This window comes from Nonomuraea sp. NPDC049709 (genome assembly GCF_040674815.1).
GTDB lineage: Bacteria > Actinomycetota > Actinomycetes > Streptosporangiales > Streptosporangiaceae > Nonomuraea.
On sequence record NZ_JBFANM010000014.1, the window covers coordinates 57,252 to 172,594 of the forward strand.

Below are 115,343 nucleotides of genomic sequence, written 5' to 3' on the forward strand. Positions count from 1 at the left end.
GAGTTGCCCGGTACGCCGGTCGAAGGCGATGGAGTGCATTCTGCCGATGTCGTTCGTGGTGAAGTGCGGCTGCCCGCTGTCGCGCATCTCCCGGTACAGCTGGTTGCGCTGGGTGGCGACGTCCTGGACGAATTCGTGCACCGGCCGTCCGTTCACCATGTCGATCAGGCCACCGCGCCCGCGTCCCAAGGTCAGTTCCGCCGGGTCGGGTAAGCGGTGCCCCAACTCCTCGAGACGTGAACGAGCCCCCGCCAGATCGGCGGCGGCCGGGGTGGGCTGGAGCGGGGTGCGGCGGCCGAAGAGGCGGCCCATGAGGCGGCCGGCGCCGTTGCGGACGGCCGTCGCGGCGCCCCGGAGGCCGCCGGCCAGCACCATCCCCTGCGCCAGCAGCCCCGCGCTCTTGCCGCCGGGGAACATGCCGATCCCGTCCAGGATGACCTGGCCGAGGCCCGCCTTGCCCTGGCGGTACTTGTTCAGCGAGTCGGCGAACACGATCGCGCCCGCGACCACCACCGCGCCCACCAGGAGCGCCCCGGCGAGCCCGCCGGTGCCGATGACCAGCAGGGCGATCCCGGCGACCATGGCCACGTTGCGGGCCAGGTTGACGAAGTCGTCCCAGGAGCGGAACGGGGTCGAGACCGTGTCCCATGCCTTGGCCAGCCACGACTTGTTCTGGATGCCGCTCCCGGCCAGCGCCCGCTCGATCTCCTCGACCGCCCGGGACTCGGCGTCCGCGCGCAGGGCGGCGGCCTCGTCGGCCACCCTGCGGGCCCGCGTACGGTCCGCGTCGGCGTTCCTGGCCCGCTGCACCGCCGGCCGTACCGTGGCCTGGACGGCGGGGTCGGCGGCGGTGACGGCCTGCTCGACGTCGGAGAGCGTGCGCAGCCCGGCGGCGGCCGGGAGGCGGGCGGAGACCTCGCGCAGCGCCCCCTGATACTGCTCGTGGGCCGCCGCGCCCTGCCGCAGCGCGACACCCGAGCGGGCCTTGGCCTGCTCCAGGCTGCCCGCGTACGTCATCAGCGCGTCCCCCGCGCCCCGGTAGGCCTTGCCCAGCTTGGCCAGCTCGGCCGGCAGCACGGCCAGCGCCTCGGTGTAGGCGGCCGCGTAGTCGCCGCGCATCCGCAGGGCGGAGCTGCCGCCCGAGACCGTGCTCAGCCGGGCCGTGTTGGTGTCGGCCAGTTCGGCCTGGTCGAGCAGGCCGCGGGCGAGCGTGCGCACCTGCCCGGGGTCGCCCGGAGCGGGATCGTCGGCGAACCCCAGCACCTGCCATCCCGTCGGCATCCCCATGACGCCCCCTCCACGTGGCCGCGCCTATGGAGGGGTGTACGCGTTCGCGGCCGCGCCGGGTTCAACGCCGGTGCGAGCAGGTATGGGGCCTCAGGACGGCAGCGAGTGCAGGCTGACGCCCCCGATGATGTCGGTCAGGCCGTAGAAGTGGGCGCCCGCCTCGATGAAGGCGTCGCGGATGTGGTGCACGCGATCCAGCAGCCCGCCTGTGGGCGTGCTCGCGGCGATCGGCGCGAGGGCGGTGACCAGGGCGGCGGTGGCGAGCAGGTGAGCTCGGCGGCGCATGTTCGGACCTCCTGAGTAACGTACGGTGACGACGTCGCCCAGGAGATCACGCTCCGGCGCGACCCCGGCGGGTACGCCACAGCGCCGAGGCCCGTTCTTTACGCACGGACACGCGCGGGCGCGCGCCCGCCGCTATGCCACCTTGGCGGACGAGGCCGTCCACGTGTTGCACGAGGCGGGGTCGCCGGTGGCGAAGCCCTGCTTGAGCCAGTGGCGCGTGGAGGACGCCTTGCCCCAGACGCGATCGCCCTTCTTGGAGTCGCCCGAGGGCAGGGACAGGAGATAAGACCAGTCCTTGCCGGTGCGCCCCTCCATCGGCCAGATGCTTTTCACGAACGCGCCCACGAGGCAATCCTTCTGCAGGTTGTAGCGCCGCCGCTGCTCCGTGCGCAGCGGTCGCCGTACCGGTTAAAGGGGCAATGGTGAATCGTAAGGAGAGGGTCCGGCATTTGAGCCGGTCAGCATCATCATCCTCATGTGGAGGAGAGTGGCTGGGCGGGAGTTCGGCTCCCTGCTGCGCGAGCCATCGGCGGGACGGCCGGGGGTGGGGAGGAACCGAGCGGCTGTACGAGACCTTCGCCGTGCCCGCCCCGAACCCGTGGAGCGAGACCAAGGTCCACGGCACCGCGGACGGCCGCGGCCCGCTGCTGCTCATCCCGGGTCACCGGGGAGCCATGCCGGGCATGCCGCGCGATGTCACCGTGAGGGTCCCCAGTCCGGTGGCGAGTACGCGCGGCGGAATCGCTCCTGCTCGAAGGGTCCGGCGTCCCGGTGAGGCGGGCGATCCTGCCCGCTTTCCCCGCCGGGAGACCTGCGTCAGGTCAGGGCGGCCTCCAGGAGCAGCGTGCCGGCTCCCTGGAGGGCCGCGTCCCGGCCCGCTCTGGCCGGCGCTATCTCCAGGTCCCTCGTCGCCAGCGGGAGGCAGCGCTCCCACACGGCGGCCCTGATCGAGGTGAGCAGGGGTTCGGCGGCCGAGAGGCTGCCGCCCACCGCCACCACGTCCGGGTTGAAGAAGTTCACCAGGACCGTCAGGACCTCGCCCATGCGGCGGCCCGCGTTGCGCACCAGGCTGGTGGCCTCCGGGACGGCGTCGTTGACCAGGGTGACGATGTCGGCCGGGCGGGTCACCTCGATGCCGGCCTCCGCCAGGGCGGACATGAGGGCGGCGCCGCTGGCGTACGCCTCCAGGCAGTCGGGGTGGCCGCAGGCGCACAGGATCGAGGAGTCCGAGCGCACCCGTACGTGGCTGATGTCCCCGGCCGCGCCCCTGCCCCTGTGCAGGTGGCCGTTGACGATGACGCCGCAGCCGATGCCGGTGCCGGCCTTGACGACCATCAGGTTCTCGCTGCCGGGCCACCATCTGGCCTCGCCGGCGGCCATCAGGTTGGCGTCGTTCTCCACGAGGACGGGCAGGTCGTATCGGGTGGCCAGGTGTTCGGCGACCGGGAACTCGTTCCAGCCGGGCATGCGGGACGGGGTGACGACCCGCAGGGTGGCGGGGTCGACGGGGCCGGGGATGCCGGTGCCCACCCCGCGCAGCGGGACGTCGGCCGGGACGTGCTCGGCCAGCAGGGCGTCGAACGCGTCGGCGATGCGGTCGAGGGTGCGGCGGGGGCCTTCGGCGATCTCGCAGCGGCGTTCCTCGATGACGATGGGGACGCCGCTGAGGTCGAGCAGGCCGAGGCGTACGTGATGCGCCCCCAGGTCGGCCACGGCCAGCACGCCCGCGCCGGAGGACAGGCGCAGGCGGCGGGGGCGGCGGCCGCCCCGAGAGGTGCCCGCGCCCTCCTCGGCCAGGAGGCCCGCGTCGATGAGCTCCTCGACGCGGAGCGAGACGCTGGAGGCCGCCAGACCCGATAAGCGGGCCAGGTCGGCGCGGGACTCGGCTCTGCCGGTGGCGACGAGTCGCAGCAGGTCGCCCTGTGCCCCCTGCACGGGCAGCCGCTGATTCATGTGAGATAACTACCATGTCCAGACTTCCGCCGACAACGTATTGACTTGCTACGAAATTTCCCACTACGGTCCCGCTTATCTTCGAAATCGAAGGAAGTGAGCTGTTCATGAAGAGATTCGTCGCCGTCGCCGCCGTCTCCCTGTTAGCCCTGGCGGCCTGCGGGGAGTCGAGCAGCCCAGCCGTACCGGGAGAGCCGAAGCAGCAGAGTGACGTGCTCGCCAAGGCACCCGTCGCGGCGGCCGCCGACATCCTGCCGGGCTCGACCATGGAGAAGATCAAGCAGCGTGGCGAGCTCCTCGTGGGCGGCTCGCTGGACGCGCCCCTGCTCTCCCAGCAGAACCCCGTCACCGGCGAGGTCGAGGGGTTCGACGCGGAGATGGGCAAGGCGCTGGCCAAGTACATCCTGGGCGAGCCCAAGGTCAAGATCGTCAACTCGGCGTCGGAGACCCGGGAGGCGCTGCTGGCCAACGGCACCGTGGACGTCGTCTTCCAGACGTACACGATCACCGAGGAACGCGCGAAGCAGGTCGCGTTCGCGGGCCCGTACTACACCTCGGGCCTGACGATCGCGGTGAAGAAGGGCACGACCGGCATCGCCAAGCCGGAGGACCTCAACGGCAAGAAGGTCCTGGCGGGCGCGAACACCCCGGCCATCCCGGCGATCAAGAAGCTGGCGCCGCAGGCGGAGATCATCACGTTCGGCAGCGACCCCGAGTGCGTCCAGGCGCTCAAGCAGGACCGGGGCGTGGCGTACGTGCAGGACGAGACGATCCTCATCGCCGACGCGAAGAAGGACCCGTCGATCGAGATCGTGACGAAGCCGTTCACCGTGGACCCGTACGGGATCGGCCTCAAGCACGGCGACGACCAGTTCAAGAAGTTCGTCAACGACTGGCTGAAGAAGACCCAGGACACCGGCGTCTGGCAGGAGATCTGGAAGAAGTCCATCGGCACCGTGGTGACCGGTGAGGCTCCACAGCCGCCGCAGATCGGCTCCGTTCCGGGATCCTGATGTCCGTCCTCCTCGAACACCTGCCGGAGCTGTGGCAGGGACTGATCGTGACGTTCCAGCTCACCGCCGCGTCGTTCGCCGGCGCGGCGGTGCTGGGCGTGCTGGTCTGTGCCCTGCGCGTGAGCCCGGTCGGGGTGCTGCGCGCGATCGGCACGGCGTACGTGGAGACGTTCCAGAACCTCCCGCTGCTGGTGCTGCTGGTCCTGGCCTTCTTCGGCCTGCCGGAGATCGGGATCAAGGCCGAGCCGCTGGTGACGGCGTTCGTGGTCATCGCCGTGTACGAGGCCGCCTACATCGGCGAGGCCCTGCGCTCGGGCGTGAACTCGGTGTCGAAGGGGCAGGGCGAGGCGGCCAGGGCGATCGGGCTGACGTTCGGCCAGTCGCTGCGGCACGTCATCCTGCCCCAGGCGCTGCGCACGGTCGTGCAGCCGCTCGGCAACATCTTCATCGCGACCACCATGAACACCGCCCTGGCGGCGGCCGTCGGCGTGGTCGACCTGACGGCGGCCGCGCACCGCGTGAACCTGGTCGAGGCCCAGCCCATCCCGATCTTCGTGGGCGCGGGCGTGGCCTACGCGCTGATCGCCGCCGCCGCCGGATTCGTGACGGGCCGGCTCGAACGCAGGCTGGTGATCCTGCGATGAGCGTGCTCTTCGACGAGCCGGGGCCGAAGGCGCGCGGGCGCATCCGGATGGCCACCGTGCTCGGCACGCTGGCCGCCGTGGTGCTCGTCGTGCTGGCCGTGCGGCAGTTCGCGGCCAACGGGCAGCTCGACGCGGCCCGGTGGCAGCCGTACGGGACCTGGCCGATGTGGCGCTACCTGCTGGACGGGTTGTGGTCCACGTTCCTGGCGGCGGTCGTCTCGGCGGCGCTGTCCATGGCGCTGGGCGTGGCCCTGGCGCTGGGGCGGCTGTCGCCGCGGGCGTGGGTGCGCCTGCCGTCGGCCGCGTACGTCGAGGTGGTCCGGGTCGTCCCAGCGCTGCTGCTGGTGTACGTGGTGCTGTTCGCGCTGCCGCGCTACGGGCTCGACCTGCCGCTGTTCTGGAAGCTGGTGGTGCCGCTGACGGTCTCGAACGCGGCCGCGTACGCCGAGATCTTCCGCGCCGGCATCGGCTCGATCGAGCGCGGCCAGATGGAGGCGGGCCTGGCCGTCGGCCTGACGCGGTTCCAGGCGATGCGCCTGATCGTGCTGCCGCAGGCGGCCCGCCGGGTGCTGCCGTCGATCGTCAGCCAGTCGGTGGGCCTGCTCAAGGACACCTCGCTCGGTTTCGTGGTCAGCTACGGCGAGCTGCTCTACAGCGGCAAGGTCCTGGCCGCCTACAACGGCCTGCTCATCCAGACGTATCTGGTCGTCGCGCTGATATACCTGGTGGTCAACGCGTCGCTGTCCAAGCTGGCCCGCACGCTGGAGGCCCGCCAGCCCGTCACGCTCAGAAGGAGAACCGCAGGTGCCTGACCTAGCCGTGCTCGCCGAGGTGGTCCGCTCGGGATTCGTGGAGAGCGTCCACTACGGCAGCGCAGTCGGCCTGGATCCGTCGGGACGCGCCGAGGTGGCGCTCGGCCGGGTGGAGGCGCCGGTGCTGCCGCGCTCGTCGGCCAAGCCGTTCCAGGCGCTGGCCTGCCTGAAGGCGGGTGCGGCGCTGGCGGGCCCGCGGCTGGCGATCGCGGCCGGCAGCCACACCGGCGAGGACTTCCACGTGAGCCTGGTACGCGAGCTGCTCGCCGACTACGGCCTCGACACCGGCGCGCTGGCCTGCCCGCCGTCGTGGCCGGAGGACCGGGCCACCATGGAGGAGCTCATCAGGCGGGGCCAGGACGTCTCCCGCGAGCGCATGAACTGCTCCGGCAAGCACGCCGCCATGCTGGCCGCCGGCGTGGCCAACGACTGGGACGTACCCGGCTACCTGGCGCCAGACCACCCCCTGCAGCTCGGCGTGCGGTCGGTCACCGAGGAACTGGCCGGGGAGAAGGCCGCGCACGTGGCGGTGGACGGCTGCGGGGCGCCGTTGTTCGGCCTGTCGCTGACCGGGCTGGCGCGGGCCGTGCAGGCGCTGGTGCTGGCCGCGCCGGGCAGCGCTCCGCGCCAGGTCGCCGACGCGATGCGCGAGCACCCCGAGTACGTCGGCGGCACCGGCCACCAGAACACCGAGCTGATGCGGGCCCTGCCCGGCGCCGTGGTCAAGGGCGGCGCGGAGGGCGTGCTGGTGGCGGCGCTGGAGTCGGGTCACACGGTCGCCGTCAAGGTCATCGACGGCAGCCCGCGCGCCACCACGGCCGTCGCGCTGTCCGTGCTGCGCCTGATGGGGTGCGACGTGAGCGGGGCGGCGGCGTACGAGCAGGTGGACGTGCTGGGCGGCGGCGTCCCGGTGGGACGGATCGTCACCCGTCTCTGACGCCCTTCCAACCCGGCTGCTAGCCCTTGGCCGACGAGGAGCCGCAGCCCTCCGTGAGCCCCTTCGTCGGGTCGTCCTCGCCGGGCTCCTTCTCCTGCTTCTTCGCGGTCCTCCGCGGTGAGGGAGAGACCGACGGCGAGGACGAGGGGCTGGCCGAGGCGGCGACGGGCGCCTTGGTACGGGCCGAGTCGCGCACCGCCTTCTCCGCGATGTCCCGGATCTTGTCCCAGTCGGGATAGCCGGTGTTGATCACCGGCGGCACGAACTGCACGCTCGACACCTCGGCGTTCTTGACCTTGAGCGCCAGCGGCACGAGGTGCTTGAGCATCGGCCGCGGGATGTCGGTCCTGATCAGCTCCTTGGTGGCCAGCGCGATCTGGTTGAACCTGGTCAGCACCGTCGCCGGGTCCGCCTGGGTGAGGATGGCGCCGAGCACGCACCGCTGGCGGCGCATGCGGGTGTAGTCGTCGCTGTAGGTGCGCGAGCGGGCGTACCACATGGCGTCGGCGCCCTTGAGCTTGCGCGTGCCGGCCTTGACCAGGCCCTCGTTGTACTTGCCGAACACGACGTCCTGCTCGACGGTGATCGTGACGCCGCCGATGGCGTCGATGAGGCGGGCGAAGCCCCACATGTTGACCAGGGCGTACCAGTCGACCTTGAGGCCGAGCGTGTAGCCGATCGTGTCCATCAGCACCTTGGGGCCCTGGTGCTGCTTGCCGCCGAAGATCTCCGGGTGCGCGTCTGAGTACTCCCAGACGCTGTTGAGCAGGTCGCTGCTGCCGCCGTTGGCGTCCTTGGGCAGGTCGAAGCCGTTGGGGAAGCGCCGTGCCATCGGCGTGCCGGGCCGGAAGCGGACGTCCTCCAGGTTGCGCGGCAGGCTGAACAGCACGGTGTTGCCGGTCTTCACGTCGACGCTGGCCAGGTTCATGCTGTCGGTACGCACGCCGATCCGGTTGTCGTCGGCGTCGCCGCCCAGCAGCAGGATGTTGACCCGCTCCCGCCCCGCCCAGGGGTCCTCGGGCTTGGGCTCGGGCGCCGGGCTCTCCCCCTCGTTCTCGGGCGTCTGGAAGATGTCGTTGAGGGCCTGCCGCGACGCGGAGGCGGTCTGCGCGGCCCACCCGAACGGCACCACCACCACGACGGCGAGCAGCCCCGCCATGGTGCCGGTGAGGATCTGCCCCGACTGCGGCAGCCGGCCGGGCCGCAGCACGACGAACGAGTGCACGATCAGCCCGAACCAGAGCAGCCCCAGCACGATGGTGCCGACCATGATGGAGGTGAGCCAGGAGTCCTGGGTCGCCGAGCCGGCCAGGGCGCCGATGTCGTTCATCAGGACGAACGCGAGCAGGCCCAGCAGCGCGGCGGCGTAGCAGGAGATGAGGACGAGGCCGGTCCTGCGCCAGCCGGCGCGCAAATGAGCGGCCCCAGGCACGAGTGCCGCCAGCACCAGCCACCCGAGGACCGCTCCGGCGCCCATCGGTTCCTTACCCTGCCGCACGCCTTCCCCGTTTCCCCGCGAATTCCACCATAGGCGCAAACTCCGCAACCTGCGGTGAACCGCATGGGTGCGGTCGCCTCAGGCCGCCATAGAGGCGGCAGCCTACGCATCAGATACGAAATATGTCTTTATCAGAGGGTGAACATCAGTAACCGAATAAGATTCGGGGCATGGCCTTCTCTGAGATCGAGTACGGGGTGACCGATCGCATCGCCACCGTCACATTGAAGCGTCCGGAACGGCTCAACGCCTTCACCTTTACGATGCGTGGAGAGTTGATCGAGGCGTTCGACCTGGCCGACGCCGACGACGACGTACGCGCGGTGGTGGTCACCGGGGCCGGCCGCGCGTTCTGCGCCGGGGCCGACCTGGGCGGCGGCGGGGGCACGTTCGGGCACCGGGGCGGGCCGGGCGGCGAGGGCGAGACCGTGGACGGCGCGCCGCGCGACGGCGGCGGCACGGTCGCGCTCAGGATCGCCCGCTCGCTGAAGCCCGTCATCGGCGCGATCAACGGCCCCGCCGTGGGCGTCGGGGTGACGATGACCCTGCCCATGGACGTCCGGCTGGCCTCCGAGACGGCCAAGTTCGGGTTCGTGTTCGCCCGGCGCGGCATCGTCGCCGAGGCCGCCTCCAGCTGGTTCCTGCCCAGGATCGTGGGCATCGCCCAGGCCATGGAGTGGACCACGACCGGCCGTGTCTTCCCCGCCTCCGAGGCGCTCGAAGGGCGGCTGGTCTCGCGCGTCCACCCGGCGGAGGAGCTGCTGCCGGCCGCGTACGCGCTGGCCCGCGAGATCGCCGACAACACCTCGGCCGTCTCGGTGGCCGCCATCCGCCGGCTGATGTGGTCGGGCCTGTCGGCGTCCTCGCCCTGGGAGGCGCACGCGGCCGACTCCCGGCTCATGGCCGAGCTGGGCGGGGCGCCCGACTCGATCGAGGGAGTGACGGCGTTCCTGGAGAAGCGGCCGGCCGACTTCCCGATGAAGGTCGGCAAGGACCTGCCGCCCGGTGTGCCGTCGTGGCCGGACGATCCCTATGGTGTCTGACATGTACGAGATCACCGTGCTGCCGATGCCCGACGACTTCGAGGGCGAGGTCGTGGCCACGCTGGTGTCCAGGAGAGCCGCGGCCCCTTCCCGCAGGGCGGTGCTCTACCTGCACGGATTCACCGACTACTTCTTCCAGGACCACCTGGCCGAGCACTACGTCCAGCGCGGCATCGACTTCTACGCCCTCGACCTGCGCAAATACGGCCGCTCGCTGCTCCCGCACCAGACCAGGGGCCTGATCAGGAGCATCACCGACTACTTCCCCGAGATCGACGAGGCCGTCCGCGTCATCCGCGCCGACCACGACGAGCTGACGATCAACGCCCACTCGACCGGCGGGCTGATCGCGCCCCTGTGGGCCGACCGGGTCCGGGGGCGGGGCCTGGTGCAGGGGCTCGTGCTGAACAGCCCGTTCTTCGACCTCAACGTGTCCACGCCGCTGCGGCTGGCCGCCGACCTGCTCAGGACGCCGCTGTCGTACACGCGCCGGGTGCTCCCGCTCGGCGTCAGCACCGTCTACGGGCAGACGCTGCACCGCAGCGAGCAGGGCGAGTGGGACTACGACCTGGAGCTCAAGCCGCTGGGCGGCTTCTCGGTGCACGCCATGTGGCTGGCCGCCATCCGGCGGGCGCAGCGGCGGCTGCACGCGGGCCTGTCGGTGGACGTGCCGGTCCTCGTCCTCGCCTCCGCCAGCGGGCTGCAGGTGAGCGACTTCGTGCCGGAGGCGCGCTCGGCCGACGTCGTGCTCGACCCCCGCCAGATCGCCCGCTGGTCCACCGCGCTCGGGCCCCACGTGACCTGCGTACGCATCCCGGACGGCCTGCACGACCTGGTGCTGTCGGCCGAGCCCGCGCGCAAGCAGGTGTTCGCCGAGATCGACCGCTGGATGAGCACCTATGTCTACCAGGGGAACGAGAACAGCCCGTAGTAGGCCGCCGCCACCAGCAGCAGCCCGTTGCCGCCGAGCACGCCCGCGACCGCCACGTGCTGCCACCGGCTCGGCTGCATGCCCTCGCGCAGCGCCGACACGAACGCCGCCACCGCCGTGACCTCCTGGATCAGCATCAGCACCGCCAGCACGCGCACGACCAGCCAGCCGGCCAGCACGGCGGGCCAGGCCCCGGCCTGGTTGACCGAGAACAGCACCAGCACCGTGATGAACGCCACCACCGAGGCCAGCAGGCCCAGGCCGGTCCACGCCATCCGGCTCAGCCGGCGCCTGATCGGCGGCCACAGCCTGGCGTTGGTCTCGACGGGGGTCTGCTTGCGGTGGCGCAGGCGTACGACCATGGCCGCGACCGGGCCGGCCACGTAGCCGACGGCGGCCAGGCAGATCGTCAGCCCCAGCATGGTGCCGCCGGCGTACCAGGGGGCGGCGGGCACGTCGCTGGCCTCGAACCGCTGGACGGGGGTGGCGCCCGCCATGTGCACCGTGGGCCGGGCCGTGTCCGGCAGTCCCTTGATCCAGTTGGCCAGGGTCTCCAGGTAGCCCTTGGTGAAGGGACCGCCGTGGACCCGCATGGCGTGGTCGCCGTCGGCCATGAAGCGGATCGTGTAGTTGTCGTTGCCCGCCTTGCCGAGCGCCGTGATGAGCGCCTTGGTGGACTCGACGAAGGGGATCGAGGGGTCGGTGGTGCCGTAGAACGCCAGGACCGGCTGCTTGACCTGGCTTAAGGCGGGCATCGCGTCGTAGCGCAGGAAGTGGAAGCCGACCCCGCCCATCGCCCTGGTCAGCAGGTCACGGGCGCCGATCGGGGCCCGCAGCCGCAGGAGCTGCTCGTTCAGCGCCCAGGCGACCTGGCGCAGCGGGGAGACGTTCGGGGACGACACCAGCACCATGAAGCCCACGGCCGAGCTCTTGGCCGCCGCGATCGGCACCACCCAGCCGCCCTCGGACACGCCCCACAGGCCGACGCGCGTGGGGTCGACCTCCGGACGCGTACGCAGGTATTCCACCATCCGCAGCGCGTCGTCGGCGAGCAGCCCGAAGTCCCGCTCGCGGAAGTTGTAGCCGATCGTGCGCTTGTCGAACGCGATCGTCACCACGCCCGCCTTGGCCAGGAACTCCGCCTGCGGCGTGAACTCCGTACGGGAGCCGTTGCCCGACCCCGACACGAACACCATCGCCGGATGCCGCCCGGGCGTGAGGGGCGCCCGGAGCGTGCCTTCCAGGCGCTGGCCCTCTCCCTGGAGGGAGATCTCCTCGCGGCGGATCGGATCGACGGCCACCACCGGCTTCAGCTCGCCCGCCGGCTGCGCCGGGATGGCCTGGAAGGCTGGATCGGCCTTGAGCGGCGGCGGGTCGAACGCGGGTGGCAGGACGTAACCGACCGACGCGAGAGCCACCAGCACCAGACCGGCGGCCACGCTCAAGGTGCCACGGCCAGTGCGCATTGGCCTCCCCATGTGCGTTGGTTTGCCCGCTGATCTTCCAGCGTACTCCCGGCGCGTGGGACAGGAGAGACCGTATTTGTCGGTGAGAGCTGTTAGCTTGCTGCGACATGCGGATCCTGCACACCTCCGACTGGCATCTGGGGCGCTCCTTCCATCGCGAGAGCCTGCTCGCGGCGCAGGCGGTGTTCGTCGACCACCTGGTGGAGACGGTGCGGGCCGAGCGGGTCGACGTGGTGGCGGTGGCCGGCGACGTCTACGACCGGGCGCTGCCCCCGGTGGACGCGGTGGCCCTGCTCGACGAGGCGCTCGGGCGGCTGCGCGCGGCCGGGGCCCGGGTGGTGCTGATCAGCGGCAACCACGACTCGGCGCTGCGGCTGCGGTTCGGCTCGGCGCTGTTCGAGGCCGCCGGGGTGCACGTGCGCACCGCGCCGGACCAGTCCTGGGAGCCGGTGCTGGTCGACGACGTGGCCTTCTACGGCATCCCCTACCTGGAGCCGGAGCTGGTGCGGGCCGCCTGGGAGCTGCCCGACCGCGGCCACACCGCCGCGATCACGCACGCGATGACGCGCATCAGGGCCGACGCGGCCCGCCACCGCGCCTCCGTGGTGCTGTCCCACTGCTTCGTGACGGGCGGGCAGGCCAGCGACAGCGAGCGCGACATCAGCGTGGGCGGGGTGGCCCACGTGCCGCTGACGGCCTTCGACGGGGTCGACTACGTCGCGCTCGGGCACCTGCACGGTCGGCAGCGCATGTCGGAGACCGTGCGCTACTCGGGCTCGCCGCTGGCCTACTCCTTCTCCGAGGTGGGCCACGTCAAGGGCTCGTGGCTGGTCACGCTGGGGGAGGAGGCCGACTTCGTGCCCGCCCCCGTGCCCCGCCCGGTCGGCCGGCTGCGCGGAGACCTGGACGACCTCCTGGCCGACCCCGCATACACCCGCTACGAGGACCACTGGCTCCAGGTGATCCTGACCGACGCCGTCCGCCCCAAGTCCGCCATGGACCGGCTGCGTGCCCGCTTCCCCCACACCCTCGCTCTCTCCTTCGACCCGGTCGGCGCCACCCCCGCCGCCCAGCCCGTGCCCGTCAGCGGGCGGCCGGAGGCGGAGGTCGCCCTCGATTTCGTCCGGGAGGTGCGCGGCGAGCCTGCCGCACCTGAGGAGGAAGACCTGCTAAGACAGGCCATCGAGGCATCGAGGGTGAAGGAGACGATGGCGTAGATGCGGCCGCACCGGCTTTCGCTGACGGCGTTCGGGTCGTTCCCGGGCACCGAGACGGTCGACTTCGACGCCCTGGCCGAGGCGGGCCTCTTCCTCGTCCACGGCCCCACCGGGGCCGGCAAGACCACGATCCTCGACGCGCTGTGCTTCGCGCTCTACGGCCAGGTGCCCGGGCAGCGCAACAGCGCCCGCAGCCTGCGCTGCGACCACGCCCCGCCCTCGGCCGGGCCGTCGGTCACGCTTGAGGTGACGATCCGCGGCCGTTTACTGCGCATCCAGCGTTCCCCGGCCTGGCAGCGGCCGAAGCTGCGGGGGTCGGGGTTCACGGAGGAGAAGTCCAAGGTCGTCCTGTCGGAGTGGCGGGGCGCTGACTGGCACGGGCTGACCACCCGCCTCGACGAGGCCGGCGACCTGGTGGGCGGGCTGCTCGGCATGAACGCCGCCCAGTTCTGCCAGGTGGCGATGCTGCCGCAGGGTGACTTCGCCAAGTTCCTGCGCGCCGACGGCGACGAGCGGTCGAAGGTGCTGGAGCGGCTGTTCACGGTCAAGATCTTCACCCAGGCCGAGTCGTGGCTGGCCGAGCACCGCAAGCTGGCCTGGCGGGAGGCGCAGGAGCTGCGGCAGCAGGTGGACTTCGCCATCAAGCGGGTGGAGGAGGCCGCGGGCGCCGACCTGCCCACCGCCCTCGCCCAGCCCACGGAGACTCCTTCCGACCCGCCCACGCCCCGGACACCGCCGGCCCTCTTCGACTGGCCAGCCTCAGGGGGCGGCGGTCCCGACCCGCGGGACGGCACCGCCGCCACACCGCAGCCGTCCGCCGGCCGGCAGGCCGCAATGACCTCGGATGGCGGCTCCGGCGCGCGGGACGGTGGCCGGGCCGGTGGGCCGGGGGGCGATGGGGGCGACGGAGACCCTGACGACGTGCCGACGCCTGACTCCGATCCGTTGCGGTGGGCGGGAGCGCTGCTCGACGCCGCGCGGGCCGTCGTGGGACGGATGGACGAGGAGCACGCCGCGGCCGGTCAGGCGGTGCGCGGGGCGCGGACGCGCTTCGAGGCCGCCGCCGCCCTGGCCGACCGTCAGCGCCGCCACGCCGAGGCGCTCACCCTGCGCCGGACCCTCGACGAGCGCTCCGACGAGCGCGCCGACCTGCAGGCCATCCTCGACGACGCGGCCAGGGCGGACCGCGTGGTCCCGCTCATCACGGCGGCCCGGCAGCGCGCGGAGGCCGCCACGAAGGCCCGCACCATGGCCGCCGACGCCCTCGCCCGAGCCCGCCCCCTGCTGACCGCCACCCGCACGACCCCGCAACGCCATGCGGGCACCCCCGCCACCGGCCCGACCACGAGCCCCGGCTTCCCTGCTGCGGGCCTCGGTGCGCCCACCACAGGCACCGGTTCGCCGACCGCGGGCATCGGTTCAGCGGTGGGGGGAGAGCCGTCCGTCGCGGAGCTCACGGTGTTGGAGCGGCAGCGGCAGGACGAGATCGCGCGCCTGTCGGAGCTGCTCACCGAGGAGGCCCGGCTGTCCGTCGTACGCCGTGACCTGCTCCGCGTCGAGGCCGAGCTGGCCGAGCTGGTCGGCGCCGACGAGGCCGTGGCCGCGCGGCTGGCCCAGCTGCCCGAGCTCATCGAGCGGGCCGAGGCCAGGCTCGCCGAGGCGCGGCTGGACGCCGCCAGGATCCCGGCCGCCCGCGCCGTACGCGACGCCGCCGCCCACCTGATCGAGATCGACGAGGAGCTGGCCCGGCTGGCGGTGGAGCTCGACGTGCTGGCACAGCGCGAGGCCGAGGTGGCCGCCGCCGAGGCCGAGCTGCCCGTACGCATCGCCGACGCCGGAGCCGCCCTGGCCGAGATACGCGCGCAGGCGGCGGCCGTCCCCGCGGCGGCCGCCGGTCTCGACGCCGCCCGGGCCGCCCTGGACGCCGCCCACCGCCGCGACGCCCTGGCCGCCGAGCTGGAGGCGGCCGTCGCCACCCACCAGGTGCTCGTCGACCAGGCACAGAGCCTGCGGGAGCGCTGGCTCGACCTGCGGCAGGCCCGCATCGACGGCATGGCGGCGGAGCTGGCCCGCGACCTGTCCGACGGGCAGCCGTGCGCGGTCTGCGGCTCCGAGCACCACCCCCACCCGGCCTCCCCGGCGCCGAGCGCCCCTTCCCCCGACGACGAGCACGAGGCCGAGACCGCCCACGAAGCCGCCCTCGCCGAGCGCGAGGCCGCCGAGCGGGCCCTCGCCTCGCTGGAGTCCCGGCACGCCGCCGCGGTCGAGACCGCCGGTGACCTCGACGTGGACACGGCCGGGGCGCGGGTGGAGCAGGCCGAGGAGGAGGTGGCCCGCCTCCGGGCGGTGGCCGACCGCGAGCCCGCCCTCACCGCCGCGCTCGAGCGCGTGGAGACCGAGCGGGAACGGGTCCGCGACCAGGCCAAGGAGCTCGCCGAAACCCTGGCCGCCCACCGCGCCCACCACCGCCACCTGCAGTCGGAGCGCGCCCGCGGCCACGCCCAGCTCGCCCGGGCGGGCGCGGGTGCGGACGAGGACGGCCGGTTCGCTGCCGAGGGCGCGAGTGGCGCCGAGGTGAGCGGGGCCGCGGTGCTGGCGGTGGCGGAGCGGGAGCTGCGGAGGCTGGAGGAGTCGGCGGGCAAGGAGCCGGCGCTGGCCCAGGAGGCGGCCGGGCTCAATCGGGAGCGGCAGGAGCTGGAGGAGAGCGGTCGCCGGGTGGCCGCGCGGCTGGCCGCGTGCCGCACCCGGCACGAGGAGCTGAGCGGGGACGCCGGGCGGCTCACCGCGCGGCTCGACGCGGCGCGCGGCGGCGACGACACGCTGACCGCCCGCCTGTCCAGGCTCAACGACGAGGCCGAGCTGCTGCGCGAGGCGCTGGAGGCCACGCAGGCGGCGGTGGCGGCCCGGGACGAGCTGGCCAGGGCCAGGGCGGTGGCCGAGGAGGCGGCGGCCGAGGCGGGGTTCGGGGACGTGCGGGAGGCGGAGGCCGCCTACCGGAGCGTGGCCGAGCGGGAGGCCAAGGCGGAGCTGCTGCGCAGGCTGGACGACGAGCATGCCGCCGTCAGCGGCGTGCTGGCCGATCCCGAGCTGGTCGCCGCCGCCGCGCAGCCCGCGCCGGACCTGGCGGCGGTCCAGGCCGAGCGGGACGCGCTGGAGGAGACGTACACGCGGTTGTCGAGCGCCCGCGACCGGGCGGCGGCCAGGGCACGGCGGCTGGAGGAGCTGCACGCCGAGCTGTCGGCCCACATCGAGCGCTGGCGGCCGGCGGCCGACCGGCACCGGCTGGCCGAGCGGATGGCGGCGCTGGCCAGCGGCACCTCCAGCGACAACCAGTGGAGCATGAGCCTGTCGTCGTTCGTGCTGGGCGAGCGGCTTCGGCAGGTGGTGGACGCCGCGAACGAGCGGCTCGACCACATGTCGGCCGGCCGCTACCTGCTGCGGCACGACCTGCGGAAGACGGCGGGCTCCCGTGGGCGCGCGGGCGGCGGGCTGGGCCTGCGGGTGGCCGATGGCTGGACCGGCGTCGACCGCGACCCGGCGACCCTGTCCGGTGGCGAGAGCTTCGTCACCTCCCTGGCCCTGGCGCTCGGGCTGGCCGACGTGGTCACGGCCGAGGCGGGCGGCGCGGAGCTGGGCACGCTGTTCGTGGACGAGGGGTTCGGCACGCTCGACGAGGACACGCTCGACAGCGTGCTGGACATCCTCGACGGGCTGCGGGACGGCGGGCGCGCCGTGGGCATCGTCAGCCACGTGGCCGAGCTGCGGTCGCGGATCACGGCGCAGCTCAAGGTCACCAAGACCCGTACGGGATCGACAGTGAACGCGGTGGGAGTCGGCTGAGCGGCTTGGCGTTACCCTGGACCGCGCCGAGATCTACTGAGGAGCTGGCCGAAATGCGCGTCGTCGTCACCGGAGCCCATGGCAAGGTCGGCAGGGCGGCCGTCAACGCCCTGGTCGAGGCGGGTCACGAGGTGACCGCCACGGACCTGACACGTCCGGTCTGGGAGCGGCACGACCCGGGCGCTCCCCGCTACGTGCAGGCCGACCTGACCGACGCGGGAGAGGCGTTCGCCGTGACGCACGGGGCCGAGGCGGTGGTGCACGCCGCGGCCATCCCCGACCCCACCGCCAACCCGCCGCAGGTGGTGTTCCAGAACAACCTGATGGCCACGTTCAACATGATCGAGGCCGCGGTGCGGTTCGGCGTCCCGCGGTTCGTGAACATCTCCAGCGAGACCGTGCCCGGGTTCTTCTTCCCCGAGCGGCCGTTTCTGCCCGACTACGCGCCGGTGGACGAGGAGCACCCGATCCGGCCGCAGGACCCGTACGCGCTGGCCAAGCACTTCGGCGAGCAACTCATGGACGCCGCGGTGCGCCGCTCCGACATCAGGTGCATCTCGCTGCGGCCGAGCTGGGTGCAGCATGAGGGCAACTACGAGCGCAACCTCGGCCCGCAGGTCCGCGACGCCGCCGAGATCGGGGCGGGGCTGTGGAGCTACATCGACGTGTACGACCTGGCGGACGCGATCGTGCTGGCCGCCGAGTCCGACCTGCCCGGCCACGAGGTGTTCTACATCGCCTCGCCGGACAACGCGGGCGGGCACGACTTCGCCGAGGCGTTGCGCCGATACCACGGCGACCGGATCGAGCTGCGGCCGCTGGCCCGCCCCGACGCCTCGGGCATCTCCTGCGCCAAGGCCCACCGCCTGCTGGGCTGGGCCCCGAAGCGGTCATGGCGCGACTACCTCGACGAGGACGGCCGCGCCCGCCGGCGGTGAGCGTCAGCGGCAGGGGTGGTAGCGCAGCCAGACCAGGCCGTCGGGCAGGCTCTGCGCGGCGACCATGGTGAGCGGCGCGGCGGCGGGGTGCTCGCCCCACCAGCGACGGGTGGCACCCTCGCCGGCCAGGAACGGGTGGACGAGCAGGCTGACCTCGTCCACCAGCCCGTCCGCCATGAGGGCGCCGATGAGCTCGCCGCCGCTGTCCACCCGTACGACGCCGATCCCGTCCTCGCGGCCGAGCGTGCGCAGCGCCCCGCCCAGATCGACGCGTTCGGCGCCCGTGACGAGCTCCCGCACCTGCCGGCCGGGCGGGCGCGGGGGAGTGTCGCGGCAGTGCAGGGCCACGACGCCGGACCAGTGGCCGGCCTCGCGCAGCGCGTCCCACGCGCTGACCCGGCCGCGGCCGTCCACGACGGCCAGCAGCGGTCCGTCCGCGGCCGGTCCGGGCCGCTCGGCCGTGGCCAGGGCCGGCTCCTGGGCGAGGATGGTGTCGGCCCCGGCCAGGGTGAGGTCTTCCTCCCAGGTCCGGGCGAGCTGGTAGAAGCTGGCGACATCCGGCTGGAATCCCGTGGTCGCTCCGTCCAGGGAAACAGCGACGTGCGCTACCACGTAGGGGCGTTCCGTACCTGAAGGCATGGCCTCACGCTACTCAACGCGGCCGATCAGTCGAGGGAGCCGATCAGGTCGGGCAGTGCGGCGGGGTGGTGGAAGAGCGTCGCGCCCAGGCCCGTCAGACGGGAGGCGGGGGTGAGGCCGCCGGCGAAGGCCAGGCAGCGCATGCCCGCGCTCACCGCCGCCGTCACCCCGAACGGGCTGTCCTCCACCACCACGCAGCGCTCCGGCTCGGCCCCCATCGTGGCCGCGGCGTGCAGGAACAGGTCGGGCGCGGGCTTGCCCCTGGCCACGTCCTCGGCGCTGAACACCCGCCCGGCGAACCGGTGAGCCAGCCCGGTCAGCTCCAGGCTGCGGCGGATCGAAGTGTGGCGGCCGTTGGAGGCCACGCAGAAGGGGATGTCGAGGGCGTCGAGCGCGTCCTCGATGCCCTCGATCGCGCACAGCTCGGCCTTGACGGCGGCCGCGTAGTCGAGATCGACCTGCTCGCGCCAGCCCGGCGGCGTCCGGCCGACCTGCTCCTCCCAGAATTCGGGAGTGCAGCCGACGAAGCGCTCGGCGTACTCGGCCTCGTCGATCGTCCAGCCCAGGCGCCGCAGCGCGGCCGTGCCCAGGCGTACGGAGATGGGCTCGCTGTCCACGAGCACCCCGTCACAGTCGAAGATCACCAGTTCGACGGCCAAATGATGTTCCCTCCGGGTATGTGAAACGTAACATTGCGCAGCTGGTAGCGTCTTCGTACCACTTCGCAAGACGCTAGTCCGCATAGTGAGACCCGCATGACGACTTCCCCCCAGACCGCGGCGCCGAGCCGGACGAGGATCGCGGCCGCCAGCCTCATCGGCACGGCGATCGAATTCTATGATTTCTACATCTACGGCACCGCGGCGGCCCTGGTGCTCAACACCGCGTTCTTCCCCGGCATGGACCCGGTGGCGGGCAGCCTGGCGTCGTTCTCGACGTTCGCCGTGGCGTTCATCTCCCGGCCGCTCGGCTCGGCCGTGTTCGGGCACTGGGGCGACCGGGTCGGCCGCAAGTCCATGCTGGTCGTGTCGCTGCTGGTGATGGGTCTGTCCACGGTCGCGATCGGGCTGCTGCCCGGCTACGCGGCGATCGGCGTGCTCGCGCCGGTGCTGCTCGTGCTGCTGCGCTTCACGCAGGGCATCGGCCTCGGCGGCGAGTGGGGCGGCGCGGCGCTGCTGGCCACGGAGCACGCGCCGCCGGGCAAGCACGGCCTGTACGCGATGTTCCCGCAGCTCGGCCCGTCGGCCGGGTTCATCGTGGCCAACGGCCTGTTCCTCATCCTCGGCGAGGTGCTGAGCGACGAGCAGTTCCAGGGATGGGGCTGGCGGCTGCCGTTCGTGGCGAGCCTGCTGCTGGTGATCGTCGGCCTGTACGTACGGCTGAAGATCTCCAAGACCCCCGTCTTCAAGGCGGCCATGGACCAGCACCGGATCGCCAAGGTGCCGTTCGCCGGGCTGATGCGGCACCAGTGGCGGCGCGTGCTGCTCGGCGCCGGCGCCATGACCGTCGCCTACACCCTCTTCTACACCGCCACCACCTACTGCCTGGCCTACGGCACCACGACGCTGGAGATCCCGCGGACCACGATGCTCGGCCTGACCATGGTCGGCGTGCTGTTCATGGCGGCGGGCACGGTGGTCTCCGCCATGGTGTCCGACCGGCTGGGTCGCCGCCGCACCCTGATCGCCGGAACGGCCGTGGCCATCGCGTGGGGGCTGGTGATGTTCCCGCTGATGGAGACGCGCTCGGTCGCCCTGGTCGGGCTCGCGCTGACGGGGGCGCTCGCGCTGATGGGGCTGATCTTCGGGCCGATGGGGGCGTACCTGCCGGAGCTGTTCAGGACCGAGTACCGCTACAGCGGCGCGTCCGTCGCCTACAGCCTCGGCGGCGTGCTCGGCGGCGCGGTGCCGCCGCTGGTGGCCACGAGCATGCAGGCGAGCGGGCACGGCGTGCTGGCGGTCGGCGGGTACGTCTCCGCGATGGCCTTGCTGAGCCTGCTCTGCCTGCTCGCCCTGCCGGAGACGGGCGACCGGACGTTGTGACCACGTCCGGCCCTTACCGGCGGACCTGTCGCGGAGCTCTTTATCGGCGGTTTCCCGGTAGATGTCACAAAACGCTGGCCCTGTTGTGTCCTTGTGGCGGAAAGCCCGAAAGGAGACAGGGCAATGAGGAAGCACATTCTGATCGTCGGTGGCGGATATGTCGGCATGTACGCCGCCAGGGGGCTGCGCAAGCTCATCCGTTCCGGTGAGGCGAGCGTCACTGTGGTGGACCCGCGCGGCTACATGACCTACCAGCCGTTCCTCGCCGAGGCGGTCGGCGGCTCGATCGAGCCGCGCCACGTGGCCGCCCCGCTCGGACAGGTGCTCAAGGGCGTGCGGGTGCTGACCGGGCGCGTCACGCGGGTGGACCACGGGGAGCGCACTGCCGAGTTCCAGCCGCCGCAGGGCCCGGCCAGGACGATCCCGTACGACATCGTCGTCATGGCGGCCGGCTCGATCACCCGCGCGCTGCCCATCCCGGGGCTGGCCGAGCACGCGGTCGGCTTCAAGACCATCGGCGAGGCCGTGCACCTGCGCAACCACGTGCTGGCCCAGCTCGCCGCGGCCGCCTCCACCGATGACGAGGGGGTGCGGCGCAGAGCGCTGACGTTCGTGGTGGTCGGGGGCGGGTTCGCCGGCGTCGAGGCGCTGGCCGAGATGCAGGGGCTGGCCGACGAGGCCCTGCGTTACCACGACGGGATCGAGCCCGGCGACCTGAGCTGGACCCTGGTCGAGGCCAACAACGGCATCCTGCCCGAGCTGCACGGGAACCTCGGCCGCTGGACCGTGGACGCGCTGTGCAAGCGCGGCGTGGACGTGCGGCTCGGCGCCCGGCTGACCTCGGCGGCCGGCGGGGCGGCGGTGCTCTCGGACGGGACCGAGCTCGACGCCGGCACCCTGGTGTGGGCGGCGGGCGGGCGGCCGAGCCCGCTCGCGGCGGCCAGCGGGCTGCCGGTGGACCGCATCGGGCGGATCACCGCGACCGAGTACCTGACGGTGGCGGGCGTCGCCGACGCGTTCGCGGCCGGTGACGGCGCCGCCGTGCCGGACCTGACCCGGCCGGGGGAGTTCACCGCGCCCAACGCCCAGCACGCGGTACGGCAGGGCAAGCTGCTGGGCCGCAACCTGGTCGCGTACGTGCGGGGCCAGCGGCTCAGGGCGTACCGGCACGCCTACCTCGGCTCGGTCGCCGGGCTCGGCCACCGCCAGGGGGTCGCCCAGGTGCACCGGATCAAGCTCACCGGCTTCCTCGGGTGGCTGGCGCACCGGGTGTACCACCTGGGCTGGGTGCCGACGGCGCGCAACAAGGCGGCGGTGCTGGCCGACTGGACGCTGGCCTCGCTCTTCCGGCGCGGGACCGTACGGCTGGAGGCGATCGAGCACGCGGACGAGGACTTCCGCCAGGCCCTGGCCGCCGAGCGGCCTGGCCCTCTGGGCGCCGGGCAGCCTGGCGGGGAGGTTCACCGGCCTCCCGCCGCGTGAGCGTCAGGCGTAACCGGGGAACATCAACGACAACTCACGCGGGTAGGCCGCGATCAGGCGCAGCTCGTCGTCCGTGAGCGGCCTGCCCGTCATCGCGTTGCAGAGCTGGACCAGCCGGAACGACAGCTCCTCATCGGCCACCTCGACCCCGAGGCCGTCCATGACGTGCCGGAACCCGGCCTTGCCGCCGTACTCGCCGGTCAGCACCACACGGCCCGGCCGCGCGTGCCAGTCCTCGGGGAACGGGCCCAGCGTCGCCTCGTCGTACAGCTCGTAGTTGCCGTGGTCCTTCAGCGCGCCGTCGGCGTGGATGCCCGACTCGTGCGCGAACGCGTTGCGCCCCACCCCGACCTGGTTGTACGGCAGCGGCTGCCCCAGCGCGTAACTCGCCCATAGTCCGAACCTGCGCGCCCACTCCAGGTTCAGCGCGTCCCCGATCTCGGCCCCGTCGAGCCCGAACCCGTGCCGGAACGCCAGGATCGTCGAAAGCAGGTCGGCGTTGCCGGAGCGCTCGCCGATGCCGTTCACGCAGGTGTTGATCCACGCGTCCTGCCCGGCGTCCAGGTCGCCGAGCGCGCCCGACACCGAGTTGGCCACGGCCATGCCCAGGTCGTTGTGGCAGTGGGTCTCGACCGGCATCGAGGTGCCCGCGGCCAGCTTGGCGAAGCGCTCGCGGATCCGGTCGGGCGTGTCGCCGCCGATCGTGTCGCAGTAACGTACGCGGTCGGCGCCCGCCTGCTTGGCCGCCAGCGCGAACTCCATCAGGAACCCGTCATCGGTACGCGAGCCGTCCTCGGCGTTCACCCCCACCGTCAGCGCCCCCGCGTCCTTGGCCACGCGGACCGCGGCGGTCATCTCCCTGATGATCGCGTCCCGGTCCAGGCGGCCCCGGAACTTGTTCTGGATCATGTAGTCGGACGTCGAGATGGACAGGTTGTAGTGCTTCAGGCCGAGCGGTGCCGCCTTCTCCACGTCCTGCGGCACGCCCCGGCACCACCCGGACAGCCTCAGCTCCCCGAACGCACCCGCCTCGCCCAGCGCGACCTGCGCCCTGACGTACGGGACCTCGTGGAAGAGGAAGGGGAAACCGATCTCGGACTGCGCCACCCCGAGCTTGGCCAGATAGAAGTTGACCATGGTCTTGCCGAACTTCGACAGCCCGGTGCGCGCGGTCTGCACGCCGTCCCGGTTGGTCACGTCGAGGAAATGGATTCTGGGCATGCCTCCACGTTGACATGCGCATTCAATGTGGATCAATATTGATTTTCGTCAACATGGAAGGCTTGGGTGCATGGTGGAGTGGATCGACGCGGCCACGGCGTCGGAGCGGCTCGGGGTGAAGCCCGCCACGCTCTACGCGTACGTGAGCCGGGGCGTGCTGAGCCGCCGGCACAGCGACGACGGGCGACGCAGCCTCTTCTCGGCCGAGGAGATCGAACAGCTGGCCCGCCGAGGCCGCCCGCGCAGCCAGCCGCCGGAGCTGGTCATCGAGTCGGCCCTGACGGCCCTGGGCGTGGACCGGCCGTACTACCGGGGCATCGACGCCCTCAGCCTGGCCCGTACGACCCCGTTCGAGATGGTGGCGGAATGGCTGTGGACAGGCGACCGCACCCTCTGGCACACCCCCCGCCCGTCACAGAGCGGCTCCCCACCCACCCACGACGGCGCACCACCGGTGCAGCCGCACGTCCGCGAGACCGCCCCGTCCAGTGGCCCGCCCGCCGGCGACGGCAGGCCGCCTGAGCAGTCGCGCACGCCCGGGGGCGACAGGCCGACCCTGCAGCCGGCCGTCGACGGCGCCGAGCCGTCCGTGAGGTCGGACGCCGGCGGCGGCGGTGGGCGGCCTGTGCGGTCAGGCACCCCCGAGGACCCGCAGCCGGGCGCCGACGACACCGAGCCGTCCGTGGGTTCGCGGGCCGGCAATGGCGGGCCACCGGCGGGGTCGCAGGGCAGCGCCGCCAGGCCGCCCTTGCAGCCGGGCACCCCCGGCGCCGACCGGCCATCCGTGCTGCCGGGCACTCCCGAGGGTGGGGGACCGTCGGTGCGGTCGGGCACCCCCGAAGGCGACGGGGGTGGGGGACCGTCGGTGCTGCCGGGCACCCCCGAAGGCGACGGGGCCGCGAGGGCGTGGGGTCCTGACGCGTGGCGGTGTGAGCCCGAGGAGGGGCTGCGGGCCGCCGTCGCCGCCCAGCGCGGCCTCCCCGCCGACCTTCTGCCCCTCGACCGTCTCCAGGTGATCACCACGGTCTTGGGCGCGTCCGACTCCCTGCGCTACCAGCTCGACCCCGCCTCGGTCGCCGCCACCGGCCGCCGCCTGATCGCGGGCCTGGTGGACGCGCTCCCCCTGGTCGGCGCCCCGCCGCAGGGCGGCTCGATCGCCGAACGCCTGTGGCCCCGCCTGTGCCCTCACCCCGCCACCCCGCCCCTGCTCGGAGCCCTGCGCGCCGCCCTGGTCCTGCTCGCCGACCACGAACTGGCCGCCTCGACCCTGGCCGCCAGGGTCGCCGCCTCCGCCAAGGCCGACCCGTACGCCGTGGTCCTGACCGGCCTCGGCGTGCTCGGCGGCCCGCTGCACGGCGGCGCCGCGTACGGCGCCGAACGCCTGCTGGCCGAGATCGCCGAGCCCGGCCAGGCCGCCCGCGCCGTCGCCGAGCGCGTACGGCGCGGCGAGCGCATCCCCGGCTTCGGCCACAGCGTCTACAAGAACGGCGACGGCCGCGGCGGCCTGCTGCTCGACCTGGTCAAGGAGGCCGCGCCCGGGCACGAGCGCATCGCCGCGGTGGACGCCGTGCTGGCCGAGATGCGCCGACGCCGCCTGCCCGACCGCAACATCGACTTCGCCCTCGCCGCCCTCGCCGCCGTCACCGGCATGGTGAGCGGCGCGGGCGAGGCGATCTTCGCGGTGGCCAGGGTGGCGGGATGGCTGGCACACGCGATGGAGGAGTACGAACGCGGCTCCCTCCTCCGCCTGCGCGCCTCCTACACGGGCCCGCCGATCGCCTGAACCCGCCTACACGGGCCCGCCGATCCCCTGAACCCGCCAACGCGGGCCCGTCGATCGCCTGTACCCGCCAACGCGGGCCCGCCGATCGCCTGAACCCGTCTCCCCAGCCGTCAACCACGCCCCCGGAGGCCTCATGTGAGGGCCGGTGCGGGCGGCGCACCGCGGTCGACGTACGCGGACAGTGCCCGCACCCGCTCGGCGTGCTGGTCGTGCCCGACGATCACCGGCGGTTCGTTGTACGGCATCGCGTCCGACGACCGCCGCAGCTTGATGTACTGCCCGCAGGCGTCGATCGCGTACGGCTCCATGTCGTCCTGCAGCGCCCCGATCACCGTGATCCCGTACGTCTCCCCGATCCGCCTGAACAGCGCCACCGCCTCCCTGCGGTGCTCCTTGCCCAGGTTGCGGCCCAGCTCGTCGAGCACCAGGCACAGGTGCCCGCCCCCGGACGAGGCGATGGCCGCCGCGCACACCAGTTTGACGGCCTTCTCGTCCATGAGCGCCGTGTTGGCCCGCCGGTTGTACGGCACGAACCCCTGCCCCTCGCCGCGCCGCCACTTCGGCGTCACCCGCCACTGCCAGCGCTGCTCGGGATCGGCGGGCGCGGGCGGCACCGGGAACTCCAGCGTCGCGCCGTAACCTCCGTACGACGTGTCGAGCTTGTCGAACTCCTCGGCCACCCGCGTGAGCCGCGCCTTGATCGCCGCCGTCAGCGCCGCCCGGTGCACGGCCGTCGACTGGGCCGCCTCCTCCGCGCCCCTGGCCGCCGCCGCCAGGTCGCGCTGCCGGGAGACGATCTGCGCCTCGATCTGCCGCCGCTGGTGCCGCTCGTACTCCTCCTGCCCCCGCAGGTACGACGCCAGCGACCCGCACACCGCCGCGAACGTCGCCTGCTCGCGCGCCGTGCTGCCCTCCCGCTCGCTCAGCAGGAAGCGCAGCTCCTCCGGGACCTCCGCCTCCTCCTCCGGGAACGTGTCGCGCAACGCCTGGTCGAGGTGGCGCTCGGCGATCCGCCACCACTCCTCGGCCGCGCGGGGCCGCTCCTCCTCGGGCAGCGCGGCGAGCCATTCGCGGGCGGTCTCGGTCGTGCCGCCCCAGTCGGCGGCCAGCGCGGCCAGCTTGAGCGCCTCCCGCTCCGCGCCGACCTTCGCCTCCTGCTCGCGCGCCTGGGCCCGCTCGGCCTCGTGCCGCTGCCGGCGGCCCTCCAGCCGCTCGATCTCCATGTCCCTGGTACGCGCCCGGAAGTCCAGCGAGCCCGCCTGCCGCTCGGCCTCGGCGACCTTCGGGGCCAGCTCCTCGATGGCCGCGTTCAGCTCGCCCAGCCTGGCCCGCCGCTCGCCGAGCTTCGCCTCCAGCTCGGCCAGCCGCACCCCGGCCCTGGCGCCCTCCAGCCGCCGCTGCGCCTCCGCGACGGCCTCCTCCCCATCGCGTACGGCCTGCGCGGCGCTCTCCTGAACGTCCTTGGCCCGGTTGAGCCGCTGCTCGGCGGCCTTGATCCGCGCCTCCCGCCCGGTCGCCACCCCGTCGAAGGCCCCGACGACGCTCACCCCGGCCGCGCTGACCAGCACGGACCCCGGCAGACCGGCCAGGGCGGAGGCGGCCGCGTCGAGCTGAGCGACATCCACGATCACCGCATGCTCGTTCGGCCACCCCCGCAACTCCCCGATCGCCACGGCCCCGGAACCGGCAACCCGCGCGCCGCCGTCAGCCGTGGCGGGTGCGGGTGCGGGTGCGGGTGCGGGTGCGGGTGCGGGTGCCTGCGCCTTGCCGTAGCGCGCCCTGAGCGCCTCACCCAGCGCCTGCCCGCCACCTTCGCCATCAGCGTCACCGCCGTCGGTGCGGAGGTGGGTGGGGGTGTGGGCGGAGTCGCGGGCCTGCTCGGCCACGTCGAGCGCGTCGAGCAGGCCGGTCGCGCCGATCCCCGCCGCCGCCAGCGCGTTGAGCTGTGCCGCCGCGGGCCCGCCCTCGGCGTCGTCCAGTGCCGCCTGCGCCGAGGAGACCTCCCGGTCGGCCACCCCGAGCGCCTTGAGCGCCTCGTTGAGCCGCAGGCGTATCTCGCCCAGCTCTCTCTCCGCCGTGGGCACGTCGCGCCCGTCCGCGAACCGGCGGGTCTCCTCCAGCGCCGGGATCAGCCCGCGCAGCTCGTCGGCGGAGTTCTCCGCCACGGCGCGGTCGGCGTCGAGCTTGGCCGCCCGCGCCTGCAGGGCCGTCAGCTCCTTGCGGGCCTGCGAGACCTGCCGGTCGAGGGTGTCCTCCCGCAGCGTGCCGATCTCCGCCTTGACCATGGCGATCGCCTCGGCGGCCGCCTCGCCGGCCGCGCGGTGCCGCTCGAGGTCGGCGGCCAGCGCCTCGTCCTTGCCCGCGGCGTCGGCCAGCTTGCGTGCCTGCCGCCCGCGCCAGCACCGCAGCGCGTCCGCCAGCCGAATCCGCGCCTGGTCCCGCCGGTCGAACGTGCTCAGCAGCGCCTTCGACTCCGCCTCGAACTCGGCCAGCCGGTCCGCCGCCTGCGCCGCGCGTACGCGCTTGGCGTGCTCGTCGCGCCGGGCCTCGCGCTCCTGCTCCAGCTCGGCGTCCAGGCCGGTGAGCGCGGCGATGGCCTCGAAGACGCGCTCGGGGGAGATCTCGTTGAGCGGCTGGGAGAGCAGGTTGGTGGCGACCTTGCTGCGTACGGACGTGGACAGGAACGACACGCACCTGACCCGGTCGCCGTAGAGCACCTTGGTCAGGTCGCGGGCCACGACGTCACGCCGCCCGGCCGACTTCGGCAGCGACGCCCAGATCTCGTCCGCCCGCGCCACTCGCTCGGCCTCGGACGGCGACGCCGCCAGATGCACCCCGTCCCGCCAGCGGATCTCGAGGTGCGGCGCCTCCTGGTTGACCTTCAGCCACACGGTCAGGGCCCCGCCGGAGGTGTCAGGCACCTCGAACAGCTCTCCCCCCGCCTCCGCGGCATCCCCGAGTACGAGCTCCGCGCCCGACCCCTCCCCGGACCCGCCTCCCGGTCCAGGGCCGCCGTCGACGGCCGCGCCGGCAGGCGGAGCGGGGGCGAAGCCGTCCATGCCGGGCGGGCCGAAGACGCCCACGATGTAACCGTGGTCGGCGCTCGCCCACTGCCGAGCCCCTGCACCGCTGGCCAGCTCGGCGTTGAACAGCAGCTCCGACACCGCCTTCGCGCCCGAGGCGAAGCGCCACTGCTCGTCACCGAGCAGCGCCGTGATCGAGGCGATGAACGACGACTTGCCCGCCCCGTTGGAGTCCTTGGGCCCCGCGCCCGCCACCACGATGAGCGTGCCGGGAACGGTGGGCACCGGATGGGTGGACAGCCGTGAGATGTTGACCACCTGCACGGCGATCAGCACCCGGTCCCCGACGACGTTCTCCACCTGCGACACCTCTTACCCCCGTAACCCTTCCATCCGTGTTCAACGCCGGCCTGCCCGTCAGCGGGCAGATCTTCGAGCCAGTACGGCGGCCGCCAGCGGCGTGCTCGGCCCCGCCGCCAGGATCAGCTCCTCCTGCAGCCGCCGCCGCGAGGCCGGGGTGAGCCGGTGGAACTGCGGCCCCGGCACGTAACCGCCCGCCTCCTCACCCGCCTTCACCTGGCCGAGCAGCCCCGCGTGCCGCAACGTCCGCAGCGCCGCCTCCAGCTCGCCGATGGGGAGCTGGGTGTGGCGGCGCAGCTCGTCGACCGGCGTGGGGTGCGGCGACAACCACGAGTCCTCGGGCAGCAGCCCCTCGGCCCTCGGGATGGCGACGGAGTGCACGAGCACGAGCGTCAGCACCGCCCGCTCGCTCACCCCGAGCCGGGTGCCCGCCGCCGCTTCGGGCGCGCCGATGCGGGCGGCGACGGTGTCGGCGTAGCCGGAGGTCCAGCGGTCGCGGTGCTGGATCAGCGTACGGCCGCGCCTGGCCAGCATCTCGCCCAGCGTGTGGCGCAGCGCCGGGTCGCGCAGGGCGGCGAACCGCACCTCCTGCACCGGCTCCGCGGCATGCTCGACCGCCATGAACGCCGCCACCAGCTCGGCCCGCCGCCGCTCGTCGTATCCGCCCAGCAGATCGTCGAACTCGGCCGGCCCCCCTTCGACCCGCCCCCCGGCACCTGCGGCCTCGCCACTGCCGGCCACCTCCCGAGCCCCGGCCGGACCGGAGCCGCCAACCGCCGCATCGAACCCGGGTCGGTCGTGCGCGCCTGCCACGCCGGGTCCGGGGCCGTGGTCGTCGCGTGCCGCGGACGGTCTGGGCCGGTCGTCCTCGCCGTCCACGGGCTGCCCGGGGCCGTCGGCCGCGCCGTCCACGGCGAGCTCGGGACCGGGGATGCCGCCCGTCGGGGTGAGCCCCGGGCGGGCGGCGGCGATGATGTCGGCGTCGCCGACCACCGTCAGCTCAGGGCGCACGGGCTCGGGCAGCCGGCGCACCAGCTCCTGCAGTTGCGCGTGCGACTCCACCGGCCACAGGGCGCAGCGCGGCCCGAGGACGACCAGACCGTCGTCCATCACGATCCAGGCGGAGTCGTGCAGCCGCCGCAGCGCGCCGACCGCCCAGTTGCGCATCAGGTCGTCGGTGCGGCCGATCAGCTCGCGGTAGGTGTCGAGCACCAGCTCCACGGGCGCCGGAGCCCCGGGCCACGGATCCACGGACAGGTCGGTCCAGCAGCACTTGAGCACCGCCGCCAGGACCCGCCGGGTCTCCCCGGACCGCTCCACGGGGAGCGGCGCCACCTGGTATTCGTCCAGGAGAGAGGGCGTCACCCCGTCGGGCCACATGGGCAGGGCCTCGCCGGTGGAGTCGGGCCGGGTCAGCCGCACCATCCCGGGCGCCGCCGCCACCCCGGCCCCGAGCCGCAGCGGCCCACCGGCCCGCGCCTGAGCATGCGCCAGGGCTCGGGTGCGGGCCTCAGGGTGCTGTCCGTCGGTCATCAGCTGCGCTCCAGGTAGCCGTGCGAGAGCCAGGCGGGCTCGCGATCCGGGTCGATCGTCAGCCCGTCCGCCCAAGCCAGCCGATAGGGCAGCTCAGGCCGCAGGTCCACGGTCGTCAGGTCGGCGAGGAGGCGGCGCGCCGAGGGCCAGTCGGAGCCGAGCACGTCGCCCAGCGCCACCCGATCGGCCGGCCCGAGCAGCGACTCCGCCACCTGCGTCAGGCGTTCGAGGGCCGCGTTGGGCGAGGAGTCGAGCGCGGACTCGGGCCCCGGATCGGGGAGGTTGGAGCGCGGGGGAGTGGGCTGGGCGGGGGCGGGGCGCGGGGCCTCGTCGACGGCGCGGGCGATGGCGGCCGGGTCGTGCCACGGCGCCGGCGCGTCGAAGACGAACCCGTCGAGCACCGCCGCCAGCCGCTCCCTGGACGCCGTCTGTGCGAACGTGCGCCACGTCTCCGTCGGCAGCAGCGTCAGGTTGCGGGTGGTGCCCGCCGAGTCGGCCAGGCGGCCGGCGGCCCGGCGCGAGGCGTCGCTGTAGGCGTAGATGGCCGCCCGCAGGTCGGTGCAGGTCCGGTCGAGCTCGGGCCAGCGGGTCAGGATCGTGCCGTGCAATCCCTGGGCCCGCCGCGCGATCTCCTCGGTGCCCCACAGCTTGGGCGCCTGCTCGCGCAGCTCCTCGATCGTGCCCGTGCTGAGCGTGATCAGTTCCAGCGCCCACAGCCGGAAGGCGCGCGCCAGGTTGACCGCGCTCTGCCGGGCCTCCTCCATCGTGGTGCGCGGGTCGGCCACGTTGAGGTCTTCCAGCGCCAGCAGCCGGTGCATCTCCGACTGCCCGCCGTCGTCCATCATCCGCCGGATGAACATCAGCCCGACCACGCTGGTGAACGAGGCCCGGTAACGCAGCTGGTTGGGCTTGGGGAACACCTCGCGGATCGCCCCGAGCCCCTTGAGCACCCGCAGCCGGTTGTCGAACTGGTCGGCAGGGTAGGCCCGGCAGGCGAAGCGCATCTGCTCGTGGGTCAGCCACTCCTCGCCCGCCTCCGCGAACGCCGCGAACAGCGTCTCGGCGATGTCGACCAGGGCCGGGTCGTCGACCACCGCCCCGCTGTCGCGGGCCAGCGCGGCGAACATGCGGCGATAGGTCGACAGGACCGCCTCGTCGGTGAGGACGGAGTCGAGGGTCAGGGGCTGTTCGGACACGGGCACTAAGGTACGGCGTCACACCGACACTCTTGGCACTCGCGCACCATGACGCCCGCTGCTACCAGCCAGTACCTACGCGTGAGGGACTGCTGAACGCTAGGGTGATGCCCGATAATACGGGGGCAAACGCTTAGTAATCGTACATACGGGGTGAGTGACGGTGCGCGTGCTCCGAGGCGATCGGATCACGGCGGTGATCGCCGGTGCGGTGGCCGCGATCCTGGTGGCCGCGGCGGCCTGGTTCGGCGTGGGCGTGTCCAGCGCCAACCCCAAGCTGGCCGACGTCGGAGCCTGGCTCTGGACCAAGACCAAGGGCAAGATCGTGCACGTCAACGGTCTGTCCGGTGAGGTCGACGGCTACCTCGACGACAAGGCCGGCCGCCGGCTGCGCGTCGTGCAGGACGGCGGCAACGTGCTGCTCGTCGACGACGGCACCGGCTACGTCAGCCGCATTGAGCCCAGCCAGCTCAACGTGGCCCAGACCCGCGACTTCGGGGCGGCCGGGCTGCAGCTCGCGGTGTCCGGCGCCGCCGCGTACGCGGTGGACCCGGCGGCCGGCCGGATCCAGCAGATCGACCCGCTCACGCTCGACTCCGTAGGCTCCCCGGTCACCCTGCCCGGCCCGCTCGGCGCGGCCCGCATCGACAGCGGCGGGCGGCTGTGGGTGCCCGTGACGGCCAAGGGCGAGGTCGTACCGGTGGCCGGGGGCGTGGCGGAGAGCCCGGTCAAGGTGGGCGAGCCCGGTGAGGAGCTGTCGGTCACCATCGCCGGCGACCTGCCCGTCGTGGTCAACACCCGGGCCGCCACCGCCACGATCATCGGCGCGGACGGCGGCGTCGGGGAGATCACGCTGCCCAAGGGCGTGGCCCAGGCCGCCAAGGGCGGCGTGCTCACCCCGGCCGCCACCGAGGGCGCCCTGGTGCCGATCCTGACGTCCGGCGACTCGGGGCTGCTCGTGGTGATCGACACCGGCTCCAACTCCGTGCTCAGCACCAAGTTCGCCGTGGACGACCCGGCCGAGCTGGGGGTGCCGCAGGTGCTGGGCTCCAAGGTGTACGTGCCGCACCAGGGCCGCGGCTCGCTGATCGTCTGGGACAGCGCGGCCGGTGGCCAACCGACCACGCTCCAGGTGACCCAGAGGCCGGGCCCGGTGGACGTGTTCGTCAAGGACGGCCTGCTCTGGGCGAACGACGAGAACGGCGACAAGGCCGTCGTCATCGACCTCGAGGGCCGCAGGCACGACGTCGCCAAGGACGATTCCGACGTACCGGGGCCGACCAACACCCCCAAGCCCACGACGCCGCGCCCCGAGCCCACCAGGACCGAAACCCGGCCCGACCCGGACCCCGAACCGGTGCCGGAGCCGGACCCGGTCAAGACCACGGAGCGGCCCCGCCCCACGCCGACGCGCGAGCCCACCAGGGAAGCGACCCCCAGCCCGACCCCGACCCCGTCGGCGAGCGCGCCCTCCGCGCCCGGCGCCGTCAGCGCCAGGTCGGGCCCCGGCAAGGTGACGGTGACCTTCAGCCCGTCCACCGGTGGCAAGGTCGAGCGGTACACGCTGAAGCCGTCGGGCGAGGGCAGGTCGGTCCCGCAGTCGGTGGACGCGAACGGGCCGTTCCAGTTCGAGTTCACGGGCGGGGACTGCGCCGACGAGTACACGTTCGTGGTGGTCGCGCACTGGCCGGGCGGCGAGGTCGAGTCCGAGCCGAGCCCCGGGGCCAAGCCGTGCGTGGCGCCCGGCTCGCCGACCGGCTTCGCGGCCAAGGCCAAGAACCGGGGCGCCGAGCTGAGCTGGACCGCCCCCGAGGGCGCCGACGACGCCACCACGTACGAGCTCACCGGCGCGGCCACGAACAACGCCGTCAAGGGCACCACGTTCACCGTGGACGGCCTGAAGAACAACCAGAAGCACACCTTCAAGCTCAAGGCCAGGAACGCGGCCGGCGAGAGCCCCGACGTGGCCACCACCGAGGTGGACCTGGCCTACCCGAGGCAGCAGTACAAGAACGCCAGCAACGAGGACACCAACACGCTCATCCGCCCGGGGCCGTCGCCCAGCGGGGAGGCGGGCAGGATCCCGCAGAAGGTGTACATCACCCTGACGGTGATCTGCCAGGTCAAGGGCGCCTCGTACACCGACACCTCCACCGGCAGGTCCAGCGACGTCTGGAACCGGATCGAGAGCCAGTACGGCAACGGCTACCTGAACGACACCCTGGTGGCGACCCCGGACGGCGGTTTCCCCGAGGGACCGCTCTTCGAGTGCACCGACTGAGAAGGGGACTCAGTTGACCCACTACAACTACCCGGACCAGCAGCAGCCGCAACCGCCGCAGCAGCTCGCCGGCCAGTTCGCCCAGCGGTTCCAGCTCCTGGCCACCAACATCGAGCGCATCATCCGGGGCAAGCACGAGGCCATCGAGCTGGCCCTGATCTGCCTGTTCGCCGAGGGGCACCTGCTCGTGGAGGACGTCCCCGGCACCGGCAAGACCACGCTCGCCCGCTCGCTCGCGGCCAGCGTGGACGCGGAGTGGCGGCGCATCCAGTTCACCCCCGACCTGCTGCCCAGCGACATCACCGGCGTGTCGATCTTCAACCAGGCGCACCAGAAGTTCGAGTTCCACCACGGGCCGGTCTTCGCCAACATCGTGCTCGCCGACGAGATCAACCGCGCCTCCCCGAAGACCCAGGCCGCGCTGCTGGAGGTCATGGAGGAGCGCCGGGTCACGGTGGACGCCGAGCCGCACCCGGTGCCCCGGCCGTTCCTGGTGGTGGCCACGCAGAACCCGGTGGACATGGACGGCACGTACCCGCTGCCCGAGGCCCAGCTCGACCGGTTCCTGATGAAGATCTCCGTCGGGTACCCGGACCACGTCTCCGAGGTCGAGGTGCTCAAGGGCATGCCGACGGGGCCGCAGGTCGAGCGGCTGCCGGTGGTGGCGCGGGCGTCGGACGTGGCCGGGATGATCGACTTCGCCTCGCGGATCCACGTGGCCGATCCGGTCTACGACTACATCGTCGCGCTGTGCGGCGCCACCCGTACGAGCCCGCACCTGCGGCTCGGCGCCAGCCCCCGTGGCAGCCTGGCGCTGCTGCGCGCGGCGCGCGTCAAGGCCGCCGCGGCCGGGCGGCACTTCGTGGTGCCGGAGGATGTGAAGGCGCTGGCCGTACCGGTGCTGGCGCACCGCCTGATCCTCACGCCGGAGGCCGAGCTGCGCGAGGTCACCGGGGCCGCCGTGCTCGGCGAGATCGTCGCCGGGATGCCGGTGCCGCAGGCGGCCTAGGTGCACCCCTCGCCACCCGCCGTCCGGACGCGGCTCACCGCGGTGCTGACCCCGCTGGGCTGGGGCACGCTGGCCGGGGCCGTCGTGCTGTACGCGGCGGGGTTCGCGCTCGGCTACCCCGAACCGGTCGTGCTCGCCACCGGCGCGCTGCTCGCGCTGGCCACGGCCCTGGCCTGGACCGCTCCGCGGCCCAGGCTGGAGGTCCACCGGGAGGTCACGCCGCTGAAGGTGCCCCGCGGGGACGCCGCCGTGGCCGTCCTGAACGTGACCAACCTCGGCCGCCGCGGCCTGTCCGGGCTGCGCGCCCAGGACCGGATCGGCGCCTCCGAGCACACGATCGACCTGCCCAGGCTGCCCAAGGGGGCCGGCCGCACGGTCACGTACGCGCTGCCGACCGGGGCGCGCGGGGAGATCCCGGTCGGGCCCCTCATGCTCGTCCGCGCCGACCCGTTCGGGCTCACCCGCCGGGTCCGCGAGTACGGCCTGCCCGCCACCCTCCTGGTACGCCCCCGCACGGTCGCCCTGCCCGTCCCGCCCTCCGGCAAGGCCCACCACCTGGAGGGCCCGGTCAGCGACAACGCCCCCAGCGGCACGGTCACCTTCCACACCCTGCGCGAATACGTCCTGGGCGATGACCTGCGCCACGTCCACTGGCGATCCAGCGCCCGCACGGGCACGCTCATGGTCCGCCAGCTCATCGACGCCAGCCTGCCGACCACGACGATCCTGCTCGACACGCGGGGCCTGACGGAGCCCGCGGTGGACGCCGCCGCCTCGGTCGCGGTGGCCGCCGCCCGGGCCGGCTTCCCCGTACGCGTCCTGACCGGCGGCGGCGCCCCACCGGACAGCAGGCCGGACAGCAGGCCGGACGCCGAGACGGTCCTGGACCGGCTGGCCCTGGTGGCGGCGGGCACGTCGGGGGTCTCGGAGGCGCTGCGGGCGGCGCGGGGCGGCGGCTCGCTGGTGCTGGTGACGGGCGATCCCTCGGAGGCGGGCCGGGTCGCGGGGGTGCGGCGCCGCTTCGACCGCGTCATCTGCGTGTACGTGGGCACCGCCCCCGCCCCGGCCGCCCCGCCGGGCGTGCGGCTCATCCGCATCACGTCCCTGGACGAGCTCCCGCTCGCATGGGGGTCCCGATGACGCCGGGCGGCCACGGCCGGGCGGCCTCGCGCCGCCGCCCGCCGACCGGGCCGCGGGCGCGCGAGGGGTCGATGTGGCGTCGCCTGGCCGGGCTCGCGCTGGTCGCGGCCACGGCCGCCACGGCCGGATGGGGTTTCCACCGGGTCTTCCCGGGCGCCGAGCTGCTGCTCGCCGTGATCCCCGCCGCCACGGCCCCCGCGATCGTCGCCGCCCTCACCCGCGCCCGCCCCCTCTGGCTGGCCCTGGCCCTGGACCTGGTCCTCTGGGTGGCCGGAACCGTCCCCCTCTACCAGACCCTCACCCCCGCCCTCCTGGCGGACGTCGCTGACTCCTGGCACGCGCTGCTCACCACGCTCCTCCCCGCCCAGCCCGACCCCGAGCTCCTGGTCCTCGTCCACACGCTCGTCTGGGCGGCCGCCACCATCGGCGCGGAGACCCTGAACCGCACCGGGACGAGGATCGCCGCCGCCGTCCCCGCCCTGGTCGTGTACGGCGTGGCCCTCCTCCTCGGCGTGGACGGCGCGGGCTCCAACGTCCTCGTCACGGGCGCGCTGTTCGTGCTCATCGCCGCCCTCGCCCTCCTCCGCGACGACCGCCCGCCGGCCTGGCTGCCGGCGGGGATCCCGGTGGCCGCCGCCCTTGCCGCGCTCGCGCTGGTCGCGGGCCCCCTCCTGCCGATCGCCGCCCAGCCGTACAACCCCAGGGACGACGCCGACCTGCCCCCGCCCGTGCGCGTGGACAGCGTCAGCCCCCTCGACCGCGTCTCGGCGTGGTTGCAGATCCCCGACCGCGACCTGTTCACCGTCAAGGCGGACAAGCCGCTCAACTGGCGGCTGGCCGTGCTCGACCGGTACGACGGCGTGCGCTGGACGTCCGCGGCCCGCTTCCAGCCCACCGGCGGCCGGGTCCCGGCGGGGGAGTGGACGGGCGAGGCCGACGTCGTACACCAGAAGGTGACCTTCGACGGCCTGCCCGGCACCTGGCTGCCCGCCGCCGAGCGGCCGCAGGAGGTCACCGGCGTGCGCGGCCTGGCCGTGGACCCCGGCAGCGGGGCGCTGCTGGCCGCCGCCAAGCCCGCCAAGGGGTCCGGGTACGAGGTGACCTCGCGCGTGCCCAAGCCATCCAGGCAGGACCTGCTCGCCGCCACCCCCGTGTCCGACCCGGCCCTGACCGCCTTCCCCGACGCCCCCCAGGAGCAGCTCTTCCGCAGGCTCGCCCAGGAGGCCACCAAGGGCGCCGACGCGCCGATCAAGCAGGCGTACCGGCTCCAGAGCTACCTGCGCACCAACGCCACCTACGACGTCACCGCGCCGCCCGGCCACTCGCTCAAGGGGCTGGAGTTCTTCCTGCAGACCACGCACCGGGGGACGTCGGAGCAGTTCGCGGCCACGTTCGCGCTCATGGCCAGGACGCTCGGGCTGCCGTCGCGGGTGGTCGTGGGGTTCCGGCCGGGGCAGGTGTCCGGCGGGGTGTACCACGTCAAGTCGGGGCACGTGATGGCGTGGGCGGAGATCAAGTTCGACAAGCTGGGCTGGCGGCCGTTCTATCCCACGCCGGGCCGCGGCGGCGCCAAGGACGACCACGACGTCGTGTCCTCGGCGATCGAGGAGAGCGAGGAACTGGAGGACGAGTTCGCCAAGGGCGGCAGCGACCGGCCCACGACGTCCCGGCCGCAGGCCACGGGCCAGGACGAGCAGGCCGCGCCGGGTCTGTCCCCGTGGACGGTCGCGGCGGTGGCGGGCGGCGGGCTGCTGGTGGCGTACGCGGTCGTGGTCGTCGTGGTGCCGTGGCGGCGCCGGCGCAACCGCCGCCGGGCACCGGGACCCGAGCAGCGGGTGCTCGGCGCCTGGCGGCAGACGTGCGACGACCTGGGGCTGACCAGGGAGCCCGCGCTGACGGCGGGCGACGTGGTGTCCCGCGAGCCGGGCGAGATCTCAACACATCTCCGGCCGTTGGCCGAGATCTCCAACTTCATCAGGTACGCCCCCGAATCCGGCACCGAGGCGGCGGCCACCGAGGCGTGGCGGCACAGCGACGCCATCCGCCGGGCCGTACGCGCCCGCACCCGCGTCATGACCCGCCTGCGCGACCGCCTTCTCCTGAGATGATGCGCGCGTGAGAAGCGTCGAGGCCCAGCTCCTGCACCGCCCGCCCGGCCTGGCCCCGGGCGAGATCGTCCGGCGCCTGGCGGCCATGCAGGCCCAGGACGTCCCCTCCGCGTTCCTCGCCTTCCGCGCCCGGTCGGCCACCCTCACCCCGGCCGACGTCGAGGCCGCCTGGCAGGCCCGCGAGATCGTCAGGACGTGGGGCCCGCGCGGCACCCTGCACTTCGTCCACGCCGACGACCTGCCGTGGATCCACGCCCTCACCCGGCCCGCCACGAACATCCTGCGCCGCCTCGCCGAGGAGGGCGTCACCGGCGACGACCTGCTCCCGCTGATCACCCGCGCCCTGGCCGGCCAGGGCCCCCTCACCAAGGCCGACCTGGAGGACCGCCTCAAGGGCCGGGCCCAGGGCCAGGGCATCGTGCACCTGGTGGCGCTGGCCGCCCACCACGGCCTGGCCGTCCTGGGCCCGCTGCGCGCCGGCAAGCCCACGTACGTGCACGCCGCCGACTGGCTCGGCGCCCCCGTCGCCCCCGAGCCCGACCGGGAGCGCGCGCTGAAGGAGCTGGCCACCCGCTACCGCCGCGCCCACCACCCCGCCACCCCCGAGGACCTGGCCGCCTGGTCCGGCCTGCCGCTCGGCGAGTCCCGCACCGCCTGGCGGCTGAGCGGCCACCCCACGCCGCCCCCGGAGGAGCCTCCGGTGGTCCGCCTCGCCCCGGCCTTCGACGAGTACGTCATGGGCTGGCGCAGCAGGGACCCCATCCTGGCCGCCGAACACGCGAGGAAGGTGTTCCCCGGAGGCGGCATCCTGCGCCCGGTCGTGCTGGTGGACGGCGTGATCAGGGGCGTGTGGGGGCGGAAGGGCGCCCAGGTGACCGTGCAGCCGTTCGGCGAGCTCCCCGACCTGGCCGACGAGACCGCCGACGTACGCCGCTTCCTGGAAGCGTGAAAGCGAATCCGTGTATCGGGTGATAACAGATGACCACTGATACATCGGAAGGTTGCACATGACGGGGGAGACCATCGCGGCCACGGTGCCCTGGGCGGCCCGCGCGTCCGGGACCCTGGACGACACCCTGCACGATACGGAGGCGTTCGCCGCCGTGTTCGACGCCCACTTCGGCGAGATCCACGCCTACGTCGCCCAGCGGCTCGGCCCCGACATCGCCGAGGACATCGTCGCCGAGACGTTCCTCACCGCGTTCCGCAAGCGCGCCCAGTACGACCCGTCCCGCGCCGGGGTGCGCGCCTGGCTGTACGGCATCGCCACGAACCTCATCGGCAAGCACCGCCGCCTGGAGGCCCGTACCCTGCGCGCGCTCGGACGCTTCGGCCCCGACACCGACTCGCCGGGCCACGAGGAGTCGGTGGCCGTGCGGGTCAGCGCCCAGAGCCTGCGGCCGGAGCTGGCCGCCGCCCTGGCCGGCCTGGACCGGCGCGACCGCGACGTCCTGCTGCTGGTCGCGCTCGCCGGGCTCAGCCACGACGAGATCGCCACGGCGCTCGGCATCCCGTACGGCACCGTCGGCTCCCGGCTGAACCGGGCCCGCAGGAAACTGCGCGCCCTGCTCGGGGAGGTGGCCGTCGGTGGATGAGCTGATCCGCGAGCTGTACGGCGAGCCGCGCCCGGACCCGCGGGCCCAGCACCGGGTGTGGCGGCGGGTCACGACCCGGCGCCGGCGCCGGCGGCTGACCTGGCTGGCGATCCCCGTCGCCGCGGCCCTGACCGGGATCGTCCTGTACGCGACCCCGCCCGAGCAGCCGATGGAGGCGGGCCGGACGATCCTGCTCACGGCCGCCACCTCGGCCGCGTCCACCGCTTCCGAGGGCACCTACTGGCACGTCAGGAAGCTGCACGACGGGGGCAGGGAGACCGAGCTCTGGGTGACCAGGCAGGGCCGGGCGTGGACCGCAGAGCAGGGCCGGGTCAGCCGGGTCAGCGGCCGGTCGCCGTTCAGCATGGCGGGGCGCGACCTGACCTACGAGCAGATCCAGGCCCTGCCCTCCGACGCCGCCGCGCTGCGCGAGCGCGTGGCCGCGATGTTGCCCCCGGGCTCGGACGGGCTGCTCGCCGACGCGCTCGGCGGCCTGCTGTGGACCAAGCCGTCCGCGCCCGGCGTGCGCGCCGCCGCCTACCGGGCGCTGGCCGACCTGCCCGAGGTTCGCTACCTGGGCGCCGCCACGGACGCGCGGGGGCGCGCCGGGGAGGCGTTCGCGTTCGGCCTGCCCACCGGCGTCGAGCGGACCCTGATCATCGACCCGGCCTCCTCACAGGTGCTGTCCAGCGTGGACGGCACCGGGAGCTCCGAGATCGTCCTCACCGCGGGCTGGACCGACCAGGGTCCCGCCTGAAGCCCGCTTTCTGACGCGCCGCGCGCGGGACGGTGGGTCTCGCGCGCCCTGAAACAGGAGCCAAGACGTGTTCTGGCGTGCCCGCACGACCTCCGGCAGGGCCATCTGCCTGAGCGACCAGTTCCCACTGACCAAGGTGGAGGAGGTGATGCGCGGCCTGGTGACGTTCGTCGGGCTGCCGCCCGTCCAGCTCGGTTCCGGCGGGGAGATCGACTGGACCGCGAACCCGCACGGCAACCGCTCCTGGGCCCTGAACCTGCACGCGCTGCGCTGGCTGGGCCGCCTGGTCGCCGAGTACGAGCGTACGGGCGCCCAGGCGTACCTCGACCGCGCCGCCACCGTGGCCGACCACTGGCTGCGCTCGAACCCCCGTGGCGCCCGCGGCATCAGCCCGTGGGCGTGGGCCGAGCACGCGGTCGCCCTGCGCGCCCCGGTGCTGGTGTGCCTGAGCGAGCACGTACACACCGGGCGCCTCTGGGATGGCCTCGCCGAGCACGGCGAGATCCTGGCCGACCCCTCGCTCTACCGCGAGGGCCACAACCACGGCCTGGACCAGGACATCGCGCTGCTGGTCGTCGGCTGCCGCCTGGGCCGGGCGCGCTGGCGGGACCTGGCCGTACGCCGGATGACCGCCTCGGCCGAGCTCGCCATCGACGCCCAGGGCGTCCTGCACGAGCAGGCTCCCCGCTACGGCCTCTACGTGCACCGCCGCCTCGGCGTCGCCCTGCGCGCCATCCGCGAGAGCGGGGCCGAGCTCCCGGAGCGGCTGGTGGCCAGGCGGCGGGCGCTGGAGACGTACGTGGCGCACGCCACCCAGCCCGACGGCCGCCTCGTGCCCATCGGCGACAGCCCCGCCGGCACCCGCGCGGCCGGCTTCGCCACGTCGGGCCCGTCGGTGCGGGTCTTCGACGGCGGCTACGTCTTCGGCAGAACCGCCTGGAACGACCCGGCGTCCACCCACTACTCGATCAGATTCGGCCCCGGCCGCCGCCTCCACGGCCACGAGGACCACCTGGGCATCACGTACTTCGCCCACGGCCGCCCGATCCTGGTGGAGGCCGGTTTCCACTCCTACGAGCGCACCGGCTACGTCGACTGGACCCGCTCCCCGGAGGCCCACAACGTCCCCATCCCCACCGCCACCCCCTTCCACCCCGGCACCCCCACCGACCTCCTGGCCTCCTCCGTCACCCCGTCACACCAGTCCTTCACCCTGGCCGACGACGCCTACGCCGTCCGCCGAACCCGCCACATCCTGATCACCCACAACCCGCCCATGCTCGCCGTGGCCGACTCGGTCCCCTCAGGCGCCCTGCGCAGCCTGTGGCACTTCGACCCGACCCTCAGAGTCCTGTCCCAGCGCGACGGAGCGGTGGTCCTGGGGGACGACGGCGGCTTCCGGGTGACCCTGCTCCAGTCCCCCGGCCCGGGCCAGACGATACGGCCGGGCCTGGTCGCGACGGGCTACCTGCGCACGGCCGAGAACGTCACCGTGCTGTCCCCGGAGGCGGCGACCGTGCTGACGGTGATCGTGCCCCATCCGCCCGGGTAGCCGCGGGGCGGGGTCAGAGCCAGTTGCGGCGTTTGAAGACCGTGTACAGGACCAGGCAGACGGCCCCCATGAGCACGACGGCGAACGGATAGCCGAACGCCCAGTGCGTCTCCGGCATGAAGTCGAAGTTCATCCCGTAGATGGTCCCGACCAGCGTCGGGGCGAAGAGGATGGCCGCCCACGCCGAGATCTTCTTGACCTCCTCGCCCTGCTGGATGCTGGCCTCGGTCATCCGCGCCATCTCCGCGTTCTGGGCCTGCGTCACCAGCGTCGAGTTGACGACCAGGATGTTCTGCAACATCTGGCGGAACGAGGAGATCCGCTCGGTCACCGTGATCGCGTGGTCGGCCACGTCACGCAGGTAGCTCTGCAGCTCGTCGGTCACCCCGTACTTCCGCGCCCCCGCGATGAACCCGTGGATCATCCCGACCAGCGGCGCCGTGGCCCGCTGGAACTCGATCACCTCGCCCGACAGCTCGTACACCCGCCGCGACACCGACGGGTCGCCGCCGAAGACCTGGACCTCGATCTCCTCGATGTCCTTCTGCAGCCCGGCCACCACCGGCGCGTAGCCGTCGACCACGGCGTCGAGGATGGCGTACAGGACGGCCTGCGGGCCCTGCCGCAGCAGGTCGGGGTCGGACTCCATGCGCCTGCGCACGGACTGCAGGTTGGGCGCCTCCGCGTGGCGTACGGTGATCACGAAGTTGGGGCCGACGAAGACGTGCACCTCGCCGAACGCGACCTCCTCCACGTCGTCCAGGTAGCGGGCGGCCCGCAGCACCACGAACAGAGTGTCGCCGTAGCGGTCGGCCTTGGGCCGCTGGGAGCCGACGATGGCGTCCTCCAGCGCCAGCTCGTGCAGCTCGAACTCCTCGCCGAGCTTGACCAGCTCCCGCTCCTTCGGCCGGTAGAGCCCGATCCAGGCCATGGCCTCGGGCATCTGCTTGAGGCGTTCGAAGGCGTCGGCGAGCGAGCCGGGATTGTCGACCCGCTCGCCGTTCCGGTAGATCGCGTTGTCGATGACCGTGGGCCGGTAGGGTCGGTCCTCCGTGGCACGCGGGTCCATCGAGTGCTCGGGCGCTTCCTCGCGTACGTCCCCGCTGCGCCTGAACCCCTTCACCCTGGCCATGGAAAACCCTCCACTAACGCCTCATGACGGACGGAACTCGTCGAGCTGCCGCGTCGCGCGGTCCCTGATGGTCTTGCGCCACATGGGCGTCCAGCCGAACAGCAGCCCGTGCGGCCTGCCCAGCGCCATCTTCGACCACCGCTTGAAGTCGAACTCGTCGTGGTGGCGCACGATCAGGTCGTCCTCGAACCTGAACAGCGCGTCGATCTCGTTGACGACCTCACGTCCGGTGCTGGAGAAGGTGTAGTGGGCCGTCCAGTGCGCGGTGCCGCTGAAGTCGTCGGCCGTCACCCCGCGGTATTCGGACTTCAGCCCGTTACGCACTCCGAGCTGCAGCCGCCACATGCTCATCACCCTGTCGCGCCCCTCGACCTCCTGGAAGATGGGATCACCGAAGCTGACCTCAGGGTGGTAGCAGCGCTCCATGGCCGCGAAGTCAGCGCGCCCCAGAGCGTCGTAGAAGGCGCTGATGAGCGCCACGTGCCGATCGTTCACCCCTCTATCAGATCATGGCCGCACCGTTGTCCCAGCAGACGGCCCGTAGCCAGGCGTCGCCGAGATCGAGGCGGGCCAGCGCGTCGAGCTGATGGGCATATGGGTACGGAATGGTCGGGAAGTCACTGCCGAGCACCACCTTCCCCGCCAGCCCCAGATCAAGCAGCGCGGGCCGCAGCCGGGCCGGGAACGGCATGCCCCGCTCGCTGAAATCGGTGAACGCCATCGTCGTGTCCAGCGCCACCCGCTCGTAGCGCGCGGCCAGCTCGAAGAACGCGTCGTACTCCGGCATCCCCAGATGCGCGATCACCACCCGCAGCGCCGGATGGTCGCGAAGCACCTCGCCGATCGGTCCCGGCCCGACGTACCCACCCGGTACGGGCACCGAACTGGCGTGCACCACCACAGGCACCCCCGCCTCGGCCAGCAGCCCCCACACCTCGGCCAGCTCGGGAGCCCGCGGATCGAACCCGCCCACCTGCAGGTGCACCTTGAAGATCCTGACCCCGTCCGAGAGCGCCCGCCGCACGTACGCCACCACCCCAGGCTCGGGGAAGAAGGTCGCCGACGGGAGGCAGCCAGGTGTACGCCGGGCGAAGTCCAGGGTCCAGGCGTTGAGATCGGGCGCCATGTCCGGCTTGTGCGCGTAGGCGAGGGCGGGGAACGAGCGCACCCCCAGCTCCCGCAACCGCTCGACCCGCTGCTCGACCGGCCACTGGTACGCGATCCACCACCCGTCTCCCATGAGCGGCCCGCCGTGGTCGAAGTGGTGCCACACCCGCCGTTCCATCCGCTCGGGCAGGAAGTGCACGTGCAGATCGATCAGCCCCGGCAGGCCCAGCCCGCCCCACCAGCCGGGCACCCGCGCGTCAGAATCCGGTTCTGTCACCACGGTGCCGACCTTACCGACACGCCCCTTGCGGGAGCGCCCTTCTCATAGGAAGGTCCGAGCCCGGGAAGGGTGCCGAGCGGCTAGGGTTTCTCCTCGATGGACAAGTTCTGGGCGCACCTCATCAAGGTTCAGCCTGACCCCGACCCCTGGATCGTGGGGGTCTCGGCGCTGGCCGCGTTAGTGATCGTCGGCTTCCGCATGCCCTGGCAGGTCTCCAGGGGGCTGATCACGATCGCCCACGAGGGCGGCCACGCGCTGATGGCGCTGGTCACCCGGCGCAAGCTCGAAGGCATCCGCCTGCACTCCGACACCTCCGGCGTGACGCTGACCAGGGGCAGGCCCACCGGCCCCGGCATGGTCCTGACCGCGCTCGCGGGCTACCTGGCGCCGCCGCTGCTGGGGCTGGCCGCCGCGTGGCTGACCGAGCAGGGCCGCATCACGCTGCTGATCTGGACGGTGCTGCTGTTCCTGGTCTGCATGCTGCTGCTGATCCGCAACCTGTACGGCGCGCTGATCCTGCTGGTCACCGGTGGCGCGGTGTTCGCGTTGATCATGTACGCGCCGGCCGACGTCCAGCAGGTCGTGGCCCTGGTCGCGGTGTGGTTCCTGCTGTTCGGCGGGATCCGGCCGATCATCGAGCTGCAGCGCAAGCGGAGCCGGCGGCAGGCCAGGGACTCCGACGCCGACCAGCTCGCCCGGCTGACGTTCCTGCCCGGCGGGTTCTACGTGTTCTTCTTCCTGCTGATTTCTGTAGTGTCCATGGCATTCGGCGCGTACCTCATGAACCCGCTCTAGTCTCGAAATTTCGCACTAAACTCCTCAGCAACAGGGGGAGAGTGGAGTGCTGCCAGCCGAGGACGCACCCGGCTACCGGGTCCTCGATCAGGCGGGTCAGGGCGGGTTCGCCGTCGTGTACCGCGCCTACCAGGAGCGTCTCGACCGGGTCGTGGCGCTCAAGGTGCTGTCCGTCGACCGGGTGGACCAGCGCACGATGCGCAGGTTCCAGCGCGAGTTGCAGCTCACCGGCCGCCTCACCGGGCACCCGAACGTCGTGACCGTCTTCGACACCGGCGTGACGCGTTCCGGCAAGCCGTACATCGCGATGGACTTCTTCGAGAACGGCTCCCTGCGCGACAAGGTCCGCAAGGAGGGGCCGCTGCCGGTGCCCGACGTGCTGCGGGCCGGGGTGAAGCTGGCCGGCGCGCTGGCCGCCGTACACGAGGCCGGGGTCCTGCACGGCGACATCAAGCCGCAGAACATCCTCATCTCCCGGTACGGCGAGCTCGCGATCGCCGACTTCGGCGTGGCCAGGGTCGTGGACGCGGCGGAGGTCTCGGCCACCTCGCAGGCGTTCACCCCGCTGCACGCCGCCCCCGAGGTGCTCACCGGCCGGCCCCACTCGGCCTCGACCGACCTCTACTCGCTCGGCTCCACCCTCTACCACCTGCTGGCCGGCCGGCCCGCCTTCCACAACCCGGCGGACCCGTCGATCGCGCCGCTGATGTACCGGGTGCTCAGCGTCGAGCCGCCGCTCATCAACCGCGCGGACGTGCCACCGGCGATGTTCGCCACGATCGTGCGGGCCATGTCCAAGCAGCCCGAGCTCCGGTACGGCTCCGCGCGGGAGCTCGCCCGGCACCTCCAGGAGCTCCAGGCAGAGCTGGGCCTGTCGGTGACGGACCTGGTCGGCCAGGACCCGGGCCCCGGGCCGGGGATGTCCACGGTCCCCCGCCCGCGCCACGACCCCGCCACCCCACCCCCGAACACCCCCTTCGCGCCCACCACCGGCAGCCCCCAGCCGCCGGGCGCCGGCGCGCTTCCCACGACGGGCAGCCACCTGCCGCCGGGCGGGAGTGCGCTTCCGACCACCGGCAGCCACCTGGCGCCGGGCGGGAGTGCGCTTCCGGCGACCGGCCACCACCTGCCACCGGCCGGGAGTGCGCCTTCGTCGACGGGGAGCCCCCAGCCGCCGGGCGGCAACGCCCATCCCGTCCCCGGCCATCACTTCCCGCCCGCCCAACCGGGCACGCACGCCGCGGGGCAGGTGCCGACCGTCCCTCATTCCGCACCGAGCGCGCACGCCCCCGGCCAGGCGGCGACCGTCCCGCCGTCCCCCTCCCGCGCCCGCGCCCGCAAGAGCTTCCTGATCAGCGGCGCGGTGGCGGCCGTGGCCGCGACGGGCACGGCGCTGGCCGTGTACCTGTCGCTCGAGCCGCCAGTCACCCCCCAGGCCACCCCCCAGACCACTGCCGCGACGGCCACCGGCACCGCCCGATCCCAGCCCCCGAGCAGCACCGCCATCGACGAGCAGGACATCGCCGCCCTGGCCCCCAAGCGGGTCAAGGTGACGGCGGACCAGGGCGCGCTGGTGGAGCTGCGATGGACGCTGCCCGCCGACGCCCGCCGCTACCCGGTGGTCGTCCAGCGCTCCCCGGTCAAGCAGGGTGAGCAGGCCATCACCGCGCTCGGCCAGGGCGCCACCTCGACCCGCGTGGCCGGACTCGACCCGGACAGCGGCTACTGCTTCCTGGTGGGCGTGCCGCTGCGCATCTCCGAGAACTCGACGGTCGCCTGGTCGAAACCCGCCTGCATCAGGGGCGCGGTGGCCAGGTCAGCCCAGTAGCTTGCGCGCCGCCTGCTCGATCTCCTCCTCCGACAGCAGCACGTGATCGGCTGCCCCGCCGAGCGGGATGAAGCTGTCGGCCGAGGTCACCCGTGCGATCGCCCCGTTGTACCCGGCGTCGAGCAGCTCGGTCATGATCCCCTCGGAGACGCCGCCGGTGTGCCGGGTCTCGTCCGCGATGAGCACGTTGCCGGTCAGCTCGGCCGCCCGCAGCAGGTCCTCGACCGGCAGCGGGGCCAGCCAGCGCAGGTCGAGGACGCGGCAGCCGTACCCCTCCTGGGTCAGCCGCACGGCGGCCCGCAGGCTCATCCGCAGCCCGTTGCCGAACGTCACGATCGTCAGGTCGCGCCCGTCGCCGTAGGAGCGCGCCCGCCCGATCGGCACGTGGGTCTCCGGCCAGCGGGCGGGCGGCGCGTACGGCGCCAGCCAGCCCCCGTCGCCCGCGTCGAACAGGTCGCGCGTGTGGTAGAGCGCGATCGGCTCCAGGAACACGCAGACGGAGCCGGAGGTGCGGGCCGCCGCCAGGCACGTGCGCAGCATGGCGGAGGCGTCGTCGGGACGCGCCGGTGAGGCGATGACCAGCCCGGGGATGTCGCGCAGCGCGGCCACCGCGTTGTCGTTGTGGAAGTGGCCGCCGAACCCCTTCTGGTAGGAGTATCCGGCCACCCGCACCACCATCGGGTTGGTGTAGGCGCCGCGCGAGAAGAACGACAGCGTGGCCGCCTCGCCGCGGATCTGGTCGAGCGCGTTGTGCAGGTAGGCCAGATATTGGATCTCCGGCACCGGCAGCAGCCGCGTCACGCCGGAGCCGAGCGCCAGCCCCAGGATGGCCTGCTCGTCGAGCAGCGTGTCGAACACCCGCGCCGCCCCGAACCGCTTCTGCAACCCCCTGGTCACACCGTAGACGCCGCCCTTCTTGGCGACGTCCTCGCCGAACACCGTCATCTCCGGGTAGACGGCCAGCGCGTCGGCGAGCGTGCGGTTGATGGACTGCGAGAGCGTCATGGGCTTGTCGTTCTCGGGCAGCGCGCCGGCGAACGCCTTCTCCCTGGCCGAGGCCGAGGCCGCCATCGGGCTGATCTTGGCGATCAGCTCGGGCCGGCGCGGCGCGATCGGCTCCATGATCTCCTTGGCCGTGCCGAGCCGCGGGCTGCGGGTCGTCTCCAGGGCGATCCGCAGCACGTGCTCGCGCGCCAACTCGTACATCTTGAGCAGCTCGTCCGGTGTCTCCAGCCCGGCCTCCACCAGCAGCGCCGCCGTGCGCAGCAGCGGGTCGCGGGCGAGGTCGCCCTTGATCTCGCGCTGCGTGCGGTACGCCGACTCGACGTCGGACCCGGCGTGCCCCATGAGCCGCACGGTCGACAGGTGCAGGAACGCGGGGGAGCGCCGCTCGCGTACGTGTTCGGCGGCGCGGACGGCGGCGTCGTAGGCGGCGGGCAGGTCGCAGCCGTCGGCGGCGAAGTATTCGATCCCGGGGCGCCGCGCGGCCGCCTCCACCCAGCCCTGGGGAGTGCGGACGCTGATGCCGATGCCGTTGTCCTCGCACACGAACAACAGCGGCAGCGCCTGCCCCTGGTAGGTGGCGTAGGAGGCGGTGTTGAAGCCGGACAGGGCGCTGGCGTGGTTGATCGAGGCGTCGCCGAAGCTGCACACCGCGACCGCGTCCTCCGGCCAGGCCGATCGGACCCCGAGCGCCCGCGCCCGCTCGATGGCGAACGCCACGCCGACGGCCCTGGGCAGGTGGCTGGCGATCGTGGAGGTCTGCGGGATGACGGCCAGGTCGGGATGGCCGAACACCTTGTGCCGCCCGCCGGCGATCGGCTCGTCGGCCGCCGCGGTCAGACCCTTCAGCACGTCGCGCAGGCCCTGCTCGGGCAGCCGCCCGGCCTGCTCGGACCTGGTCAGGTAGAACGCGCCGGAGCGGTAGTGGAGCAGCGCGGGGTCGCCCGGCCGCAGGGCGGCGGCGACGGCCGCGTTGCCCTCGTGACCGGCGGAGCCGATCGTGTAGTAGCCCTCGTCCTGCTCGCGCAGCCAGCGGGCCGCGATGTCGAGCAGGCGGCTGTCGAGCTGGCGGCGGAACAACGTCCGGCACTGCTCGCCGGTCAGCGTCGTGCCCTCGCGGACCGGGAGCCCCGGATCTCGCGCGGGGCCCGTCTCCAGTGTCGCAACCGCCTGGGTGAAGTGAGTCTCAACAGTGTCGCGCGCCACACCTCGATTATGTCTTTGATCGGCCCTGACGTCTGCCGGACGCCGGTGACACGTTGTGGACCGGTCCGTTTGACACCCGCCTATAACGGTTTGTCAGAATCCACAACCTTCCCCGGAGGCTGCACGTCTACTTATATGACACACGTGGCACCCTCAATGCCGCGTTGAACCAATGGGGTCTCCAGAAAGGAACCCGCATGTTACAACGCATTCGTGTCGCCGCACTCGCCCTCGTACTCGCCGCCGGGGCACTCGCCTCGGCCCCCGCGACCGCGACCGCGACGGCGGCACCCGCCCCAACCATCAGCGATGTGGGCATCAGCCCGGCCCCTCCGATCGTCGTCTTCGACACCGACGTCAGCGTCACGTTCACGTTCACCACGACGAACGCGACCACGGCCGACCTCAAGCTCAACGGGGACCCGGTCACCGTCACGTCGGCGGCGGTCTCCGGCGGCCTGAAGTGGACCGGCACCAAGTCCTTCGGCGCGGGCGCCGTCGGCAAGTGGAGCTACACCGCCACCGCGCACGGTGACGGGGACGCCTCCAAGTCCGGCACGTTCGACGTCGTCAGGGCACTCGACACCAAGATCGCCGACTTCGACGCCAGCCCCGACCTGGTCGACAGGGGCGACACCATCCGCGTCACCGGCCGGCTCCTGGCCGGCGGCAAGGGGTACGACGGCCAGTCCGTCTCCATCACCTTCCGCGGGCGCGGCTCCGACTCCTACCGTGAGGTCACCAAGGTGACGACCGGCCGTGGCGGCTGGTTCGGCGCCCGGGTGCGGGCCGACGCCACCGGCTGGTGGCGTGCCGAGTTCGCGACCACGGCCACCGCCAGAGGCGCCGTCAGCGACGCCGACAGGGTGGACGTCAGGCGTGGCAACCGGGCCAGCAGCATCGCCGGCTTCGACGCCCGCCCCGAGCCGGTGGACAAGGGCGACAAGCTCACCTTCACCGGCGCCCTGCGGGTCGAGGGCCGCGACGGCGTGTCCGGCCAGCGCGTGGCCGTCTACTTCCGGGCGGACGGCTCGCACCGGTGGGAGTACGTCACGAGCGCGGTGACCGGCCGCCATGGCCGCTTCTGGGCCTCCGCGACCGCGCAGACCTCCGGCTGGTGGCGCGCCGAGTACCGGGGCGCCCGCGGCGTCAACGGCTCGGTCAGCGACGCCGACTGGGTGCGCGTCGTGCAGCCCGCCCCGCCGCCGTCGGTGGACAAGGCCGACACCCGGCTGATCAAGTTCAACGCCTACCCGGAGCCGATCAAGCGCGGCAAGTACCTGAGGTTCAGGGGCGCGCTGCAGATCGACGACGAGGGCTCGTGGGAGGGTTACGCGGGCAAGGTGGCGCTGTACTTCAAGCCGGTGGGCTCGAAGAAGTGGCAGTACGTGAAGTCGACCTGGTCCGGCGACAGCGGCCGGCTCTACACCAAGGTCCGGGCCTGGAAGTCGGGCCACTGGAAGTTCGTGTTCGGCGGTGACGAGGACACCTACGGCGACGACAGCCGCCGTGACTACGTCCGCGTGAAGCGCTGACCATCCGGCACGATCGAGGCCCGGGGCACACCACCCCGGGCCTCGTCTTCGTCTGCGGCCTAGTTGGGGTGCTGGTCGGTCAGTTTGGCGTCGATGCGGACGAGGATGGACTCGAGCCGGTCGAACCGTTTGTCGTGGCCGTCGAGCCGCTGGTCGATCCGGTCGAACCGTTCGTCGTGGCCGTCGAGCCGCGCCTCGAGCTTGTCGATTCTGATGTCGCGGAGACCACTGTCGTTGTGGATCGTCTGCACGAGCCCTGACACCTTGGTCATCTCCGCTTGGACCTGGTCGAGGCGGCCCTCGACCCGTGAGAAGCGATCGTCGACCTCACCGAAGCGCTCGTTCATGGTCAGCTTGACGTCCGCGACCTCCTGTCTGACGTCGCTTACGTCTTGTCTGACGTCGCTTACGTCTTGTCTGACGTCGCTTACGTCCTGCCGGACGTCGCCGAGCTCCTTCTCGAGCTTCGCGAAGCCCTTGTCCATCTTGTCGAGGATGTTCTGCCCGACGGTGTCCAGACGGTTGTGGAGCTCGTCGAAGCGTTCTGCGATGCTGCTGCCAGGCACGCCACTAACAGTAGTCTTCTCCAGCCTCGAGACCCTGATTTCAAGGTCACGACACTTCTCCCGGAGATCGAACATCGGAACTGCGCTCCTTTTCGGGTGGAGGGAAGAGAGCCGCGCGGCGACATCCGGAAAGCTACCCTCCGTGCAAGATCCATCGCAGTCAGATGCGAAAGCCAGTCCTATTCCGCCCGCTTGAACTCCGCGACCCCCACCGCCAGCAGCGCCGCCCCCAGGGCCGCCACGATGCCCAGCTCCAGCGCCACCGGCACCTGGAAGTCGAACCACCGCACCCCGGGGTTGAGCACCGCGTTGACCGCGGCCGGCACGTTCAGATGGGAGAACACCGCCTCCCGCATCGGGTCCACCGCGTACGTCATCGGGTTGACGACCGTCAGCACGTGCAGCCACGAGGGCAGGTTGGCCAGCGGGAACATCGCCCCGGACAGGAACATCATCGGCATGATCGCCATCTGCATCAGCCCGAAGAAGGTCTGCATGTTCTTCATCCGGGCCGCCAGCATGACGCCGAACGCCGTGATCGTGAACGCCGCCAGGAACATCTCCGCCAGCAGCGTGGCGAACAGCGTCGGCGAGTACGGCACCCCCACCAGCCCCGCCATCGCCAGGATGACGACGCCCTGCCCGGTGGCCACGATGGCGCCGCCCAGGCACTTGCCGATCACGATCGCCCCGCGCGAGACGGGCGCGACGAGCATCTCCCGCAGGAAGCCGAACTCGCGGTCCCACACGATGGAGCCCGCCGAGAACATGCCGGTCATGATCACGGTCATGGAGATCATGCCGGGATACATGAACGTCCGGTAGTCGACCCCGGGGATCGAGCCCTGCACCAGCGACCCCAGCCCCGTGCCCATGACGAACAGCCACAGCACGGGCTGCATGAGCATGGACAACATGCGGGTGCGGTCGTTGACGAAGCGGAGCATCTCCCGGTGCAGCACGACCTTGACGGCCCGGAGGTCGTGCCCGGCGCTGCGGCCCGGCACCCGGACGCTGATGGCCTCTGTCGCCATGACTACCGCCTCGCCATCGCTCTCATCCACGCCATGTTGCCGTCGCCGGACTCGGCGTCGCGGATCGTGGAACCGGTGTAGGACATGAACACGTCGTCGAGGGACGGCCGGGAGACGCTCACCGACCTGATCGGCATCCCGAGCTCGGCGAACAGCCGGGGCACGAACTCCTCACCCGAGGCCACCGCGAACGTCACCGCGCCCTCGTGCACGGCCGCGTCCAGCCCGAACCGCTCCCGCAGCGCCTTGATCGCCTCGGTGTCGTCGGCGGTCTGGATCTGTACGCGGTCCTTGCCGACGCTGGCCTTCAGCGCCTCTGGGGAGTCGATGACCACGATCTCGCCGTGGTCGATGATCGCGATCCGCTCGCAGTACTCGGCCTCGTCCATGTAGTGGGTGGTCATGAAGATGGTGATGTCCTCGGTGAGCCGTAACTGGTTGATGTACCCCCAGATGGCCGAGCGGGTCTGCGGGTCGAGGCCGACGGTGGGCTCGTCGAGGAACAGCACCCTGGGGGAGTGCAGCAGGCCACGGGCGATCTCCAGGCGCCGCTTCATGCCGCCCGAGAACGTCATCACCTTGGCGTCCTTGCGGTCCCACAGCGCGACCATCTCCATCACCTGCCGGATCCGGTCGCCGACCACGCGCTTCGGCACGCCGTACAGCTCGGCGTGGAAGCGCAGGTTCTGCTCGGCGCTCAGGTAGCCGTCCAGGGTGGGGTCCTGGAAGACGAGGCCGATGTTCCTGCGTACCTCGTCGCGCTCCTTCACCACGTCGTGCCCCGCGACCGTGGCGCTGCCGCCGGTCGGGTTCACCAGCGTGCAGAGCATGCTGATGGTGGTGGTCTTGCCGGCGCCGTTCGGGCCGAGGAACCCGAACACCTCGCCGGGGCGCACCTCGAAGTCGACGCCCTTGACGGCCTCGACCTTGCCGTACGTCTTCTTCAGCCCGCGTACGGCGATCGCCGGGTCCGCGGTCATTCAGTCCTCCGCCAGGATCTGGAAAATGGATCTGCGCGTCTGCTTGATCAGTTTCTTGGCCGCCTCCACCTGCTGGTCGCTGGCCGTGTGCGCCAGGAGGGTGAACGCCTCGTTGAGCTGGGCCCAGAGCAGGCGGAGCTCGTGATGGTCGTCGGAGACCGTGCGGGCGACCTCCTCCCAGGGCGCGTCGTCCGCGTGCCGGGCGGCCTGCTCGCGGCCCCGCTCGGTCAGCCGGTACGTACGGCTGCCGCCCGACTCGTCGCCGGTCACCAGGCCCTCGTCCTCGAGCTGCTGCAGCGCCGGGTAGACCGAGCCCGGGCTCGGCCGCCAGACGCCGCGGCTGCGCTCCTCGATGCCCTGGATCATCTGGTAGCCGTTGCGCGGCTCCTCGTACAGCAGGGCCAGCAGGGCCGCCCGGACGTCGCCGCGGCGGATGCGCGGCGCGGCGACGTTCCCGTGGACGGCGAAGTGTAGGTGCGGCGGCGGCCCGGGGAACGGCGGGCCCGGCGGCGCTCCGGGCGGTCCGGGCGGGAACGGGGGCGGTGCGGGCAGGGGCGGAGGAGAGTCCCAGAAGTCGGGTTCACGCATGATTGCCTCCAACTATCGAGATACCGTGACGATATATCTAGATAGTTGGCGCAACAAGGCCCTCTCGCCGAGTGGCCGGTAAGTTAGTGAGCCTTAACAGAGGCGTCCACGGCCGCCCGGGCCATCGCGTGCAGCAGCGGCCGCATGTCCTGCGCGGGCAGCTCTCCGGCGCTGTGCGGGGTCGAGTTGAGCAGCCCGAAGACGGCGTGCGTGGCCGCGCGCAGCCGCGCCGCCGGGCACGCTGGATGCAGCTCGGCCAGCACCGTCACCCACTCCTCGACGTACAGCCGCTGCAGCCGCCTGATCTGCCTGCGCTGCGGCTCGGGCACGTTGCCCAGCTCCCGGTCGTGCACCGTGATCAGCGCCGGCTGCTCGATCGCGAACGTGATCTGCACGTTGAGCAGCGCGTCCAGCGCCTCCTTCGGGCCGGGTGCGGAGGTGACGACCGCCACGGCCGACTCGCGCAGCCGCGAGCTGACGTCCAGCAGCATCTCCGACAGCAACGCGTCCTTGCCGTCGAAGTGCCGGTAGAGGGCGGGCCCCGAGACGCCGACCGCGCCGCCGATGTCCTCGATGGAGACCCCGTGGAAGCCGCGGGCGGCGAACAGCCGGGCGGCCGCGTCCAGGATCTCCGCGCGCCTGTTGCGCCGATTACGGGTAGGTGTGGTGGAGGCGGTGGTCACGTCTCACATGCTAGACGGTTACGTTAATGATGACTAACATCCGTGCCATGAGAGGGGACTCATGAGCAGCGACTGGCCGGTCCTGAAGTCGGCCGCCGAGCCGGCGAGCGAGGCGTACAAGAGCAACGCCGAGCTCAACGAGCGGCTCGCCGCCGAGCTGCTGGAGCGCCTGGCGACCGCCGCGCTCGGCGGTCCCGAGCGGTCGCGCAAGCGGCACGTCGAGCGCGGCAAGCTGCTGCCGCGCGACCGCGTGGACGGCCTGCTCGACCCGGGCTCCCGCTTCCTGGAGCTGTCGCCGCTGGCCGCGAACGGCCTGTACGACGACCAGGCGCCCGCCGCGGGCATCATCACGGGCGTCGGCCGGGTCTCGGGCCGCGAGTGCGTGGTCGTGGCCAACGACGCCACCGTCAAGGGCGGCACCTACTACCCGGTCACCGTCAAGAAGCACCTGCGCGCGCAGGAGGTGGCCCTGCACAACCACCTGCCCTGCGTCTACCTCGTGGACTCCGGTGGAGCGTTCCTGCCCAGGCAGGACGAGGTGTTCCCCGACCGCGAGCACTTCGGCCGCATCTTCTACAACCAGGCCACGATGTCCGCGCGCGGCATCCCGCAGATCGCCGCGGTGCTCGGCTCCTGCACGGCCGGCGGCGCGTACGTGCCCGCGATGAGCGACGAGGCGGTCATCGTGCGCGGCCAGGGCACGATCTTCCTGGGCGGCCCGCCCCTGGTGAAGGCGGCCACCGGCGAGGAGGTCACGGCCGAGGAGCTCGGCGGCGGCGACCTGCACTCGCGCGTCAGCGGCGTCACCGACCACCTGGCCGAGGACGACGCGCACGCGCTGGCCATCGTCCGCGACATCGTCTCCACGCTGGCCCCGCGCGCCCCGCGCCCCTGGGAGACCGTCCGGCCCGAGCCGCCCCGGCACGACCCGCGCGACCTGTACGGGATCGTGCCCGCCGACACCCGCCAGCCCTATGACGTGCGCGAGGTGATCGCCAGGATCGTGGACGGGTCGCGGTTCCTGGAGTTCAAGGCCGAGTACGGGTCGACGCTGGTGACCGGGTTCGCCCACGTGCACGGCCACCCGGTGGGGATCCTGGCGAACAACGGCATCCTGTTCAGCGAGTCGGCGATGAAGGGCGCGCACTTCATCGAGCTGTGCGACCAGCGCCGCATCCCCCTCGTCTTCCTGCAGAACATCAGCGGCTTCATGGTCGGCAAGGCTTACGAGGCGGGCGGCATCGCCAAGCACGGGGCCAAGATGGTGACGGCCGTGTCGTGCGCGCGGGTGCCCAAGTTCACGGTGGTGATCGGGGGGTCGTTCGGGGCCGGGAACTACGCGATGGCGGGGCGGGCGTACTCTCCCAGGTTCCTGTGGATGTGGCCGAACGCCCGCATCTCGGTCATGGGCGGCGAGCAGGCCGCGAACGTGCTCACCACCGTCGGCGACGCCGACCCCGAGGCGATCAGGGCCCAGTACGAGCACCAGGGCAACCCCTACTACTCCACGGCCAGGCTCTGGGACGACGGCGTGATCGACCCGCTCGACACCCGTACCGTCCTGGGCCTGGCGCTGTCCGCGGCGGCCAACGCCCCGCTCGAGCCCGCCGGTTTCGGCGTCTTCCGGATGTGAGGCATGTGTTCGACCGTGTTCTGATCGCCAACAGGGGCGAGATCGCCGTACGGATCGCGCGCACGCTGCGCGGGCTCGGCATCACGTCCGTGGCCGTGCACACGCCGTCCGACGCGGGTGCCCGTCATGTGCTCGAAGCCGATGTTGCTCTCCAGGTGCCGAAATATCTGGATATTGAGGCGATTGTGGGGGCGGCTCGGGATTCGGGGGCGCAGGCCGTACATCCCGGGTACGGGTTCCTCGCGGAGAACGGCGCGTTCGCCCGCCGCTGCGCGGAGGCCGGGCTGGTGTTCGTCGGCCCGCCGGCCGAGGCCATCGACGCGATGGGCGACAAGATCCGCGCCAAGGCCACGGTGTCGGCCGCCGGGGTGCCCGTGGTGCCCGGCGGGACCGAGCCCGGGCTGGCGGGGTGGAGCGACTTCCCGGCGCTGATCAAGCCGTCCGCCGGGGGCGGGGGCAAGGGCATGGTGCTCGTGCGGTCGGCCGCCGAGCTGCCCGACGCGCTCGAATCGGCCCGGCGTACGGCGACGGCGGCGTTCGGGGACGGGACGCTGCTGATCGAGCGCTATGTCGAGAACCCGCGCCACATCGAGATCCAGGTCCTGGCCGACACCCACGGGAACGTCGTCCACCTGGGCGAGCGCGAGTGCAGCCTGCAGCGCAGGCACCAGAAGATCATCGAGGAGGCGCCGTCCCCGTTCGTGAGCCCCGAGACGCGCGCCCGCATGGGGGCGGCGGCGGTGGAGGCCGCCCGCGCGGTCGGGTACGTGGGGGCGGGCACGGTCGAGTTCATCGTGGACGGCACGACCGGCGCCTACCACTTCATGGAGATGAACACCCGGCTGCAGGTCGAGCACCCCGTCACGGAGCTCGTCACCGGGCTCGACCTGGTGGAGCTGCAGCTCAGGGTGGCGGCGGGCGAGCGGTTGCCGTTCGCGCAGGAGGACGTGCGGCTCGACGGGCACGCGGTGGAGGCCCGCGTGTACGCCGAGGACCCCGCGCGCGGCTTCCTGCCCAGCGGCGGCCGGATCCTGGCGCTCCGGGAGCCGCAGGACGTCCGGGTGGACTCCGGGCTGGTCGAGGGCGGGGTCGTGGGCAGTGAGTTCGACCCGATGTTGTCGAAGGTCGTCGCCTGGGGTCCCGATCGGGCCTCGGCGCTCAGGACGCTGGACCGGGCGCTGGCCCGCACGGCCGTCCTGGGCGTGGTCACCAACGTCCCGTTCCTGCGGGCGCTGGCCGCGCACCCGGCCGTGCGGGCGGGCGAGCTGGACACGGGCCTGGTCGAGCGGGCGCTGCCCGAGCTGGTGCCGGGCGTCCAGGTGCCCGAGGAGGTGCTCGCGGCGGCGGGGCTCGTCTTCCACGCCCTGCCGCGCGGCGACGACCCCTGGGAGGTCACCGACGGGTGGCGGCTCGGGGAGCGGGCGTGGACGACGTGGCGGCTGGAGTCGCGGGACGGCGTGCACGCGGTCCAGGTGCGCGGGCTGCCCGAGGAATCCGCCGAGGTCCGGCTGGACGGTACGGCGGTGGCGGCCCACATCCGGCTGGACGGCGCTCCCGCCGGGGGTGCCGAGCTGGTCGTCACCATCGGCGGGCGCACCGAGCGCTACCTCTGGGCGCGCCGCTCCGACACCCTCTGGCTGGGCAAGGACGGCGCCTCCTGGTCGTTCACCCGGCACCTCATCGGCGACCCGGGCGACCGGGCCGGCGCCGCGGCGGCGGGCGACGGCGTGGTCAGGAGCCCCATGCCCGGCACGGTCCTGGTGGTCAAGGCGCAGCCCGGCGAGCGGGTGAGCAAGGGGCAGCCGCTGGTCATCGTGGAGGCCATGAAGATGGAGCACACGGTCACCGCCCCGTGCGACGGCGTCGTCTCCGAGCTGCCCGTGCAGGCGGGCCGGCCGGTCGACATGGACGCCGTCCTGGCCGTGGTCACCCCAGTGGCCGGCCCAACGGTCGGCGCAGAGGAGGCGTGATGCCGTACCCCGTGCAAGGTCTTCCGCAGCAGGTCACGATCTACGAGGTGGGCCCGCGCGACGGGCTGCAGAACGAGTCCTCGGTCGTGCCCGTCGAGGTGAAGGCCGAGTTCATCGACCGGCTCGCGGACGCCGGTCACAAGATCATCGAGTCGACCAGTTTCGTGCACCCCAGATGGGTGCCGCAGCTCGCCGACGCCGACGAGCTGCTGACCAGGCTGCACCGGAGACCGGGCGTACGCTACCCCGTGCTGGTGCCGAACCCGCGCGGCCTCGACCGCGCGCTCGACCTGGGCGTGGACGAGATCGCGATCTTCGCCAGCGCCACCGAGACGTTCGCCGCGAAGAACCTGAACCGGAGCCTGGAGAGCCAGTTCGACATGTTCGAGCCGGTCGTGGCCAGGGCGCTGGACAACGGGATGAAGGTCCGGGCGTACGTGTCGATGTGCTTCGGCGACCCCTGGGAGGGGCCGACGCCGATCGCGCAGGTGGTCTCGGTCGGGGAGCGGCTGCTCGGGCTCGGCTGCTACGAGCTCTCGCTCGGCGACACCATCGGCGTCGGCACGCCGGGTCACGTGACGGCCCTGATCGGGGCCTTCCGCCGGCCGGATCGGCTCGCCGTGCACTTCCACGACACCTACGGCCAGGCGCTCGCCAACACCCTGGCCGCGTTGAGAGCGGGCGTGACCACGGTCGACGCCTCCACGGGAGGCATCGGCGGGTGCCCCTACGCCGAGTCCGCCACCGGCAACCTCGCCACCGAGGACCTGGTCTGGATGCTGCGTGGGCTCGGCATCGAGACGGGGCTCGACCTGGGCAAGCTCGTGTCCACCAGCACCTGGCTGGCGGAGCTGCTCGGCCGCCCCAGTCCGTCCCGCGTCGTACAGGCGCTTTCGAAAGGCTGACATGCTCAAGGACGAGTACGAAGAGTTGCGCAAGACGGTCGAGGCCTTCTCGCGCGAGGTGGTCGCGCCGGTGATCGGCGACTTCTACGAGCGCGAGGAGTTCCCGTACGACATCGTGCGGCAGATGGGCGCGATGGGGCTGTTCGGGCTGCCCATCCCCGAGGAGTACGGCGGGATGGGCGGCGACTACTTCGCCCTCTGCCTGGCCCTGGAGGAGCTGGCCCGGGTCGACTCCAGCGTGTCGATCACGCTGGAGGCGGCGGTGTCGCTGGGCGCGATGCCGATCCTCAGGTTCGGCACCGAGGAGCAGCGCGAGACCTGGCTGCCCAAGCTGGCCTCGGGGGAGATGCTGGGCGCGTTCGGCCTGACGGAGCCGGGCGGCGGCTCCGACGTGCCGGGCGGGATGCGCAGCACGGCCGCGCTCGACGGCGGCGAATGGGTGATCAACGGTACGAAGGCGTTCATCACGAACTCCGGCACCCGCATCACGGGCGTCGTCGGCGTGGCCGCGCTCACCGGCGAGCGCGAGATCTCCACGATCCTCGTGCCGAGCGGCACGCCCGGGTTCACGGTCTCGAAGAAGTACTCCAAGGTCGGCTGGAACGCCTCCGACACCCGCGAGCTGTCCTTCTCCGACTGCCGCGTACCGGCGGAGAACCTCCTGGGCGAGCGCGGCCGCGGCTACGCCCAGTTCCTGCAGACCCTCGACGAGGGCCGCGTCGCGATCGCCGCGCTCAGCGTGGGGCTGGCGCAGGGCTGCGTGGACGAATGCCTCAAGTACGTCCGGGAGCGCAGGGCGTTCGGCCACCCGATCGGCCACTACCAGGCCATCCAGTTCAAGATCGCGGACATGGAGGCCCGCGCCCACACCGCGCGCCTGGCCTACTACCACGCGGCGGAGCGGATGCTGGCCGGTCTGCCGTTCAAGAAGGAGGCGGCGATCGCCAAGCTGGTCTCCTCCAACGCGGCGATGGACAACTCGCGGGACGCGACGCAGGTGTTCGGCGGGTACGGGTTCATGAACGAGTTCCCCGTCGCCCGCTTCTACCGCGACGCCAAGGTCCTGGAGATCGGCGAGGGCACCAGCGAGGTGCAGCGCATGCTCATCGCACGTCAGCTCGGGCTCGGTGACCTGTGAGCGAAGTTTGCGCCGGTGGCGCGGGACGATCTAGTGTCGTTGGTCATGACGGCTGACGATCTTCTCATCAGGAGGGCGGAGAAGGCGGACGCGGACGCGGTGTTCGCGCTGGCCCGCGAGTTCGGGCTGACGTTCAGGCCCGAGCGCGAGGCATTCGACGCCGCCCTGCCCGCGCTCCTGGCGAACGACGACGCCCTGCTGCTCGCCGCCGTCGTGGGCGGGCGGGTGCACGGTTACCTGCTCGGGTTCGTCCATCTGACGCTGTTCGCCAACGGGCCGGTCGCCTGGGTGGAGGAGGCCATGGTCCAGTCCGGGTTGCGCCGGCAGGGGATCGGCCGGTCGCTGCTGGAGGAGTTCGAGCGGTGGGCCCGCTCGCGCGAGGCCGGCTACGTGGCGATGGCGACCCGGCGGGCGCCCGAGTTCTACCACGCGCTCGGTTACGAGGCGTCGGCCACCTTCTTCCGCAAGGTCCTGCGCTGAGCCCCTGCGCTGAGCCCCTGCGCTGAGCCCCTGCGCTGAGCCTTGCGCGGGCCGCCACCGCTGATCGCCACTTCACCCCACCGGCTGTTCGCGTCGGGCGGCGGGCGGTTCTGTCGGCGGGGGATGGCATCCTTGGGGCGTGAGTATCCACGCCGTGAGCCCCTTGTTCGTGGGGCGTGCCCGCGAGCTCGCCGCTCTCGGGGACGCCCTGGCCAGAGCGCGCGCAGGGGTGTCGTCCACCGTGCTTGTCGGCGGTGAGGCCGGGGTCGGCAAGACCCGGCTGGTCAACGAGTTCACCGGCCACCGGGCCGGCGACGCGCTGGTGCTCGTCGGCGGCTGCCTGGAGCTGGGCACGGAGGGCCTGCCGTTCGCGCCGTTCACCGCCGTGCTGCGCGGGCTCGTGCGCGAGCTGGGCCGCGACGGCGTCGCCGCGCTCGTGCCGGGCGGCAACGCGGGCGGGCTGGGGCGGCTGCTGCCCGAGTTCGGAGAGCCGGGCAAGGAGGGGGCCGAGGCCAGGGCGCGGCTGTTCGAGCAGGTGCTCGGGCTGCTGGAGCGGCTGGCCGAGGAGCGTCCCGTGGTGCTGATCGTGGAGGACGCCCACTGGGCCGACCGCTCCACCCGCGACCTGCTGACGTTCCTCGTCCGCTACCAGCGCACCGCGGCCCGCCTGCTCATCGTCGTGACCTACCGCACCGACGAGCTGCACCGCACCCACCCGCTGCGGCCGTTGCTCGCCGAGCTGGGCCGGGTCGAGTGGGTGACCAGGGTCGAGCTGCGCAGGCTCACCCGCAGGGAGGCCGTGGCCCTCGCGGCGGGCATCCTGGAGCACGAGCCGTCCCCCGGGGACATGGACCTGATCTACGCGCGCAGCGAGGGCAACCCGCTGTTCGTCGAGGCGCTGCTCAGCGAGGCGGGCGGTGGCGAGGCGCTGCCCGAGTCGCTGCGCGACCTGCTGCTGGCCAGCGTCGAGCGGCTGCCGGAGGAGACGCAGGAGCTGCTGCGCGTGGCCAGCGCCGGCGGCCAGCGCATCGAGCACGACCTGCTCAGCGCCGTGGCCGGGCTCGACGAGTCCGCGCTCTCCCGCGCGCTGCGGCCCGCCGTGGCGGGCAACGTGCTGGTGGTCGACGGCGAGGGCTACGGCTTCCGGCACGCGCTCATCCGCGAGTCGCTCCACGACGACCTGCTGCCCGGCGAGCACACCCGGCTGCACACCCGCTACGCCGAGGCCCTGGAGCACGACCTGTCGATCCTGCCCGCCCCGCGCGGCGCGATCGAGCTGGCCCACCACTGGCACTCCGCCCACAACTCCACCTGGGCGCTGGTCAGCGCCTGGCGCGCGGCGGCCGCCGCCCGCAAGTCCACCGCCTACGACGAGCAGCTCCGGATGCTGTCCAGGGTGCTGGAGCTGTGGGACCAGGTGCCCGACGCGGTCGAGCGCATCGGCCGCGACCGGATCGACGTGCTCAGGCAGACGGCCACGGTCGCCCACCTGGCCGGCGAATACGAGCGCAGCATCGCCCTGGCCAGCGCCGCCCTCGACGAGCTCGACCACGACGCCGACCCGATCAGGGCGGCCACGGTGCTGCGCCAGCGCGGCCTGACCCGCTACGACCTGAGCCGCCCCGGCTTCCTCGACGATCTGCGCCTGGCGGCCGCGCTGGTGCCCGACGACCAGCTCAAACTCCGCGGCCAGGTGCTCGAGACCCTGTCCCGCATGCTCCACCGGCCCGAGGACCGGCCGGAGCGGAGCGCCACGGCCCGGCTGGCGATGGAGATCGGGCACGCGGTGGGCGACGCCAACGTCGAGGCTCACGCACTGATCAGCCTCACCTGGGGGCACACCTGTTACTCCGAGATCGAGCTGGAGATGGAGAGGTTCGCGGAGGCGCGCCGCATCGCCGTCCGCGACGAGGCGTACAACGCGCTGATGCGCTGCGCGATCTCCGAGTCCGACGCGCTGGAGGGTGCGGGCCGGCACGAGCGGGCCGCGCAGGTGGCCCGCGAAGGGGTCGAGGAGGCCGGGCAATACGGCCTGGCCCGCACGTCAGGCACGTTCCTGTCGATCAACCTGGCCGAGCCGCTGGTGTCGCTCGGGCGCTGGGACGAGGCGCTCCAGGTGGTCGAGCACGCGCTCGACCTCGCACCGCCGGCACCCTACCGGGCGAGCCTGCAGGGGCTCGCCGCCGACATCGCGCTGGCGCGCGGGCAGTTCGACCGGGCGGAGAAGCTGCTGGCGGCGTCGCGCAGCGTGCTGTCCCGGGGGACCTTCCGCGATCAGACGGTGCTGCCGCACCTGTGCAGGGAGGTCGCGCTGCTGCACGCGCGGGGCCAGACGGGCGAGGCGGTGGAGGCGGCGGCGCGGGCGCTGGAGGAGCACGACCTGCTGGTCACTCCGCGCTACTCGTGGCCGGTGCTGGTGACGTTCGCGCGGCTGATCTGGGCCGTGGTGCCCTCGGGCCGGCTCCTCGCGGCCCTGGCGACCCCTGCGCTGTCCGGCGGGGACGGTCCGGCGGGCGGCGAGGCCGATTCGCGCGGTTCGGGCGGTTCAGGCGGTAGGTCGGGAGAGGCCGCCACCGTCGGTCCGGCGCGTGGGGCTGCTTCCGGCAGCGGAGGTCATCCGGTGGACACGGTGGCCGCTCCGGGTGGTGGAGGCCACCCGGTGGACACGGCCGCCGCTTCGGGCGGTGGGGGGCTCGGGTCGCTTGCGCGGCTCGCGCTGTCGCTGTTGCCGCGGCTCCGGGCGATCGCGCAGAAGCTCGAGGCCCAGGGCGATCTGCAGCGGGCGCACCAGCTCACGTTCACCGCGCTGACCGGGCCGGTGGAGGACGCCGACGAGCCGGCCGCCTGGCAGTTCAAGGCATGGGACCTGGCGGCGGGGGCCTGGGCGGCGCTGCGGCAGCCGTACCCGGAGGCGCGGGCTCTGGTGGGGGTGGCGCAGGCGGCGCTCGCGTCGGGCGACCGGCAGGAGGCGGCCGCGCGGCTGACTCGGGCGCGGGAGCTCGCCCGCGAGCTCGGTGCCACGCCGATGCTGGAACAGCTCGACGTGTTCGGGCGGCGGGCCAGGATCGGCGGCTCCGAGGAAGCCTCCGACGGGCAGCCCTTGGGGCTGACCGCGCGGGAGCTGGAGGTGCTGCGGGAGGTGACGAACGGGCGCAGCAACCGGGAGATCGCCGAGGTGCTGTTCATCTCGATCAAGACGGTGAGCGTGCACGTGTCGAACATCCTGGCCAAGCTGGGGGTCGCCACGCGAGGTGAGGCCGCCGCCACCGCCCACCGCCTGGGCCTCTTCGACGCAGCACCATGACGGGCCGGTAGCGCATCCGGGGCTCGGCACGCCCGCGTGGGCTCGGCGGTTGGCCAGTGTGGGTCCGGGGCTGGCGTGCCCCGCTTGGGCCCGGAGGTCGGCACGCTCGCCTGAAAGCCCTGGCGGTGCTTCAGGCGTTGAGCCCCGCACGACCCCTGCCTGCCGGCGGCGAACCGCGACCAGAGCGCGTTCGAGCATGTGGGCGGGCTGGAGCGCCGCGTGCCCCTCGGCCCGTGCCGGCCCGGCCCGCCTCCGGGCTTCTGACGGGTCCCGTTGCGCGGCCTGATGGTCATCTTCGGCCGCCCTTCCGCCTTCCCGGTGCGAGCTCGGGTCGGGTGGGCGGTGTCGGCCATGAGCGCAGTGCGGCTGAGCCGGCCTGAGTGTGTGTCTGAGTCGGCCGTGGGTCATGCGGCTGAGTCGGCGTGGGCCATGGCGGCTGAGTCGGCCCGTGTGCCTGGGTCGCACGTTGGGTCGATTCGGGTGGGGCCTGTGCCGGTGTGGTGGGTCAGCCGGTTAGTTGGGCTTCGAGACGGTAGCCGTCGACCGTGACGTAGACCTGGTCGCCCGGGCGGGCGTTCAGGCGCATGAGGACCGGCTGGAGTGAGTCGAAGACCGGCTGGTGGCCCTGCCAGACCAGGACGATGGCGTTGTCGCCGGGGCCCGTCACCGACAGGAGGGTGCCGGGGCGCATGCCGAGCTGGGCCGCGTACCCCTCCGGCACCGGTACCGGGCCGCCCCTGAGGTGCTCCGGCGTGACCTCGATGCGCTGCCAGCGGCGCGGGTCGGAGGACGGGCTGGGGAGCGGGGGTGGCGGGGTGGACGGGGCGCCCGCCAGGCTGCCGGGGAGCATCGCCGCGCGGCCGCCCGACAGCGCGGACAGGGTGGCCAGGGCGGCGGAAGGGTCGATGGAGCCCGCCGTCGCCGCAGGGATGGGCTGGCCGCCTCGGTGGTGGTGGCCGTTGGCCCCCGGGGTACGCCGGGGGAGCGGCTGGGCCGGGGACGGGGCCGAGGCCGCCGGGTCCGGGCCGGTCTCCGGGGGCAGGGCGTCGAGCCAGGCCTTGGCCGAGTGGGCGCGGATGCCCAGCTCGCCCATGAGCTCCACGAGATCGGCGTCGGGCGGGCTGGCGGCCAGGAGCTGCCGCGTACGTGCCTGGAGGCCGTGGATGTCGCCCACCACGAGCCAGCCGTCCTGGAGGCGGCGGTCCGGCATGAGCGTCACCAGCACGCGCCAGAGCGGCGTACGCAGCGAGGGGACCATCACGGGGTGGGCCGGGTCGGCACCGATGAGCTGGTCCTCGGTGGCCGCCGCGCCGAGCCATTCGGTCAGCCGGAACATGTGGCCCGTGACCGGGGCGGACTCGGAGGAACGCAGCCAGTGCAGGATGCGTTCCTCGGCGGTGCGCTGGGCCTGGGAGAGGGCGTCCCGCTCGACCAGCAGCTTGTGGGCGAGCGTACGCAGGCTGACCGGATCCTCCGCGAACAGCCGGTGCACCGCCACCGCGAGCTCCAGCTTGTCCAGGCCGCGGAAGAGGCTGTCCACGACGCGGACCATGGCGTGGTCGGTGTCGGAGGGGGTGGGGGCGGCCGCGGGGCCGGGTGTCGCCGGCGCCGGGAAGGCGGGTGTGCCGGGGGCGCCTTTCGGGGCGTCGGCGGCCGGGATGGGCGGGAACGAGCCGGTGTGCGGGCCGCCGCTGGAAAGGGGGCCGTTCGACGTCGGGTTGCCGGTGCCGGGGGCCGGGGTGGAGGCGGGGCCGCCGCCCGGGAGCGAGGGGCTGCCTGGGAGGGACGGGCTGCCGGGGAGGGAGCCGGTGTCCTGGCGGCCGGATTGCGGGCCCGTGGGGCGCTGCGGGAGGCGTTCGGACTGGCCGGGGGCCGGGCGCTGCGGCAGGCCCTCGCCCCCGAAGCCCTGACGCGGCCCCCCACCCTGGGGCTGGGCCGGGAACGAGCCGCTCTGCGCGGGGAACGAGCCGGTCTGGCGCTGCGGGGTCGCGTCCGGGGAGGACTGCGGGAATGGGACGCTCTGGCGTTGCGCGTCCGAGGACTGCGGGAAGGAGCCCGGCTGGCGCTGGCGGGTGTCCTCGGAGGACGGCGACGGGAACGAGCCCGGCTGGCGCGGTCCGGACCCGTTGTCGGCCGCCGAGGGTGCCGGGAAGGAGCCGGTCTGGCGCTGCCGGGTCTCCTCGGAGGAGGGCTGCGGGAACGCGCCGCTCTGGCGTTGCGCGTCCGAGGACTGCGGGAAGGAGCCGGGGCGCTGGGGGAGGCCGTCGCGGCCCTGGCCCGCGAACGGGCCCGTCTGCTGCGGCTGCGCGGTGGGGTCCGGCTGGGCGGGGAACGGGCCGCTCTGCGCGCCGGCCTCGGACGGGCCCGGCTCGGAACGGGCGGAGTCGGAGCGGGCGGAGTCTGGGCGGGCGGAGTCTGGGCGGGCGGGCTCGGAAGGGGCGGGCAGCGCGGCGCTCTGGGCGGCGAAGGAACCCGTCTGCGGCTGAGGCACTCCTTGGGGCTGGACCGGGAACGAGCCGGTGCCCCGTTCCGGCTGGGCCGGGAAGGAGCCGGTGCCCCGTTCGGGCTGGATCGGGAAGGGGCCCGTGCCCTGGGACGAACCGGGCTGGCCGGGCGCCTGGCCGCGTTGCAGCGGGCGGGTGACCTCCGGATGACCCATTGGGGCGGCGGCGGGGGCCTCGCGCTGGGCCGGGATGCGGCCGAGGATCTCCCGGAAGACCGAGCCGATCACGACCTCGGGCGTGGCCGACGGCGTGCCCAGGTCGCTGGGGGACAGGCGGCGCAGCCGCTGCCATCCGCCGAGACCGGTGATCGCCGTACGGGTGGCCTCGGGCCAGCCGGGCAGCGCGGGATCGATGTGGTGAACCGTCAGCGCGGGCAGCAGGTCGGCCAGCGGCAGGTGGTCCCAGCGGGAGGAGGCCAGCCGGGCCAGACGTTCGCAGATCCAGTCGAGCCCCGCCGTGCCGAGTGCCTTCGACAGCGAGAGGGAGTGCCACCACCCCGCCGGCAGGCGTGGATCACCGAGCGCCTCGGCCACCTGCTGCGGGCGGCTCCAGCGCAGCGCAGGGACTAGGTCGCTCAGGCAGATCGATGACTCGACTTCCATCGGCGGACCTTATCCTCCCCAGTGAGCCGCGTGGTGCTGCCCGTAACGCATGTGGCTAATGGTGCAGCCTACGCGGCAAGCTATCAATCAGTGTGAATAGGGTAAAGACGGTTCAGATCCAAACCGTACCGTGGACGGCCGCCCACCTGGGCCACACATTCGGCACCAGCACGGCAACCTGCTTCCAATCCGGCCTGTACACCGTAGCCTCGCAAGGTTGCGGCGAGGTAGCCGGCGGCGAACGCGTCTCCCGCCCCGGTCGAGTCCACGACCTCGGTCGACACCCCCTGCGCGGTCGCGACCACCGCCCCGTCCACGGCTGCCAGCGCCCCGTCCGCTCCCAGCTTCACGACCGCTGTGCCGTATCTCTCACTCAAGACCACGGCCGCCCGCTCCGCCGTCGTGGCACCGCTGAGGAGGAGGGCCTCGTCGAGGTTGGGGATGATCAGGCCGGTCGGGGCCGTCTCGCGGGTGAAACGTTCAACGCCGAACTCGCGCAGCGGACCCGTGGAGGCCGGGTCGATGCTGATAGTGACGCCCGCGGCCGCCGCGTCCGCCATGGCGCGCCTGGCCAGGCGCAGGCCGGGTTCGGCGAACAGGACGTACCCGGACAGGTGCAGCCGGGCGACGCCGGTCAGCAGGGACGGGTCCCAGTCGGCTTCGGAGATCAGGCTCCCGGCGCCGCGGTTGGTGAGCATGGAACGCTCGCCGCTCTTGTCCACCATCGCGATCACGACGGCCGTGGGGTGCGTGGGGTCCACGGTGACGTGCGGGTGCACGCCCGTCTTGACCAGTTCGGTGGTGTGCCACTCGCTGCTGTCGTACCCGAGCTTGGCCAGCAGGTGCACCTCGGCGCCCAGGCAGGCGGCCCACGCGGCGGTGTTGGCGCCCGAGCCGCCCGGGCGGAGCACGATGTCGGCGGCCGTGTCAGTGCCGGACATGACCGGAGAGCCGTGCAACGCCACCACATCGGTGACCACGTCACCGATGATCAGGAGGGCGCCGTCGGTCACGATCGGGCCCAGGACACGGCGATCCGGGCGGCCAGGGCGGTGTTGCCGCGTACGGCGGCCAGGTTCGCCTCCAGGGACGCTCCGGAGGTGCCGTCCACCAGGTAGCCGAGCAGGAACGGGGTGATCGCCTGCCCCTTGACGCCCTCCCGCTCCGCGGCGGCCAGCGCCTCGCCGAGCACGCGGTCGTGCAGCTCGGGATCGAGCTGCTGCTCCACGGGGACGGGGTTGGCCACGATCAGCGCAGTCTCCTGGCCGCCCAGCGCGTCCTGGCCGCGCATGATGGCCGCGGCCTCGTCGGGCGACTCGATCCGCCAGTCGATCGGCTGGCCGGAGGAGTGAAGGTAGAAGCCGGGGAAGGTGTCCGTGCCGAAACCGACGACGCTTACGCCCCGTGTCTCCAGCCGCTGCAGCGTGGCCGGCACGTCGAGGATGGACTTGACGCCCGCGCAGACCACGGTGATGCGCGTACGGGCGAGCGTGTCGAGGTCGGCGGACTCGTCCTGGTCCTCCGCCCAGCCGCGGTGCACGCCGCCCAGCCCACCGGTGGCGAAGATCCGGATCCCGGCGCGGGCGGCCAGGAACGACGTGGCCGACACGGTGGTCGCGCCGCTCGCCTTCAGCGCCGCCGCCACGGGCAGGTCCCGCTGGCCCAGCTTGCGCAGGCCGGACTCGGTCGCGATCCGCTCCAGCTCCACCTCGCCGAGGCCGATGCGGGGCACGCCGTCCAGCACGGCGATCGTGGCCGGCACGGCGCCCGCGGCCCGTACGACTCCCTCCAGCTCCCGCGCGACCTCCAGGTTGCGCGGCTGCGGCAGCCCGTGGGAGATGATCGTGGACTCAAGGGCCACGACCGGAGCGCCGGTTGCCAGGGCCTCGGCGACCTCGTCGGACGGCTGGAGAACGGAGTCGGTGGCGCTGCGCATGGTGAGTTTTGTGCTCCTTGAGTGGTCTGACCTGCTTAGGCGGAACGGTGGCTTTCGCGAGATTTGTTCCGAACGGAGCAGGGTACGGGCCCCCGGCCCGGCCGTCCACTCGAGGATCACACGAGGAGTGCGACCCCCGCCAGGGACGTGGCCGCGATGATCGCCGTCGCGATGCCGCCGAGCAGCACCACCCGGCCGCCCTTCGCCAGTTTCCGCACGTCGATGCCGGTGCCGAGGCCGAACAGCGCGGCGGCCATGAGCACGTTCGTGATCACCGGCACCGCGTCGGTGACCACCGCCGGAACCAGTCCGGTGCCCCGCACGGCCACCATCACCAGGAACGCCGCCACGAACAGCGGCACGACCGGCGGGCGTGCCCCGCGGGCGGGCCGGTGCCGGTGCCGGTGCGACATCAGGGCGACGAGCGGCGCCAGGAGGAGCACCCGGGCCAGCTTGACCGTCACGGCCCCGGCCAGCACGCCGGAGGCGGCGCCGATCGCGGCCACCTGGGCCACCTCGTGCACGGCGGCGCCCGTCCACACGCCGAGCTGGGCCGGTGACAGGTGCATCAGGGAAGCCAGCAGGGGCACGAGGGCGATGGCCCCGGTGCCGTACAGCACCACGACCCCGAGCGCACCGGCGGCGTCGTCCTCGTCGGGCAGGTCGGTGCTCTCGCGCATGGCGGCGATGGCCGCGGCGCCGCAGATGGACACCCCTGTCGCGACGAGCAGGGACGCGCCGGGGCCGACCCCCAGCCGGCGGCCGATCGCAGGCGTCACGGAGAACGTGAGCCCCGTCGCGACCGTCACGACGGCCAGGGTCTGCCAGCCGAGCGCGAGCACCTGGGGCAGGGCGATCTGCAGGCCGAGCAGGGCGATCGCGACGCGCAGCACCCGCCTGGACACGAACGCCAGACCGGGTTGAAGCCGCTCCCGCACGCCGGTCCGGCGACCGCCGCCCGCCGGACCGGGGAGGAGCCGCTCGCGGACGCCCGCCAGGTTCGCCAGTGCCGCGCCCGAGGCGACCGCGACGACGGCGGGGCTGAGCGCCGGGACGTACCGGTTGACGAGCAGCGCGAACGCGACCGCCAGCGCGGTCACGGCCAGCCCGGGCCAGAGGGCGCGGGTCGCGGCGGCGGGAGCCCCGGGGACGGCGGGTCGCGGGGTGGGCGGCAGGGTGGGTGGCAGGGTGGGTGGCATGGCGGATGGCATGGCGGGTCGCTGCGTGCCGGCGGTCATGATCTCAGTCTTCTGGGCGCCGGGAACGGCCGGTAGCCGCTGCTTGCCTGGGAGGTCATAGCCTGTGGCTATGAGTGCGCTGCCCGACCTCGACTCGCTGAAGCTCCTCGTCGACGTCGGCGAGCTGGGCAGCCTGGGGCGTGCCGCCAGGGCCGCGGGCATCGCGCAGCCGTCGGCGAGCAAGCGGATCGTCCAGCTCGAACGCCGCCTCGGCCTGCCCCTGATCGAGCGCACCCCGCGCGGCTCCGCGCTCACCTCCGAGGGCAAGATGGTGGCCGGCTGGGCCACGCAGGTGCTCGCCGCCGCGGAGGAGCTCATGCGGGCGGTCCAGGCCGTACGCCACAGCGGGGCCGCCCACCTGCGAGTGGCGTCGAGCATGACGGTGGCCGAGTACCTGGTGCCGCGCTGGCTCGGCGAGCTGCAGCACCGGGAGCCCGACGTGCAGGTGGGGCTGGACGTGGTCAACTCCACCGACGTCGCGGCGCGGGTGCTGGCCGGGGAGGTGGAGCTGGGGTTCGTCGAGGGACCGAGCGTGGCCGACGGGCTGGCCGGGCGGGTCGTGGGGACGGACCGGCTGGTCGTGGTGGTGGCGCCGGAGCATCCGTGGGCCCGCCGCCGTACGGCGCTGAGGGGGCCGGAGCTGGCCGCGACGCCGCTGGTGGTGCGCGAGCCCGGGTCGGGTACGCGGGAGACGCTCGACGTGGCCTTCGGCGGCCTGCACCGGGCCGGCCCGCGGCAGGAGCTGGGCTCGAACTCGGCGGTGAAGGGCGCGGCGCAGGCGGGGGTGGCGCCGGCGGTGCTGAGCGGGTACGCGGTGGAGGCCGACGTGGCCACGGGGCGGCTGGTGGAGGTGCCGCTGACGGGGATCAACCTGGTCAGGAGCCTGCGGGCGGTGTGGCGCCGCGGCCGCCCCCTGACCGGCCCGGCCGCCACCCTCCTGGCCATCGCCACCCGCCCCTGACCCCGCAGCCCCTCACCCTGCCGCCCCTGACCCCGTAGCTCCTCACCCCGCCGCCCCCTGACCCCACCACCCTGACCATGGCGTCTGACCCCGCCCCGCCCTGGTGGCGAGGGTGGGGTGGGTCGTAAGGTGCGAAGGGTGGGAGCGTATGACGTGGTGGTGGCCGGAGGCGGGCACAACGGGCTGGTCGCGGCGGCGTACCTGGCCGGGGCCGGACGGCGGGTGCTGGTGCTGGAGCGGTACGCCCACGTGGGCGGCCTGGCGATCTCCGCCCGGGCGTTCGCCGGCGTCGACGTGCGCCTCTCGCGCTACTCCTACCTCGTCAGCCTCCTCCCCACCAGGATCGTCCGCGACCTGGGCCTCGACCTGGAGCTCCGCCGCCGGCGCTACGCCTCCTACACCCCCAAGGGCGACACCGGCCTGCTCGTCGACAACGAGGACGACCTGCGTACGGCGGCCTCGTTCCGGAGCGTCACGGGCGGCGAGGCCGACCACGAGGCGTGGCGGCGCTTCTACGCCATGACCGCCGAGGTGGCGCAGGCCCTGGCCCCCACCCTCCTCGAACCGCTGCCCACCCAGGCCGAGGTCGAGCGGCTGGTCGGGCCGCAGGCGTGGCGCGACCTGTTCGCGCAGCCGATCGGCGAGACGGTGGCCGAGCGGTTCCGCGACGACCTCGTGCGCGGGGTTGTGCTCACCGACGCGCTGATCGGCACGTTCGCCGACCCCGCCACCGACCTGCTGGCCAACCGGTGCTTCCTCTACCACGTGATCGGCGACGGCACCGGCGAGTGGAACGTCCCCGTAGGCGGCATGGGCGCGGTTTCGGGCGCGCTGGAGGCGGCGGCCAGGCGGGCGGGCGCCGAGATCAGGACCGGCGCCGAGATCGTCGGCATCGCGCCGTCCGGTGAGGTCACGTACGTGGCGGAGGACGGCGAGCACACGGTGAACGGCCGCCACGTGCTGGTCAACCTGCCGCCCGCCGTGCTCGACCGGCTGCTGGGCCGGCCCGTGGCGACGCCGGAGGGCGCGCAGCTCAAGGTCAACATGGTGCTCACGCGGCTGCCCCGGCTGAAGGACACGTCCGTTGACCCGAGGGCGGCCTTCAGCGGTACGTTCCACATCAACGAGGGGCACGACCAGCTCGCCACCGCGTACGCGCAGGCAGACCGGGGAGAAATTCCGGAATTGCCGCCCGCCGAGGTCTATTGCCATTCGCTGACCGACCCGTCCATTCTCGGCGCCGAGCTGAGAGGCCGGGCCGAGACGATGACGCTGTTCGGCCTGCACATGCCCGCCCGACTTTTCCGGAAAAACCCAGAGAAAGCCCGGAAAATGGCGCTGGACGCCACCTTCGCCTCCATCAACGCGGTCCTGGCCGAACCCATCGAGGAATGCCTCCTCACCGCCCCCGACGGAACCCCGTGCGTCGAGGCCAAAACCCCGGTCGACCTCGAACGGGACGCCGGCCTCCCCGGCGGCCACATCTTCCACACCGACCTGAGCTGGCCGTACGCGGAAAAAGGCGGATGGGGCGTGGAAACCGAGCACGAACGCATCCTCATGTGCGGCGCGGGCGCCCGCAGGGGCGGCGGCGTCAGCGGAATCGGCGGCCACAATGCCGCGATGGCCGTGCTCGGCCGTTAATCGTCGGCGATGAGCTTGGTGGCCACCTCCATCGCCACCTCGGCCCGCTCCGCGTCGCCCAGTTCCAGGTCGAAAAGGAGCGGCATGCTCCCGAGGATCACCGCGAGCACCGCCAGCCTGGCCTCGAACTGCTTGACCGCGTCCGCCCCCGGCACGCTCAGCAGCGACAACATGCTGAGCATCCCGCTCTGCAGCCGTTCACCGGCCGGGTTCTCCCGCATGGTCCCCTGGTTCACCTGCGCGAACCTGAACAGCGGCCGCCACTGGTCCTCCAGCAGCCCCGAGATCCGCCGCAGGATCTCCAGCCGGGCCTCGGCCGTCTTCGGCTGCTCCCTGGCCCACGCCACCAGCTCGTCGATCGACTCGCCCAGCCGCTCCACCACGCTGGCGAGGATCGCCTCCTTCGTCCGGAAGTGGTAGTAGAGCGCCGGCCTGGTGATCTCCAGCCGCTCCGCCACCTCCTGCAGCGTGGTCTTGTCGTATCCCCGCTCGGCGAACAGCTCCAGCGCCACCTGCTGGATCCGCTCTCGTGTGTCCGTCCGCCGCCCGGCCATTCCACTCCCTCGCTTGACGACCGGCCCCTCCATTGCTTACTTTCGCGTAAGTAAGCAATGCGATCCGGCTTGTAGGGAGCAGACTATGGCTCAGACCTTCCCTGTCCAGCGCACGTGCCCGTTCGCGCCGCCGCCCGAGTACGAGCGGATGCGCGAGCAGGCCCCGCTCGTACGGGCCGCGCTCCCCGGCGGCGACGTGTGGCTCGTCACCCGCCACGCCGAGGCCAAGCAGGTCCTGGCCGGCGCGGGCATCAGCACGAGCCCGGCCACCCCCGGCCATCCGAACGCCGCCTTCAGCCCCGAGCCCCCGACGCCCGAAGAGACCGCCGCGTACGAGCAGTTCGCGATCGGCCACTTCATCGACCTCGACCCGCCCGAGCACGGCAGGTTCCGCCGGCTGCTCATCCCCGAGTTCACGGTCAGGCGCGTCAGGGACCTGCGGCCGGGGATCCAGCGGCTCGCGGACCGGCTCATCGACGACATGCTCGCCCAGGGCCGGGAGGCGGACCTGGTGGCGGCGTACGGGCTGGCGCTCCCCTCGCTGGTCATCTGCCAGCTCCTCGGGGTCCCGTACGCCGACCGCGAGTTCTTCCAGTCGCGTACCCGTACGATGATCGACCCCGCGTCGGACCCGCAGGCGCGGCACGCCGCCATGTTCGAGATCAGGGGCTTCCTCGACGACCTGGTCACCACGGCGACGGCCGCCCCCGGCGACGACCTGCTGGGCCGCCTGATCGCCGGCGGGCAGCTCACCCGCGACGAACTCGTCGGGGTGATGTTCCTGCTGCTCGTCGCCGGTCACGAGACGACCGCCAACATGATCCCGCTGGCCGCGCTCACCCTCCTGCGCCACCCGGACCAGCTCGCCGCCCTGCGCGCGGACCCCGGGGGCTGGCCGGCGGCGGTCGAGGAGCTGCTGCGCTACCACTCGGTCGTGGACTGGGTGGCGTTCGACCGCGTGGCCACCGAGGACCAGGAGATCGGCGGGCAGCTCGTCAGGAAGGGCGAGGGCATCTTCGTGCTCGGGGCCTCCGCCAACAGGGACGAGCGCGCGTTCGAGCGGCCCGACGCGTTCGACGTCGAGCGCGGCGCCCGCCACCACGTCGCCTTCGGGTACGGCGTGCACCAGTGCCTGGGCCAGAACCTGGCGCGGGCGGAGCTGGAGATCGCGCTACGGACGCTGTTCGAGCGTGTTCCCGGCCTGCGGGTCACGATGGCCGACGAGGAGCTGCCGGCCAAGTACGATGGGGCCATCTTCGGGCTCGAAGCGATGCCCGTCATGTGGTGATCCTCACGAAACCCGAGTGAGGTCCTTCATCACGTTTTCATGATGAAGCCCTAGCGTTTGTAAGCATGAGTGAGCCCGCACGGTTGCTGGTGGTTGACGACGAGCCCGCGTTGCGCGAGGCGCTGCAGTCGAGCCTGGAGTTCGAGGGCTACAAGGTCGTCACGGCCAACGACGGGCAGGAGGCGCTGGCCGCCGTGGGGGCGGAGCCCTACGACGCCGTGCTGCTCGACGTCATGATGCCGCGTCTCGACGGGCTGACCGCCTGCCGCAGGCTGCGCGCGTCGGGCAACCACGTCCCCGTCCTCATGCTCACCGCCCGCGACGCGGTCGGGGACCGGGTGTCGGGGCTCGACGCCGGGGCCGACGACTACCTCGTCAAGCCGTTCGAGCTGGACGAGCTGCTGGCCAGGGTGCGGGCCCTGCTGCGGCGGGGCGCGCTCAGCGCGGGCACCCCCGAGGGCGACTCGCTCTCGTACGGTGACCTGCGCATGGACCCGGCCACCAGGGAGGTCACGCGCGGCGAGCGCCGGCTCGACCTGACCAGGACCGAATACCTGCTGATGGAGCTGTTCCTCGCGCACCCGCGCCAGGTGCTGACCCGGGACCAGATCCTGAGCGAGGTGTGGGGTTTCGACTTCGAGCCGACGTCCAACTCGCTCGACGTCTACGTGATGTACCTGCGGCGCAAGACCGAGGCCGGGGGCGAGCCGCGAGTGATCCACACCGTGCGCGGGGTGGGTTATGTGCTCCGGGCCACGCAGTGAGCGGCGGCGGCCGGCGGGCTCGCCTCACGGCCCTGGCCAGACGCGGCAGCCTGCGGACGCGGCTGACGCTCCTGGTCACGGTGGCCGTGGCGGTGGCCATCGCGACGTGTGCCGGCGCATCCTACTTCATCCTTCAGGACCGGCTCCGGGGCAACTTCGACCAGAGCATCCTGGAGTCCCTGAGGCAGGGCGACAAGGAGTTCCTGGAGCGCAACTGCACGCCGGAGGGCACGCGGGGCCCGTTCGCCGACGGCCTGGCGACGTTGTTGTTCGCCGATGGGACCACCTGCTCGCTCGGCCACTCTCCGATCGTGCCCGACTACCAGCAGGACGCGCAGGCCTTCGAGCCGTGTGAACCGGTCTACCGCTACGGCACCACGCGTGACGGCAAGTACGTCCGCGTGGTGACGATCAACTTCAGACCCGGCGTGGCGGTCATGGAAGCCAGGCCCTTCGGGTACATCCAGCGCACGATGCGGATCGCCGGTTTTACGCTGGTGGGCATCACCGTGCTCGGCGTGCTCGGCGCGGCCATGGCCGGGCTCGCCATCTCCCGCTCCGCCCTGCGCCCCGTCGGCGACCTGACCAGGGCGGTCGAGCACATCGCGCAGACCGAGGACCTCGACACGCGCATCCCCGTCACGGGGACCGACGAGATCGCCCGCCTGTCCTCCTCCTTCAACGCCATGACCGCCGCCCTGGCCGGCTCACGCGAGCGCCAGCAGCAGCTCGTCGCCGACGCCGGACACGAGCTGCGCACCCCGCTCACGACCCTGCGCACCAACATCGACCTGCTGCTGCGCAGCGAGCAGACCGGCCGCAGCCTCGACCCGGGCGCCAAGGAGCGCCTGCTGGTCAACGTGAAGGCCCAGTTCGCCGAGCTGTCCACACTCGTCGCCGACCTGCTCCAGCTGGCCAGGGGCGACGCCGACCACGAGCCGCACGTCGAGCTGGCCTTCCACGAGGTGGTCACCGCCGCCGTGGAGCGGGCCAGGCTGCGCGGCGCCGAGGTCACCATCGACCTCACGCCCTGGTACGTCGTGGGCAGCGCCACCTCGCTCGAACGCGCCGTGCTCAACCTCATCGACAACGCCGCCAAGTTCAGCCCCGGCGGCCAGGTGGAGGTGCGGCTGCGCGACGGCCGCCTGACTGTGCGCGACCACGGTCCCGGGTTGCCCGAGGAGGAGCTGCCGCACGTCTTCGAGCGGTTCTGGCGCTCGCCGTCGGCCCGCGGCCTGCCGGGTTCCGGACTGGGGCTGGCGATCGTGGCGCAGGCCGTCGCGGAGGCCGGCGGTACGGTGCGGCTGGCCAACGCCCCAGGTGGTGGCGCTATCGCGACCATGGATCTGCCGGGAACTCTCATCCGTAGCTCAGAAACGGATAAGTCACCTTAAAGGCCCAAAAAGTGTCCTTACCGCATGGAGACAACAGCAGTACGGACACGCCTGGTCGAGTGGCCAGAGCCGGGGCAACGGCGGCTCCGGGGGAGGTGGGGGCGGCGGCTTCGGCGGCTTCGGCGGCGAGTCCGGGGCCGGGCGGCTGTTCAACGACATCCTGGCCGGGCAGATCTCGTGGCTGCTCCCGTTCTGCGTGGTGGCGCTGGCCTTCGCGACCCTCGTCCGGCTGCGGCGGCTGCCCTTCAGCGGACCCTCCGGGGCGGCCTGGCTGGTGTGGGGCGGCTGGCTGGTCGTTCACTACGTGGTGTTCAGCTTCTCCAGCGGAACCTTCCACCCGTACTACACCACGGCCATGGCTCCGGCGGTGGGGGCGTTGTGCGGGATGGGGGCGGTGGTGATGTGGCGGGCGTACCGGGGGTCGCGGGCTTGGGCCTGGGTTCTGCCGCCGGCGGTGGCCGTGACGGGGGTGTGGTCGTTCGTGGTGCTGCGCCGTACGCCGGAGTGGGTGCCGTGGCTGGCCTGGGTCGTGCTCGGGGCGACCCTGGTGGCCGTGGTGGCGCTCGTACTGGCTCGGGTGCGGGCCCAGGTGACGCTGCGGGTGGCGGCGATCGCGCTGACCGCCGCCGTGGTCGCAGGCCTGGCCGGGCCGGCGGCGTACGCGGTGACGCCGCTGCGGTCGCAGATCAACGGCTCCAACCCGACCGCCGGCCCCTCGACGGGCGGCGGAACGGGCTTCGGGCGCCCAGGGGGAATGCCCGGAGGCGCCCAGCTCCCCGGCGACCGGAGCACCCAGCCGAACGACACCGCCCAGCCGAACGACACGACCCAACCTGACGGGGAGCCCCAGCCCGACGCTCAGAACGGACAGCCGGGCACCACGGGCACCGAGCAACCCGACAGCAGCCGGAACGGGCAGCCGGGCACCACGGGCCAACCCGGCGGTGGCCGGTCGGGCTTTACGGGCCGCGGCGGCCCCGGCCCCGGCGGCGGCGTCAGCGACTCGACGGCCGAATACCTGGTGGCCAGCCAGGGCAACGCCACGTGGCTGGTTGCGGTGAACAGCGCTCAGCAGGCGTCCGGGCTGATCCTGTCCACCCACAAGCCCGTCATAGCCATGGGCGGCTTCACCGGCAGCGACCCCGCCATGACCGTGGCCCGCCTGCGGTCCCTGGTCTCCTCAGGCCAGCTGCGGTTCGTCATGTCGGGCACCAGCGGCAGCGGCGGCGGCCCGGGGCGGGGCAACACCGAGGTGTCGAGCTGGGTCCAGGAGCACTGCACGGCGGTGGACGGTCAGGAGGGTCTGTACGACTGCGCAAAATAGGCGATGGCGGGGCGCCGTGACGGTGCCCTGCCCATCGTTGTCGAAGAGTGGATACTGTCGGGTATAACAGCGAAAATTCTTCGCCTATTTATAGGGAGATTCGTCCGAATTTATGATCCTAAATAGCCCCTGACCAGGGGAATCTTTTTTCGATCAGGGTCGCCGGCCAATGCCTGGAGGCGTATTCTCTAGGCAAAGAAGCGGGACCGGAGATCACTACCATCCCCGGTCCCTTACCCTCACGGTAAGGGAGATCATCTTGAGCTTCAAGGAAATCGGCCTCCAGGTTTGCACGGCGGTGGACAACGAGTTCGTCCGGCTCCGCGCGGACCAGATCGCCATGGGCGAGCAGCTCAACGGACGGATCGACAGCGTGGCCACCCAGCTCAACGAGCGGATCGACGGGGTGGCCACCCAGCTCAACGAGCGGATCGACGGGGTGGCCACCCAGCTCAACGAGCGGATCGACGGGGTGGCCGAGCAGGTCAAGCTCCTCGACGGCAGGGTCGGCGTTCTGGAGACCAAGGTCGACAACCTGGAGGTCAAGGTCGACAGACTGGACGCCAAGGTCGATGGGCTGCAGGAGGGTCACACGGAGATGATGCACATCCTCATCGCCATCCAGCGCAAGCTCGACGTCAACTGACCAGACCCCTCCGGTAGGGCGGGCCCGCGCATCAGGCGGACCCGCCCTTCCGTTTCTCGCGGGACTCCGGTCCGTTGTGCGAATCGCGGGGCGCGAATGCAGTTGGTGGGTGGTTTGGGTTGACAACGATGTCAGGGCGTTTCTTGATGGTCGTATGGCCGTACCGTTGATCGACGCCCGCGGGATCGTGAAGAGCTACGGCCAGGTCGAGGCGCTCCGCGGGGCGGACTTCAGCCTGGGGGTCGGCGAGGTCGTCGCGTTGATCGGGGACAACGGGGCCGGCAAGTCGACGCTGGCGAAGATCCTGTCCGGTGCCGAGCGGCCGGATGGCGGGACGATCGAGTTCGGTGGCGAGGCCGTGGTGTTCGGGGCGGTGGAGGATGCCCGGAAGATCGGGATCGAGACCGTTTATCAGGATCTGGCGTTGTGCGCTGATCTCAGTCCGGCGGCCAACTTCTTCCTGGGGAGGGAGCGGCTCAAGCCGGGGCTGCTCGGGTGGTTCGGGGTGCTGGACAACGCGGGGATGCGGCGGGAGGCGCGGGAGGCGTGTGAGCGGCTCGGCGTGCGGCTGGCGTCTCAGGGGGCGCCGGTGTCCACCTTGTCGGGTGGGCAGCGGCAGGGGGTCGCCGTGGCGCGGGCCGTGACGTGGGCGCGGCGGGTGGTGTTCATGGACGAGCCGACGGCGGCGCTGGGTGTGGTGCAGACGCGGCGGGTGCTCGATCTCATCCGCGGTGTGCGGGACTCGGGTGTGTCGGTGGTGCTGATCAGTCACAACATGCCGGATGTGATGGCGGTGTCCGATCGGGTGGAGGTGTTGCGGCTGGGGCGGCGGGTGGCCAGGTTCGAGACCGCGCGGGTGTCGATGGAGGAGCTGGTCGGGGCGATGACCGGGGCGATCGAGCAGCAGGCCGGTGTTGAGGGGCGGGAAGGGCCCGGCTTCACGCGGCCGGAGGGGCGGGCGTGAGGCGGCCGGTGGGGGGTCCGGGCCGGGTGGCTGGTGGGGCGGGCGTGCGGCGGTTGGGGGAGTTGCAGGTCGTGTGGATCGGGCTGGTGCTGGTCGCGCTGGTCGTCGCGTTCTCCGTGCTGGCGCCGCGGTCGTTCCCCACCTCGTTCAATCTGCTCAACCTGGTGAGTGATGCGGCCATCCTGCTGTTGCTGGCCACCGGGATGACGTTCGTGATCATTACGGCGGGGATCGATCTGTCGGTGGGCGGTGTGCTGGTGTTCTCCGCCGTGGTGGCGGTGAAGGTGGTCGAGGGGACCGGGTCGCTGCTGCTGGGGGCTCTGGGGGCGCTGGTGACCGGCCTGGGGTGGGGGGTGGTGAACGGGGTGCTCGTCGCGCTGGGGCGGATTCCGGCGCTGATCGTGACGCTGGGGACTCTGGGGATGTCGCTGGGCGGGGCGCTGCTGCTGACCGGGGGAGTGGATCTGCGGGCGCCGGGGGAGCTCAATCTCGGGCTGGGGCTGGCGCGGTGGCTCGGGGTGCCGCTGATCGTGTGGATCTGTGCGGCGATCACCGCGGTCCTCGCCCTGGCGCTCGCGTACACCCGGTTCGGGCGCCACACGTACGCCATCGGCTCCAACGCCGAGGCCGCCCGGCGCGGCGGCGTGGCCGTGCGGCGGCATCTGATCAAGGTGTACGGCCTGGCCGGGTTGCTGGCCGGGCTGGCGGGGCACCTGTCGCTGGCCAAGTACGGCATCACCGGCGTGTCCGCGCACTCCACCGACAACCTCCAGGCCATCGCGGCCGTGGTGATCGGCGGCACCTCCCTGTTCGGCGGGGTCGGCACGGTGGCTGGCACGATCATCGGCGTGTTCATCCCCGTCGTGCTCCAGAACGGCTTCCAGATCCTCGGTGTACGGCCGTTCTGGCAGCAGGTGGTGGTGGGCGCCGTGCTCGTCGCCGCCGTCTACGTGGACCAGTGGAGGCGCAGGGCCCGCGACCAGTAGGAACCAAGGAGGCACCACCATGCGCAAGGCCATGGCCGTTCTCGGAGGAGCGCTGTTGATGATCACCGCGTGCGGCGGTGACGGGGGTGGTGGTGGTTCCGGCCAGGTCAGGGTGGCGCTCGTGCAGGGGCTGGCGGGCGAGGAGTTCTACGAGACCATGGCGTGCGGGGCGCGGGCCAAGGCCAAGGAGCTGGGCGTGGCGCTGGACGTGCAGGGGCCGCAGAAGTTCGACCCCACGTTGCAGACGCCGATCGTGAACTCGGTCGTGGCGGGGCGGCCGGACGCCCTGCTCATCGCGCCGACCGACGTCAAGGCCATGATCGCGCCGCTGACCCAGGCCAAGCAGCAGAACATCAAGATCATCCTGGTGGACACGGTGGTCGAGGACCAGAGCATCGGCCTGTCGAGGATCAGCACCGACAACCTCAAGGGCGGCGCGGCGGCGGCCAAGGCGCTGTCGGAGCAGGTCGGGGGCAAGGGGAAGGTGCTGGTGATCTCCACCGATCCGGGGGTCAGCACCGTGGACGCGCGGATCAAGGGGTTCGAGGACGAGATCAAGGCGAGCCATCCGGGCATGTCCTCCCTTGGGGTTCAGTACTCGCACAACGACGTCGGTGAGGCGTCCAGGATCGTGAACGCGGCCCTGGCCAAGGATCCCGACCTGGCCGGCATCTTCGCCGCGAACCTCAACTCGGCCACCGGGGCGGGCTCGGCGCTCCAGCAGGCCGGCAAGCTCGGGCAGGTCAAGATGGTGGGCTTCGACGCGGGGCCGGCGCAGGTCAAGCAGCTCAAGGACGGCGTCGTGCAGGCGCTGATCGCGCAGCTCCCCGGGGACATCGGGGCGAAGGGGGTCGAGCAGGCGGTCGCGGCGGTGAAGGGGCAGCAGGTCACGCCGTCGATCCCGACCGAGGCCACGATCGTCACCGCGGACAACGTGGATCAGCCCGAGGTGCAGAAGGTGCTCTACAAGGCGGGCTGCTAGCGGCGGTGCCCGTGACCACCGGGTGAGGGGGAACGCCGGTAATCTACGGCGGCATGGGGACGGGGCATGATCTCACTACGGACCAGGGTGCACCACTCATGGGAGGAGCGGCGGCGCCCGCCCCTCCCTGGCGGGCACCCACCGAGATCGAACACCGCCTGTACGACGCCAAGGCGCACGGCGACTGGGCCGCGTACTTCGACGTCCTCGCCACCGCGAACCTCTATCACGCGATGACGCGCGCCCAGGCCGACGCGAAGCCCGGCTGGATCCGTTTCAACGCCGCCCACTGGGGCCCCCGGCACGGCGCCAAGTGCCTCGCGTTCTTCACCGACGGGATGCTCCCGGCGCCCGTGCCCGATCCGGTCTTCTTCCTGACCGATCTGGCGCAACTCGTGCAGGATTGGCCTCAGGACGACGAGTGGCTGGCCGTCAACCCCGGCACCCCCTGTGAGGCGTTCTTCCCCGCGACCGCCGCCCATCGGCAGACCTGGCGCCGGCACGCCGAGCGTGCGACGTATCCCCGCCGCAACCAGTTGCGGACCCTGTGGTCCGGAGGCCCGCTCCACGGCCCGGTGGCTCACGGGCTCGCCTGCGGGGCGCTCCTGTGCGTCAGCAACGGCTCCCTCTGGAACGCGATGGGCTGGCACGGCACCGGCTACGTCCGTGAGCGCAGGCGTCTGCGGGAGTGGTGGGACATCACCGGCCGGGAAGGGTGGCAGAGCGCGCAGGAGGCCCTGCTCGGCGGCCGGATGAGCAGCCCGGTCTGGGAGTTCGTGCTGGGCGTCCGCCGGACCCTGGCCCGCGACTTCGGCGGCGTGGTCGAGGTGGACCACTGGCGGAACGTGACCTCCCGCGTCCTCCGGAGCCGCCTGAGCGACGACACTCCCGGGCCCGCCCCTCTCGGCGACGCCGAGGCGGAGGCCCAGGTGGCCGGGGCGCAACGGCTCATCGGACGCATCACCCGATATGAGGCGCGGTTCCGTGCGGACGGGCTGCTCGCCGAGGGCAGGTTCGTCCAGTCGGTGGAGGCGTGGGACTACGGGCGGGCCTCGAAGATGGCCCGCTGGGGACTCGGCGCCCGCTACTGCAGCCTGGAGGAGGCCGAGCGGGCCGTGCTGCACGCCGGACGGGTCAGCCGGATCAACTACCGGTCCTGGGAGGACTTCTCGGCCGCCTACATCCTGGGGCGCTGCCTCCACTTCGACGAGGAGGAGTTCGGTGACTGGTACGGCGAGATGCTCGACGCCCATCGGATCCTGACGACCGACCCGAACAGCCCCTGGCTCAACATCCCCTTCAGGACACCGTGACGCCGCCCGCTCAGGCGGGCAGCGCGGCCAGGAGGAAGGCGAGGCGGGCGGCGGCGGACTCGACGTCCTCCGTGGTGCCCAGGCGGTAGCCCCACGACGTGATGAAGGCGCCCTCGTCGGAGCAGGTCACGGTCTCCGCGAGGGTGGCCGAGAAGCGATTGCGGACCGACACGTAGGCGGGGTCGCTCGACAGCGCGAGGCGATGGACCGACAGGTCAGCGTGACGACCCGCGTGCCACGCGAACCGCTCGAGGCAGAGCGCGGTATCAAGCATCATGCGTCACCTCCGCAACGTCTCGCACAGAATTGCACGATCTTGCGGTGGGAGGCAAGCAATTGCTGCGGTTAATGTGGAGTTTGTTTCCGGTATTCGTGAAGAATGTCGATGATGACCTCCCGGCCGGTTTCCTCGAACTCCGCCACCTTGGCGTAATCGTCGAAGGCTCGCACGTAGAAGGCGATGTCATCGGGGTCGCGCAGGATCAGGTCCTTCGTCATCGTGGCGACGGCCACCATGGCCTCGTTGTAGATCCAGAACCCGTTGATCGGGTTGGCCGGCAACTCCGTGCCGAACGGGATCACCCCGAACTCCACGTTCGGCAGCGTGCTCACCGCGAGCAGGCGGTCGAGCTGGCCGCGCATCACCTCGGGCGGCGCCAGGGCCGTACGCAACGCCGCCTCGGTCACCACGAACCTGAACGTCCGCGTCCGGTCGTACAGGATCTCCTGGCGCTGCATCCGCACCCGCACCGCCGCGTCGATCTGGTCGGCGGCGCTGTAGAGCCGCTTGACCTTGCGGAACACGTGCCTGGCGTATTCGGAGGTCTGCAGCAGGCCCACGATGATGCCCGGCTCGAAGACGCGGAAGAGCTTCGTACGCGCCTCCAGGTCGCGCACGTCCTCCTGGATCGCCGCCAGGCCGCTGCGGTGGCGCTGTTTCCAGTCGTCGTGCCGCTCCAGCAGCGCGATCGACTGCCTGATCAGTTCGTCGGTCGTGTCGGGCGAGGCGCCGACGGCCTGCGCCCACACGACCACATCATCCTCGGTAGCGGTCTGCCGGGCGTTCTCCAGGCGCGAGACCTTGGACGGCTGCCAGCGCAGCCGCTCGGCCAGCTCCTTGCCCGACAGGTGGGCGGCCTCGCGCAGCTGACGTAGCTGGCTGCCGAGGTCGATGCGCGCCTGCTGAAAGGACGTCACGCCGCAAGAGGCTAGACCTGCGAGAGCCGATCATGCCAGGGCCCGCCGCAATTGTGATCAACTGGTAGCCGTCGGTATTCCTCCGCCGGTCGGGTAAGCGTTTGCCGCGCCCTCGGGTAGGACACGGCGGGCGATTTCGGTGATGAGCTCGCGGGGCACTTCGACCGCGGTCTCGCCGTCGAGCACGTCGCGCAGGTCCGCCAGGGCCTCCGCGTCGGTGACCTGCAGACCTTGGACGACGATGGTGCCGCGGTCGGTCTCGTACAAGGTGGGGCAGGCGCCCGCCTCCGAGGTGGAGCCGAGGAACCGCATACGCATGACGATCCTTCCCCGAGAACAGATGCAATTGCGCGCAATTGTACGTCCCGGGGGTTGCGAGGAGATCGTTTTTCCGGAAATCGTGATGAGGGGCCGTCAGCCGAGTGAACCGTCCATGAACTCCCGTGCCCGCTCGAACAATCCCAAAGTCGTCGCGTGCAGAAGATCCCCGATGTCCCGCGGTGCCTTTCCGGCGAACGCCCGCGCGTGGGTGCCCTCGAGCACGATGCCGAGCTTGAAGCAGGCCATGACCGCGTACCAGTCGATCGCCGACAGGTCCCGCTCCGACAGCGCCGCGTAGTACGAGACGATCTCCTGCGGCGCCGGCAGTCCCGGCACGTGGGTGTTGTTGATGGTCCAGGTGGCCAGCAGCCAGCCGAGGTCGAGCAGCGGGTCGCCGACCGTGCACATCTCCCAGTCCACGATCGCGGCCACGCGCGGGCCGTCGCACGCGAACATGAGGTTGGAGAAGTGGTAGTCGCCGTGCATGACGCCCGGGGTGAACGCGCGGGGCAGGTGGCGGGCGAGCCAGTCGGCCGTCTCGGGCAGCCCGGGGATGTCGGGGCCGGGATAGCCGTCGAACTGCGCGTACGAGTCGAGCTCCTTCAGCCAGCGCGGCACCTGCCGCTCCAGGAACCCCTCGGGCCGGCCGAACCCCGGCAGCAGCCCCGGATCGACCCGCCCCAGCTCGGCCAGCGCCGCCGCGGCCTCCAGCCCCATCCGGTGCCTGATCGCCGGGTCGGAGGCGTGCGGCTCCGGCAGCCCCGTCGAAGGGTTGAACCCGGCCACCGGCTCCATCAGGTAGAACACCGGCTCCCGCTCGGTCTGCGCGGCCACCAGCCGGGGCGCGGCGACGGGCGTGTCGCGCAGCACCGCCAGCACCCGCGCCTCGCGGCGCAGCACCTCGTTGCTCTTCTGCCGGGTGTGCATGGGGGGCCGGCGCAGGATGTACGGGCGGCCGGCGCGCTCGAAGCGGACCATGACGTTCTGCGTGCCGCCCAGGACCGGCGCGGTGCCGCTGATCGGGCCCCCGGGCAGGCCCTGGTCGTCCATCCACGCGCCCAGCGCGTCGAAGTCGATGGCGCCGACGTCGATGTGGGTGGAGGTCATGTACCGCCCTTCGACAGAACGATATTCTGGTAGCCGACCCTATGAGAGCGCCGCGCGCACGGTCAACCCAGCGCCTGCATGTACGGCAGGAACTGGCAGGAGCGGTCGCCGGGCAGCTCGCCGCCGCGCACCATCATCGAGACCTGCCACGGGTTCCCGATGCCGTGCTCGCCCGCCCACCCGACCAGGCCGGCCTTGGCCAGGTCGAAATCCATGCGCACCTCGCCACCCGCGTGCAGCGCCAGGTCGCCGATCAGGGCGCGGGCGGTCTCCTCGTCCCTGGCCACGACCGGGCCGATGACCGTGTTGTCGTCGTTGCGCCAGCACTGGCCGAAGCCGCCCTCGGCGATGCGCACCTGCTCCCCGAAGCCGAACATCCGCCGCAGCGCCGCCGACCGGTCCGCGCCGAACAGCTCGGCGTCGAGCTCCAGGATCCGGCCGAGGTCCGCCTCCGTGGCCGGGCGGGTCCGGCCCGACGGCTCGCCCCTGAAGACGCCCGTGTGCTTGGCCGCCCGGCCGACGACACGGAAGCCGAGCCGCTCGTACAGGGGGCGGCCGTGCTCGGTGGCGTACAGCGAGACCGTGCGCCCGCCCGCCTGCTCCAGCGCGTGCTCCATGAGCCGCCGGGCCAGGCCCTGCCTGCCGAACCTGGAGGCGGTCAGGACCATGCTGATCACCGCGTGGTCGTCGCCGTAGCGGGTCAGGATGGTCGTGGCGGCCAGGCCGTCGCCGTCGGGGGCGTCGATACCGTACACCTCGCCGATCTCGAACAGCAGGCGCCACTTGTGCCGCTCGGGCAGCCAGCCGCGGTCCTTGGCCAGCCGGGAGCAGTCGTCGAGGTCGTCGAGGGCGAGGCGGCGTACGGTCATGCGTGTCCTTATGCGTGGCTGAGGCTCCTGCGGGTGGAGGATATCCGGATGGATTACGTGGCCGCGATTGATTTGGGCGGCACCACCATGAAAGGCGGATATATCGCCCGCGATGGGACAATCCTGGATTTTTACCGACGGCCCACACCGCGGGCCGAAGGCCCGGATCGGGTGATCGCCGCGGTCTCCGCCTTCGTCGCCGACCTCGCCCGGCCGCGCGGCGGCGCCCGGCCGCTGGCCGTGGGGCTGGCGGTGCCGGGGCTGGTCACGCCGACGCACGCCGTCTTCTCCGCCGCGTTCGGGTGGCGCGACGTGCCCGCCGCCGCGTTCACGGACGTGGACCTGCCGGTCGCGCTGGGACATGACGTGCGGTCGGCGGGAGAGGCTGAGCTGGCGTACGGGGCGGGCGGGGCGGACGTGCTGTACCTGCCCATCGGCACGGGGATCGCGGGCGCCGTCGTGCTGTCCGGGGCGCTGTACGGGGGTGCCGGCGGCTGGGCCGGGCAGATCGGGCACGTGCCGGTGCGGCCGGACGGATTGCCCTGCGGGTGCGGGCAGCGGGGTTGCCTGGCGGCGTACGCGTCCGGCTCGGCCGTCGCGGCGCGCTGCGGGGTGGCCTCGGCCGAGGAGGTGGTGCGGCTGGCCGCCTCGGGGGATCCCCGGGCCGTGGAGGTGTGGGGGGAGGCGGTGGAGGCGCTCGCTCTGGCGCTGGCGACGTACACGCTGGTGCTGGACCCCGCCGCCGTCGTGGTGGGCGGCGGGGTTTCGCTGGCGGGGGACGCGCTGATCGTGCCGCTGCGGGAGCGGCTGGCGGCGCGGCTCGGGTTCCGGCCGGCGCCCGAGGTGCGGGTGTCGGAGCTGGGGGTGCTCGCCGGGCTGCGGGGGGCCGGGCTGCTGGGGTGGCGGGCCGTGTCAGGGGAGGAGGGCCTCCGGGAGGTCCACGGGCCGGGCGCGTAGCTCCTCGCCCAGGGCCTTCGCCTGGGGGTCCATGCGCGGGCTGGCCGCCACGCCCCTGCCCAGGAGGCCGTGCACGACGAAGTTGAGCGCCTTGAGGTTGGGCAGGTCGTGGCGGTCGATGTGATGGTCCTTCAGCGCCGGGAGGAGCTGTTTGAGGGCGTCCGAGGTGAGGTGGGCGGCCAGCCAGTCGTAGCGGGCCCGGGTGTCGGTCCACACGCCGAGGTTGGCGTTGCCGCCCTTGTCGCCCGAGCGGGCCCCGGCGATGCGGCCCAGAGGGACGCGCACGACATCGCCCGCCGGGGCGGGAACGGTCTCCGGGGCGCCGGGGCCGGCCGCTCGGGCCCCGGGTACGGGCGCGCCGGTGGTGGCCGGGTCGGGGCCGGGGAGTTCGCGGCCGTTCAGGAACACCCGGGGGCGGACCTCCGAGGCGGGCACCAGGACCGGCCAGTACACCCCGTACGGGGAGGCGTCGCCCGGTGGCGTGAGGCCGTAGAAGCCCGGGTAGCTGGCCAGGCCCGTCTCCACCACGGCCGAGGAGAAGGCGCGGCCGGCCCGGCGCGGGTCGGCGTCCATCACCGTGATCCTGAGCAGGCCCGACTCCGTGAGCGTCACGTCCACCTGGTCGAACGACTCGCGGGGGATCCGCGCCCAGATCGCCTCCTCCGCCACCCGCGCCTTCTCCGCCACGTCCAGGCCGGTCAGCACGAGCGTCATCGTGTTCCGGTAGCCGCCCAGGTAGTTGACGGCCACCTTGAGCGTCTCCGGTGGCGGCTCGCCCCGCACGCCCGAGATCAGCACCCGGTCGGGCCCGTCGTCCGACAGCGTGATCGTGTCGAACCTGGCCACCACGTCGGGGCCCAGGTAGCGCGGGCCGCCCAGCTCGTACACGAGCTGCGCCGTGACCGTGCCGACCGAGACCAGCCCGCCCGTGCCGGGATGCTTGGTGATCACCGCCGAGCCGTCCGCGCGCAGCTCGGCGAGGGGGAAGCCGCAGTGTGCGAGGTCCGGTACGTCCTGGAAGAACGCGTAGTTGCCGCCCGTGGCCTGGCAGCCGCACTCGATGACGTGGCCCGCCACCACCGAGCCCGCCAGCGGGTCGAGGTCGTCCGGCCCCCACCCGTACCGCCAGATGCCGGGACCCGTCACCAGGGCCGCGTCCGTCACGCGGCCGGTCACCACCACGTCCGCGCCCGCCGACAGCGCGGCCGCGATCGGGCGGCCGCCGAGGTAGGCGTTCGCGGTCAGGGGCGTGGCCGTGAGGCGCTCGCCAGTGTCGGCGTTGACCAGGTCGAGCGGGCGGCCGGTGAGGTCGTCGCCGGTGACGTGGGCGACGGCGGGGGACAGGCCGAGGCGGGCGGCCAGCTCGTGCACGGCCTCCGCGCAGCCCTCCGGGTCCAGGCCGCCGGCATTGGTCACGATCTTGATGCCCCTGTCGAGGCAGGGGCCCAGGACGTCCTCCAGCTGGCGCAGGAACGTCGGGGCGTAACCGGGGCGGCCCTTGAGGCGGTTCCCCGCCAGGATGAGCATCGTCAGCTCGGCCAGCCAGTCCCCGGTCAGCACGTCGATCGGGCCGCCCTCGACCATCTCCTTGGCGGCGGAGAGGCGGTCACCGTAGAAGCCGCTGCAGTTCGCGACGCGCAGGACCATGATCAGACCTGCGGCGGGACCCACTTGGGCGGCCGCTTCTCCATGTAGGCCGCGATGCCCTCCTGGCCCTCCTCCGAGGTGAATCGCTCGGCCGACAGCTCGGTCATCCGCCGCAACCCCTCCTGGAACGACACCCCGGGAACCTCCCTGACCAGCCGCTTCGTGATCGCCAGGGCCTCCGGCCCGCCCTTCATCAGCATCCTGGCGTAGCGGGCGACGGTAGCGTCCAGCTCCTCCTCCGGCACGGCCTTCGACAGCAGCCCGATCTCCGCCGCCCGCGCGGCGTCGAACACCTCGCCGGTCAGGAAGTATTCGGCCGCCGCGCGGGCGCCCAGCCTCCTGAGCACCGGCACGGAGATCATGGCGGGGGCGACCCCGAGGCGTACTTCCGTGAACGCGAACGACGCCGTCAGCGGCGCGATCGCGAAGTCGCACGCGGCCACCAGCCCCAGCCCGCCCGCCCGCGCGGTGCCGTTGAGGCGGCAGATGACCGGCTTCGGGCTCTCCCAGAGCAGCTCCAGGACCTCCGGGAACGACGCCGTCACCGGCGCCCCCGGCCGGCCCTCCGAGGCGCGCTGCTCCTTGATGTCGGCCCCGGAGCAGAACACCGTGCCCGTGGCGGTCAGCACGATCACCCTGGCCTCCGGCTCGGCCAGCGCCCAGCCGAGCCGGTCGGCCAGCTCGCCGAGCAGGCGTACGGACAGGGCGTTGCGGTTGGGCGGCGAGTCGAGCGTGATCGTCGCGACGCCCCCCGCGAGGTCCTGGTGCACCAGGCTTGTCATCGGTCCCCCTCCTGGATGATCGCCAGCACGGCTCCCGCGTCGACCTGCTGGCCCTTCTCCACGTGTACGCCGGACACCACGCCGTCGGCCGGGGCGGTGATCCGGTGCTCCATCTTCATCGCCTCGAGGACGAGGACCGCCTGGCCCCTGGTCACCCGGTCGCCGGGCTCCACCTCGACCCGCAGCACGCTACCCGGCATGGGGGCGAGGAGGGAGCCGGGGGCGAGGTGTTCGGCGGGTTCGGGCAGGCGGGGGACCGGGGTCAGCTCCGCGCGGCCCTCGGCGTGGTCGACGTGGACCTTTCCGTCCGGGTAGGAGGCCACCTCGAACGTACGCCGGACGCCGTCGCGCTCCAGGACCACCGCGTACGGCTCCGCGCTGACGACCGAGACCCCGTCGGGGAGCGGGTCGTAGACCACCTCGGCCTCCACGAAGCAGGCGACGCGGGGCTGGGAGCGCACGTTGCGCCAGCCGGCGGGCAGGCCGGACAGGACCTGTGCGCGCCGGCGGTTGGCGGCGGCGGTGGCGAGCGCGGCCGCCAGCACGGCGAGCTCGTCGGGGGCTTCGGGGCCGGTTTCGGGGACGCTGCGGATGGGACCGCCGGGGTCGAGGAAACCGGTGTGCGTGTCGCCAGCCATGAAATCCCGATTTGTCAGGATTTTTAGCAGTAAGTCGCGGTTTGTCGTGAGGCCGTGGAGCTTCGCCCGCCGCAGCGCCGTCACCAGCTTCCGCACCGCCTCCGCCCGCGTCGAGCCGTGCGCCACGATCTTGGCCAGCATCGCGTCGTAGTGCGGCGACACGACCGACCCGGACTCCACCCCCGAATCCACGCGCACGTCACCCGGGATCTCGAACCGCCGCAACACCCCCGTCTGCGGCAGATGCTCCCCGTCCTCCGCGTACAGCCGCGCCTCGACCGCCCACCCGGCGGGCGCGGGCGGGTCCGGCGGCAGCGCCGCGCCCTCGGCCACCTCCAGCTGCAGGCGTACGAGGTCGACGCCGTGGACCAGCTCGGTGACCGGGTGCTCGACCTGGAGCCGGGTGTTCATCTCCAGGAACGCCACCCGCTCCCCCTTGACCAGGAACTCCACCGTCCCGGCCCCGACATAGCCGATCTTCCGGGCGGCCCGGACGGCGGCGTCGTACAGCACCGACCGCGTCCCGTCCGAGATCCCCGGCGAGGGGCACTCCTCGACCACCTTCTGGTGCCGCCGCTGCACGCTGCACTCGCGCTCGCCCAGCGCCCACACGGCCCCGTGCCGGTCGGCCAGCACCTGGACCTCCACGTGCCTGGCGCCCTCCAGCAGCGGCTCCGCGAACACCGTGCCGTCGCCGAAGGCCGTCTCCGCCTCCCGCCGCGCCGACTCCACCTCGCGCGCCAGCTCCCCGGGCCCGCGCACCACGCGCATCCCCCGCCCGCCCCCGCCCGCGGACGCCTTCACCAGCAGCGGGAACTCCCCGGGATCGGACAGGTCGAGCGAGGGCAGCACGGGCACGCCGGCCTCCGCCATCAGCCGCTTCGCCCCGACCTTGGCGCCCATGGCGGCGATGGCCTCGGGCGGCGGCCCGACCCACACCAGGCCGGCCGCCAGCACGGCCCGCGCGAAGTCCGCGTTCTCGGACAGGAAGCCGTAGCCGGGATGCACGGCGTCCGCACCGCTCGCCCGGCAGGCCGCCAGGACGCGCTCGACGTCCAGGTAGGTGTCGGCGGGGCGGGCGCCGGGCAGGCGCACCGCCAGGTCGGCCTCGGTCACGTGCGGCGCGCCGGCGTCGGGGTCGGAGAACACGGCGACCGTCGAGATGCCGAGCGACCGGCACGTACGGAAGACGCGGCGGGCGATCTCGCCCCGGTTCGCGACGAGCAGGCGGGTGATCACGGCCGGAACACCCCGAATCCCGCCGCCTCGGGAACCGGCGCGCTGTTGATCGCCGACAGGCACATGCCCAGCACCGTACGGGTGTCGCGCGGATCGATGACCCCGTCGTCGTACAGTCGGCCCGACAGGAAGAACGCCAGCGACTCGGCCTCGATCTGGGCCTCCACCATCGCCCGCATGGCCGCGTCCGCCTCCTCGTCGTACACCTGCCCCCTCGCCTGCGCCGACGCCCGCCCCACGATGGACAGCACCCCGGCGAGCTGTGCCGGCCCCATCACCGCCGACTTGGCGCTCGGCCAGCTGAACAGGAAGCGGGGATCGTACGCGCGGCCGCACATGCCGTAGTTGCCCGCGCCGTACGAGGCCCCCATGACCACCGTCAGATGCGGCACGGTCGAGTTGGACACCGCGTTGATCATCATGGCGCCGTGCTTGATGATGCCGCTCTGCTCGTAGTCCTTGCCGACCATGTAGCCGGTCGTGTTCTGCAGGAACACCAGCGGCGTGCGCGACTGGTTCGCGAGCTGGATGAACTGCGTGGCCTTCTGCGACTCCGCGCTGAACAGCACCCCGCGGGCGTTGGCCAGCACCCCCACCGGATAGCCGTGGATCCGCGCCCACCCCGTCACCAGCGAGGCCCCGTAGACCGGCTTGAACTCCTCGAACTCGCTCCCGTCCACCACCCGCGCGATCACCTCCCGCGGGTCGAACGGCACCTTGAGATCCTCCGGCACGATCCCGAGCAGCTCGTCGGCCGGATACGCCGGCTCCCGCACCTCCGGCTCCGGCGGCCGGCCCAGCTTGCGCCAGCCGAGCGAGGCGATGATCCGCCGCCCGATCCGCAGCGCGTCGTGCTCGTCCTCGGCCAGGTAGTCGGCCAGGCCGCTGACCCTGGCGTGCATCTCCGCGCCGCCCAGCGACTCGTCGTCCGACTCCTCCCCGGTCGCCATCCTGACCAGCGGCGGGCCGCCCAGGAACACCTTGGCCCGATCCCGCACCATCACCACGTAGTCGCTCATCCCGGGCACGTAGGCCCCGCCCGCCGTGGAGTTGCCGAACACCAGCGCCACCGTCGGGACCCCCGCCGCCGACAGCCTGGTCAGGTCCCGGAAGATCTGCCCGCCCGGGATGAAGATCTCCTTCTGCGTCGGCAGGTCCGCGCCGCCGCTCTCGACCAGGTTCACGTACGGGAGCCGGTTGCGCAGGGCGATGTCGGACGCGCGCAGGGACTTCCGCAGCGACCACGGGTTGGAGGCGCCGCCGCGGACCGTTGGGTCGTTCGCCGTGATCACGCACTCGACGCCCTCGATCACCCCGATCCCGGACACCACGCTCGCCCCCACGGGGAAATCGCTGCCCCAGGCCGCCAGCGGCGACAGCTCCAGAAAGGGGGAGTCGGGGTCGACCAGCAGCTCGATCCGCTCCCTGGCCAGCAGCTTGCCGCGGGCGCGATGGCGCTCGACGTATTTCGCACCGCCCCCGGCCACCGCCTTGGCGTGCTCGGCGGCCAGCTCGGCCAGCTTGGCCAGCATCGCCTCACGGCGCAGCCGGTAGTCGTCGCTCCCGGTGTCGAGCCTGCTCCTGATCACGTCAGCACGCTAGCGCAGCGCGGGGCTCCCGGCACAGAGCGAGCCGCCGCCCTTGTACGGGGCGGCGGCTCGCTCGCGGACCGGGGTGACGGTCAGCTGCAGTGGCTCCAGCCGGACTTCCAGGAGTACGGGCCCCACGAGCCGCCCCAGATCACACATTTCTTGACGGCGGACAGGCGCACCGGGCCGGCGTACGCCGTGAAGCTGCCCGGGTTGCTTCCGCTGGCACCCCCCTTGACCTGGAGGATCGCGTTCATCTTCGCCTTGCCGGGATACACGAGGCGCGACATGGTGACCACGCAGTTCTTGCCCGCGCTGCCGTTCCAGAGCAAGTAGATCGTGGCGCTGGTGCCCAGCGCGCGCGAGTCGACGACCTTGTAACCGGAGCCGCACACGGAGGTCGCCTTGTACGGGTTTGGCTTCGGTGGTGTCGACGTCGGCTTGGTGGTGGGCTTGGTGGTGGGTTTCGGCGCGCCAGCAGTTACGGTCGAGGTGGGACCGGATGTGGGCTTGCTCGTCGGCTCCGCGTCCGGCTCGACCAGGGTCTGCTTCTTCTTGCTCTTCGTCGGGCTGGGCGTGGGGTCGGGCCGCTTGGTGGTGGTCTGGGGCCTGGGAGCGTCCGTGGCCGGGTTGGGCACCTGGGCGACGGGCTCCTCGGTCGGTTTCTTGACCTTCTTGGTCTCTTCCGGCTCGATGTCCAGCGTCGGGACCGTGAGGGATTCCTCCGGCGTCGGCAGCACCGGGTCCGCGGTCTGCCCAGGGTCGGTGCTCACGGGGGGCTCGTCCGGCTGGCCGCCGCCCGAACCGCCGCCGTCCGTGTTGTTGGAGGAGTTGCCCACGGCCACCACCGGGACCTCCTGGCTGTTCGCCTGGACGACGACGGCACCGGCGACCACGAGCAGGGCCGCGGCGGCGGCTCCGGACAGGGCGAGCGTCAGGGTACGGCGCTGCTTGGCGGGCACCCCGTCACCCGGTCGCGCCGCTCCGCCCGCGCCCGGCCTCCCGGGACCGCCCGGCCCGCCACCGGCAGCGCCGGGTCCTCCCTGTTGGAGGGGCCGGCCTGGAGCGCCGGAGCCGTGCGGGGGCATCCCGGACGCCGCGGCCTGGAGACCGCCGTTGGGGCCGCCCTGCATGGCGGGGCCACCCTGGGCAGGGGAAGCCGGGCCATGGGCGGAGGGGCCGCCCTGAGCGGCTCCGGGCGGCATCTGGGCGCCCGCCTGAGGGCCTCCGGGCATCCCGGGCCCGGGATGGGGTGCGCCGCCGGGCTGCTGCGATCCGAACGGCATCCCGGCCTGAGGTGTCCCGGCAGGAGGGCCGCCCTGAGGGTTTCCGGTCTGTGGGCCGCCATGGGGCGGGGGTGTCTGCGGTGCGCCGGCCTGACCGGGGGCGCCTTGGCCCTGACCGGGGCCGACCTGACCGGGAGCGCCCTGACCGGGGCCGCCGTGGGGCGGGGTGCCGGCGGCGGCGGGGGTCTGTGCGGCCGCCGCGGCGGCCGGGTGGCCGTAGTCGCCGGTCTGCGGCGGGGTGCCCACGGGGTGGGGGCCGGTCGGCTGGGTCCAGGGGCCGGGGTAGTTGTCCTGGCCTGCGGGTGTGGTCCCCGGCTTGCCGCCGGGGCCGTTCGCGGCAGCAGCGGCGGCCGCGGCCGCGGCCGCCGCCTGGGCGACGTTCTGGCCCGTTACCGGCTCGACGGCCGCCTTCGGGGCCGGCTGGCCGGTGAGGTGGACGATGAGCTCGTTGGCGCTGGGCCGCTGCGCCGGGTCCTTCGACAGGCAGGCGGCCACCAGGTCGCCCAGCAGCCCCTCCATCTTCCCGAGCTCCGGCTCCTCGTTCAGGATCCGGTTCATCACCACGGGAATGGAGTCGGCGCCGAACGCGGGCTTCCCGGTCGCCGCGAACACCATCGTGACGCCCCACGCGAACACGTCGGCCGCCTCCGACACCGCGGCCCCGCTGAGCTGCTCGGGCGCCAGGTACGAGGGCGTCCCCATGGCCATCCCTGTGGCGGTCGCGCCGGGGGAGTCGAGGGCGCGGGCGATGCCGAAGTCGATCACGACGGGACCCTCGGGCCCCATCAGCACGTTGGCGGGCTTGAAGTCGCGATGCAGGATCCCCGCCCGGTGGATGGCCGCGAGCGCGGTGGCCGTACTGATCGCCAGGCGTTCCAGGGCGGCGCCCCGCCGCGGCCCCTCGTTGATCACCATCTCGCGCAGCGAGGGGCCGGGGACGTACTCGCTGACGATGTACGGCCGGCTCCCCTCGAGGTCGGCGTGCAGCACGGGAGCGGTGCAGAACCGGGCCACCCGCTGCGCCACCGCCACCTCGCGCAGGAACCGCGTCCTGGCGTCGGCGTCCGCCACCAGGGCGTTGTGCAGCAGCTTGACCGCGACCTGTTCGCCGGAGTCGCTCTTGCCCAGATAAACAACGCCCTGGCCGCCCTCGCCGAGCCGGGCGACGATGTCATACGTCCCCAGCCGTCGCGGATCGTCCGCCGCCAACGGCTGGAACTGATTCACGTCGGACCCCCATCACAACCCAACAGATGTGGCAAAACGCTACCAGCGAGACCCTTGAGGCGTCTGCCGGACCTGTCAGAAGTTTCGCGTTTTGACGGATGAAGTCAGTGTTTCGTCGCAGGTCGTGTGCATCTTGGAACCCAAGGTCACGGCTTGGTGACGGGAAGATCGCGCCTTTCAGATCGCCTTACCGGGGTTGAGGATGCCGAGGGGGTCGAAGACGGCCTTGATCCCGCGCTGGACCTCGGTCCCCACCGGCCCGGACTCCAGCGCCAGCCAGCGCTGCTTCAGCAGGCCCACGCCGTGCTCCCCGGTGAGCGTGCCGCCGAACTCCAGCGCCTTCGTGAACACCTCGTCCGCCGCGGCCCACACCTCCGGGGGCGGTTCCACGGTGCCGTGCTCGAAGATGAAGACCGGGTGCAGGTTGCCGTCCCCGGCGTGCGCCACCGTGGCGATCCGCACGCCGTGCCGCACCGCCGCCGCCTCGATCGCGGTGATCATGTCGGGCAGCACGGAACGCGGCACGCACACGTCCTCGACCAGGCACGCGCCCTGGCGCTCCTTGGCCCCGTACGCCAGCCGCCGCAGCCCGATGAGCTCCTCGGCCTCCTGCGGGCTGGAGGACACGGCCACGAAGGAGGAGCCGTTCTCGGTGCAGATCCGCTCCATGCGCTCGACCGCGGCCTGGCTGTCGGCCGCGTCGGACTGCCCGATCAGCATGGCCTGCGTCGTGCTCTCCAGCCCGATGTTGCGCCAGTCGTCGATGGCCTCCAGCGTGGCCCGGTCGAGCAGCTCCATGAGCGACGGCTGGCAGCCGGCCGCCATGATCGCCGACACGGCCGCCCCCGCGTCCCGCAGCGAGCCGAACTCGGCCGCGAACGTCGCCGGCGGCGCGGCGGGCGCGCGGCGCAGCCGCACCGTGGCGGCGGTGATCACGCCGAGCGTGCCCTCCGAGCCGACGAACAGGCCGGTCAGGTCGTAGCCCGTGACGCCCTTCATCGTGCGCCGGCCGGTGTTCAGGATCCGGCCGTCGGCCAGCACGACTTCGAGGCCGAGTGCCGAGTCCCTGGTCACGCCGTACTTCACGCAGCGGAGCCCGCCGGCGTTGGTGGCCAGGTTGCCGCCGATGGTGGAGATCTCGTACGAGGACGGGTCCGGCGCGTACATCAGCCCGTGCTCCCTGGCGGCCCGGTCCAGGTCGGCGGTGATGACGCCGGGCTCGACGACGGCGATCTCGTCGGCGGGGGAGAGCTCCCGGATCGCGGTCATCCGCGCCAGCGACAGGACGACCGAGCCGTCACCGGCGACGGAGGCGCCCGCCAGGCCGGTGCCGGCGCCGCGCGGCACCACCGGCACGCGGTGCTCGGTGGCCCACTTCATGGTGGTCACCACGTCGTCGCGGGAGGCCGCCAGCACCACGCCGAGCGGCTTGCCGGGTTCGAGGAACGTGCGGTCGCGGGCGTAGGAGTCGATCACGTCCGGGTCGGTCACGACCCGGGCTTCGGACAGGGAGTTCACCAAGGCATCAATCGGTCTCACGCTATGCAGATTAGGCGCTGGACTCCGCTGCCTGCGGTTCCCGGCTGAACGCCGGCAACCGGAGGCGCTGGACTCCGCTGCTTCCGGTTCCGGCTGACCGCCGGCACCTGGAGAGGCGCTGAGCTTCGGTGCCTGCGGTTTGCGCAGTGGGTTCCTTAAGGCCAGACTGCCCGGGTGGAAGTCAGGTGCCCGGTGTGTTCGGAGACTGACCAGGTTGTCGCGGTCCCCGGAGCGGTCGCCGCCGGGACCACGTACAAGATCGGGCGGGTCAGATTACCGGGCACGCGCGAGGTCGCCGATCTGCCCACCGCGGCGTCGCTGGGCGCGTCGAAGCACGTCATGAGCCGCACGCAGCTCGCGGTCTGGCTGTCGTTCCCCAGCCGCCACTACACGGCGTGGACCAGGAACCAGGGCTACGTCCTGCTCCTGGTGGCGGCCCTGGTGCACCTGGTCGTGTCGCTGGTGATCGCGATGGGGCAGGAGCCGCAGTGGGGCGAGGTGCTGCTCGCCCCGTTCTGCCTGACGGGCCTGTTCTGGGGGCTCGGGCTGCTGAACGTGCTCGGCTCGTACGGCGCCCGCAAGCGTGACACGCAGGAGGCCCCGGCCAGGGAGAAGGCCCTGGCCGTCTGGGAGCGCCTCTATTACTGCGCCCGCGACAACGTGGCGTTCGAGCCGGGGGTCGGCGTCTCGTTCCACCCGAGCGAGACGCGCGAGTACATCTTCGGCTTCAGGAACGGCGGCGGCCCCCGCTGAGCGGGGGCCGGCTCACCTCAAGGGTCAGCCCCGCTCCTCCGCCACCAGCCGGACGCAGACGGCCAGGCCGTTGATGGCCTGCTCCAGCTCGTCCAGCTCGGGGAAGGTGGGCGCGATCCTGATCGTGCGGTCGTCCGGGTCCTGCCCGTACGGGTGCGTGGCGCCGGCCGGCGTCAGCGCGATGCCGGCCGCCTTGGCCCGGGCCACCACCTCGGCGGCGTGCGGCACCTCCAGGCTGATGAAGTAGCCGCCCTTGGGGCTGGTCCAGGTGGCCAGGTCGCCGAGCCGCTCGGTCAGCACCTTGTCCACCAGCTCGAACTTCGGGCCGATCAGCTCGGCGTGCCGCCGCATGTGCGCGGCCACGCCGTCGGCGTCGCGCAGGAACTCCACGTGGCGCAGCTGGTTGATCTTGTCGGGGCCGATGGACTGCTTCGAGGTGTTGTGCAGGAACCACTCGACGTTGGCGGGCGAGCCGCCGAAGAACGACACGCCGGAGCCGGCCAGCGTCACCTTGGAGGTGGAGGCGTAGACGAACACGCGGTCGGCGTTGCCCTGCTCGGCGCTGAGCGCCAGCAGGTCGGCCAGCTCGTCGGGGGTGTCGGTGAGGTGGTGCACCGCGTACGCGTTGTCCCAGAAGATCCGGAAGTCCGGCGCGGCCGTCGTCATGGCGGCGAGCCTGCGGACGGTCTCGTCGCTGTAGGTGACGCCGGACGGGTTGCTGTACTTCGGCACGCACCACATGCCCTTGACGCTCGCGTCGGCGGCGACCAGGCGCTCGACGACGTCCATGTCGGGGCCGCCGGCGTTCATCGGGACGGGGACCATCTTGATCCCGAACCGCTGGCAGATGGTGAAGTGCCGGTCATAGCCGGGGACCGGGCACAGGAACGTGATCTCCGGCTCCTCGATCCACCGGCGCGCGGCGCCCGGCACCGGGGTGAGCAGCGCGTGCACCACGGTGTCGTGCATGAGGGCCAGGCTGGCGTTGCCCCCGACGACGAGCTGCCCCGCCGGGACCTGCAGCAGCGGCGCGAACAACGCGCGCAGCTCGGCCAGGCCCTGCAGGTTGCCGTAGTTGCGCCCGTCGGTGCCGTCGGCCGTCTTGTACGACGCGGGCAGCCTGAGCAGGTCGTCGGAGAGATCGAGCTGGCGCGGTGACGGCTTGCCCCTGGTCAGGTCGAGCGAGAGCCCTCGCTGGACGAGGTCGGCGTAGTCACTCTGTGCGGTCACGATCATCTCCTCCGAGTCGGTCCGGTAACGAAGGATAGAAGATGTCACCAGGTGGGCCGGTAAGTATCCGCAATATGGACGGCCGCCGGAACGATCAGTCGCCAAAGCTTTCGGCGGCGAATAACAAAGAACGACTTCCCGAGCGGCGATCGTTGGCGTGGAATGGGTAGATCGGGGCAGGCAAAACTCCGCTCTGGAGGGAGCAGCCGTGACGACCGTTCGAGAGACCTCGATCGATCAGGTCAGGCGCCGTCGCACCGGGACCGTCATCGCCTCCTGGATGTCGACGACCGATCACAAGGTCATCGGGTACCTCTACCTGATCACCTCGTTCGGGTTCTTCCTGGCCGCCGGCATCATGGCCATGGTCATCAGAGCTGAGCTCGTCTCCCCGGGCATGCAGCTCGTCACCCAGCAGCAGTACAACCAGCTCTTCACCATCCACGGCACGGTGATGCTGCTGCTGTTCGCCACCCCGCTGTTCGCCGGGTTCGCGAACGTGGTCATGCCGCTCCAGATCGGCGCGCCCGACGTGGCGTTCCCGCGGCTGAACGCGGTGGCGTACTGGCTGTTCCTGTTCGGCGGGCTGATGGTGGTGGCCGGCTTCTTCACGCCGGGGGGCGCGGCCGACTTCGGCTGGTTCGCGTACACGCCACTGTCGTCCTCGGTGTACTCGCCGCAGGTCGGCGCGGACCTGTGGATCATGGGCCTGGCGCTGTCCGGCCTCGGTACGATCCTCGGCGCCGTCAACTTCATCACCACGATCATCGGCATGCGGGCGCCGGGCATGACCATGTTCCGGATGCCGCTGTTCACCTGGAACGTGCTGCTGACCAGCATGCTCGTGCTGATGGCCTTCCCCGTGCTGGCCGCGGCGCTGCTGGTGCTGGAGTCGGACCGCAAGCTGGGCACGCAGGTCTTCCTCAGCGACAACGGCGGGCCGCTGATCTGGCAGCACCTGTTCTGGTTCTTCGGCCATCCCGAGGTCTACATCATCGCGCTGCCCTTCTTCGGGATCATCACCGAGGTGATCCCGGTCTTCAGCCGCAAGCCGATCTTCGGCTACATGGGGCTGGTCGGCGCCACGATCGCGATCGCGGGGCTGTCGATGACGGTCTGGGCGCACCACATGTTCCCGACCGGCCAGGTGCTGCTGCCGTTCTTCTCGTTCATGACGTTCCTCATCGCCGTCCCGACCGGGGTGAAGTTCTTCAACTGGATCGGCACGATGTGGCGGGGCCATCTGAGCTTCGAGTCGCCGATGTTGTTCTCGGTGGGTTTCCTGGTGACGTTCCTGCTGGGCGGTCTGACGGGGGTCATCCTGGCCTCGCCGCCGCTCGACTTCCACATCAGCGACACCTACTTCGTCGTGGCCCACTTCCACTACGTGGTCTTCGGCACCGTCGTGTTCGCCATGTTCGCCGGGTTCTACTTCTGGTGGCCGAAGATGACCGGCCGGATGCTCGACGACCGGCTGGGCAAGGTGCACTTCTGGACGCTGTTCATCGGCTTCCACACCACCTTCCTCATCCAGCACGTGCTCGGGCAGCTCGGCATGCCGAGGCGCTATGCCGACTACGGCGTGGCCGACGGTTTCACCACGCTCAACCAGGTCTCCTCCGTCGGCGCGTTCCTGCTGGGCGCCTCGACGCTGCCCTTCCTCTACAACGTCTGGAAGACGGCCAGGCGCGCGCCCAAGGTCACGCTCGACGACCCGTGGGGCTACGGCAACTCCCTGGAGTGGGCCACGAGCTGCCCGCCGCCGCGCCACAACTTCACCAGCATGCCCCCCATCCGCTCCGAGCGCCCCGCCTTCGACCTGCACTACCCCCGGGAGGAGACGGACAAGTCTCCCGAGGTGGAGGAGGGCGAGACCCCCGAGGTGCCGCCGCGCCACGACGCACCCGGCTGACCCCCCATGATGTTTCGCCCATCTAAGGAGATCGGCGATGACAGGCACGAAGATCCCCTTCGACCCCGAGACGGCCCCCTGCGGGAAGAGGTCCGGCGGTGAACGCCTCGTCGACGATGACGGCTATGGGCTGGTGATCCGCGACCAGTTCTTCGCGTGCGGCTGCCGCCGGATCCGCCACGAGTACCACGACGGAAGCATCCACCTGTCCGCCGTCCGCCACGACGGCAAACGGGTGAAGGACCCGATAGAGCCGGACCATGGGAAGTGACGTAAATGATCGATGTGCTCATCGTCGGGGGCGGCGGGGCGGGACTGCGGGCGGCCATCGCGGTCGCCGAGACGGACCCCGCGCTCAAGGTGGCCGTGGTGTCGAAGGTCTATCCGATGCGCAGCCACACCGTCTCCGCCGAGGGCGGCGCCGCCGCCGTGATCGGCATCGGTGACACGCTCGACGAGCACTGCTACGACACGATCTCCGGCGGTGACTGGCTCTGCGACCAGGACGCGGTCGAGGCGTTCGTGGCCGAGGCCCCCAGGGAGCTGATCCAGCTGGAGCACTGGGGCTGCCCCTGGAGCCGCGAGAGCGACGGCCGGGTCGCGGTCCGCCCGTTCGGCGGCATGAAGAAGATGCGCACCTGGTACGCCGCCGACAAGACCGGCTTCCACCTCCTGCACACGCTCTTCCAGACGACCCTGAAATATCAGGACATCATCAGGTACGACGAGTGGTTCGTCACCAAGCTCGTCGTCGACGACGGCCGCGTCCACGGCGTCGTGGCCGTCGAGATCAGGACCGGCCGGGTCGAGACCATCCCCGCCAGGACCGTCATCCTGGCCACCGGCGGCTGCGGCAAGGTCTTCCCCTTCACCACGAACGCCGCCATCAAGACCGGTGACGGCATGGCGCTGGCCTACCGCGAGGGGGCGCCGCTGAAGGACATGGAGTTCGTTCAGTACCACCCCACCGGCCTGCCGTTCACCGGCATCCTCATCACCGAGGCGGCCAGGGCGGAGGGCGGCTGGCTGATCAACAAGGACGGCTACCGCTACCTGCAGGACTACGACCTCGGCACGCCCACGCCGACCCCGAAGCTGCGCAGCATGGAGCTGGGGCCGCGCGACCGGCTGTCCCAGGCGTTCGTGCACGAGCAGCACAAGGGCCGCACCGTGGACACCCCGTACGGCCCGGTGGTCTATCTGGACCTGCGCCACCTCGGCGAGGGCAAGATCGACACCCGCATCCCGTTCGTGCGCGAGCTGTGCCGCAGCTACCAGAACCTCGACCCGGCCACCGACCTCATCCCGGTACGCCCGGTCGTGCACTACATGATGGGCGGCGTCCACACCGACATCGACGGCGCCACCCCGATCGCCGGGCTGTTCGCGGCCGGGGAGACGGCCTGCGTGAGCATCAACGGGGCCAACCGGCTCGGCTCCAACTCACTGCCCGAGATCCTGGTGTTCGGGCGCCGGGCCGGGATCGCGGCCGCGGAGTTCGCCAGGTCGCACCGGCAGGCGGAGGCGGCGGCCGTACGCAGCCAGGGTGAGGACGAGCGGCGGCGGTTGGAGGGCGCGCGCGAGGGCAGCAGGCACGGTGAGCGGATCGCCGACCTGCGCGAGGAGATGCAGCACACGCTCGAAGGGGCGGCCGGCATCTACCGCACGGGGGACGTGCTGACCAAGGCCGTCGACACGCTCGCGGAGCTGCGCGAGCGCGCCGCGGAGGCCCGCGTCGACGACACCAGCACCACCTTCAACACCGAACTGATCAACCTGCAGGAGCTGCACGCCATGCTGGAGATCGCGCAGACGATCGTGGCCTGCGCGCTGAACAGGCAGGAGTCGCGTGGCGCGCACCAGCGCACCGACTTCTCCGCCAGGGACGACGGCACGTACCTGGCGCACTCGCTGGTGCACCGCGCGCCCGACGGCACCCCGTCCGTCGGGCTGCTGCCCGTGACGATCACCCGCTGGCCTCCGGGAGAAAGGGTCTACGGCCGTGACTGAACCCGACGCGGTGAGCGGAGCGGGGGGCGCCGCGAGGCAGGCCACCCGCGGAGCGAATGAGGAGGGTGAGGCAACCGATGGACACGGCTGACACCGAGGCGGCACGGCAGGGGGCGGGCACGCGCACGATCCGGATGGAGGTCTACCGCTTCCGGCCGGGGGAGGACGCCGAGCCCGTCGTCCAGGGGTACGACGTGCCGCTCATGGCCGACTGGGCGGTGCTCGACGGGCTCAACTACATCAAGGACCAGCTCGACGGCAGCCTGTCCTACCGCTGGTCGTGCCGGATGGGCGTGTGCGGCTCGTGCGGCATGACGGTCAACGGCGAGCCCCGGCTGACCTGCGGCACCTTCCTCACCGAGTACGGCGACGGCCCGGTCAGGATCGAGCCGCTGAAGGGGTTCCCGGTCATCAGGGACCTGGTCGTGGACATCGACGACTTCCTGGCCAAGCTGTCGTCCGTGCGGCCCTGGCTGATCAGGGAGGGCGAGGAGCCGCCGCTGACCACCGAGTACGCCCAGACGCCCGAGCAGCTGGAGGCGTACAAGCAGTACAGCATGTGCATCAACTGCCTGCTGTGCTACTCGGCCTGCCCGGTGTACGTGCTCGACCCCGACTTCCTCGGCCCGGCCGCCATCGCGCTCGCCCAGCGCTACAACCTCGACTCGCGGGACATGGGCGACCGCTTCGACGTGCTCAACCTGGAGGACGCCGTGTGGGGGTGCACGTTCGTCGGAGAGTGCACGAGGGTCTGTCCCAAGCACGTGGACCCGGCCGAGGCCATCCAGCGTTACAAGCTGAGCGCCGCCCTGCGCTCGGTGCTGCCCTGGAGCAGGCGATGAAGGCGCGGCGCAGGGAGGAGGTCACCCCGAGCGCCGCCGTGCGCACGACCTCGGCCGCCTACCGGCCGCGGCGCGACAACCTGTGGTTCGCCCGGTCGCGCAACTACACCGTCTTCGTGCTGCGCGAGCTGACCAGCGTCTTCGTGGCCTGGTCGATCGTCTTCCTGCTGATGCTCGTCGACGCGGTGCTCGGCGGGAGCCTGCCGGAGTTCGCGGAGCTGGCGGGCCGGCCCTGGATGATCGCTATCAACGTGGTGGCGCTGGCCGCGACGGCCTTCCACGCGATCACGTTCCTGAACCTCGCCCCCAAGGCCACCGTGGTACGCCTGGACGGCTACCGGCTGCCCGCGTGGATGATCCAGGGCGGCAATCACTCGTTGTGGCTGATGATCTCCGCGATCATCGCCTTCTTCGTCCTGCGGGGGTTCCGATGAGGCGCACGCCGGAGCCGTACCTGTGGCTGCTGTTCAGCGGCGGGGGAGTGGTTGCGGCGCTCGTGCTGCCGGTGCTCGTGCTGCTGTTCGGGGTGCTGATGCCGCTCGGGATCCTGGACTGGCCCACGGCCGAGCACCTGGGCGCGCTGCTGGACAACCTGCTCGTACGACTGGCGCTGGTCGTGGTCGTCGTGCTGTGCCTCTTCCACGCCGCGCACCGGATCCGCTTCACCAGCGAGGAGCTGCTCGGCATCGGCAGATTCGACCTGCTCGTAGCGCTGCTCTGTTACGGGGGAGCCATCGCGGGCGGAGTCTTCGCTGTGAGTTTGATGTTCTGATTGTCGTAGTTTGATCACGTTTCAACAACGTACTTTACGATGGGTTGACCCACCCTCTAGCGTCCGGCATTGCACACCCTATGGCCATGCAGCCCGGCGATCCCGGGCAGAGAGGGTTCCTGGTGCCCAGCAGAAAGCGCCTGTTAGCAACGTTCCCGGCGGTCGCCCTCCTTGGCGCCGCCCTGTCCGTGCCCCCGGCTCAGGCGACCTCCGTCGCGAACTACGAGCCCGCGGCCTCGGACTTCTACATCAACTACGCTCCTCCGGCGGTCGAGAAGGACACGAAGGAGCCCACGCTCGCCGACCAGAAGTCGCGCTCGCTCACTCCCGCGCAGAAGTACGACCGGAAGTTCAGCAGTGGCAACCCGGCGGCCGGCCGCATTCTCGCCGCCCGCGAGGACCAGGCCATCAGGACCGGCCGCAACCCCGCTGAATGGATCTTCAAGAACTCCAAGCAGACCCGCACGGCCAAGCTCCTCACGGTCCTCGTCGAGTTCAACGAGCAGGCCAACGACGACTTCTCCGGCTTCAACCGGCTGCGCACGGTCAACAGCGAGCCCAACGACTGCGCGGTCGAGCCCCCGGGCACGCTCAAGAACGGCCCGCTGCACAACAACATCCCCGACCCGGCCACGCTGCCGCACAAGGACAACAACTCCTTCTGGGTCAAGGACTTCAGCACCGAGCACTTCAACAAGATGCTCTACACCGACAAGGGCATCACCGAGCGCGTGCGCCCGGACCTGAAGGACCCGCGCGACGGCAAGCCCGGCATCGACATCTCCGGCTTCACGATGAAGAAGATGTACGAGGAGATGTCGAAGGGCGCCTACTCGGTCACCGGCTCGGCGGTCGGCTGGATCAAGGTCCCGCACTCCGAGGCCTGGTACGGCGCGGCGGCCTGTGGCGGCGCGCCCCAGGACATGTCCGGCCACCCGGACAACCCGCTCGGCGCCCAGCAGCTGCCCATCGACACGGTCAACGCCCTGGCCCAGGCTCAGCCGGACTTCCCGTGGGCCGACTACGACGTCGAGGACACCTCCGACGCCGACGGTGACGGCAACCACGCCGAGCCCGACGGTGTGATCGACCACCTCGTGCTCGTGCACGCCGGCAAGGACAAGTCCTCCGACGGCGGCGCCGAGGGCACCTACGCCATCTGGGCGCACTCCAGCGCCGTCGCCGGCGGCTACAAGGTCCCCGGCACCGACAAGAAGATCTCCAACTACATCGTGCAGCCCGAGGACTCCGGCGTCGGCGTCTTCGCCCACGAGTACGGCCACGACCTCGGCCTGCCCGACCTGTACGACACCTCCGGCGCGGCCAGCTCCGCCGTCGACTTCTGGGACCTGATGTCCAGCGGCTCCCACTCGGGCCCGATCTTCCAGTCGATGCCGAGCCACATGGGCCTGTGGGACAAGTGGGTGCTCGGCTGGGCGAACCCGAAGACGTTCAACCCCGGCGACGCCTCCAGGCTCGTCACGGTGGGCCAGTCCTCGCGCACGCCCAAGCTCACCCAGGACGGCATCCGGGTGAACCTGGCCTCCTCGCCGGTCCGGATGATCGACGTGCACAGCGGCGCCAACGCCTGGTGGAGCGGTCTCGACCAGGACTGGGCCAACCTCACGCTGACCCGCGACCTGCCCGTGCCCGCCGGGACCGATCTCAAGCTGTGGATGTGGAACAACTACGAGATCGAGCAGGACTGGGACTTCGGCTTCGTCGAGGTCTCGACCGACGGCGGCGAGACGTGGGCCCAGCAGAAGGTCTACGACGAGGCCGGCAACGAGGTCAGCACGCCTGACGACTACCCGGACCCGTACAAGAACCTCAAGACCTTCGGCAACAAGAAGTACGGCCTCACTGGTGACACCGGCGGCGCCTGGCGGCACGACTACGTGAACCTGACGCCGTTCGCCGGGCAGACGATCAAGCTGCGCCTGGCCTACAACACCGACGCGGCCTACCAGATGCGCGGCTGGCACGTCGACGACTTCGAGCTCACCAACGGCGGCGCCGCCGTGTGGAGCGACGACGTCGAGAGCGACACCGGGTGGAAGCCCGTCGGCGGCACGTTCACCAACACCAGCGGCCAGGGCTGGACCCGCAACAACGGCGAGCGCGAGATCTCCCGCTTCTACCTGGCCGAGTGGCGGAACTTCGACGGCTTCGACAAGGGCCTGCAGTACACCTACGACACCGACTACCTCCGTGAGGGAGCGTGGAAGGTGCAGAAGATGAAGTACAACGCGCCGGGCCTGCTGGTGTGGTACCGCGACTCGACGTACATCAACAACAACGTCGCCGACACCCTCAGGCAGGCGCCGAGCCTCGGCCCCAAGGGCAGCCTGCTGGTCGTGGACTCCCACTTCGAGCCGCTGCGCCGGACCGGCACCGCGGCCGAGAAGGACACGACGCTGCAGAAGAACCTGCCGGGGCGCGCGCAGACCTCCAACGCCGCGTTCGGGTTCGGCAAGACGTACCCGTTCAAGGAGTGCCTGGAGGCGGCGGACGAGCCGTACAGCGAGTACTGCACGGACTTCCCCGCGCAGAAGGGCGTGTCCACCTTCACGGACGCGAAAACCTGGTACCCGGGCATCGAGCAGATCGACGGCGGCCTCTACTTCCGGGACGGCGACGCCTCGGTGGTCGTGCCGTCCAAGGGCGACCAGACCTACTCGACCCGCGTGGTGCACCAGGACGGCACCCCGGCCACGGAGCTGTACGGCCAGGTGGCCGCCGGCTCGGTGCTCGGCACCGGCAACCCCGGTGACGAGGGCAAGGCGCTGGGCGTGCAGTTCAAGCTGGTGAGCCCGCTGCCGGGCAACCTGGGCGCCATCGTCCAGGTGGTTCCGCCGAAGAAGTGAATCAAGGGCCGCCGGGGCACCCCCCGGCGGCTCTACGATTGGTGACCATGAGCGAATTGCGCACCAAAGACGAGCACACCGAGGCGATCCGGAGGGATCGCCGGGTGGCGGTGGTGGTGAACACTCGCTCGCGCCGCGGTCGCCGCCACTATTTCGAGGTGATCGAGCAGATCCACAACCTCGGGTTCGAGCCGCTGGCCGAGCTGTCGGTCTACAACCCCAAGAGGCTGCGCGAGCTGCTCGACACCGCCCTGGCCACCGATCCCGACCTGCTCATCGTCGGCGGTGGCGACGGCACGCTCTCCTCGGCCGTGCGCCACGTGGCCCACCGCGACGTGGCGCTCGGCGTGCTGCCGCTCGGCACCACCAACAACTTCGCCCGCAGCCTGGGCCTCCCGCTCGACCTGGCGGGCGCGATCAGGGTGTTCGCCACGGGCAAGGTGGCCGACATCGACCTCGGCATGGCCGACGACCGGCCGTTCGCCAACCTGGCCAGCTTCGGCGTCTCCGTCGAGGTGGCGGGCAAGGTCAAGCCCTGGCTCAAGCGGGTCGTGGGGCGCCCGGCCTACCCGCTGACGGCGCTGACGATCCTGCCCAACCACCGGCCGTTCCGTGCGTACATCACGGTGGAGGGGCAGCGCCACGAGCTGCTCACCCACCAGCTCAACATCGCCAACGGGCGCTTCCACGGCGGCTGGCAGGTGGCCAGGGACATCAGCATCGACAACGGCATGCTGGTGGCCTACCAGCTCGGCTCGGGCAAGAAGCTGCGCCTGCTCGGGGAGACGCTGATCAGGGCGACGACCGGCCGCTGGCGCAGCATGGCCGGCGGGCCGTTCGTGGTGGGCCGGGAGATGCTGCTGGAGACCGACCCGCCGATGGCCGCCGACGTGGACGGCGAGGTGCGGCTACGCACCCCGATCAGGCTCCGCGTGGTCCCGAACGGGGTGCGCGTCATGGTGCCCGCCGCCTTCGAGGACCGCTGAGCCGGCCCCCTCACGCCCAGGAGAATCCCATTGCTCCTGCCCTTCTCTCGCTTGAACACGCACAGTAGTCACTCCGTCGCGGGGTGTTCAGGGGCAGGGAAAGTGCGGCGGGGGCGTGCGTCAGGCGTCCGCCGGCCCCCGGTACGGGGACGCCCGTCAGGCGTCCGCCAGCCCCCGGTACGCCGGGGTGAGCGGGTGTGCCAGGTCGCCGGGCGGCGGGAAGACCCGCAGGAGCAGGTCGGGGGCGACGGCCGAGGGCCGGCGTTCGGGGCGGTGGGCCGTGGCCCCGGGGGCGTAGAAGTCGGCCAGGCGGTCCGCGAACGGCACGTCCGCCACCGCCAGCGGATCGGCGGCCGGTTCGTCGGCCAGCGAGCCGAGCAGCTGCTCCCGGGTGCGCCCGCGCCAGGCCAGCACCAGGAACGGGTCGTCGTCGAACGACTCGGCCAGCAGGTAGAGCACGGCCGACAGGTGCTTGCAGGGGAACCCCCAGTCGGGGCACGAGCAGTCCATGTCCAGGTCGCGCGGGAACAGGTCGATGCCCATCGCGGCGAACAGCTCCTCGATCTCCGGCGGCATCTCGCCCGCCAGGAGCTTGGCCCGGTAGACCGCCTGTGCGGCGATCGACTCCTCGATGGCGGTCCAGCGGGCCTCGTCGTACGCCTCGATCCGGACCGTGATCGTGTACGGCCGCGGCCGCGAGCCCTGCACGGCGGCCCTGACCTCGCCGGCGGACAGGTCGATGGACAGCACCTGGCCCTGGCGGGCGTAGGCCCGGCCGCGCGTGAGGCGGCCCTTGTCGCAGACGCGCTCCAGGATGTCGATGAAGCGGCGTGACCACCAGGTGGAGCCGATGCTGCCGCGGCGCGTGCGGGCCTTGAGGCCGCCCTCGACCTTGATCGGCTTGCCGCCGTCGTACCAGCCGGGCATGCTCAGCCCACCTCCTCGGCCGTCAGCCTGAACACCTCGCGCAGCTCCTCGGTGGACAGGTCGGTCAGCCAGTCCTCGCCCGTGCCCACGACCCGCTCGGCCAGCGCCTTCTTGCGCTCGATCATCTGGTCCACGCGCTCTTCGAGGGTGCCGGCGCAGATGAGCTTGCGCACCTGCACGTTCTTGCGCTGGCCGATCCGGAACGCGCGGTCGGTGGCCTGGTCCTCGACGGCCGGGTTCCACCAGCGGTCCACGTGGATCACGTGGTTGGCGGCCGTCAGGTTGAGCCCGACGCCGGCGGCCTTGAGCGAGAGCAGGAACAGCGTCGGCTCAGGATCGTTCTGGAACCGGTCGACCAGGCGGTCGCGGGTCTTCTTCGGCAGCCCGCCGTGCAGCCAGAGGACAGGGCGGTCGAGGCGCTGGGCGAGGTACGGCTGCAGCATCGTCCCGAACTCGGCATATTGCGTGAAGAGCAGTGCTTTTTCGCCCTCCGCCAGGATTTCTTCGGACAGCTGCTCCAGCCGGGCGAGCTTGCCGGACCTTCCCGCCAGGCGGGAGCCGTCCTTGAGCAGGTGAGCGGGGTGGTTGCAGACCTGCTTGAGCCGGGCCATGGCCGACAGCACCAGACCGCGCCGCTCGATGCCCTCGCTGCTGTCGATCTTGGCCAGCATGTCGTCCACGACGGCCTGGTAGAGCGTGGCCTGCTCGGTCGTGAGCGGGCACCACTCCTTGATCTCCAGCTTCTCCGGCAGGTCCGAGATGATCGACTTGTCGGTCTTGAGGCGGCGCAGGATGAACGGGCCCGTCGCCCGCCTGAGCGCCCGGGCCGCCTGCTCGTCCTGGCGGGCCTCGATCGGCTCCTGGAAGCGGGTCCTGAACCGCGAACGCGGCCCCAGCAGCCCCGGGTTGGCGAACTCCATGATCGACCAGAGCTCGGCCAGGTGGTTCTCCACCGGGGTGCCCGTCAGCGCGAGCCTGGTGCCCGTGGGGATCGACCGGACGGCCTGGGCCTGCAACGTGCCGCTGTTCTTGATCGCCTGGGCCTCGTCGCACACGACCCTGCGCCATTCGAAGCCCTTGAGCGTCTCCAGGTCGCGCTGGGCGGTGCCGTACGTGGTGATCACCAGGTCGGCGCGCTCGATCTCGGCGGCGTCGCGGCCGCTGCCGTGGTGCACGTACACCCGCAGTCCCGGCGCGAACCTGGCCGCCTCCCGCTGCCAGTTGCCGACCAGCGACATCGGGCACACCAGCAGTGTCGGGGCGCCGGCCCGCTCGTGGACGAGCAGCGCCAGCGTGGTGATCGTCTTGCCCAGCCCCATGTCGTCGGCGAGCACCCCGCCCAGGCCCAGCTCCGACAGGAAGCTCAGCCACGCCAGGCCGCGCTCCTGGTACGGCCTGAGCGTGGCGTCCAGGCCCGGCGGCGTGGCCAGCGGGGCGAGCCGCCGCTCGGCCTGCCCGGACAGCAGGTCGCCGAGCACGCCGTCGGCGTCGATCTCCAGCAGCGGCAGCTCGTCGTCGTCGCTCCGCACGACCTGGCGCAGGATGTCGGCGGCGCTCGCCTCGCCCGTACGGCCGCCCTCCACGGCCCTCAGCGCGGCCTTGAGCTGCCGGTCGTCCAGCTCCACCCACTGGCCGCGCACCCTGACCAGCGGCACCTTGAGCCGGGCCAGCTCGGCCAGCTCCGCCTCGCTGATCGTTTCCTCGCCCACCGCCAGGTCCACCCGGAAGTCGACCAGCTCCCGCATCCCGAACCCCTGGCTCGCGGCCGCCGTCTGCGCCTTGGTCCTGGTGGTCAGCTTCAGCCCCAGCCGGGTGCGGCCCGCCCAGCGCGGCAGCTGCACCCCGAACCCGGCCGCCTGCAGCAGCGGCGCGGCCTGCCGCAGGAATCCGAACGCGCCCGCCGTGTCCAGCGCCAGCTCCCTCGGCTCGGGGACGCGCAGGGCGTGGTCCAGCTCGGGATACAGCCTGACCGCGCGCCCGAGCCCCGCCAGCAGCTCCCGCTCCGGCCTGCCCGGCAGCCCCGTCCCCTGCCCGCCGCGCCAGATCGCCTCCGCCGGGACGTAGAGGCTGGGGTCGTCGGCGGCCTGCAGCGCCAGCTCGACCCGCCAGTCGTCGGTGTCGGCGGGCTCCAGCAGGCGGAAGCACACGCGCGTGGCGCCCTCGGACGCCGCCACCGCGTCGTGCCACTTCTCCAGCTCCTTGCGCAGCTCGACCACGTCGGGGCAGGCCGGGGCGGCTCCGGTGAGCGCGGCCAGCCAGCGCTCCTGGAGGGTCCGGGGCGGCCGGGCGATCAGCGGTTCGGTGAGCGTCCGGCGGACGAGGGCGTCGGCGAACGCCTCCAGCGCCGCGCGCAGGACCTCGGCGGACGGGCGCTCTGCGCGGGAGGTGCGGCAGGCGGGCGGCATGGCCAGGGCCAGCTCGCGGAAGTACGCAGCGTCGGCCCCGGTGAGGACCGGCCGCCACAAGGCGCGGGCGTCGTCCTGGGGGACCGCCCACATCGCCATGGAGTCGGCGGGGGCGTCCTGGGGGTCGGTGGCGACCAGTTGCGGGAGGACGCGGCCGCGGCGTACGAGATCGTGGGCGAAGGCGGCGACGGCGGCCCAGTGGCGCACGGTGGCGGTGGTGGTGGCGGCCGTGGTGGTGGCGGTGGTGGTGGCGTGCTCGTCCAGCACCCGGAGCGCCTGCGCGGCGGGCGGGACGACGGCGGGCACCTGCCACGGGCGCAGCCGCGGGCGGGCCACCTCCGCCAGCCGGCCGGTCTCCGGCGACGGCAGCGGCTCCTTCGCCGAGCCGGGCAGCAGCAGCTCCAGCGAGGTGCCCGACGAGGGGTCGAGGTCGAGCGCGGTGGCCAGGGCGGGCGCGGGGACGGCGAAGGGGTGGGGGCGCGGTGTGGTGGCGCTCCGGCGCCCCCGGAGGTCCGGATCGGGGTCGGTGCCCTCCGCCCAGAAGGCGAGCCCGTCCGCCGCCCAAACCCCGTGTACCAGCACCCCGGCAGGCTACCTCCACCAGCGGAAGATCGGGTCCGGGCCGGATGCGGCGGGGCCGGATTAGGATCTTGGCATGAGGTTTTCGGGAGCCGAGGACAGGTGGCGGCAGGGGCTGGGCACGTTGCGGGACGTCGTACGCCAGACGCTCGTCACCCGGCAGCTCGCCGAGCACCTTCCCGCCACTCCCTGCCGGATCCTCGACGTGGGCTCCGGTCAGGGCACGCAGGCGCTCAGGATGGCCGCCCGGGGTCACCACGTCACCGCGCTCGACGCCTCCGGTGACCTGCTCGGCCTCCTGGAGACCGGGATCCAGCCGGGCATGCGGGTCAGGACCGTCCGGGCCGAGGCCGAGCGGCTGGGGGAGCTCTTCGAGCCGGCCGGGTTCGACGCGGTGCTGTGCCACGGCGTGCTGATGTACTTCGACGACCCCGATCCCTTCCTCGCCGACCTGGCCCGGATGCTCGCCCCCGGCGGCCTGCTGTCGCTGCTCGTGCGCAACGGCGACGCGCTGGCCATGCGGCCGGGGCTGCTGGGCGACTGGGAGGGGGCGCAGCGGGCGTTCGGCGGGACGGGTTACGTCAACCGGCTCGGCGTGCCGGCCAGGGCCGACCGGCTCGGCGAGCTGACGGGGCGGCTGGCCGTACACGGGCTGGAGGTGCGTCAGTGGTACGGCGTGCGCGTGTTCAGCGACGCCTTCCCCGACGACGCGCCCATCCCGGAAAACCTCGACGACCTGCTGACGGCCGAGGAACGGGCCGGCCGGACGGATCCCTACCGCGGTGTCTCCGCCCTGATTCACCTCATCTGCTCGGCGTCGTAAAGACAACGGAGTAGAATAAAAGTATGAATCCTCCCGGATCGTGGTGTGAGCGGCCCAAGCCGCAGGCTCCCTCGTGCGAGCTCCCGTCCCCGTGGAGCAAACCGAAGAAGCCCGACAACTGGTGCGAGGTCCAGAAGGATCCCGTGCTGTCCGTCCTGGGATTCCTGTTCAAGGCCGCCAAGCGTTAGGTCCGCTACGCCCTATTACTTGGTGGTAGAAGGCCATTTGTTTGGGTAGTCGCCTTCCTCAGCGGAGGAGGCGAACGTTGTGAACGACACCCACAAGCTGGTCAACGATCTCTCCGAGCAGGTCTCCAGGCTCGTCAAGGACGAGTTCCGCCTGGCCAGGATGGAGCTCGCGGAGAAGGGCAAGCGCGCGGGATTCGGCGCGGGCCTGTTCGGCGCGGCGGGAACGGCCGCGTTCTTCGGCGGTGCGGCCCTCGTGGCCGCCGTCATCATGCTCCTTGCTCTGGTCCTGCCCGGATGGGCGGCCGCCGCGATCGTCGCGGGCGTGCTGTTCATCGCTGCCGCACTCCTCGGCCTCATCGGAAAGAACGAGGTGAAACGAGCGGCGCCGATGGTCCCATCGGAGGCCATCGCGAGCGTCAAGGCCGATATCGACATGGTCAAGGAGAGGGCACGGCGATGAGCGAGACGGACCCCGGACACAGCGAGCAGCACGCCGGTGACGTCGGCGCCCGCAGAGCGACCGTGGGCACCCCGACGGAGCGCGAGTCCATCAACGTTCCCCCGACCAGACCAGGCGCGGCAGAGAACGCGCGCCGGGCCGAAGCGGCCCGGCAGGAACACGAGACGTTCATCCCCGAGACCCCCATTCCGGATGAACGGTCCGAGGCGGCCGAGAATCTGCGGACCGAAGAGGAATCACTGAGAGGGGCGCGCGGGGCGGACGACGAGGAGGAAGAGGACGACGTGCGCAAAGATATCCAGGAGACCCGAAGAGAGATGGGCGAGACCGTCAGCGCGCTGGCCGAGAAGGCCGACGTGAAGGGCAGGGCCGAGCACGCGGCGGAGGTCGCCAAGGACCGGGCCGCCGACGCGGCGGAGGCCGTGCGGGACAAGGCCTCGGAGGTGGCGAGCAAGGTCCGCGAGGGCACGCCCGACCAGGTCAAGGACGCGGCGGCGGAGGCCAGGAAGCGGCCCGTCCTGCTGATCGCGGTCGTGGGCGCGGTGACGGCCTTCGTGGTGCGCCGCGTCCTGCGGCGCCGGCGCACCCACAAGTAAGCACGAACGCGACAGGACGTGTCCCCCCGAGACGTCCCCGACCGGCCCGCCCAGGACGACCCCCGTCCCGGGCGGGCCGGTCGCGCCGTGCCCGACCGTGACGTGCCCGACCGTGACGTGCCCGACCGTGACGTGCCCGACCGTGACGTGCCCGAGGGGCCGGGGGAGTTACCGCGGCGGGCGTGGTGGCGGGTGGTGCGGCGGACGGTCGCCGAGTTCCGCGACGACCGCGTGCAGGACCTGGCCGCGGCGCTGACGTACTATGCCGTGCTGTCCGTCTTCCCGGCGCTGATCGTGCTGGTGTCGCTGTTCCGGCTGCTGGGCAGGAACGACGCCGCTGCGGTGGTCGGGGAGCTCATGGAGGTGGCGCCGGCCGACGTGCGCACCGTCATCACGCAGGGCGTGCGGGCGGTCGAGGGCAGCGACGCCACGGCGGGTCTCGTGGCGGCGGCCGGGCTGCTGGTCGCCCTGTGGTCGGCCTCCGGCTACATCGCCGCCTTCATCAGGGCCGGCAACGCGATCTACGACATCGAGGAGGGCCGCCCGTTCTGGAAGGTGACCCCGCTCAGGATCGGCCTGACGCTGCTGACCACCGTGCTCCTCGCGGCCGGCGCGATCGCCGTGACGCTGACCGGCGATCTGGCCGGCGCCGTGGGCAGCGCGCTGGGCATGACCGACGCGGCGGTGACGGCCTGGAACGTGCTCAAGTGGCCGGCCCTCGCGCTCGTCGCCGCCGGTCTGATC

The 115,343-nt window shown here is 72.2% G+C and carries 95 protein-coding genes (2 of these 95 cut by a window edge); 55 read left to right on the forward strand and 40 right to left on the reverse strand.

From position 1 onward, the window contains the following. From AB0J69_RS16080 to AB0J69_RS16095, 4 genes are all read right to left on the reverse strand, one after another. Window positions 1–1,287: the 5' portion of a hypothetical protein gene (locus tag AB0J69_RS16080; protein WP_364117488.1), read on the reverse strand. It extends 375 nt beyond the left edge of the window; 1,287 of the gene's 1,662 nt are visible here — the first part of the coding sequence; the start codon lies at window positions 1,285–1,287; its stop codon lies off the left edge, out of view. Window positions 1,288–1,377: 90 nt separating this feature from the next. Then, entirely contained in the window at window positions 1,378–1,572 is a 195-nt protein-coding gene (locus tag AB0J69_RS16085) for a hypothetical protein (RefSeq protein WP_364117489.1), read from the reverse strand. Between the two features lie 132 nt (window positions 1,573–1,704). Beyond that, the gene (locus tag AB0J69_RS16090; protein ID WP_364117491.1) at window positions 1,705–1,917 is read right to left on the reverse strand and encodes a hypothetical protein; all 213 of its coding nucleotides are present in this window, start codon (window positions 1,915–1,917) and stop codon (window positions 1,705–1,707) included. 471 nt (window positions 1,918–2,388) lie between these two features. After that, on the reverse strand, window positions 2,389–3,525 hold the full coding sequence (locus tag AB0J69_RS16095; protein ID WP_364117492.1) for an ROK family protein: 1,137 nt from the start codon (window positions 3,523–3,525) through the stop codon (window positions 2,389–2,391). Between the two features lie 107 nt (window positions 3,526–3,632). Between AB0J69_RS16095 and AB0J69_RS16100 the strand changes: the two genes are divergently transcribed. From AB0J69_RS16100 to AB0J69_RS16115, 4 genes are read left to right on the forward strand one after another with little or no spacing between them, the layout of a single operon-like run. Then, window positions 3,633–4,538, forward strand: coding sequence for a glutamate ABC transporter substrate-binding protein (locus AB0J69_RS16100; RefSeq protein WP_364117494.1), 906 nt, complete (start codon window positions 3,633–3,635; stop codon window positions 4,536–4,538). Then, complete coding sequence (locus tag AB0J69_RS16105) at window positions 4,538–5,182, forward strand: amino acid ABC transporter permease (RefSeq protein ID WP_364117495.1); 645 nt, start codon at window positions 4,538–4,540, stop codon at window positions 5,180–5,182. Before AB0J69_RS16100 ends, AB0J69_RS16105 begins: the two co-directional genes overlap by 1 nt. Beyond that, entirely contained in the window at window positions 5,179–5,994 is an 816-nt protein-coding gene (locus tag AB0J69_RS16110; RefSeq protein ID WP_364117496.1) for an amino acid ABC transporter permease, read from the forward strand. The genes AB0J69_RS16105 and AB0J69_RS16110 overlap by 4 nt, the downstream gene beginning before the upstream one ends. Beyond that, window positions 5,987–6,931, forward strand: a complete 945-nt coding sequence (locus AB0J69_RS16115; protein ID WP_364117498.1) for an asparaginase — start codon at window positions 5,987–5,989, stop codon at window positions 6,929–6,931. The genes AB0J69_RS16110 and AB0J69_RS16115 overlap by 8 nt, the downstream gene beginning before the upstream one ends. 19 nt (window positions 6,932–6,950) lie before the next feature. Here AB0J69_RS16115 and AB0J69_RS16120 read toward each other — a convergent pair whose 3' ends face one another. Further along, on the reverse strand, window positions 6,951–8,408 hold the full coding sequence (locus AB0J69_RS16120) for an LCP family protein (RefSeq protein WP_364117500.1): 1,458 nt from the start codon (window positions 8,406–8,408) through the stop codon (window positions 6,951–6,953). 191 nt (window positions 8,409–8,599) lie between these two features. Between AB0J69_RS16120 and AB0J69_RS16125 the strand changes: the two genes are divergently transcribed. Both AB0J69_RS16125 and AB0J69_RS16130 read left to right on the forward strand, forming a co-directional pair. After that, the gene (locus tag AB0J69_RS16125) at window positions 8,600–9,472 is read left to right on the forward strand and encodes an enoyl-CoA hydratase-related protein (RefSeq protein ID WP_364117502.1); all 873 of its coding nucleotides are present in this window, start codon (window positions 8,600–8,602) and stop codon (window positions 9,470–9,472) included. Window position 9,473: 1 nt separating this feature from the next. Next, a complete protein-coding gene (locus AB0J69_RS16130) occupies window positions 9,474–10,403 on the forward strand; it encodes an alpha/beta hydrolase (RefSeq protein WP_364117504.1) in 930 nt (309 codons plus the stop codon). Here the strand turns inward: AB0J69_RS16130 and AB0J69_RS16135 are convergent. Beyond that, the gene (locus AB0J69_RS16135; RefSeq protein ID WP_364117506.1) at window positions 10,376–11,869 is read right to left on the reverse strand and encodes a prolyl oligopeptidase family serine peptidase; all 1,494 of its coding nucleotides are present in this window, start codon (window positions 11,867–11,869) and stop codon (window positions 10,376–10,378) included. The genes AB0J69_RS16130 and AB0J69_RS16135 overlap by 28 nt on opposite strands. A gap of 107 nt (window positions 11,870–11,976) precedes the next feature. On the opposite strand from AB0J69_RS16135, the gene AB0J69_RS16140 reads away from it, so the two are divergent. The 3 genes from AB0J69_RS16140 to AB0J69_RS16150 are packed head-to-tail and all read left to right on the forward strand — an operon-like array spanning window position 11,977 to window position 17,864. After that, window positions 11,977–13,086 (forward strand): exonuclease SbcCD subunit D, encoded by a 1,110-nt coding sequence (locus tag AB0J69_RS16140; RefSeq protein WP_364117508.1) that lies wholly within the window; start codon window positions 11,977–11,979, stop codon window positions 13,084–13,086. Continuing rightward, window positions 13,087–16,926, forward strand: coding sequence for an AAA family ATPase (locus AB0J69_RS16145; RefSeq protein WP_364117510.1), 3,840 nt, complete (start codon window positions 13,087–13,089; stop codon window positions 16,924–16,926). Window positions 16,927–16,979: 53 nt separating this feature from the next. Further along, entirely contained in the window at window positions 16,980–17,864 is an 885-nt protein-coding gene (locus tag AB0J69_RS16150) for an NAD(P)-dependent oxidoreductase (RefSeq protein WP_364117512.1), read from the forward strand. A gap of 3 nt (window positions 17,865–17,867) precedes the next feature. Here the strand turns inward: AB0J69_RS16150 and AB0J69_RS16155 are convergent, their stop codons facing one another. Together AB0J69_RS16155 and AB0J69_RS16160 are read right to left on the reverse strand one after the other, a co-directional pair. Continuing rightward, entirely contained in the window at window positions 17,868–18,503 is a 636-nt protein-coding gene (locus AB0J69_RS16155) for a dihydrofolate reductase family protein (RefSeq protein ID WP_364117513.1), read from the reverse strand. A 26-nt stretch (window positions 18,504–18,529) separates the two neighbouring features. Further along, complete coding sequence (locus tag AB0J69_RS16160; protein WP_364117515.1) at window positions 18,530–19,162, reverse strand: HAD family hydrolase; 633 nt, start codon at window positions 19,160–19,162, stop codon at window positions 18,530–18,532. A 96-nt stretch (window positions 19,163–19,258) separates the two neighbouring features. Here AB0J69_RS16160 and AB0J69_RS16165 point away from each other — a divergent pair, with 96 nt between their 5' ends. Further along, window positions 19,259–20,545, forward strand: coding sequence for an MFS transporter (locus AB0J69_RS16165; RefSeq protein WP_364117517.1), 1,287 nt, complete (start codon window positions 19,259–19,261; stop codon window positions 20,543–20,545). Window positions 20,546–20,668: 123 nt separating this feature from the next. Continuing rightward, complete coding sequence (locus tag AB0J69_RS16170; protein WP_364117518.1) at window positions 20,669–22,027, forward strand: FAD-dependent oxidoreductase; 1,359 nt, start codon at window positions 20,669–20,671, stop codon at window positions 22,025–22,027. Window positions 22,028–22,030: 3 nt separating this feature from the next. Here the strand turns inward: AB0J69_RS16170 and AB0J69_RS16175 are convergent, their stop codons facing one another. Beyond that, window positions 22,031–23,248 carry a hypothetical protein gene (locus tag AB0J69_RS16175; protein ID WP_364117520.1) on the reverse strand — a complete coding sequence of 406 codons (1,218 nt, stop codon included), beginning with the start codon at window positions 23,246–23,248 and terminating at the stop codon, window positions 22,031–22,033. 70 nt (window positions 23,249–23,318) lie between these two features. Between AB0J69_RS16175 and AB0J69_RS16180 the strand changes: the two genes are divergently transcribed. Then, entirely contained in the window at window positions 23,319–25,031 is a 1,713-nt protein-coding gene (locus AB0J69_RS16180) for a citrate/2-methylcitrate synthase (protein ID WP_364117521.1), read from the forward strand. A gap of 131 nt (window positions 25,032–25,162) precedes the next feature. On the opposite strand, the gene AB0J69_RS16185 is transcribed toward AB0J69_RS16180, so the two are convergent. The 3 genes from AB0J69_RS16185 to AB0J69_RS16195 are packed head-to-tail and all read right to left on the reverse strand — an operon-like array spanning window position 25,163 to window position 31,143. Next, a complete protein-coding gene (locus AB0J69_RS16185; RefSeq protein WP_364117523.1) occupies window positions 25,163–28,414 on the reverse strand; it encodes a chromosome partitioning protein ParA in 3,252 nt (1,083 codons plus the stop codon). 57 nt (window positions 28,415–28,471) lie between these two features. Beyond that, window positions 28,472–29,947 carry a hypothetical protein gene (locus tag AB0J69_RS16190; protein WP_364117525.1) on the reverse strand — a complete coding sequence of 492 codons (1,476 nt, stop codon included), beginning with the start codon at window positions 29,945–29,947 and terminating at the stop codon, window positions 28,472–28,474. Next, window positions 29,947–31,143, reverse strand: coding sequence for a hypothetical protein (locus tag AB0J69_RS16195; protein ID WP_364117527.1), 1,197 nt, complete (start codon window positions 31,141–31,143; stop codon window positions 29,947–29,949). Before AB0J69_RS16195 ends, AB0J69_RS16190 begins: the two co-directional genes overlap by 1 nt. A 163-nt stretch (window positions 31,144–31,306) precedes the next feature. Between AB0J69_RS16195 and AB0J69_RS16200 the strand changes: the two genes are divergently transcribed. From AB0J69_RS16200 to AB0J69_RS16235, 8 genes are all read left to right on the forward strand, one after another. After that, complete coding sequence (locus tag AB0J69_RS16200) at window positions 31,307–33,424, forward strand: fibronectin type III domain-containing protein (protein ID WP_364117529.1); 2,118 nt, start codon at window positions 31,307–31,309, stop codon at window positions 33,422–33,424. Window positions 33,425–33,437: 13 nt separating this feature from the next. Beyond that, window positions 33,438–34,433, forward strand: a complete 996-nt coding sequence (locus tag AB0J69_RS16205) for a MoxR family ATPase (RefSeq protein ID WP_364117530.1) — start codon at window positions 33,438–33,440, stop codon at window positions 34,431–34,433. Continuing rightward, the gene (locus AB0J69_RS16210) at window positions 34,434–35,573 is read left to right on the forward strand and encodes a DUF58 domain-containing protein (RefSeq protein WP_364117531.1); all 1,140 of its coding nucleotides are present in this window, start codon (window positions 34,434–34,436) and stop codon (window positions 35,571–35,573) included. Continuing rightward, window positions 35,558–37,681, forward strand: a complete 2,124-nt coding sequence (locus tag AB0J69_RS16215; RefSeq protein ID WP_364117532.1) for a transglutaminaseTgpA domain-containing protein — start codon at window positions 35,558–35,560, stop codon at window positions 37,679–37,681. Before AB0J69_RS16210 ends, AB0J69_RS16215 begins: the two co-directional genes overlap by 16 nt. Before the next feature lie 7 nt (window positions 37,682–37,688). Then, on the forward strand, window positions 37,689–38,630 hold the full coding sequence (locus AB0J69_RS16220) for a winged helix DNA-binding domain-containing protein (RefSeq protein ID WP_364117533.1): 942 nt from the start codon (window positions 37,689–37,691) through the stop codon (window positions 38,628–38,630). A 58-nt stretch (window positions 38,631–38,688) separates the two neighbouring features. Next, window positions 38,689–39,276, forward strand: a complete 588-nt coding sequence (locus AB0J69_RS16225; RefSeq protein WP_364117534.1) for an RNA polymerase sigma factor — start codon at window positions 38,689–38,691, stop codon at window positions 39,274–39,276. Then, the gene (locus AB0J69_RS16230; protein ID WP_364117535.1) at window positions 39,269–40,033 is read left to right on the forward strand and encodes a hypothetical protein; all 765 of its coding nucleotides are present in this window, start codon (window positions 39,269–39,271) and stop codon (window positions 40,031–40,033) included. The genes AB0J69_RS16225 and AB0J69_RS16230 overlap by 8 nt, the downstream gene beginning before the upstream one ends. Window positions 40,034–40,100: 67 nt before the next feature. After that, window positions 40,101–41,585 carry a heparinase II/III family protein gene (locus AB0J69_RS16235; protein WP_364117536.1) on the forward strand — a complete coding sequence of 495 codons (1,485 nt, stop codon included), beginning with the start codon at window positions 40,101–40,103 and terminating at the stop codon, window positions 41,583–41,585. 13 nt (window positions 41,586–41,598) lie between these two features. Here AB0J69_RS16235 and corA read toward each other — a convergent pair whose 3' ends face one another. The 3 genes from corA to AB0J69_RS16250 are packed head-to-tail and all read right to left on the reverse strand — an operon-like array spanning window position 41,599 to window position 44,104. Continuing rightward, window positions 41,599–42,717: a magnesium/cobalt transporter CorA gene (gene corA / locus AB0J69_RS16240; RefSeq protein WP_364117538.1), complete on the reverse strand. Its 1,119-nt coding sequence runs from the start codon at window positions 42,715–42,717 to the stop codon at window positions 41,599–41,601. A gap of 21 nt (window positions 42,718–42,738) precedes the next feature. Further along, window positions 42,739–43,212, reverse strand: a complete 474-nt coding sequence (locus AB0J69_RS16245; RefSeq protein ID WP_364117540.1) for a nuclear transport factor 2 family protein — start codon at window positions 43,210–43,212, stop codon at window positions 42,739–42,741. Window positions 43,213–43,219: 7 nt separating this feature from the next. Next, entirely contained in the window at window positions 43,220–44,104 is an 885-nt protein-coding gene (locus tag AB0J69_RS16250; protein ID WP_364117541.1) for an amidohydrolase family protein, read from the reverse strand. Window positions 44,105–44,200: 96 nt separating this feature from the next. Here AB0J69_RS16250 and AB0J69_RS16255 point away from each other — a divergent pair, with 96 nt between their 5' ends. After that, entirely contained in the window at window positions 44,201–44,899 is a 699-nt protein-coding gene (locus AB0J69_RS16255) for a M50 family metallopeptidase (RefSeq protein ID WP_364117543.1), read from the forward strand. Between the two features lie 46 nt (window positions 44,900–44,945). After that, the gene (locus tag AB0J69_RS16260) at window positions 44,946–46,727 is read left to right on the forward strand and encodes a protein kinase (protein ID WP_364117545.1); all 1,782 of its coding nucleotides are present in this window, start codon (window positions 44,946–44,948) and stop codon (window positions 46,725–46,727) included. On the opposite strand, the gene AB0J69_RS16265 is transcribed toward AB0J69_RS16260, so the two are convergent. Then, window positions 46,716–48,935, reverse strand: coding sequence for a thiamine pyrophosphate-dependent enzyme (locus tag AB0J69_RS16265; RefSeq protein ID WP_364117547.1), 2,220 nt, complete (start codon window positions 48,933–48,935; stop codon window positions 46,716–46,718). The two genes, AB0J69_RS16260 and AB0J69_RS16265, sit on opposite strands and share 12 nt — an antisense overlap. A 197-nt stretch (window positions 48,936–49,132) precedes the next feature. Between AB0J69_RS16265 and AB0J69_RS16270 the strand changes: the two genes are divergently transcribed. Beyond that, on the forward strand, window positions 49,133–50,470 hold the full coding sequence (locus AB0J69_RS16270) for a hypothetical protein (protein ID WP_364117549.1): 1,338 nt from the start codon (window positions 49,133–49,135) through the stop codon (window positions 50,468–50,470). Window positions 50,471–50,529: 59 nt separating this feature from the next. Here the strand turns inward: AB0J69_RS16270 and AB0J69_RS16275 are convergent, their stop codons facing one another. The 5 genes from AB0J69_RS16275 to AB0J69_RS16295 form a co-directional block, all read right to left on the reverse strand. Beyond that, complete coding sequence (locus AB0J69_RS16275; RefSeq protein ID WP_364117550.1) at window positions 50,530–51,111, reverse strand: hypothetical protein; 582 nt, start codon at window positions 51,109–51,111, stop codon at window positions 50,530–50,532. A 104-nt stretch (window positions 51,112–51,215) separates the two neighbouring features. Further along, on the reverse strand, window positions 51,216–52,070 hold the full coding sequence (locus tag AB0J69_RS16280) for an ABC transporter permease (RefSeq protein WP_364117552.1): 855 nt from the start codon (window positions 52,068–52,070) through the stop codon (window positions 51,216–51,218). A 2-nt stretch (window positions 52,071–52,072) separates the two neighbouring features. Beyond that, on the reverse strand, window positions 52,073–53,050 hold the full coding sequence (locus tag AB0J69_RS16285) for an ATP-binding cassette domain-containing protein (RefSeq protein WP_364117554.1): 978 nt from the start codon (window positions 53,048–53,050) through the stop codon (window positions 52,073–52,075). Then, entirely contained in the window at window positions 53,051–53,638 is a 588-nt protein-coding gene (locus tag AB0J69_RS16290) for a PadR family transcriptional regulator (protein ID WP_364117556.1), read from the reverse strand. Between the two features lie 83 nt (window positions 53,639–53,721). Next, complete coding sequence (locus AB0J69_RS16295) at window positions 53,722–54,321, reverse strand: helix-turn-helix domain-containing protein (RefSeq protein WP_364117558.1); 600 nt, start codon at window positions 54,319–54,321, stop codon at window positions 53,722–53,724. A 61-nt stretch (window positions 54,322–54,382) separates the two neighbouring features. Here AB0J69_RS16295 and AB0J69_RS16300 point away from each other — a divergent pair, with 61 nt between their 5' ends. The 6 genes from AB0J69_RS16300 (at window position 54,383) to AB0J69_RS16325 (ending at window position 63,751) form a co-directional block, all read left to right on the forward strand. Continuing rightward, complete coding sequence (locus AB0J69_RS16300; RefSeq protein ID WP_364117560.1) at window positions 54,383–55,954, forward strand: carboxyl transferase domain-containing protein; 1,572 nt, start codon at window positions 54,383–54,385, stop codon at window positions 55,952–55,954. A 5-nt stretch (window positions 55,955–55,959) separates the two neighbouring features. Further along, a complete protein-coding gene (locus tag AB0J69_RS16305) occupies window positions 55,960–57,924 on the forward strand; it encodes a biotin carboxylase N-terminal domain-containing protein (RefSeq protein WP_364117562.1) in 1,965 nt (654 codons plus the stop codon). Further along, a complete protein-coding gene (locus AB0J69_RS16310; RefSeq protein ID WP_364117564.1) occupies window positions 57,924–58,829 on the forward strand; it encodes a hydroxymethylglutaryl-CoA lyase in 906 nt (301 codons plus the stop codon). Before AB0J69_RS16305 ends, AB0J69_RS16310 begins: the two co-directional genes overlap by 1 nt. 1 nt (window position 58,830) lies before the next feature. Then, window positions 58,831–59,967, forward strand: a complete 1,137-nt coding sequence (locus AB0J69_RS16315) for an acyl-CoA dehydrogenase family protein (protein ID WP_364117566.1) — start codon at window positions 58,831–58,833, stop codon at window positions 59,965–59,967. A 45-nt stretch (window positions 59,968–60,012) separates the two neighbouring features. Then, on the forward strand, window positions 60,013–60,447 hold the full coding sequence (locus AB0J69_RS16320) for a GNAT family N-acetyltransferase (protein WP_364117568.1): 435 nt from the start codon (window positions 60,013–60,015) through the stop codon (window positions 60,445–60,447). A gap of 139 nt (window positions 60,448–60,586) precedes the next feature. After that, window positions 60,587–63,751 carry an AAA family ATPase gene (locus AB0J69_RS16325; RefSeq protein WP_364117570.1) on the forward strand — a complete coding sequence of 1,055 codons (3,165 nt, stop codon included), beginning with the start codon at window positions 60,587–60,589 and terminating at the stop codon, window positions 63,749–63,751. 505 nt (window positions 63,752–64,256) lie between these two features. Here AB0J69_RS16325 and AB0J69_RS16330 read toward each other — a convergent pair. From AB0J69_RS16330 to AB0J69_RS16345, 4 genes are all read right to left on the reverse strand, one after another. Then, window positions 64,257–66,857, reverse strand: coding sequence for a hypothetical protein (locus AB0J69_RS16330; RefSeq protein ID WP_364117572.1), 2,601 nt, complete (start codon window positions 66,855–66,857; stop codon window positions 64,257–64,259). 83 nt (window positions 66,858–66,940) lie between these two features. Then, window positions 66,941–67,870 carry a PfkB family carbohydrate kinase gene (locus AB0J69_RS16335; protein WP_364117574.1) on the reverse strand — a complete coding sequence of 310 codons (930 nt, stop codon included), beginning with the start codon at window positions 67,868–67,870 and terminating at the stop codon, window positions 66,941–66,943. Further along, complete coding sequence (locus AB0J69_RS16340; protein ID WP_364117576.1) at window positions 67,867–68,793, reverse strand: pseudouridine-5'-phosphate glycosidase; 927 nt, start codon at window positions 68,791–68,793, stop codon at window positions 67,867–67,869. Before AB0J69_RS16340 ends, AB0J69_RS16335 begins: the two co-directional genes overlap by 4 nt. A gap of 116 nt (window positions 68,794–68,909) precedes the next feature. Beyond that, window positions 68,910–70,031, reverse strand: a complete 1,122-nt coding sequence (locus tag AB0J69_RS16345) for a putative sulfate exporter family transporter (protein ID WP_364117577.1) — start codon at window positions 70,029–70,031, stop codon at window positions 68,910–68,912. 70 nt (window positions 70,032–70,101) lie between these two features. Here AB0J69_RS16345 and AB0J69_RS16350 point away from each other — a divergent pair, with 70 nt between their 5' ends. Together AB0J69_RS16350 and AB0J69_RS16355 are read left to right on the forward strand one after the other, a co-directional pair. Further along, the gene (locus AB0J69_RS16350) at window positions 70,102–70,992 is read left to right on the forward strand and encodes a LysR substrate-binding domain-containing protein (RefSeq protein ID WP_364117579.1); all 891 of its coding nucleotides are present in this window, start codon (window positions 70,102–70,104) and stop codon (window positions 70,990–70,992) included. Between the two features lie 138 nt (window positions 70,993–71,130). Continuing rightward, complete coding sequence (locus tag AB0J69_RS16355; protein ID WP_364117580.1) at window positions 71,131–72,636, forward strand: NAD(P)/FAD-dependent oxidoreductase; 1,506 nt, start codon at window positions 71,131–71,133, stop codon at window positions 72,634–72,636. Here AB0J69_RS16355 and AB0J69_RS16360 read toward each other — a convergent pair. After that, the gene (locus AB0J69_RS16360) at window positions 72,633–73,190 is read right to left on the reverse strand and encodes a helix-turn-helix domain-containing protein (protein ID WP_364117582.1); all 558 of its coding nucleotides are present in this window, start codon (window positions 73,188–73,190) and stop codon (window positions 72,633–72,635) included. The two genes, AB0J69_RS16355 and AB0J69_RS16360, sit on opposite strands and share 4 nt — an antisense overlap. Before the next feature lie 85 nt (window positions 73,191–73,275). Here AB0J69_RS16360 and AB0J69_RS16365 point away from each other — a divergent pair, with 85 nt between their 5' ends. The 9 genes from AB0J69_RS16365 to AB0J69_RS16405 all read left to right on the forward strand — a co-directional run bounded on the left by AB0J69_RS16365 (window position 73,276) and on the right by AB0J69_RS16405 (window position 82,851). After that, a complete protein-coding gene (locus AB0J69_RS16365; protein ID WP_364117584.1) occupies window positions 73,276–74,478 on the forward strand; it encodes a cytochrome P450 in 1,203 nt (400 codons plus the stop codon). A gap of 65 nt (window positions 74,479–74,543) precedes the next feature. Beyond that, on the forward strand, window positions 74,544–75,242 hold the full coding sequence (locus tag AB0J69_RS16370) for a response regulator transcription factor (RefSeq protein WP_364117586.1): 699 nt from the start codon (window positions 74,544–74,546) through the stop codon (window positions 75,240–75,242). After that, complete coding sequence (locus AB0J69_RS16375; RefSeq protein ID WP_364117588.1) at window positions 75,239–76,636, forward strand: HAMP domain-containing sensor histidine kinase; 1,398 nt, start codon at window positions 75,239–75,241, stop codon at window positions 76,634–76,636. The genes AB0J69_RS16370 and AB0J69_RS16375 overlap by 4 nt, the downstream gene beginning before the upstream one ends. Window positions 76,637–76,835: 199 nt before the next feature. Then, window positions 76,836–77,960, forward strand: coding sequence for a hypothetical protein (locus AB0J69_RS16380; protein WP_364117590.1), 1,125 nt, complete (start codon window positions 76,836–76,838; stop codon window positions 77,958–77,960). A gap of 259 nt (window positions 77,961–78,219) precedes the next feature. Continuing rightward, on the forward strand, window positions 78,220–78,606 hold the full coding sequence (locus tag AB0J69_RS16385) for a hypothetical protein (RefSeq protein WP_364117591.1): 387 nt from the start codon (window positions 78,220–78,222) through the stop codon (window positions 78,604–78,606). Window positions 78,607–78,760: 154 nt separating this feature from the next. Then, complete coding sequence (locus AB0J69_RS16390) at window positions 78,761–79,570, forward strand: ATP-binding cassette domain-containing protein (protein ID WP_364117593.1); 810 nt, start codon at window positions 78,761–78,763, stop codon at window positions 79,568–79,570. Further along, window positions 79,567–80,556 (forward strand): ABC transporter permease, encoded by a 990-nt coding sequence (locus tag AB0J69_RS16395; RefSeq protein WP_364117595.1) that lies wholly within the window; start codon window positions 79,567–79,569, stop codon window positions 80,554–80,556. Before AB0J69_RS16390 ends, AB0J69_RS16395 begins: the two co-directional genes overlap by 4 nt. A 19-nt stretch (window positions 80,557–80,575) precedes the next feature. Next, complete coding sequence (locus AB0J69_RS16400) at window positions 80,576–81,538, forward strand: ABC transporter substrate-binding protein (protein WP_364117597.1); 963 nt, start codon at window positions 80,576–80,578, stop codon at window positions 81,536–81,538. A gap of 98 nt (window positions 81,539–81,636) precedes the next feature. Beyond that, complete coding sequence (locus AB0J69_RS16405) at window positions 81,637–82,851, forward strand: DUF1266 domain-containing protein (RefSeq protein WP_364117599.1); 1,215 nt, start codon at window positions 81,637–81,639, stop codon at window positions 82,849–82,851. 10 nt (window positions 82,852–82,861) lie between these two features. Here AB0J69_RS16405 and AB0J69_RS16410 read toward each other — a convergent pair whose 3' ends face one another. The 5 genes from AB0J69_RS16410 to AB0J69_RS16430 form a co-directional block, all read right to left on the reverse strand. Continuing rightward, window positions 82,862–83,128 (reverse strand): hypothetical protein, encoded by a 267-nt coding sequence (locus AB0J69_RS16410; protein WP_364117601.1) that lies wholly within the window; start codon window positions 83,126–83,128, stop codon window positions 82,862–82,864. 68 nt (window positions 83,129–83,196) lie between these two features. Continuing rightward, window positions 83,197–84,048 carry a helix-turn-helix transcriptional regulator gene (locus AB0J69_RS16415; protein WP_364117603.1) on the reverse strand — a complete coding sequence of 284 codons (852 nt, stop codon included), beginning with the start codon at window positions 84,046–84,048 and terminating at the stop codon, window positions 83,197–83,199. Window positions 84,049–84,105: 57 nt separating this feature from the next. Beyond that, the gene (locus AB0J69_RS16420; RefSeq protein ID WP_364117605.1) at window positions 84,106–84,366 is read right to left on the reverse strand and encodes a hypothetical protein; all 261 of its coding nucleotides are present in this window, start codon (window positions 84,364–84,366) and stop codon (window positions 84,106–84,108) included. 96 nt (window positions 84,367–84,462) lie between these two features. Further along, window positions 84,463–85,476: a phosphotransferase family protein gene (locus AB0J69_RS16425; protein ID WP_364117607.1), complete on the reverse strand. Its 1,014-nt coding sequence runs from the start codon at window positions 85,474–85,476 to the stop codon at window positions 84,463–84,465. A 62-nt stretch (window positions 85,477–85,538) separates the two neighbouring features. After that, window positions 85,539–86,345, reverse strand: coding sequence for a GNAT family N-acetyltransferase (locus AB0J69_RS16430; RefSeq protein WP_364117609.1), 807 nt, complete (start codon window positions 86,343–86,345; stop codon window positions 85,539–85,541). Window positions 86,346–86,393: 48 nt separating this feature from the next. On the opposite strand from AB0J69_RS16430, the gene AB0J69_RS16435 reads away from it, so the two are divergent. Further along, a complete protein-coding gene (locus tag AB0J69_RS16435; protein ID WP_364117611.1) occupies window positions 86,394–87,302 on the forward strand; it encodes an ROK family protein in 909 nt (302 codons plus the stop codon). Here AB0J69_RS16435 and AB0J69_RS16440 read toward each other — a convergent pair. The 6 genes from AB0J69_RS16440 to AB0J69_RS16465 form a co-directional block, all read right to left on the reverse strand. Continuing rightward, the gene (locus AB0J69_RS16440) at window positions 87,258–88,949 is read right to left on the reverse strand and encodes an acyclic terpene utilization AtuA family protein (RefSeq protein WP_364117613.1); all 1,692 of its coding nucleotides are present in this window, start codon (window positions 88,947–88,949) and stop codon (window positions 87,258–87,260) included. The two genes, AB0J69_RS16435 and AB0J69_RS16440, sit on opposite strands and share 45 nt — an antisense overlap. 2 nt (window positions 88,950–88,951) lie before the next feature. Continuing rightward, on the reverse strand, window positions 88,952–89,731 hold the full coding sequence (locus tag AB0J69_RS16445) for an enoyl-CoA hydratase-related protein (RefSeq protein ID WP_364117615.1): 780 nt from the start codon (window positions 89,729–89,731) through the stop codon (window positions 88,952–88,954). Continuing rightward, complete coding sequence (locus tag AB0J69_RS16450) at window positions 89,728–91,608, reverse strand: biotin carboxylase N-terminal domain-containing protein (protein WP_364117617.1); 1,881 nt, start codon at window positions 91,606–91,608, stop codon at window positions 89,728–89,730. Before AB0J69_RS16450 ends, AB0J69_RS16445 begins: the two co-directional genes overlap by 4 nt. Then, a complete protein-coding gene (locus AB0J69_RS16455; protein WP_364117718.1) occupies window positions 91,605–93,140 on the reverse strand; it encodes a carboxyl transferase domain-containing protein in 1,536 nt (511 codons plus the stop codon). Before AB0J69_RS16455 ends, AB0J69_RS16450 begins: the two co-directional genes overlap by 4 nt. Before the next feature lie 149 nt (window positions 93,141–93,289). Next, on the reverse strand, window positions 93,290–95,710 hold the full coding sequence (locus tag AB0J69_RS16460; protein ID WP_364117619.1) for a protein kinase: 2,421 nt from the start codon (window positions 95,708–95,710) through the stop codon (window positions 93,290–93,292). 177 nt (window positions 95,711–95,887) lie between these two features. Then, a complete protein-coding gene (locus AB0J69_RS16465) occupies window positions 95,888–97,249 on the reverse strand; it encodes an FAD-linked oxidase C-terminal domain-containing protein (RefSeq protein WP_364117621.1) in 1,362 nt (453 codons plus the stop codon). A gap of 192 nt (window positions 97,250–97,441) precedes the next feature. Here AB0J69_RS16465 and AB0J69_RS16470 point away from each other — a divergent pair, with 192 nt between their 5' ends. Beyond that, window positions 97,442–98,002, forward strand: coding sequence for a hypothetical protein (locus AB0J69_RS16470; protein ID WP_364117623.1), 561 nt, complete (start codon window positions 97,442–97,444; stop codon window positions 98,000–98,002). Window positions 98,003–98,026: 24 nt separating this feature from the next. Here AB0J69_RS16470 and AB0J69_RS16475 read toward each other — a convergent pair whose 3' ends face one another. Next, window positions 98,027–99,238 carry an aminotransferase class I/II-fold pyridoxal phosphate-dependent enzyme gene (locus AB0J69_RS16475; RefSeq protein WP_364117625.1) on the reverse strand — a complete coding sequence of 404 codons (1,212 nt, stop codon included), beginning with the start codon at window positions 99,236–99,238 and terminating at the stop codon, window positions 98,027–98,029. Window positions 99,239–99,440: 202 nt separating this feature from the next. Here AB0J69_RS16475 and ctaD point away from each other — a divergent pair, with 202 nt between their 5' ends. The 8 genes from ctaD (at window position 99,441) to AB0J69_RS16515 (ending at window position 108,621) form a co-directional block, all read left to right on the forward strand. Beyond that, window positions 99,441–101,144 carry a cytochrome c oxidase subunit I gene (ctaD, locus tag AB0J69_RS16480; protein WP_364117626.1) on the forward strand — a complete coding sequence of 568 codons (1,704 nt, stop codon included), beginning with the start codon at window positions 99,441–99,443 and terminating at the stop codon, window positions 101,142–101,144. A gap of 37 nt (window positions 101,145–101,181) precedes the next feature. Then, on the forward strand, window positions 101,182–101,415 hold the full coding sequence (locus AB0J69_RS16485) for a hypothetical protein (protein WP_364117628.1): 234 nt from the start codon (window positions 101,182–101,184) through the stop codon (window positions 101,413–101,415). A gap of 5 nt (window positions 101,416–101,420) precedes the next feature. After that, window positions 101,421–103,154, forward strand: a complete 1,734-nt coding sequence (gene frdA / locus AB0J69_RS16490; protein ID WP_364117630.1) for a fumarate reductase (quinol) flavoprotein subunit — start codon at window positions 101,421–101,423, stop codon at window positions 103,152–103,154. 77 nt (window positions 103,155–103,231) lie between these two features. Further along, window positions 103,232–103,996, forward strand: a complete 765-nt coding sequence (sdhB, locus tag AB0J69_RS16495) for a succinate dehydrogenase iron-sulfur subunit (protein ID WP_364117632.1) — start codon at window positions 103,232–103,234, stop codon at window positions 103,994–103,996. Beyond that, complete coding sequence (locus AB0J69_RS16500) at window positions 103,993–104,430, forward strand: hypothetical protein (protein ID WP_364117634.1); 438 nt, start codon at window positions 103,993–103,995, stop codon at window positions 104,428–104,430. Before sdhB ends, AB0J69_RS16500 begins: the two co-directional genes overlap by 4 nt. Further along, entirely contained in the window at window positions 104,427–104,768 is a 342-nt protein-coding gene (gene frdD / locus AB0J69_RS16505) for a fumarate reductase subunit FrdD (protein ID WP_364117636.1), read from the forward strand. Before AB0J69_RS16500 ends, frdD begins: the two co-directional genes overlap by 4 nt. A gap of 122 nt (window positions 104,769–104,890) precedes the next feature. Continuing rightward, window positions 104,891–107,635: an immune inhibitor A domain-containing protein gene (locus AB0J69_RS16510; RefSeq protein ID WP_364117638.1), complete on the forward strand. Its 2,745-nt coding sequence runs from the start codon at window positions 104,891–104,893 to the stop codon at window positions 107,633–107,635. Between the two features lie 47 nt (window positions 107,636–107,682). Continuing rightward, the gene (locus AB0J69_RS16515; RefSeq protein WP_364117640.1) at window positions 107,683–108,621 is read left to right on the forward strand and encodes a diacylglycerol kinase family protein; all 939 of its coding nucleotides are present in this window, start codon (window positions 107,683–107,685) and stop codon (window positions 108,619–108,621) included. A gap of 156 nt (window positions 108,622–108,777) precedes the next feature. On the opposite strand, the gene AB0J69_RS16520 is transcribed toward AB0J69_RS16515, so the two are convergent. Both AB0J69_RS16520 and AB0J69_RS16525 read right to left on the reverse strand, forming a co-directional pair. After that, complete coding sequence (locus AB0J69_RS16520) at window positions 108,778–109,548, reverse strand: SWIM zinc finger family protein (protein WP_364117642.1); 771 nt, start codon at window positions 109,546–109,548, stop codon at window positions 108,778–108,780. Window positions 109,549–109,550: 2 nt separating this feature from the next. Beyond that, window positions 109,551–112,535: a DEAD/DEAH box helicase gene (locus tag AB0J69_RS16525; RefSeq protein WP_364117644.1), complete on the reverse strand. Its 2,985-nt coding sequence runs from the start codon at window positions 112,533–112,535 to the stop codon at window positions 109,551–109,553. A 73-nt stretch (window positions 112,536–112,608) separates the two neighbouring features. Between AB0J69_RS16525 and AB0J69_RS16530 the strand changes: the two genes are divergently transcribed. The 5 genes from AB0J69_RS16530 to AB0J69_RS16550 all read left to right on the forward strand — a co-directional run. Further along, complete coding sequence (locus AB0J69_RS16530; RefSeq protein WP_364117646.1) at window positions 112,609–113,355, forward strand: methyltransferase domain-containing protein; 747 nt, start codon at window positions 112,609–112,611, stop codon at window positions 113,353–113,355. Window positions 113,356–113,378: 23 nt separating this feature from the next. Beyond that, window positions 113,379–113,543, forward strand: a complete 165-nt coding sequence (locus AB0J69_RS16535; RefSeq protein ID WP_364117648.1) for a hypothetical protein — start codon at window positions 113,379–113,381, stop codon at window positions 113,541–113,543. A gap of 79 nt (window positions 113,544–113,622) precedes the next feature. Beyond that, window positions 113,623–114,003, forward strand: a complete 381-nt coding sequence (locus AB0J69_RS16540; RefSeq protein WP_364117649.1) for a phage holin family protein — start codon at window positions 113,623–113,625, stop codon at window positions 114,001–114,003. Beyond that, window positions 114,000–114,599 carry a DUF3618 domain-containing protein gene (locus AB0J69_RS16545; protein WP_364117651.1) on the forward strand — a complete coding sequence of 200 codons (600 nt, stop codon included), beginning with the start codon at window positions 114,000–114,002 and terminating at the stop codon, window positions 114,597–114,599. Before AB0J69_RS16540 ends, AB0J69_RS16545 begins: the two co-directional genes overlap by 4 nt. An 18-nt stretch (window positions 114,600–114,617) precedes the next feature. Next, on the forward strand, window positions 114,618–115,343 hold the 5' portion of the coding sequence (locus AB0J69_RS16550) for a YihY/virulence factor BrkB family protein (protein ID WP_364117653.1). The gene runs 339 nt beyond the window's last position; only the first 726 of its 1,065 coding nucleotides appear in the window; the start codon lies at window positions 114,618–114,620; the stop codon falls past the right edge of the window.

Excerpts from the sequence above, each read along its gene's own strand:
- AB0J69_RS16190 (WP_364117525.1), bottom strand. The coding sequence starts at position 29,947 with ATGACCGACGGACAGCACCCTGAGGCCCGCACCCGAGCCCTGGCGCAT.
- AB0J69_RS16410 (WP_364117601.1), bottom strand. The coding sequence starts at position 83,128 with ATGATGCTTGATACCGCGCTCTGCCTCGAGCGGTTCGCGTGGCACGCG.
- AB0J69_RS16110 (WP_364117496.1), top strand. The coding sequence starts at position 5,179 with ATGAGCGTGCTCTTCGACGAGCCGGGGCCGAAGGCGCGCGGGCGCATC.
- AB0J69_RS16320 (WP_364117568.1), top strand. The coding sequence starts at position 60,013 with ATGACGGCTGACGATCTTCTCATCAGGAGGGCGGAGAAGGCGGACGCG.
- AB0J69_RS16530 (WP_364117646.1), top strand. The coding sequence starts at position 112,609 with ATGAGGTTTTCGGGAGCCGAGGACAGGTGGCGGCAGGGGCTGGGCACG.
- AB0J69_RS16225 (WP_364117534.1), top strand. The coding sequence starts at position 38,689 with ATGACGGGGGAGACCATCGCGGCCACGGTGCCCTGGGCGGCCCGCGCG.
- AB0J69_RS16125 (WP_364117502.1), top strand. The coding sequence starts at position 8,600 with ATGGCCTTCTCTGAGATCGAGTACGGGGTGACCGATCGCATCGCCACC.
- AB0J69_RS16310 (WP_364117564.1), top strand. The coding sequence starts at position 57,924 with ATGCCGTACCCCGTGCAAGGTCTTCCGCAGCAGGTCACGATCTACGAG.
- AB0J69_RS16140 (WP_364117508.1), top strand. The coding sequence starts at position 11,977 with ATGCGGATCCTGCACACCTCCGACTGGCATCTGGGGCGCTCCTTCCAT.
- AB0J69_RS16515 (WP_364117640.1), top strand. The coding sequence starts at position 107,683 with ATGAGCGAATTGCGCACCAAAGACGAGCACACCGAGGCGATCCGGAGG.
- AB0J69_RS16100 (WP_364117494.1), top strand. The coding sequence starts at position 3,633 with ATGAAGAGATTCGTCGCCGTCGCCGCCGTCTCCCTGTTAGCCCTGGCG.
- AB0J69_RS16485 (WP_364117628.1), top strand. The coding sequence starts at position 101,182 with ATGACAGGCACGAAGATCCCCTTCGACCCCGAGACGGCCCCCTGCGGG.
- AB0J69_RS16425 (WP_364117607.1), bottom strand. The coding sequence starts at position 85,476 with ATGACCTCCACCCACATCGACGTCGGCGCCATCGACTTCGACGCGCTG.
- AB0J69_RS16175 (WP_364117520.1), bottom strand. The coding sequence starts at position 23,248 with ATGCCCAGAATCCATTTCCTCGACGTGACCAACCGGGACGGCGTGCAG.
- AB0J69_RS16500 (WP_364117634.1), top strand. The coding sequence starts at position 103,993 with ATGAAGGCGCGGCGCAGGGAGGAGGTCACCCCGAGCGCCGCCGTGCGC.
- AB0J69_RS16300 (WP_364117560.1), top strand. The coding sequence starts at position 54,383 with ATGAGCAGCGACTGGCCGGTCCTGAAGTCGGCCGCCGAGCCGGCGAGC.
- AB0J69_RS16545 (WP_364117651.1), top strand. The coding sequence starts at position 114,000 with ATGAGCGAGACGGACCCCGGACACAGCGAGCAGCACGCCGGTGACGTC.
- AB0J69_RS16275 (WP_364117550.1), bottom strand. The coding sequence starts at position 51,111 with ATGTTCGATCTCCGGGAGAAGTGTCGTGACCTTGAAATCAGGGTCTCG.
- AB0J69_RS16400 (WP_364117597.1), top strand. The coding sequence starts at position 80,576 with ATGCGCAAGGCCATGGCCGTTCTCGGAGGAGCGCTGTTGATGATCACC.
- sdhB (WP_364117632.1), top strand. The coding sequence starts at position 103,232 with ATGGACACGGCTGACACCGAGGCGGCACGGCAGGGGGCGGGCACGCGC.
- AB0J69_RS16520 (WP_364117642.1), bottom strand. The coding sequence starts at position 109,548 with ATGCCCGGCTGGTACGACGGCGGCAAGCCGATCAAGGTCGAGGGCGGC.
- frdD (WP_364117636.1), top strand. The coding sequence starts at position 104,427 with ATGAGGCGCACGCCGGAGCCGTACCTGTGGCTGCTGTTCAGCGGCGGG.
- AB0J69_RS16255 (WP_364117543.1), top strand. The coding sequence starts at position 44,201 with ATGGACAAGTTCTGGGCGCACCTCATCAAGGTTCAGCCTGACCCCGAC.
- AB0J69_RS16330 (WP_364117572.1), bottom strand. The coding sequence starts at position 66,857 with ATGGAAGTCGAGTCATCGATCTGCCTGAGCGACCTAGTCCCTGCGCTG.
- AB0J69_RS16360 (WP_364117582.1), bottom strand. The coding sequence starts at position 73,190 with ATGGCCGGGCGGCGGACGGACACACGAGAGCGGATCCAGCAGGTGGCG.
- AB0J69_RS16270 (WP_364117549.1), top strand. The coding sequence starts at position 49,133 with ATGTTACAACGCATTCGTGTCGCCGCACTCGCCCTCGTACTCGCCGCC.
- AB0J69_RS16120 (WP_364117500.1), bottom strand. The coding sequence starts at position 8,408 with ATGGGCGCCGGAGCGGTCCTCGGGTGGCTGGTGCTGGCGGCACTCGTG.
- AB0J69_RS16215 (WP_364117532.1), top strand. The coding sequence starts at position 35,558 with ATGGGGGTCCCGATGACGCCGGGCGGCCACGGCCGGGCGGCCTCGCGC.
- AB0J69_RS16430 (WP_364117609.1), bottom strand. The coding sequence starts at position 86,345 with ATGACCGTACGCCGCCTCGCCCTCGACGACCTCGACGACTGCTCCCGG.
- AB0J69_RS16315 (WP_364117566.1), top strand. The coding sequence starts at position 58,831 with ATGCTCAAGGACGAGTACGAAGAGTTGCGCAAGACGGTCGAGGCCTTC.
- AB0J69_RS16475 (WP_364117625.1), bottom strand. The coding sequence starts at position 99,238 with ATGATCGTGACCGCACAGAGTGACTACGCCGACCTCGTCCAGCGAGGG.
- AB0J69_RS16280 (WP_364117552.1), bottom strand. The coding sequence starts at position 52,070 with ATGGCGACAGAGGCCATCAGCGTCCGGGTGCCGGGCCGCAGCGCCGGG.
- AB0J69_RS16135 (WP_364117506.1), bottom strand. The coding sequence starts at position 11,869 with ATGCGCACTGGCCGTGGCACCTTGAGCGTGGCCGCCGGTCTGGTGCTG.
- frdA (WP_364117630.1), top strand. The coding sequence starts at position 101,421 with ATGATCGATGTGCTCATCGTCGGGGGCGGCGGGGCGGGACTGCGGGCG.
- AB0J69_RS16405 (WP_364117599.1), top strand. The coding sequence starts at position 81,637 with ATGGGAGGAGCGGCGGCGCCCGCCCCTCCCTGGCGGGCACCCACCGAG.
- AB0J69_RS16455 (WP_364117718.1), bottom strand. The coding sequence starts at position 93,140 with ATGCTGGCCAAGCTGGCCGAGCTGGCCGCCGAGCACGCCAAGGCGGTG.
- AB0J69_RS16165 (WP_364117517.1), top strand. The coding sequence starts at position 19,259 with ATGACGACTTCCCCCCAGACCGCGGCGCCGAGCCGGACGAGGATCGCG.
- AB0J69_RS16170 (WP_364117518.1), top strand. The coding sequence starts at position 20,669 with ATGAGGAAGCACATTCTGATCGTCGGTGGCGGATATGTCGGCATGTAC.
- AB0J69_RS16420 (WP_364117605.1), bottom strand. The coding sequence starts at position 84,366 with ATGCGTATGCGGTTCCTCGGCTCCACCTCGGAGGCGGGCGCCTGCCCC.
- AB0J69_RS16130 (WP_364117504.1), top strand. The coding sequence starts at position 9,474 with ATGTACGAGATCACCGTGCTGCCGATGCCCGACGACTTCGAGGGCGAG.
- AB0J69_RS16390 (WP_364117593.1), top strand. The coding sequence starts at position 78,761 with ATGGCCGTACCGTTGATCGACGCCCGCGGGATCGTGAAGAGCTACGGC.
- AB0J69_RS16290 (WP_364117556.1), bottom strand. The coding sequence starts at position 53,638 with ATGCGTGAACCCGACTTCTGGGACTCTCCTCCGCCCCTGCCCGCACCG.
- AB0J69_RS16445 (WP_364117615.1), bottom strand. The coding sequence starts at position 89,731 with ATGACAAGCCTGGTGCACCAGGACCTCGCGGGGGGCGTCGCGACGATC.
- AB0J69_RS16350 (WP_364117579.1), top strand. The coding sequence starts at position 70,102 with ATGAGTGCGCTGCCCGACCTCGACTCGCTGAAGCTCCTCGTCGACGTC.
- AB0J69_RS16440 (WP_364117613.1), bottom strand. The coding sequence starts at position 88,949 with ATGGTCCTGCGCGTCGCGAACTGCAGCGGCTTCTACGGTGACCGCCTC.
- AB0J69_RS16365 (WP_364117584.1), top strand. The coding sequence starts at position 73,276 with ATGGCTCAGACCTTCCCTGTCCAGCGCACGTGCCCGTTCGCGCCGCCG.
- AB0J69_RS16285 (WP_364117554.1), bottom strand. The coding sequence starts at position 53,050 with ATGACCGCGGACCCGGCGATCGCCGTACGCGGGCTGAAGAAGACGTAC.
- AB0J69_RS16535 (WP_364117648.1), top strand. The coding sequence starts at position 113,379 with ATGAATCCTCCCGGATCGTGGTGTGAGCGGCCCAAGCCGCAGGCTCCC.
- AB0J69_RS16085 (WP_364117489.1), bottom strand. The coding sequence starts at position 1,572 with ATGCGCCGCCGAGCTCACCTGCTCGCCACCGCCGCCCTGGTCACCGCC.
- AB0J69_RS16145 (WP_364117510.1), top strand. The coding sequence starts at position 13,087 with ATGCGGCCGCACCGGCTTTCGCTGACGGCGTTCGGGTCGTTCCCGGGC.
- corA (WP_364117538.1), bottom strand. The coding sequence starts at position 42,717 with ATGGCCAGGGTGAAGGGGTTCAGGCGCAGCGGGGACGTACGCGAGGAA.
- AB0J69_RS16095 (WP_364117492.1), bottom strand. The coding sequence starts at position 3,525 with ATGAATCAGCGGCTGCCCGTGCAGGGGGCACAGGGCGACCTGCTGCGA.
- AB0J69_RS16370 (WP_364117586.1), top strand. The coding sequence starts at position 74,544 with ATGAGTGAGCCCGCACGGTTGCTGGTGGTTGACGACGAGCCCGCGTTG.
- AB0J69_RS16155 (WP_364117513.1), bottom strand. The coding sequence starts at position 18,503 with ATGCCTTCAGGTACGGAACGCCCCTACGTGGTAGCGCACGTCGCTGTT.
- AB0J69_RS16105 (WP_364117495.1), top strand. The coding sequence starts at position 4,538 with ATGTCCGTCCTCCTCGAACACCTGCCGGAGCTGTGGCAGGGACTGATC.
- AB0J69_RS16435 (WP_364117611.1), top strand. The coding sequence starts at position 86,394 with ATGGATTACGTGGCCGCGATTGATTTGGGCGGCACCACCATGAAAGGC.
- AB0J69_RS16180 (WP_364117521.1), top strand. The coding sequence starts at position 23,319 with ATGGTGGAGTGGATCGACGCGGCCACGGCGTCGGAGCGGCTCGGGGTG.
- AB0J69_RS16150 (WP_364117512.1), top strand. The coding sequence starts at position 16,980 with ATGCGCGTCGTCGTCACCGGAGCCCATGGCAAGGTCGGCAGGGCGGCC.
- AB0J69_RS16345 (WP_364117577.1), bottom strand. The coding sequence starts at position 70,031 with ATGACCGCCGGCACGCAGCGACCCGCCATGCCATCCGCCATGCCACCC.
- AB0J69_RS16340 (WP_364117576.1), bottom strand. The coding sequence starts at position 68,793 with ATGCGCAGCGCCACCGACTCCGTTCTCCAGCCGTCCGACGAGGTCGCC.